Consider the following 115,343-nt stretch of genomic DNA (forward strand, 5'->3'; position numbering starts at 1 on the left):
GATGGTATACGCCGGGCCGTCCAGCGCAAGCCAGCTGGCGAGAAAGCGCGACGGATCGCCCAGCTCCTGCTGCGGATATTGCCACTGCGGGCTGCGCTCGCCGTTCTGCGCGCGGCGCACGTACTCATCACCCTCGTCCAGTCCGGAGGTGCTGGTGCCCAGCACCACCGCCACGCGGTCGCGCCCCACGCGCGCAATGGCCGCATCGACGGCGGGCCGGATTTGCGCCAGCGCCGCCAGCAGCAGCTGGTTGTTGCGACTTCGATGCGCAGAAAAAGACCCGGGAACAGGGGGAAGATCACCCTCCACCCCGCCCAGCACGGCCTCGGGTAAGCCCTGTAGCCAGCCCGCACGCTGGCGCATCCCGGGGGCCACGCCAGCGTTCAGGTTTGCCGCTATTTCATCAGCCGAGTTGCCGAGCGCGTTGACCATGCCAACGGCAGAAAGGTAAATCATCTCAGTCACCCAGATATTGAATGGTGATGTGGTAGTGAAAAGCGTGCTGCACAATGCTAATCGGTTCGCGCCTGCCGTTACGGTTCAGGTAGGCAATTTCCGTGACCAGTTTGCCATCGGGGTTGCGCAGTTCGCGTCTGGTGTCAGTATCGTTCAGCGTCCAGCCTTTCGGCAACTGCGGCTGCCAGGCGCTGAGCGGCCAGTGGCTGAGCATCACGTCGGCCAGCACCTGGCTGGCGGGCGGCAGCTGCGGCATCACAACCGACTGCTCGGTGTGGATCCCGGTGTCGTCGTAGGTGGCGAGGAACAGGCGGATCCCGACGGAGGAGAGGCCGGCAAGCGTCACTTTATCGCCATCGGCGTTCAGCATCACCAGCAGCGACTGGGTCTGGCCTTTAAAACTGCCGGTAAGCAACTGCTGCGCGCGGATGGCAGGCGTGATGCCCGGCGGTGGCAGCGTGACGCGGGTGCCGGGCTGGAGCCAGGCCTGAGGGCGCGCGTCATCGCGGTTCGTCGTATGACTACACCCCGCCAGCAACAGGGCCATCATCACTACCGCCAGGCGAATGAAACGGGTCATGGTAAGTTCTCTTTGTTAGTCGGCATCGCCAGCGGGGCGAGCAGGAACGCGGTGAAGATACCGCTCACCAGCACAATGCCAAAGCTGCTGATGGCCTGAGTGGTGCTGAACACCAGCATCCCCAGCGTCAGTAGGGTGGTCATCATGGCGAGGGTAATCGCCAGCATGGAGGTCAGCGGCGTGCCGCGCGGGTTGCTGAAAAACAGCGTGTAGTTGATGCCAATGCCGAGGACCAGCACCAGCGCCAGCAGGGAAAACAGGTTCACCGGATGGCCCGTCACGGCCAGCGCCGCCAGCCCGCCGCCCAGCGACAGCACGGACGGCACCAGCGCCACCAGCCCTTTTCGCCAGCCGAGGCGCACCACCGCGCCGCAGGCTATCACCGCCAGCGCCACGCCCAGCAGCCCCGTCAGCAGCGCGCGGTAGAGTGCAAACAGGCTGTCGAAGCTGGCCTTACGGTCAACCCAGACGACTCCGGGATGGCGGGCGGCCAGCTCACCGAGCGCAGCGCTGTTTCTGACGCCATCGACCGGGACCAGCACACCGCTTTTGCCGTTCGGCAGCGTCAGCCACAGCAAACGCCAGCCCTCGCTGGCCGGGCTGGCGAGCCACGCCTCCACGCTGACAGGCATGGCGTTCAGATTCGGGGCGACGGCATTCAGCCCCGTGCTTTGCAGCATTTTCGTCACCGTCGGCGCGGCGTTACGCAGAAGTTGCAGATCGCTGTTCTGCCGCGCCAGCGAGTTCAGCGGCAGGGTGCGCCAGCGGGTTAATTCTCCGGCTTTTTGCGCCAGCGCCAGCGCCGGGGCAAACGCCTCCAGCCGCTCCAGCGTTTCCTGAGCCGACGCGCCATACACCACGAACCACTTCTGATCGACATTTTGCCCGGTCAGGGCGGTGATGGTTTTTTCCTGCGCCAGAATGTCCTGCGGCAGCGCCTGAAGCCGGGCGATATCGTCATCCACCCGCAGGCTGGCGATCCCGATGGCGGAGAGCAGCGCCAGTGCTACCGGCAGCCCGACGGAGAGGGCTTTGCTGTCGCGCCAGGCGTTCAGCCAGCGCTGCATCATCCCTCTCAGGGGGATCGGGCGAACCGGCATGCCACGGCACAACCACGGGTGCCAGAAAATTACCGTCAGGCACGAGGCGCTCAGCCCTGCGGCGGCGAACACCGCCATCTGACGAATGCCGGGGAAGGGGGCCAGCATCATGAAGAGATACGCCACGACGGTAGTCAGCAGCGCCAGCAGCAGCGCGTTACGCACTTTTGCCAGGCTTTGCCAGGGTGAGTGTTCCGCGCCGTGCACCATCCGCTCCGTGAGGTAGTAAATCGTATAGTCCGCCGAGATGCCGATGATGCTCATGCTCATCACCAGCGTCATCAGGTGCAGCTCACCGAACAGCAGGAGCGTCACGACCGTCCCCGCCAGCGCGCCGATGGCAATGGAGAGCAGGCTCAGCAGCAGCGGACGCACGGAGCGAAACACCGACACAATCAGCAGGATCACCCCGAGCACCGTGGCGACGCCGAGCGTGGAAATATCTTTTTTAGCCTGCTGGCTGGCGTAATCGCTGTAGAACACCGTCCCGCGCGAGAGCAGCTGCGCCTGTGGATACTGGCTTTTCAGCGTCTGCTGCAACGCGTTGAGGGTGGTCACCAGCTGGTGGGTTTGCTGCATGTCAAACGACGAGCCCGCCAGCTCGCCGTGCAGCAGATACCAGTAGTTCCCGGCCGCATCTTTTGTCACCAGCCAGCCGTCCATCAGCTGCATCTTCTGGCTGTTCTTCGCCAGCGCGAGCTGCGCGCCGCGCATCAGCATCAGCGGATCGTTTTGCAGCTCCTTGCCGCTCACGCCGGAAAAGGCGGAGTAGAGCTGGGACAGGATCCACTGAGCCTGCGCTTCACCGCCGTTTTGCAGGCGGGCGCGGGTGGCCGGATCGACCAGGCCATTGCGGTGCTGCCAGAAGAAATCTCCCCAGGCCTGTTGCCCGGCGGCATCCAGCGGACCTTTTACGACACTCAGCGCCTGGCTGCGTTGCAGCAGGGTTAACCACTGCTGCGCCACGCGCGGGTCCGGCTGTTTACCAGGGCTGACCAGCCAGATGAGCTGGCGGTCGAGGCGCTGCATAAATCCGTCGTTGAGGGCGGGAGGGATCGCGCCGAGCGTCTGTTTCGGCAGCATGGCGAGCACGCTGCTGTTCAGCCGCGCGCCGGGCAGCAGCGACAGCAGCACGCCCAGCAGGATCAGGCATACCGCGGCCCACAGCAGCGCCGGGCGCAGAGCGTTACGGTGCGGCAAAGCGCTGGCGTTCTGCATCGGTCAGGCGGGCGGGCGTCAGTTGGTGGCGGGAGAGGGCGATATCCGTCGTGTCGCCCTGCTTATCGTTCAGGCGAATGGATTCCAGATAGATCGCGCCCTTCAAATCAAGGGTGGAGAAAATCTTGTCCAGCGGCGTGGTAACGGGCGTCAGCACCAGCGACCAGCGGCCTTCGCCCAGGTCTTTGAAATCGATGCGGAAGTTCTCTTCCAGCACCTTGCGGTCGGCCTGGAACAGCGCCCGCAGCAGATGGTTGAACTGGAACATCTGCGGGTTAGTGTCGGCGGTAATGGTCTGCGGCGGCTGACCGTTGACGATTTGCACCATCCGTTTGTCATCCAGCAGCAGCGTCATCGGGAACGGCGCTTTTTGATCCCACAGCAGGCCATTGTCACGGGCGATCAGCATCTCCCCCTGCGAGCGCAGGGGCTGAGGCATGTCCTTGATCGTGCGGGTCTGTTCGAAGTGTGCGCGCACCACCGGTTGCTCCGCAAACCGCTGTTGCAGTTCATCCAGCGTGACCGCGTTCACCAGCGGGCTTACCAGCAGCGCGAGTAGCGTTATCCACTTCATGGCGCGATCCCCATGCGTTCGAACAGAATGGCCGGGCTGACAAAGCACATCTCCCGGCTTGCTTCCTCCACGGCCACCTGAATGGTGTAGCCGGTGGTGGTGCGTTTCCCGGTTTGCGCGTCGAAGATTTGATAGGCGATGCGCAGACGGTTTTCAACCTCTTCAATGTGGGCGCGGACGCGAATGCGTTGCTCGAAGGTCACCGCGTCGCGGTATTTCACCCGGGTATCCACCACCGGCCAGACGTAGCCGGACGCTTTCATCTGGCGATAGCCGTAATCAAACTGGTTGAGCAGCGCTTCGCGGGCAATCTCAAAATAGCGGAAATAGTTGCCGTGCCACACCACGCCCATCATATCGACGTCGTGGAACGGAACGGTGATTTCAACTTCAGCCGTAAAGCGGGGATCGGTCAGCACCCTTTACTCCTTCTCGTTGACCTCTGGCAGCTGCCAGAAATCGAAAAAATTAAACCAGTCGAGCGGCGACAAGAGCGCGTAATGCTCCAGCCGCTGCGCATAGCGATCGACGGTCTGCTGTAGCGCCTGCTGGCGTTCGCCGCGCGGCAGCAGCAGCGGGTCGGCAAACGGCTCGCAGTGCAGGGTCAGCTTTCCCTGCTGGCAGAGGGCAAAAATCAGCACCACCGGGCAGCGCAATAGGGACGCCAGAATAAACGGCCCCTGCGGGAACGGCGCGGGCTGGCCCATAAATTCGCTCCATATCACCCGCCAGCTGCCGCCGCGCTGCGGGGTGACGGCGATGCGATCGCCCACGATCGCCACCCATTCGCCGCGATCCAGCTTCTCTTTAATGAGGATGGCGGTCTCCGGGCCAATGTCGGTGACCGGCATCAGGTGAATGCCCGCCTGCGGCGCCATCTCCTCCATCACCTGTTTAAAACGCTGAGCATTGTCGCTAAAGACCAGCGCGTTGATGGTTTTCGCCCCTTCGCGCTGGGCCAGCGCCCGGCAGGCTTCCACATCGCCAAGATGCGACGCGAGCAGCAGTTTGCCCTGAGGATCGTCAAGACCCAGCGCCTCCTGCGCGCCTGGCGCAAAGACCAGATCGCGATGAAGCTTCATTTCGCCGCGCCAGCTGGCCACTTTGTTCAGCATGGCATGACCGAAGCGCAGGAAGTGGGAAAAACTGTTAAGCCGTGCGGGTTGCGGCATTTGCCGCTGTGCCATCACCGTTTTAACCCGCGTCAGCCACTGCTGCGACGCCTGACGCGCAGCGCGGGCGGTCAGCCAGTAGACGGCCGTAACCGGCCACAGCAGGATGGTAAACGCCTTTCGCCCCAGCAACTGCCAGACGCGCAGCATCAGGCGCATGCCCCATAATCCTTTCACCTCCTGCTGCTGCGCCCAGTGCTGCGAGCGGCGACGCATCAGCAGGGAAGGAATGCGCGGCAGCATGCCGAGAAACAGACGGGTATGCATCAACGAGATGCGCACGTTGTCTTTCAGGGCATCGAAATGGGATACCCCGTCCGGCGGATAGGTCACGCGGGTGGGCAGAAAATAGCTGGTGTTGCCCTGCCAGTAGAGGCGCACCATCACTTCAGTATCAAAATCCATCCGCCTGCCAAGCGGCGTGCCCGCCGCCAGGCGCATTACCGGCGCTATCGGGTAAACGCGAAACCCGCACATGCTGTCTTTTAGTTGCAGGGAGAGGGTTTCAATCCAGACCCAGACGTGTGTTATCCAGCGCCCGTACAGGCGCGAACGGGGGATCGAGTCATCATAAACGGGCTGACCGGAAATGAGCGCATCGGGATGGCGTTCGGCCAGCGCCAGCAGTTTGGGGATGTCTTCAATAGCGTGCTGGCCGTCAGCGTCCACCTGAACGGCGTGGGTGAAGCCGCGATCGGCACAGGCTTTCAGCCCCTGCATCACCGCCGCGCCTTTGCCGCTGTTTTCGGCGAGGCGCAGCAGCGTGACCTGCGGACGATCCGCCGCCAGCGCTTCAAGCGTGCGGCGCGTGGTTTCATCACTGCCGTCGTCCACCACCAGACAGGGCAGATCGAAAGGCGCCAGGCGCGCCAGCACCGAAGCCATCATCGCCCCGTGGTTGTAGCACGGGATCAGCACGCAGGGACGGAAGGTTACTGACATAAGCGAATCTTCCCGCTGCTGGCGGTGTGACGCTCGTTACCCGCATGGCGCTGGTAGCTAAAGGTCAGCATCTGGCGTTCGGGCTGCCAGGCAAGGAGCAGCGTGACCGTGTTCTCCGGTAACAGCGGGGCGGCGAACTTTACGTTCTGAATACTGTGAAAACGGTAGCCCGGCGCCAGCGCGGCGGCGTAATGCATCACCCGGTCGAGCTGGGCTACGCCCGGCAGCAGCGGCTGTACGGCGAAATGTCCCTTAAACCAGAGCAGGTCAGGATCAAGATAAAGGGTTATCTCCAGATACCCGGGGCCAGGCTCGCGGCGTTCGATTTCAGGGATTTTCATGAAACAACTCCTGTAGCTGCGCAGTTACGCGCTTGTTCATGCTGTTGACCGGAATTTCATCAACGATCCGCCAGTAGCGCGGCACGGCAACCGGTTCAAGCCAGGGGCGAAGGGCGCGACGCCAGGCGAGCTCCTGCGCTTTTTTGCTCTGTTCGTGTTGCTGACGCACCGCTTCATTCAGCACCAGCAATACGCCAATACCCTGGCGCCCGCCGCGCGTCACCGTCAGCGCGGCGGCTTCGCGGATGCCGTCCAGCGCCAGCAGGCGGCGCTCAATGTCATCGAGCGAAATGCGCTTATCTTCAATTTTGACCACCCGACCGCGGCGCCCGACGAGGCTGAACTGCCCGTCAGCCGTGAAGTGCAGGATATCATCCAGCAGGACCCCCTCCGCCTCGGGGATCAGCGGCGACGTCACGCGATCGCCGTGAAACGTCACGCCGGGGAAAGGCTGCCAGCGGATGCTTTCCTCCTGACGGTAGCGCCAGGCCATTACGCCTGTTTCCGTGCTGCCGTATATTTCATCCGGCCAGACGTTGAGCCAGGCCTGAACCGCGGCGACCTCCTGCCAGGGCAGCGCGCCGCCAGCGGAGAAGAGCAGGTTGACGGGGGGCGGCGTCAGCGACGCGTCCAGCCGCTTGAGAAACGCCGGACTGCTGATGAAAAGATAGCGTTTATTGTCGGGAAGGGCAGAGAGCTGCTCGGCATAGTTGAGCAGGCTGGCGTGCAGCGGCAGGCCGAGCGCCATGGGTAAGACGACACGAAACGTCAGGCCATACAGGTGGTGCAGCACCACGGAAGCGACGACGTGACAGCCTGCCAGACGATCGCCAAAATGTTCCGCCAGCAGACGAGCCTCACGATCCAGGCTGACCACCGGCTTACTCACCCGCTGCGGCGTGCCGGTCGAGCCGGAGGTGTAAAGCTCGATCGTGCGCATCTCATCGATGGCAGGCAGCGGTGAAAAGGGATGGCCTGCCCGCTGAGCGGAAGCAACCCGCAGCTGTCGCCCCTGAAAATCGAGCGTGGTGTCGCTCAGGACGCCGCTGAACAGCGCCCGCTGTTCGTTAAGCTGTGCCGCCCGGCTGTGCCCGGGGAGGACCGGCGTTTTACCCGCATGCAGCGTCGCCAGCAGCGCGACAATAAACAGATAGCCGTTTTCGATGCACAGCGCCCAGCGCTCGCCTTCTTCATCACGCAGCGTGTCGACCAACTGAGTGACGTCGTGGCGCAGATCGCCAAGCGTCCAGAGATGGTTGTCCTGCCAGGCGACAGGGGTGTCGTCAGGGCGGGGCGCACTGAGCCACTGGCTAAGCGGGAGAGGGTTAAGCATCGTTTTTCATCACCCGTTGTCGCACCAGCCACTCGCCGGCCATCAGCGTGCCCATCAGGAGATAGGCTATCATTCCGTTCCACAGCGTCCACAGACGGATATCGGCGTGTAATACGGTAAACAGCGCGATCGCCCCGTTAATAATAAAAAAGCCGCACCAGACCTGGGTAACCCGGCGCGTGTAACGTACCCCGACGGGGGAGAGGTCCGGTTCACGCAGGCGCGCCAGCCGTTCAACGACAGGCATTGCCGTCCACAGCGAACCACCAAACACCACCAGCATCACCAGATTCACCACCACCGGATAAAACAGCACCCACTGGTGCGCGTGCAGGACGTAGCTCGCCGCGCAAAGCGCTATGCCAGCCAGCGCCACGCTCACGAAAAGATAACGCAGGGGACCGCCCTGCCGACGGGCCTGGCAGACGCGTAACAGCAGCACCAGCGCCATCACGGGCAGTATCCCGTGCAGGCTATTATTCGCCAGCCCGAAGCCGATCAAAAACGGCCATGCCAGCAGCATCAGCCCCGTCAGGGCGGGAAGAACTGGAATCGAACGCACGTTACGCGTCGCGCTGAAGCTGTTCCACAACGTCCACGACGTCCTGCACCGTGCGCACCGCTTTGAAGGTTTCGGGATTGATTTTATGGCCCGTCTTCTTTTGCAGGTGCACTACCATATCGACGGCATCAATGCTGTCGAGATCCAGATCCTCGTAAAGCCGTGCCTCAGGGGTAATATCCTCCGGAGCGACTTCAAACAGCGTAATAAGAAGCGCAGAGACTTCCTGATAAATCGTTTGTTGTTCTGTCATAGCGGTCATTCTCAGGCGCGTTGTTGATGAATAAAAGCCGCGAGCGTGGCAACGGAATAGAAGTGCTGACGCATCTCGTCACTTTCGGCAGAAAGCACTACGCCGTACTGATTTTTTACCGCCAGCCCCAGCTCAAGGGCGTCGATTGAGTCCAGACCGAGGCCGTCGCCAAAGAGCGCGGCGTCTGTATCAATATCCTCTGGGGTAAGTTCTTCCAGATTCAGCGTAGAGATAATGAGATTCTTAATTTCAAGATAGAGCGCTTGCATCTTTCGTTCCTGACAAAGATTGAAGACCGGTTGTTAACTGATGCTGCATATGCCGGTTTAACTGCCTTGCTGCCAGCGCCGGTTCGTGCTGACTCGCATCATAAAAATCATGAATGTTGATGCGTTCGCGAACATCCACGGTGAAAACAGGTTTGTTGGGGGGCACGTTATACCAGTTGCTCTGTTTATCCAGCATCCGTTCGCTACAGTGGATCACCACCACGCGCACGGCGCTGTTGCAGCGAACGGCGATATTCGCCGCCCCACGTTGCAGGGTCATGGCTTCTCCCACCCGGGTGCGGGTGCCTTCAGGGAAGATAAGCAGGGTGTCGCCCTGGGCCAGACGCTGCTGGCTTGCGGCAAGCAGCGTGTCGGCTTCGCTGTTAATCAGATAGTCCGCCGCGCGGATCACGCCGCTGACGAACGGGTTACGCAGCAACGCGCTTTTCACCAGACAGTCAGTTTCGTTCATCACCGACGCCAGCAGAACGTAGTCCAGCAGCGAGGGATGGTTCGCAATCACCAGACAGCCCCGCTCGGCGCGCAAAACGTCCAGGTTGTTGAAACGGTAATCCAGTACCCCTACACCGCGTACCACCGCGAGGAACAGGCGGAAACTGGCAGAAATAGTGCGGCGTGCCAGGCGGCGACGTTGGGTGCGGTCACGCTGGAAAATCAGCAGCAGGTTAAACCACACCAGCGACAGCGTCAGCCCGCCGAGGCCGAACAGGGCGAAGCACAATCCGGTCATCAGCATGCGCCATACCCGATCGAGGCGGGAACGTAACCCTCTCATTGGCGCGTCCATTGCCACAGCAGGCGCTCGCCCGGCAGGGTAAACTGGCGCTCGTCCCGCAGGTAATGGCGCAGGAACTGCAGGCTTTGCGGCAGCGCGGGCTCTTCAGGCCTGCGGTTGGCGTGCGTTTCACAGCTGAGCGTATTTCCGGCCTCAATTACCAGCGCCAGCGCGTAGGGCCAGACGGGCATCTGCGGCGGCAGCCCGGCGTGATAAAACTCTGGCAGCAGACCGTCGAAATCTACCAGCAACACGCGTGAGTAGCCCGCATGCAGCAGGCTCAGCACCTCGCATAAGCTCTGCTGGAAGGTATCCATACCGGCGGAAACCGACGAAGAGACAACAGGCTGACGCGCGGCGATAGTGAGATTGCCGACCGCCGAGTTGTGTACCGACATGGCAAAATCGGTGGGGGAAACGGGCTGATCTGCCGCCAGGGCCTGGAGAATACGAAAATTGCGTTCCAGCTCCCCGTGACGGCTGCTGTAGACGACGGCGTCGATGCGGTGTTTGCGCAGCATCATCAGGCCAAGATCGACGGCCAGCTTGCTGCCTGAATTCAGGCGGCGGGCGGTCATCATCGGCAGATCGGTCAGTTTCGCCAGCGGTGCATCAGGATCGATGGCGTCAGACCGGCGTGACCATGCCTGCCATTCGTCGGCATCGCTGAGTCCTGGCGCTCTTGCCTGCCAGTCGATAAGGGTAAGTGTAAATTTCATCTACGCGCGTCCGCGATAAACCTGTTTCTGTGACTTTTTCTTCGCCAGCGCGATTTGCTGCGCACATCGTACAATGTTGTCGTCGCGCTGGCGAATAAACGTCACTTTTAACCCTTTCCACCCGGTTATCCCGGCAAACGGCTTTTTGGCCGACCCGGACCCAGCAGGATGGCGAGTTTACTGCCTCCTTTCGTGGTTTCCATCCAGATTTTACAGACGCTGGTGAGCGGCACGGAGAGCAACATGCCCACCGGTCCCAGCAGCCATCCCCAGATCAGTAACGATAAAAACACCACCATCGTCGACATGCCCAGACGGTGACCCATCATGCGCGGTTCGAGAATATTGCCCAGCACCATATGCACGACGAGGAACAGCGCCCCTACCAGCATGCACTCATAAAAACCGTTAAACAGGAACGCCTGGATCATCGGCGGAACGGCAGAAAGCACCGCGCCGATATTGGGCACGTAGTTCAGTAAAAACGCCAGAACGCCCCACATCAACGCGAACTGCACGTCCAGCAGCACCAGCCCCAGCCAGACGATCACGCCGGTCCACAGGCTTAACAGCGTTTTCAGCGCCAGATATTTGGACACACCCTTCAGCGCGCGATGCAAGCCGGCAATGTGGATCTGCGGATTGTTCAGGGCAAAACGCAGCTTATACGGCACGTGGCGCACTTCGAACAGCATAAACACCACCGTCATCACCAGCAGCAGAATGCTGGCCATTGCCCCGGAAAGCCCGGTCATCAACGTGGTGGCGTAGGTCATCACCTTCTCGGAATCCATCCGGCGCAGCATCCGTTCCGGTGAGATATGCAGATTCACGAACGGCAACATGCGCTGGAGATCGACCAGCTTGCGCGTCAGCTCTTTATTGTACTGCGGCAGCATGGTGGAAAATTCGCTCAGCGAGGCGGCGAGCACGCCGAACAGCGCCGTCAGGACAACCAGCATCACCATCACCACAATGGTAATCGCGACCGGGCGGCTGATGCCCCGGCGTAAAAACCACGTCACCAGCGGGTTGAGGACGATGGCGAAAAACAGCGCCAGCAGAAGCTGAACAATGATATCCGCCGCCGCATGGATACCCGCAAGGATAACCACCAGGCAGGCGAGTTTTAATAAAATATGAAGTCCGGCTTTGTCGGGCGGGCTGGCAGTCATAAGAATTCCTTTTTCCGGGGGGCTTGCTAATTGTAGTGCGCCGGATTCGCTTCGTCTGGAGCGTTAGTCTTAAAGTCATGGAAAAAAAATGGCCCCCGGCGCAAGCGACGGAGGCCACGTCATCCTGGTGAACGATTACTGGATCACGAGGGTGTTAATGATGTTTTCAGCGGTTGCCTGCGCTTTTTGCTGATTATCTGCAGGCAGAGTGATCTGCATGGTCAGCAGTTTATTATCTACCTTGCCGAGAACCACGGAGGAGTAAGCGGTCTGGCCTTTGGCGGAGATGATGCTGTCCAGCTGTTGCAGCGTGTGGCCTTTCAGCTCGATAGACTTATTGGTCACCACCTGAAGCTGCGGGTCGCGGCTGCGCTGCTGATCTTCCAGACGTTTGGACAGCACACCCAGATCTTCGCTGGTATCGTCACCGACAATCACAATGACTGCTTTTTGCCCGGTGGCATCGGAATAGACGTGCATGTTGTTCGCCTGGGTGCCCAGCTTACCGCTCTGATCGGTCATGTCCGCGGGCAGAGAGAAACTGAGTTTGCCATCCATCAGGCTCACCGGCTGACCGGTGGCGTTGCTTTCTGCTGACGCGCCCTGAGCAGGCGTTTTGGTGTCGCTGTTATCACAGGCTGCAAGGCCAACAACCAGCAGGCCAATCCCGACATATTTAACCAGATTGCGCATTGACTTCTTCCTTTCGATAAACGGCCATAGCGGCTCATTCGTTCATCTTATCACAACTGATAAAGCGAACCCTTAACCTGCCTGCAATGCGGACATTTCAGATTTATCTGCCAGTCTTTTCAGCAGCATATTCAACAGCACGCCGTACATCGGCAGGAAGAAGACCAGGCTGATAAGCACCTTAAAGGCGTAGTCCACCAGAGCGATTTCCATCCAGTGTTCTGCCATGAAGGCGTCCGGGCTGCGCCAGAAGGCAATGAAGAAGAAGGCCAGCGTATCGCTCACGTTACCGAACAGCGTGGAAGCCGTTGGTGCCATCCACCAGCGATGGTTCTGACGCAGGCGGTTAAACACGTGGACATCAAGGATCTGCCCCAGGGCATAGGCCATAAAGCTGGCGGCGGCAATACGCGCGACGAACAGGTTGAAGTGCGTCAGCGCTTCGAAGCCCTGCCAGCTGCCCATGTAAAACAGCGAGGAGATGGCGTAGGAGACAAACAGTGCCGGGATCATCACCGCAAAAATAATCCGCCGCGCCAGCGGTGCGCCAAAAATACGCACGGTTAAATCCGTCGCAAGGAAAATAAACGGGAAACTGAACGCGCCCCAGGTGGTATGGAAACCAAAAATGGAGATGGGGAGCTGTACCAGATAGTTACTGGAGATGATCACCAGCAGATGAAATAGCGAAAGCCAGAACAACGCCTTGACGCGTTGCGATTGTGTAAAGGAGTTCATATTGTACCTTTTTGATTAATATTTGGGGTGAGGGAACCCAATAAAGCCGCCGCATGATACTGCTTTGACGACACTTTGCAATGGCTAATTTTCACGCAATCGTTAACCTGGTTTGCATTGGCGATAGCGGGGCGTAAACTACAGCCGTTTTTACCTGAACGAGAAGAACATGACCGACCTGTTTTCCAGCCCAGACCACACGCTTGATGCTCAGGGCCTCCGTTGCCCGGAGCCGGTAATGATGGTGCGTAAGACCGTCCGTAACATGCAGAGCGGCGAAACGCTGCTGATCGTCGCCGATGACCCGGCCACTACCCGCGATATTCCCGGTTTTTGTACCTTTATGGAACATGAACTGGTAGCGCAGCAAACCGAGACCTTGCCGTACCGGTATTTGATTCGTAAGGGGTAAGTGCGGCCTGATGCCCGGCGGCGCTTCGCTTGCACGGGCCTACGGGTGTAGTAGGTCGGGTAAGGCGCAGCCGCCACCCGACAAGCACCCATCACAATTTCGAACCATCGTTTCAAAATTTCGCGCTTTTTGTGAGGCGCTTCACCCTCCTTTTTCCAGCCGTAGTCTAATTTTTAAACGTCAAAAACTAAAACATCGTTTTAACGCTTATTTCACTACCCTGGAGTTGACTCAATGAAAACGACCCTCAAGCCGTTACTGGCTGCTCTGTGCCTGTCTGCTTTTGCCTGCACCGTTTCTGCCCAGACCATCAAAGCCGCCGATGTGCATCCTGAAGGCTACCCGAACGTGGTGGCGGTTCAGCAGATGGGTGAAAAACTCAAACAACAAACCGATGGCAAGCTGGAGATTAAGGTCTTCCCCGGCGGCGTGCTGGGGGATGAAAAGCAGATGATTGAGCAGGCGCAGATGGGGGCGATAGACATGATCCGCGTCTCTATGGCGCCGGTTGCCGCCATCCTGCCGGATATCGAAGTGTTTACGCTGCCCTACGTATTCCGCGATGAAGACCACATGCACAAGGTGATCGACGGGGATATCGGCAAGCAGATTGGCGACAAGCTGACCGCCAACCCGAAATCGCGCCTGGTCTTCCTCGGCTGGATGGATTCCGGCACCCGCAACCTGATCACCAAAGAGCCAATCGTTAAACCGGAAGACCTGAAAGGGAAGAAGATCCGCGTTCAGGGTAGCCCGGTGGCGCTGGCCACGCTGAAAGCGATGGGGGCGAACTCGGTGGCGATGGGCGTCAGCGAGGTTTACAGCGGCATGCAGACCGGGGTGATCGATGGCGCGGAGAACAACCCGCCAACCTTTATCGCCCACAACTACATGCCGATCGCCAAAAACTACACGCTGAGCGGCCACTTTATCACTCCGGAAATGCTGCTCTACTCCAAAGTGAAATGGGACAAACTGAGCGCTGACGAACAGCAAAAGATCCTGACGCTGGCCCGCGAAGCGCAGTTCGAGCAGCGCAAGCTGTGGAATGCGTATAACGACCAGGCGCTGGCAAAAATGAAGGCTGGCGGCGTGAAGTTCCACGATATCGACAAAACGGTGTTCATCAAAGCCACTGAGCCGGTGCGCGCGCAGTATGGCGACAAGCATCAGGATCTGATGAAAGCCATCGCTGACGTTCAGTAATCCGGAGTACGTATGTCCGAACTCTACCTGAAGTGGATGGATCGTCTGTACCTGCTCGCCATGGCGGTGGCGGGTCTCTCGCTGCTGGTGATGACGATTGTCATCCCCATCGGCATCTTCTCACGCTACGTGCTCAATCGCGGCGAATCCTGGCCGGAGCCGATCGCCATTATCTGCATGGTGACGTTTACCTTTATCGGCGCGGCGGTGAGCTATCGCGCCGGGTCGCATATCGCGGTCAACATGCTCACCGACCGCCTGCCCGCGTCGCTGCAAAGAGTATGCGCGCGAGTGGTGGATCTGCTGATGCTGCTCATCTCCGGCCTGATGTGCTGGTACAGCTACTGGCTGTGCGTCGAGCTGTGGGAGCAGCCGGTGGCGGAGTTTCCGCTCCTGACCTCCGGCGAAAGCTATCTGCCGCTGCCTGTCGGGTCGGCCATTTTGATCCTGTTTGTGCTTGAACGCCTGCTGTTTGGCTCGCAGGAAAACCGTCCGGTCGTGCTGATCGGCAATCACAGTTAAGGGGTGAACAATGGATGCTTTTGTTTTGTTATTCACCCTCGCCATTTTGCTGGCGCTGGGGATGCCGGTGGCCTTCGCCGTCGGCTTAAGCGCCGTGGCGGGCGCGCTGTGGATTGACCTGCCGCTGGAGGCGCTGATGATCCAGATCACCAGCGGGGTCAATAAATTTACCCTGCTGGCAATCCCGTTCTTCATTCTTGCCGGGGCGATCATGGCGGAAGGGGGCATTGCCCGACGGCTGGTGAATTTCGCCTACGTGTTCGTCGGCTTTATCCGCGGTGGGCTGTCGCTGGTGAACATTGTCGCCTCGACGTTCTTCGGCGCGATTTCCGGCTCGTCGGTGGCGGATACGGCGTCTATCGGCAGCGTGATGATCCCGGAGATGGAGAAGAAGGGTTATCCGCGCGAATACGCGGCGGCGGTGACGGCCAGCGGGTCGGTGCAGGCGATTCTGATCCCGCCCAGCCACAACTCGGTGATTTACTCCCTGGCGGCGGGGGGAACGGTCTCCATCGCCACGCTGTTTATCGCGGGCGTGCTGCCGGGCCTGCTGCTGGGGGTGAGCCTGATGGTGCTCTGCCTGTGCTTCGCCCGCAAGCGCGGCTACCCGAAGGGGGACAAAATCCCGTTCAGGCAGGCGCTGAAAATTATGCTCGATGCCCTGTGGGGGCTGATGACGGTGGTGATTATCCTCGGCGGGATCTTGTCCGGGATTTTTACCGCCACCGAATCTGCCGCCGTGGCCTGCCTGTGGGCGTTCTTCGTCACCATGTTTATCTACCGCGACTACAAGTGGAGCGAACTGCCGAAGCTGATGTGCCGCACGGTGAAAACCGTCACCATCGTGATGATTTTAATCGGCTTTGCCGCGGCGTTTGGGGCGGTGATGACCTACATGCAACTGCCGATGCGCATCACCGAATTCTTCACATCGCTCTCCGATAACAAGTACGTGATCCTCATGTACCTCAACATCATGCTGCTGCTGATTGGCACGCTGATGGACATGGCGCCGATCATCCTGATCCTGACGCCGGTGCTGCTGCCGGTGACCAATGCACTGGGTATCGACCCGGTGCATTTTGGGATGATCATGATGGTTAACCTGGGGATTGGGCTGATCACGCCGCCGGTCGGGTCGGTGCTGTTTGTGGCGAGTGCGGTGAGTAAGCAGAAGATCGAACACGTGGTGCGGGCGATGCTGCCGTTTTACGGTATGTTGCTGGTCGTGCTGGGGATGGTGACGTACATTCCGGCGATTTCATTGTGGTTGCCGGGGCTGTTAGGGATGCAGTGACGCGTGCGGCCTGATGCCCTCACCCCGGCCCTCTCCCGCGGGGAGAGGGGGCAAACACGAGAAACGGCAACCCGGTTGCCGTTTCACTTTTACCTTTGACGCAACAGCCGCAACGCGTTCGCCGTAACCAGCACCGTCGCCCCCGTATCCGCCAGTACCGCCAGCCACAGTCCGGTCATGCCGAGCAGCGTGGTGACCAGGAAAATCCCCTTCAGACCCAGCGCAATGGCGATGTTCTGCCGAATATTGGCGCGCGTCGCCCGCGCAAGTTCTATCATCTGCGCTAGCCCGGTCAGGCGGTTGTGCGTCAGCGCCGCATCGGCGGTCTCCAGTGCCACGTCGGTGCCGCTGCCCATCGCAATGCCGATGCTGGAAGCTTTCATTGCCGGGGCATCGTTTATTCCGTCCCCGACCATCGCCAGCGGGGCGTTGCTGTTCAGCTCGGTTACCGCGCTGACTTTATCCGCAGGCAACAATCCGGCCTTAAACTCCAGCCCCAGCTCGCCTGCAATCGCCGCCGCCGCGCGCGGATTATCGCCGGTCAGGATCACGCCCTGTACTCCCAGCCTGTGTAGCGCGTCGACGGCGTCTTTCGCATCGTCACGCAGGGTGTCGCGCAGCGCCAGCATGCCCATCGACACACCGTCCTGCATCACGGTAACGACCGTCTGCCCGGCCTGCTCCAGCGCCTCAACTTGTGGAGTAGAGCGCGCGTCCGCCGCGGCGATCAGCACTTTTTTGCCTTCGACCACAGCTTCAATCCCTGACCCGACCAGCGCTCGCTGGGCCGTTGCCGGAGGGATGTTCAGCCCGCGGCCCTTCGCTTCACGCACAATCGCCTGCGCCAGAGGGTGGGTGGAACCCTGCTCCACGGCAGCGGCCAGCGTCAGCAGGGCGTCTTCACTGATGTCCTGCGGATACACGCCGGTCACCTGCGGCCTGCCGACGGTCAGCGTGCCGGTTTTATCGAAGGCGATGTGCTGGACCTGACTCAGTTGCTCCAGCGCCGCGCCGCCCTTAATCAGCGCCCCGCGACGTGCCGCCGCCGCCAGCCCGGAGGTAATCGCCGCCGGGGTGGAGATCACCAGCGCACACGGACAGCCGATCAGCAGCAGCGTCAGCCCTTTGTAAATCCAGCCCTCCCACGGCGCGCCGAAGAACAGCGGCGGGACGACGGTGACCAGCAGCGCCACCAGCATGATGGCGGGGGTGTAAATCCGGCTGAAGCGATCGATAAAGCGTTCTACCGGCGCGCGGCGCTCCTCGGCCTCTTCAATCAGCCTGAGGATGCGGTCGATGGCGCTGTCGCCCGGTTCGGAAATGACCGTCAACTGCACCAGTCGGTCGACGCTGGTGGCGCCCGCAGGCACCTTTTCACCCGCCGCGCGCGCAACCGGGATGGATTCCCCGGTCAGGGCACTTTCGTCAAAACTTGCGGTGGCGGTAACGAGGGCCCCATCGGCTGGCAGACGTCCGCCTGCGGGCACTTCAATCACGTCACCCGGTCGCAGGGTGTTGATGGCGACCGTTTCACGCTGACCATCAATAACCCGCGTGGCGGTTTCCGGCTTTAGCGCCATCAGCGCGCTCACCCCTTTACGCGCCCGGCTCGCCGCCCAGCCCTCAAGGCGTTCGCCAATTAAGAACAGCAGCAGCACCATCGCCGCTTCCGCCGTCGCGCCAATAAACAGCGCCCCGATAGCCGCCACGCTCATCAGCGTTTCGATGGCAAACCAGCTGCCGCTTCTCATCAGACGCAGCGCCTGACGGGCAATCGGGAACAGGCCAACCAGCGTGGTGGCGATAAACGCCAGGTTGCCGAACGGGTGGTTGATCTGCTCCAGCCCCCAGCTCAGGGCCATCATCATGATGAGGGTGATAAGGGGCAGGTTTTCTTTTAGCGGGGACGTTTTTTCTGCGGGCGCCGTTTCGCTGCGCAGGGTATAACCCGCTTTGCTGACGGCGGCTTCAACCTGTCTGCTGACGTCGTTTTCGGCGCTGACCAGCAGCTTTTCGGTAGCGAACAGCACCTGAACGTGGCTCACGCCCGGCACCTGCTTCACCGCGTTTTCCACTTTGCGGGCGCAGGCCGCGCAGTCCATGCCGTTGACGACCCAGCTGTAGTGATTGCCGCTTTCAGGCAGCGTTTGAGTTTGCGTTTCGCATGCGCCCTCGCAGCAGCAGTCCTCTTTTGGCGGAACCGGGCTGAGCTTAAGTGCCGAGAATTTGGGAACTTTTTTAGGTATTTCTGGAGTCGACATGGCAGTCTCCGGTAATGATAATTTTCTCATTAACCGCAGCATACACTCTGGAGTCGACTCCAGAGTCAAGCGTTATTTAGATATACAGTGAACGCACAATCAGGAAGTGTCCGGCAAAGTAACAGGCGGCAGAAATCGCATTATCCGCACGGAAGCGGCGGCGATAGTGGCTGCCCAGCCAGACGATGTTACCCAACAGCAACAGTGCGGCACCGAAGAACGCGGACATCGCAGGCGCTGTCGGACGGAAGAACCACAGCTCGCCCGCCAGCCACACCATCACCAGCGTCATGGCGATAAACGTACACACCGGCAGACGCATCTCTTCCAGACGCGACCAGATCACCGCGATCAGCAGGGCGCCAATCACCAGCAGCACCAGCGGCAGCGGCCAGAAGATGGAGAGCGTCATCTGGCTGGCAAAGTAGATGGTATAGAGCAGATGCGACAGGAAGAATGCCCCCACGGCGTACAGCAGACGCTGGCGCGGCAGCAGGGTTAAGGCATCGCCAATCAGGGACGCACACAGCCCCGCGAGGACAAGATAGCTGATGGCGTTAAACATCGGTGCCTGCCAGGCAAGCAACAGCAGGAGCAATAGCGTGACGGGTTTAAACAACCAGCGCTGCCAGGCTGGGCCACGGTAAGACGCATCGACGTAAAGCCATGCGGAAAAACAGACAGCGATAAATGACCAAAGCATATTAACTCCCTGTAACTGTTGAGGCTGAATGATCAGTTTCTGATCCAGTGTAGTGACGCGAGCGGGCGTTTGGCAATGCCGGGGCAGGCGAGGTATCCTGAATTCCGCATAATCTGATGGGATTTTTCAATGAGCAAGATGCCGCTGTTTTTTATTGTCGTGCTGGCGATTATCGTCATTGCCGCCTCGTTTCGCTTCGTGCAGCAGCGCCGTGAGAAGGCCGACAACGATGCCGCACCGCTGATGCAAAAGCGCGTGGTGGTGACGAACAAGCGCGAGAAACCGCTTAATGACCGCCGATCCCGCCAGCAGCAGGTGACGCCTGCGGGCACAACGATGCGCTATGAAGCGAGCTTTAAGCCGGAAACCGGCGGGCTGGAGATGACCTTCAGACTGGAGGCGCAGCAGTACCACCAGTTGACGGTGGGGGAGAAAGGCACGCTGAGCTACAAAGGGTCGCGGTTTGAAGGGTTTGAACCGGAGCAGTAATTTTCCCCTCACCCTAACCCTCTCCCCGAAGGGGAGAGGGTGTAAGCGTCCCCTCTCCCCTTCGGGGAGAGGGTTAGGGTGAGGGGGTTACTTCTTCACCTGCGCCTTAAACTTCTTCATCCACACCAGCAGCTCAAATACGCCGAAAATAAACACCCGCAGCTGCTGCCAGCCGGTCATCGGTGGGCTATCTTTCGGCAGTCCGTTTTTCAGCATCACCATCTGCAAGGCATGCATAAACGCGGTAAAAATCAGCGCCACGTTAATGAAGATATTCAGCGGACGCGGGAACGGGTGCACCAGATTCAAAATCAAAAAAGCCCAGACGCCCAGCATCAGCAAGCGCCCTACGTTAATCAGTACTGGCATCGGATCCTCCTTGTGCCTGACGGTGATATAGACGATAAGCCACCTGGCCGGCGACCTTCTCGCGGTGCAGATCCCAGTGAACGGGAACGGGCGGCAGACCATTTTCCACTTCGCTTTCAACGTAAATCAGCGCGTCGTCCGCCAACCAGCCATTTTGCTCCAGCAGGGATAGTGTCTCTTCCAGCAGCCCTTTACGGAACGGCGGGTCAACAAACACCACGTTGAACGGCGTCCCCTGTTGCGCGAGGAAGCTCAGCGTGTTGGTATTCACCACTTTGGCGTTGGTTGCTTTCAGCGTAGCCAAATTTTGCTGCAACGTCTGCGCGACGCCGCGCTCCATCTCCAGCAGCGTGGCGCTCGCAGCATAGCGCGACAGCGCTTCCAGCCCTAATGCACCGCTTCCGGCGAAGCAGTCCAGGCAATGGGCGTCTACCATTGACGGGGCGAGCCAGTTAAACAGCGTCTCGCGAACGCGGTCCGTGGTAGGGCGTAAACCGGGGCTGTCCGGCACCGGTAATTTCCGGCCTCGCCACTGACCGCCGATAATGCGAATTTGACCGGCCGGGGCGCGGGTGGGTTTCTTCATCTCAGGAAAGCTCTGTTAACAATGCCCTGCGATTGCGGGCGGTGATGTCAATTAAGTAAAGTGTTAGACTATTTCATCATTTTTTTAGCTTCCCTGTATATAGCGCCGCGAGGAGTGTAGTCGCAGATGGCAAAACAAAAAAAACGTGGCTTCTTTTCCTGGTTGGGTTTCGGTGAAAAAGAGCAAGAAACAGAACAGAAAACCGAAGAACTGCAGGTTGTAGAAGAGCAGTCACAGCCTGAAACGCCTGTCGAAACCGCTGCGGTTGTCGAAGCGGAAGAGCCAGCCCACAGCAAAGAAGAGATTGAATCCTTTGCCGAAGAGGTGGTTGAGGTTACCGAACAGGTTCAGGAGAGCGAAAAACCAGAGCCGGTTATCGTTGAAACCCTTACCGAAGCGCCGCAGGCCGCTATCGAACACGAAGCGCTGCCGCTGCCGGAAGAGGTGAAAGCTGAAGAAGTTTCTGCCGAAGAGTGGCAGGCCGAAGCGGAAACCGTTGAAATTGTTGAGGCGGTGGAAGAAGAAGCGGCCCTTGAGCCAGAGCTGACCGACGAAGAGCTGGAGGCCCAGGCGCTGGCGGCGGAAGCGGCTGAAGAAGCGGTCATCGTCGTGCCGGTGGAAGAGCAGGCCGAAGAAGAGATCGTTCAGGAGCAGGAAAAACCGACCAAAGAAGGTTTCTTCGCGCGCCTGAAGCGCAGCCTGCTCAAAACCAAAGAAAACTTAGGTTCCGGATTTATCAGTCTGTTCCGCGGCAAGAAGATCGACGACGATCTGTTTGAGGAGCTGGAAGAGCAACTGCTGATTGCGGACGTGGGCGTGGAAACCACCCGGAAAATCATCGCCAACCTGACCGAAGGAGCGAACCGCAAACAGCTGCGTGACGCCGAGGCGCTGTACGGCCTGCTGAAAGACGAGATGGGTGAAATTCTCGCAAAAGTTGACGAACCGCTTAATATTGAAGGCAAAATGCCCTTTGTTATTCTGATGGTTGGCGTCAACGGCGTGGGTAAAACCACCACCATCGGCAAGCTGGCGCGCCAGTTTGAGCAGCAGGGCAAATCGGTGATGCTGGCGGCGGGCGATACCTTCCGTGCGGCAGCGGTGGAACAGCTCCAGGTGTGGGGCCAGCGCAACAATATTCCGGTCATTGCCCAGCACACCGGCGCGGATTCCGCGTCCGTGATTTTCGATGCCATCCAGGCGGCGAAGTCGCGTAACGTGGACGTGCTGATTGCAGATACCGCAGGGCGTTTGCAGAACAAATCGCACCTGATGGAAGAGCTGAAGAAAATCGTTCGCGTCATGAAGAAGCTGGACGAAGATGCACCGCATGAAATTATGCTGACTATCGACGCCAGCACCGGACAGAACGCCATCAGCCAGGCGAAGCTGTTCAATGAAGCGGTAGGACTGACCGGGATCACGCTGACCAAGCTGGACGGCACCGCGAAAGGCGGGGTGATCTTCTCCGTGGCCGACCAGTTCGGCATTCCTATCCGTTACATCGGTGTGGGCGAGCGTATTGAGGATTTACGTCCGTTTAAAGCGGACGACTTTATTGAGGCACTATTTGCCCGAGAGGACTAACAATGATTCGCTTTGAACACGTCAGCAAGGCCTATCTCGGCGGGAGACAAGCGCTGCAGGGGGTAACATTCCACCTCCAGCCAGGCGAGATGGCATTCCTGACCGGCCATTCCGGCGCGGGGAAAAGTACCCTGCTCAAGCTGATCTGTGGGATCGAGCGGCCAAGTGCCGGGAAAATCTGGTTCAGCGGCCATGAAATTAGCCGTCTTAAGAACCGTGAAGTGCCGTTCCTGCGTCGTCAGATTGGCATGATTTTCCAGGATCACCACCTGCTGATGGATCGCACGGTTTTCGATAACGTCGCGATCCCGCTGATTATTGCCGGCGCCAGTTACGATGATATCCGCCGTCGCGTTTCGGCGGCGCTGGATAAGGTCGGGCTGCTGGACAAAGCGAAGAACTTCCCGATCCAGCTCTCCGGCGGTGAGCAGCAGCGCGTGGGCATCGCCCGTGCGGTGGTGAACAAGCCTGCCGTCTTGCTGGCGGATGAACCGACCGGTAACCTGGACGATGCCCTCTCTGAAGGGATCCTGCGTCTGTTTGAGGAATTTAACCGCGTGGGGGTCACGGTACTGATGGCGACGCACGACATGGGGCTTATCTCACGCCGTTCGTACCGCATGCTGACCCTGAGCGACGGGCATTTGCACGGAGGCCACGGTGAATAAGCGTGATGCAATGAACCAGATACGGCAGTTCAGCAACCGGTTTGACCGTTTCCGCAAGCCTCAGGGCGGCGGGGACGGCAATCGCCATGCGCCTAAGCGTGCCAAAGCGACACCGAAACCGAACTCCCGTAAAACCAACGTCTTCAACGAACAGGTGCGCTACGCCTTCCAGGGCGCGTTGCAGGATCTAAAAAGCAAACCGCTGGCGACGTTCCTGACGGTGATGGTGATTGCCATCTCCCTGACGCTGCCCAGCGTCTGCTACATGGTTTACAAAAACGTGAACCAGGCGGCGTCCCAGTACTATCCGTCGCCGCAGATTACCGTTTATCTGGATAAAGCCCTCGACGATAACGCGGCGGCTCAGGTAGTGGGGCAGATTCAGGCCGAGCAGGGCGTGGAGAAAGTGAACTATCTTTCCCGCGATGAAGCGCTGGGCGAATTCCGCAACTGGTCCGGGTTCGGCGGCGCGCTGGATATGCTGGAAGAGAACCCGCTGCCCGCCGTGGCGGTGGTGATCCCGAAGCTCGATTTCCAGGGCACCGATTCGCTCAACACCCTGCGCGACCGCATTACCCGCATCAATGGGATTGATGAAGTGCGCATGGACGACAGCTGGTTTGCCCGCCTTGCCGCCCTGACCGGGCTGGTGGGGCGCGTATCGGCGATGATCGGCGTGCTGATGGTGGCGGCGGTGTTCCTCGTCATCGGTAACAGCGTGCGCCTGAGCATCTTCGCCCGTCGCGATACCATCAACGTGCAGAAACTGATTGGCGCAACGGATGGTTTCATCCTCCGCCCGTTCCTCTATGGCGGCGCGTTATTAGGTTTTTCTGGTGCATTTCTTTCATTGATTTTGTCAGAAATTTTGGTGATGCGGCTGTCGTCTGCCGTCACCGAGGTGGCGCAGGTTTTCGGAACGAAGTTTGATATCAGTGGCTTAGGGTTCGATGAGTGCCTTCTGTTGCTGCTAGTCTGCTCCATGATCGGCTGGGTGGCGGCATGGCTGGCAACGGTTCAACATTTACGCCACTTTACTCCCGACTAATAAAAGCGTGATATAATCTTTCCCTGCACCGAGATGTTCGCTTGCAGGGAAAGCGTCCCTGTTGTCTCTTCCCCTGTAATCATCTTCATGTCACATTTTGTGCGTAATTTATTCACTGTTGCTCCTGGAACTTGTGGATAAAATCACTGTCTGATAAAAGAGTGAATGCTAATCTCGTTGCTCAAACGCTTTGGCATGGTTGTTGCCTGACGGGGACAACCTGGACCAGAAGAAACATTGAGAGGAATGAATGACCAAAGAAATGCAAACTTTAGCTTTAGCCCCTGTTGGTAACCTGGAATCTTACATCCGGGCTGCGAACACCTGGCCGATGTTAACGGCTGAGGAAGAAAAGGAGCTTGCTGAAAAGCTGCATTACCAGGGCGATCTGGAAGCAGCTAAAACGCTGATCCTGTCTCACCTGCGCTTTGTTGTTCACGTTGCTCGTAATTATGCGGGCTACGGCCTGCCGCAGGCGGACCTGATTCAGGAAGGTAACATTGGCCTGATGAAGGCGGTACGTCGCTTCAACCCGGAAGTGGGTGTGCGACTCGTCTCCTTCGCCGTGCACTGGATCAAAGCGGAAATTCACGAATACGTCCTGCGTAACTGGCGTATTGTGAAAGTCGCTACGACGAAAGCGCAGCGCAAACTGTTCTTCAACCTGCGTAAAACCAAGCAGCGTCTGGGCTGGTTCAATCAGGATGAAGTGGAAATGGTGGCGCGCGAGCTGGGCGTTTCCAGCAAAGACGTCCGCGAGATGGAATCCCGTATGGCCGCGCAGGACATGACGTTTGATATGTCTGCCGACGACGATACCTCCGACAGCCAGCCGATGGCCCCGGTCCTGTATCTGCAGGATAAAACCTCTAACTTTGCTGACGGCATTGAAGAGGATAACTGGGAAGACCAGGCGGCAAACAAGCTGACCTTCGCGATGGAAGGCCTCGACGAGCGTAGCCAGGATATCATCCGTGCCCGCTGGCTGGACGAAGATAACAAGTCCACGTTGCAGGAACTGGCCGACCGCTACGGCGTCTCCGCTGAACGTGTGCGTCAGCTTGAGAAGAACGCCATGAAAAAACTTCGCGCCGCTATCGAAGCGTAAATTCCTCGAAGTACACCGAGAACCCCTGGATGAGAGTCTGGGGGTTTTGTTTTTTTAGCGCCCGCTCTGGCGAATTTCTTCCCCCTGGCAAACACTTACTGATGCGCTAAGCAGGCGACTTTCAGAGGGTGACAGGGTGAAAAATAACGAACTGAACGACCGGCGTTTACAGGCGACGCCGCGCGGTATCGGCGTCATGTGTAACTTCTATGCCGATAAAGCCGAAAACGCCACGGTGTGGGATGTAGAAGGTAACGAGTATATTGATTTTGCCGCCGGGATCGCCGTGCTGAATACCGGGCATCGCCATCCTAAAGTTATCGCCGCCATCGAAAAACAGCTTCATGCCTTTACCCATACCGCTTACCAGATCGTCCCCTATGAAGGTTATGTGGCGCTTGCCGAGCGCATCAACCAGCGCGTACCCATAGAGGGGCCAGCCAAAACCGCCTTTTTCTCAACCGGTGCAGAAGCGGTCGAAAACGCGGTGAAAATTGCCCGCGCGTACACCAGACGTCCCGGCCTTATCACCTTCGGCGGCGCGTTCCACGGCCGTACCTTTATGACCATGGCGCTGACCGGCAAAGTGGCGCCCTATAAGCTCGGCTTCGGCCCGTTCCCCGGCTCGGTGTACCACGCGCAATTCCCCAACAACCTGCACGGCGTCAGTACCGCCGAAGCGTTAAAAAGCCTGGAGCGCATCTTCAAAGCCGATATCGCGCCCGATCAGGTGGCGGCAGTCATTATTGAACCGGTCCAGGGCGAGGGCGGGTTCAACGTCGCGCCCGCTGATTTTATGCAGGCGCTGCGTGCCCTGTGCGATACCCACGGGATTTTACTGATTGCCGACGAAGTGCAAACCGGCTTCGCCCGTACCGGCAAGCTATTCTCCATGGAAAACCACTGCGTGAAGCCCGATCTGATCACCATGGCGAAAAGCCTGGCGGGCGGAATGCCGCTCTCTGCCGTCTCTGGCCGGGCAGAGGTGATGGACGCGCCCGCTCCGGGCGGACTGGGCGGCACCTACGCGGGTAACCCGGTGGCGATTGCGGCGGCCCATGCGGTGCTGGACGTGATTGACGAGGAAGATCTCTGCACGCGCGCGTCTCATCTCGGCCATCATCTTGTCGAGGTGCTGAATAAAGCGAAGGATGGCTGTCCCTGGATCGCCGATATCCGTGGACAGGGCTCGATGGTGGCGGTGGAATTTACCGATCCGCAAACCGGACAGCCGTCGCCGGAATTTACCCGTCAGGTTCAGGAGCGCGCGTTGAACGAAGGGCTGCTGCTTTTGAGTTGCGGCGTCTACGGCAACGTTATCCGCTTCCTCTACCCGCTCACCATCCCCGAAGCGCAGTTCCGTAAAGCGCTGGATATTATTTCCGCCTCGCTGACACGATAAAGCCAAAAGCCCGGCTCAAATGACAGTCGGGCTTATCATATTTTCATTTCAAATTAGCTATTCCAAAATCATAAAAATGGGGTATGTTTTAGCAGAGTATGCTGAAAAAGCGCGAACAGCACGCCTATAATTGAAATAAAGCGCTACACAACAACATCACAACAATCGTTATAACCATAATAATGGGGAATCTCAGGATGAACATGAAGGGTAAAGCGTTACTGGCAGGATGTATCGCGTTGGCATTCAGCACTATGGCGCAGGCCGATATTAAAGTGGCCGTGGTGGGCGCGATGTCCGGTCCGGTAGCACAGTACGGCGACCAGGAATTTACGGGCGCGGAACAGGCGGTTGCAGACATTAATGCTAAGGGCGGCATCAAGGGCGAAAAGCTGCAAATCGTAAAATATGACGATGCCTGTGACCCGAAACAGGCGGTCGCGGTGGCGAACAAAGTGGTAAATGACGGGATCAAATACGTTATCGGTCACCTGTGCTCCTCTTCCACCCAGCCCGCGTCTGACATCTACGAAGACGAAGGCATTCTGATGATCACTCCAGCTGCGACGGCACCAGAGCTGACCGCGCGCGGCTATAAGCTGATCCTGCGTACCACCGGTCTGGACTCGGATCAGGGGCCAACCGCCGCGAAATACATTGTTGAAAAAGTGAAGCCGCAGCGCATCGCGATTGTTCATGACAAACAGCAGTACGGCGAAGGCCTGGCCCGTGCGGTGCAGGATAACCTGAAAAAAGCGAATGCCAACGTGGTGTTCTTTGACGGTATCACCGCCGGTGAGAAAGACTTCTCGACTCTGGTAGCGCGTCTGAAGAAAGAGAATATCGACTTCGTTTATTACGGCGGCTACCACCCGGAAATGGGGCAGATCCTGCGTCAGGCGCGTGCGGCGGGTCTGAAGACACAGTTCATGGGGCCAGAAGGCGTGGCGAACGTTTCCCTGTCTAACATCGCGGGTGAGTCTGCTGAAGGGCTGCTGGTGACCAAACCGAAAAACTACGACCAGGTGCCTGCGAACAAACCTGTTGTAGATGCCATCAAGGCGAAGAAACAGGATCCAAGCGGTGCGTTCGTCTGGACCACTTACGCAGCGTTGCAGTCTCTGCAAGCGGGCCTGAACCAGTCAGCCGATCCGGCGGAGATTGCCACCTGGCTGAAAGCGAACTCGGTGGAAACCGTGATGGGGCCGCTGTCCTGGGATGAGAAGGGCGACCTGAAGGGCTTCGAGTTCGGCGTGTTTGACTGGCATGCCAACGGCACGGCGACAGACGCCAAATAAAAGCAAAAAGGCAACGTAAGTTGCCTTTTTTAATGTTTTCTCCCTCTCCCCGTGGGAGAGGGCCGGGGTGAGGGCATCAGGCCGCACAGCCCCGCTTTTGCCCGGTGGCGCTTCGCTTACCGGGCCTACAATCAGCCTGGGAAAATGCGGCAGATAATGCGGCACACAATGTGGCAGACAATGTAGGCCGGGTAAGGCGCAGCCGCCACCCGGCTTTCTTTTAGCGCTTCTCCCACCCGTTCGCCTGCGCCGTAAACCCTAACGCCTGCATAAACGCCGCCATTACGCCGCGATCCTCCACGCCCACGTCGGCCATCCACCAGGAGGTCACGCTCGGGTTTTCGCGGATCACCTCTTCAATCAAATACTGCCCGACCCCGCGACGACGGGTCACGTCGCGCACGCGCAGGGAGTCCAGCGCCCCTTCCGTGCCGCTCAGCGTTACGCGGACGGCGGCCAGCAGGCGCTCGTTAAAGCGCGCGGCATAGATGCGGTGGTTCTCATCGACGGCCAGCGATGAAGAAGAATATTCCGGCCAGATCTTGCCCAGGTCGATATGATCCTGGTCGCTAAAGGTCACCAGACGCACGATAGTCAGTTTCATTAGCTGCTTGTCCAAATCAAAAAGAGTACGGCCAGTGTACTCAATTTAATTGCTCAGGCACTTTCTCTTTTTCTTCCTATTTACCAGGTGATTAGTTTTTTGGCAACGCGATGGGCAGTTTGAAAACACATGGATCGAAAAATAAGCAGAATTTTAACCTGAATGGTAGTGATTTATTCGGCGCTTTGTACCGTTATTTTATGCTGCAAACTGCGCTTTTATTTGTTTATCTCCGTCTGATTTCAGAATATTATCTTTGCTTAATCGCCTGAAAAATAGAGATATTAGTCTGGTTTTTGTTAAAAACCTGCGCTAAACCATTAAAGGCACTGGTAAAAATAGCGTTGTTCATTAAAAGTACAGAATGCTTTTTAACCATAATAAAACAAAATATAAACATCACTTCACGAATGGGGATTCTGAGATGAAAAGGAACGCGAAGACGTTAATCGCGGGGATGGTCGCACTGTCGATCTCGCATGCCGCTATGGCAGACGACATTAAAGTTGCGGTAGTGGGTGCGATGTCCGGCCCCGTTGCCCAGTGGGGCGATATGGAGTTCAACGGCGCGCGTCAGGCCATCAAAGATATCAATGCTAAAGGCGGCATCAAAGGCGACAAGCTGGTGGGCGTGGAGTATGACGACGCCTGCGATCCAAAACAGGCCGTCGCGGTCGCCAACAAAATCGTTAACGACGGTATCCAGTACGTCATCGGGCACCTGTGTTCCTCCTCCACGCAGCCTGCGTCTGATATCTACGAAGACGAAGGCATCCTGATGATCACCCCGGGCGCCACCAACCCGGAACTGACCCAGCGCGGTTACCAGCACATTATGCGTACCGCCGGTCTGGACTCCTCGCAGGGGCCAACCGCCGCCAAATACATCCTCGAAACCGTTAAGCCACAGCGCATTGCCATCATTCATGACAAACAGCAGTACGGTGAAGGCCTGGCGCGCTCCGTACAGGACGGCCTGAAAAAAGGCGGGGCGAATATCGTCTTCTTCGACGGCATTACCGCCGGTGAGAAAGACTTCTCCGCGCTGATCGCCCGCCTGCAAAAAGAGAATATCGACTTCGTTTACTACGGCGGCTACTACCCGGAAATGGGGCAGATGTTGCGCCAGGCGCGCGCCACCGGTCTGAAAACCCAGTTTATGGGGCCTGAGGGCGTCGGTAATGCCTCCCTGTCGAACATCGCGGGCGATTCTGCCGAAGGCATGCTGGTGACGATGCCAAAACGCTATGACCAGGATCCGGCGAATAAAGCTATCGTGGATGCGCTCAAGGCACAGAAGAAAGATCCGAGTGGCCCATACGTCTGGATCACCTACGCGGCCGTGCAGTCGCTGGCCACGGCCATGGATCGCACCGGCAGCAAAGAGCCGCTGGATCTGGTGAAAGATTTAAAAGCACACGGGGCGAACACCGTGATTGGGCCGCTGAACTGGGATGAGAAAGGCGATCTGAAGGGATTTGAATTTGGTGTCTTTAAGTGGCACGCCGACGGTTCGTCCTCGGTCGCCAAATAATAATCCCACCGCCCGGTTTACCGGGCGGATATAAAAAGGTTTGCATATGTCCGAGCAGTTTCTCTACTTTTTGCAGCAGATGTTTAACGGCGTCACGCTGGGAAGCACCTACGCGCTGATCGCCATCGGCTACACGATGGTTTACGGCATTATCGGCATGATCAACTTCGCCCACGGCGAGGTGTACATGATCGGTAGCTACGTCTCCTTTATGATCATCGCCGCGTTGATGATGATGGGCATCGACAGCAGCTGGTTGCTGGTGGCCGCCGGGTTTGTCGGCGCGATTGTGATTGCCAGCGCCTACGGCTGGAGCATCGAACGGGTGGCCTACCGGCCGGTGCGCAGCTCCAAGCGCCTTATTGCGCTGATCTCCGCCATCGGTATGTCCATCTTCCTGCAAAACTACGTCAGCCTGACAGAAGGTTCGCGTGACGTGGCGCTTCCAAGCCTGTTTAACGGCCAGTGGATTGTGGGGGCCAGCGAAAACTTCTCTGCCTCTGTCACCACCATGCAGCTGGTTATCTGGATTGTGACCTTCCTGGCGATGCTGGCCCTGACCGTTTTCATCCGCTACTCCCGCATGGGACGCGCCTGCCGCGCCTGCGCGGAAGACCTGAAGATGGCGAGCTTGCTCGGGATCAACACCGACCGCGTGATTGCCCTGACCTTCGTGATCGGTGCAGCGATGGCGGCGGTGGCGGGCGTGTTGCTCGGCCAGTTCTACGGCGTAATCAACCCGTACATCGGCTTTATGGCCGGGATGAAAGCCTTCACCGCCGCGGTACTGGGCGGTATCGGCAGCATTCCGGGCGCGATGATTGGCGGCCTGATTTTGGGCGTGGCCGAAGCGCTCTCCTCGGCGTACCTGAGCACCGAATATAAAGATGTGGTGTCGTTTGCCCTGCTGATTCTGGTTCTGCTGGTGATGCCTACCGGTATTCTGGGCCGTCCGGAGGTAGAGAAAGTATGAAACCGATGCATTTTGCGATGGCGCTGCTTTCTGCCGCCATGTTCTTCGTCCTGGCGGGCGTCTTTATGGGCGTTCAGTTAGGGCTGGACGGCACGAAGCTGGTGGTGGATACCGCCCCCGATATCCGCTGGCAGTGGGTGTTTATCGGTACTGGCGTGGTGTTCCTGTTCCAGCTGCTGCGTCCGCTGTTCCAGAAGACGCTGAAGAACGTCTCCGGGCCGAAATTCGTCCTTCCGGCGATCGACGGTACAACCGTAAAGCAGAAGCTGTTCCTTGTGGCGCTGCTGGTGGCTGCCGTGGCGTGGCCGTTTATGGTATCGCGCGGGACGGTGGATATTGCCACCCTGACCATGATCTACGTGATTCTGGGGCTAGGTCTGAACGTGGTGGTGGGGCTGTCTGGCCTGCTGGTGCTGGGCTACGGCGGGTTCTACGCCATCGGCGCGTACACCTTCGCGCTGCTGAACCATTATTACGGCCTCGGCTTCTGGACCTGTTTGCCGCTGGCGGGGCTGGTCTCTGCCGCCGCGGGCTTCCTGCTCGGCTTCCCGGTGCTGCGCCTGCGCGGTGACTACCTGGCGATTGTGACCTTAGGCTTCGGCGAAATCGTCCGTATCCTGCTGCTCAACAATACCGAAGTGACCGGCGGTCCGAACGGCATCAGCCAGATCCCGAAACCGACCTTCTTCGGCCTGGAGTTCAGCCGTACCGCCCGCGAAGGCGGCTGGGATACCTTCAGCAACTTCTTTGGCATCAAATACGACCCGTCCGACCGCGTGATCTGGCTCTACCTGGTGGCGCTGCTGCTGGTGGTGATTACCCTGTTTGTGATCAACCGTCTGCTGCGCATGCCGCTGGGCCGCGCATGGGAAGCGCTGCGTGAGGATGAGATCGCCTGCCGTTCCCTGGGCCTGAATCCGACCCGTATCAAGCTGACCGCGTTTACCATCAGCGCCGCGTTTGCCGGTTTCGCCGGAACGCTGTTTGCCGCGCGTCAGGGCTTCGTCAGCCCGGAATCGTTCACCTTTGCCGAATCGGCCTTCGTGCTGGCGATTGTGGTGCTCGGCGGGATGGGTTCCCAGTTCGCCGTGATCCTCGCGGCCATCCTGCTGGTGGTCTCGCGCGAGCTGATGCGCGACTTTAACGAATACAGCATGCTGATGCTGGGTGGCTTGATGGTGCTGATGATGATCTGGCGTCCGCAGGGCTTGCTGCCGATGACGCGTCCACAGCTGAAGCTTAAGAGCGCGGAAGCGAAAGGAGAGCAGGCATGAGTCAGCCATTATTATCCGTTAACGGTCTGATGATGCGTTTTGGTGGCCTGCTGGCGGTCAACAACGTGAATCTGGATCTGCATAAGAAAGAGATTGTCTCCCTGATTGGCCCGAACGGCGCAGGGAAAACCACAGTATTCAACTGCCTGACCGGTTTTTACAAGCCGACAGGTGGCACCATCATGCTGCGCGACCAGCACCTCGAAGGGCTACCGGGCCAGCAGATTGCCCGCATGGGCGTGGTGCGTACCTTCCAGCACGTGCGTCTGTTCCGGGAGATGACGGTGATTGAGAACCTGCTGGTGGCGCAACATCAGCAACTCAAAACCGGCCTCTTTTCCGGCCTGCTGAAAACCCCGGCCTTCCGCCGCGCGCAGGAGGAGGCGCTCGATCGCGCCGCCACCTGGCTCGACCGTATCGGCCTGCTCCAGCACGCCAACCGTCAGGCGAGCAACCTCGCCTACGGTGACCAGCGTCGCCTTGAGATCGTGCGCTGCATGGTGACCCAGCCGGAGATCCTGATGCTCGACGAACCGGCGGCGGGCCTTAACCCGAAAGAGACCAAAGAGCTGGACGAGCTGATTGCCGAGCTTCGCGATCATCACGACACCACCATCCTGCTGATTGAGCACGACATGAAGCTGGTGATGGGCATTTCGGACCGTATCTACGTGGTAAACCAGGGCACGCCGCTGGCAAACGGCACGCCGGAAGAGATCCGCAGCAACCCGGACGTGATCCGCGCATACCTTGGTGAGGCATAAGATGGAAAAAGCGATGTTAACGTTCGACAAGGTCAATGCGCACTACGGTAAGATCCAGGCGCTGCACGACGTCAGCCTGCACATCAATCAGGGCGAGATCGTCACCCTGATTGGTGCCAACGGCGCGGGGAAAACCACGCTGCTCGGCACCCTGTGCGGAGATCCGCGCGCCACCAGCGGGCGGATTGTGTTTGACGGCAAAGATATTACCGACTGGCAGACGGCTAAAATTATGCGTGAAGCGGTAGCGATCGTCCCGGAAGGGCGTCGCGTGTTCTCGCGCATGACGGTCGAAGAGAACCTGGCGATGGGCGGTTTCTTCGCCCACCGGGATGAATACCAGACCCGCATCAAATGGGTATACGAACTCTTCCCGCGCCTGTGGGAGCGGCGAATTCAGCGCGCGGGCACCATGTCCGGCGGGGAGCAACAGATGCTGGCGATTGGCCGCGCGCTGATGAGCCAGCCGCGTCTGCTGCTGCTGGATGAACCGTCGCTCGGGCTGGCGCCTATCATCATTCAGCAGATTTTCGACACCATCGAGCAGCTGCGCAAAGAGGGGATGACCATCTTCCTCGTCGAGCAGAACGCCAACCAGGCGCTGAAGCTCGCTGACCGTGGCTACGTGCTGGAGAACGGCCGCGTGGTGCTCTCCGATACCGGCGATGCGCTACTGGCGAACGAAGCGGTGCGGAGCGCGTATTTGGGCGGCTAAGCCGTCTGTATCGCCCGGTGGCGCTGCGCTTACCGGGCCTACGGATACCATGTAGGCCGGGTAAGGCGAAGCCGCCACCCGGCTTTTTTTCATATTAACCCCTTCACACAACCATCATCCCTCTGACGCCTGGCTGTCACCTATCTGTAAACAAACAGTTATTTTTCTGTCATTCGAGCATGTCATGTTACCTCGCGAGCACAAAACGCGTGATATCGCGCATCCGGCATAATAAGAGAGATGACAATGACATCGTTACGACACACAGCTTTGGGTCTGGCAATCGGTCTGGCTTTTGCGACGAACGCAATGGCTGTGACCACCATTCCGTTCTGGCATTCTATGGAAGGGGAGTTGGGTAAAGAGGTTGACTCCCTGGCGCAACGTTTCAACGACACCCACCCGGATTACAAAATTGTGCCGGTGTACAAAGGCAACTACGAGCAGAGCCTGAGCGCGGGCATCGCCGCCTTCCGTACCGGGAATGCGCCAGCCCTGTTACAGGTTTATGAAGTCGGCACCGCGACCATGATGGCCTCCAAAGCCATCAAGCCGGTCTATGAAGTGTTCAAAGACGCGGGCATCAACTTTGACGAATCCCAGTTTGTGCCGACCGTCTCCGGTTACTACACCGATTCCAAAACCGGCCACCTGCTGTCTCAGCCGTTTAACAGCTCCACGCCGGTGCTGTACTACAACAAAGATGCCTTCAAAAAAGCCGGTTTAGATCCGGAACAGCCGCCAAAAACCTGGCAGGATCTGGCGGAGTACACCGCGAAGCTGAAAGCGGCGGGGATGAAGTGCGGCTACGCCAGCGGCTGGCAGGGCTGGATCCAGATTGAAAACTTCAGCGCCTGGCACGGCCTGCCGGTTGCCACCAAAAACAACGGCTTCGATGGCACCGACGCGGTTCTGGAATTTAACAAGCCGGAGCAGGTGAAGCACATCGCGCTGCTGGCCGATCTGAACAAGAAGGGCGACTTCAGCTATTTCGGGCGCAAAGACGAATCCACCGAGAAGTTCTACAACGGTGACTGCGCCATTACTACCGCGTCTTCCGGTTCGCTGGCGGACATCCGTCACTACGCCAAATTCAACTACGGCGTGGGCATGATGCCGTACGACGCTGATGTAAAAGGCGCGCCGCAGAACGCCATCATCGGCGGGGCGAGCCTGTGGGTGATGCAGGGTAAAGACAACGGCACCTACAAAGGCGTGGCCGAGTTCCTCGACTTCCTGGCGAAGCCGGAAAACGCCGCCGAGTGGCACCAGAAGACCGGCTACCTGCCGATCACCAAAGCCGCGTACGACCTGACCCGGGAGCAGGGCTTCTACAGCAAGAACCCGGGCGCGGACATCGCGACGCGTCAGATGCTGAACAAGCCGCCGTTGCCGTTCACCAAAGGCCTGCGTCTGGGCAACATGCCGCAGATCCGCACCATCGTTGATGAAGAGCTGGAAAGCGTCTGGACCGGGAAGAAAACGCCTCAGCAGGCGCTGGATTCAGCGGTAGAGCGCGGCAACCAACTGTTACGCCGCTTTGAGCAGTCGACGAAGTCTTAATTAAAATCTTACTCCTCACCCTAACCCTCTCCCCATAGGGGAGAGGGGACTGCACGGAGCCGTCTTTTCTCCCTCGCCCCTATGGGGAGAGGGCCGGGGTGAGGGGCGAAAACCTACTTGAGCTAACCTATGTCATCATCCCGTCCGGTGTTCCGTTCCCGCTGGCTGCCGTACCTGCTGGTCGCGCCGCAGCTGGTCATCACCGTTATCTTCTTTATCTGGCCTGCGGGCGAAGCGCTGTGGTACTCGGTACAAAGCGTCGATCCGTTCGGGCTTTCCAGCCAGTTTGTCGGGCTGGACAACTTTACCGCGCTGTTCCATGACAGCTACTACCTGGACTCCTTCTGGACGACGATCAAATTCAGCGCGCTGGTCACCGTCAGCGGTCTTGTCGCGTCGCTGTTCTTCGCCGCGCTGGTGGATTACGTAGTGCGCGGCAGCCGTCTGTATCAGACCCTGATGCTGCTGCCTTACGCTGTGGCTCCCGCCGTGGCCGCCGTGCTGTGGATCTTCCTGTTTAACCCGGGGCGCGGGCTGATTACCCACTTCCTGGGCGAGTTTGGCTATGACTGGAACCACGCCCAGAACAGCGGTCAGGCCATGTTCCTGGTGGTGTTCGCCTCGGTGTGGAAGCAGATCAGCTATAACTTCCTGTTTTTCTTCGCCGCGCTACAGTCTATCCCGCGTTCGCTGGTGGAGGCCGCCGCGATTGACGGCGCAGGGCCAGTGCGCCGCTTCTTCCGGCTGTCGCTGCCGCTGATCGCCCCGGTGAGTTTCTTCCTGCTGGTGGTAAACCTGGTGTACGCCTTCTTCGACACCTTCCCGGTGATCGACGCCGCCACTGCGGGCGGTCCGGTACAGGCGACGACCACGCTGATTTATAAAATTTACCGCGAAGGCTTTGCCGGGCTTGATCTCTCTGCCTCTGCCGCCCAGTCCGTGGTGCTGATGTTCCTCGTCATCATCCTCACGGTGGTGCAGTTCCGCTATGTCGAAAGTAAGGTGCGCTACCAATGATTGAGAACCGTCGCGGGCTGACGATTTTCAGCCATACCCTGCTGATCCTGGGCATCCTCGTCATCCTGTTTCCACTGTACGTGGCCTTCGTCGCCGCCACGCTGGACACCAAAGCGGTGTTCGACACGCCGATGACGCTCGTCCCCGGCGGGCATCTTTTCGAGAACATGAAAACTATCTGGACCCAGGGCGTGGGGGCCAACAGCGCGCCGTTCTGGCTGATGATGCTCAACAGTTTCATCATGGCGTTCGGCATCACCGTCGGCAAAATCACGGTGTCGATGCTCTCGGCGTTTGCCATCGTCTGGTTCCGCTTTCCGCTGCGTAACCTGTTTTTCTGGATGATTTTCATCACCCTGATGCTGCCTGTGGAGGTGCGTATCTTCCCGACGGTGGAGGTGATCGCCAACCTGAAGATGCTCGACAGCTACGCGGGCTTAACCCTGCCGCTGATGGCCTCGGCGACCGCCACCTTCCTGTTCCGCCAGTTCTTTATGACCCTGCCGGATGAGCTGATTGAAGCCGCGCGTATTGACGGCGCCTCGCCGATGCGCTTCTTCCGCGACATCGTGCTGCCGCTGTCGAAAACCAACCTTGCGGCGCTGTTTGTGATCACCTTTATCTACGGCTGGAACCAGTACCTGTGGCCGCTGCTGATCGTTCAGGACGTCAACCTCGGCACCGCCGTGGCGGGCATCAAAGGCATGATCGCCACCGGCGAAGGCACCACCCTCTGGAACCAGGTAATGGCGGCGATGCTGCTCACCCTTATCCCCCCGGTCGTTATCGTTTTAGCCATGCAGCGTGCGTTTGTGCGTGGTTTAGTGGACAGTGAGAAATAAGATGGCAGGTTTAAAATTACAGGCAGTAACCAAAAGCTGGGACGGCAAAACCCAGGTCATTCAGCCGCTGACGCTCGACGTGGCGGACGGGGAATTTATCGTCATGGTCGGTCCGTCCGGCTGTGGGAAATCCACGCTGCTGCGCATGGTGGCGGGGCTGGAACGCGTGACGTCCGGGGATATCTGGATTGACCGCCAGCGCGTTACCGAGATGGAACCCAAAGATCGCGGCATCGCGATGGTGTTCCAGAACTACGCCCTCTATCCGCACATGAGCGTGGAAGAGAACATGGCCTGGGGGCTGAAAATTCGCGGCATGGGCAAAGGCCATATCGAGGAGCGCGTGAAAGAAGCCGCGCGCATTCTGGAGCTGGACGGCCTGCTCAAGCGCCGCCCGCGCGAGCTTTCCGGCGGCCAGCGTCAGCGCGTGGCGATGGGGCGCGCCATCGTGCGCGACCCGGCGGTCTTTCTGTTCGACGAACCGCTGTCAAACCTCGACGCCAAGCTGCGCGTGCAGATGCGCCTTGAGCTACAGCAGCTGCATCGCCGCCTGAAAACCACGTCCCTCTACGTGACCCACGATCAGGTAGAGGCCATGACTCTCGCCCAGCGCGTGATGGTGATGAACAAAGGCATCGCCGAGCAGATTGGCACCCCGGTGGAAGTCTACGAAAAACCGGCCAGCCGTTTTGTGGCGAGCTTTATCGGCAGTCCGGCGATGAACCTGCTGGACGGGCGGATCAATGCTGCAGGAACCCATTTTGAGCTGGAAAGCGGGATGGCGTTGCCGATCAACTGGTACTATCGTGGCTACGCCGGGCGTAAGATGACGCTCGGTATCCGCCCGGAGCATATTGGTTTGACGTCTCAGGCGGACGGCGGCGTGCCGCTGGTGATGGACACGCTGGAGATGCTGGGCGCAGACAACCTGGCGCACGGACGCTGGGGCGAACAAAAGCTGGTGGTGCGCCTGCCGCATCAGGAGCGCCCGAAGGCAGGCAGCACGCTGTGGCTGCATATGCCGGAAAATCACCTGCACTTATTTGACGGTGAAACAGGACAACGAGTATGAGCAACTGGCCTTACCCCCACATTGTCGCCCACCGTGGCGGCGGTAAACTGGCGCCGGAAAACACCCTGGCGGCAATTGACGCTGGCGCGCGCTACGGCCACACGATGATCGAGTTCGATGCCAAGCTGTCGAAGGACGGCGAAATTTTCCTGCTGCATGACGACAACCTTGAACGCACCAGCAACGGCTGGGGCGTGGCGGGCGAACTGCCGTGGCGCGATCTGCTGAAGGTGGATGCCGGAAGCTGGTTCAGCGGGGAATTCAAAGGTGAACCGCTGCCGCTGCTGGCGGAAGTGGCGGACCGCTGCCGCCAGCACGGCATGATGGCCAACATCGAAATCAAACCGACCACCGGCACCGGGCCGCTGACGGGCAAAGTCATCGCGCTGGCCGCGCGTGAGCTGTGGGAAGGGATGACGGTACCGCTGCTGTCGTCGTTTGACATCGACGCGCTGGAAGCGGCACAGGCGGCCGTACCAGAGCTGCCGCGCGGGCTGCTGCTGGATGAGTGGCGAGAAGACTGGCGCGCGCTGACTGCCCGCTTAGGTTGCGTGTCGATCCACCTCAACCATAAGCTGCTGGATGAAGCGCGCGTGATGCTGTTAAAAGAGGCCGGTCTGCATATCCTGGTCTACACCGTCAACAAACCCCAGCGTGCAGCCGAGCTGCTGCGCTGGGGCGTGGACAGCATCTGTACCGATGCGATTGACCAGATCGGGCCGAACTTTATTTATTAAGCATACTGCCGTTCTGCTGGGTCGGCAGCATATGCTGCTGACCGCTGCTTTGCGACACCCCGCCCCCTAACATCCCACCGTTTGAGTTTGACAGCGGCTGCTCGCGCATCTGGCCCTGCTGCACGCGCTGGGTATTAGCGTTCATCTGGTTTTGCAGGTGCTGCTGCTGCACCTGGGTCTGCGTCTTTAACTGCTGATTAAGCATCCCTTTCTGCTGCTGTTGCTGGCTCATCATCTCCGTCTGCATACGCTGCTGGCTCGGAATGACATAGCCCTGCTGGTTTGGGTTGTTCAGCGTGTTTATCGGCTGTGCGAGCGCGGCGAACGGAAGCAGCGCGATCAGGATCGGTAATCGTTTCATGGTTATCTCCTCCTTTGAGGCTTCTCTTAAGTTTATCCTGATTCCGGCATAACGATGATTTTTTAAGAGTTGTGAACCAGGCTTAAGCGGGGAATATAGGCCCCTTCACCTGGAGAACAATAATGATGAAACCAACCTTTTTGCGCTGGGTCGCCATCGCTGCGCTGATGGCAGGCGGCACATTTACCGTGGCGGCCAACCCGCCCGCCGCTCCTCCGGTCTCTTACGGCGTGGAGGAGGATGTTTTTCATCCCGTGCGGGCGACGCATGGCATGGTGGCCTCGGTTGACGCGCTGGCAACTCAGGTGGGCGTCGATATTCTTAAACAGGGCGGTAACGCGGTGGATGCGGCGGTCGCGGTCGGGTACGCGCTGGCGGTGACGCATCCACAGGCAGGCAACCTGGGCGGCGGCGGGTTTATGATGCTGCGCACGAAAGACGGTAAAACTACGGCCATCGACTTCCGTGAGATGGCACCGAATCAGGCCTCCCGCGATATGTTCCTCGACGATCAGGGCAATCCGGACAGTAAAAAATCCCTGACCTCGCACCTTGCCTCCGGCACGCCGGGCACCGTTGCGGGGTTCTCGCTGGCGCTGGAAAAATACGGCACGCTGCCGCTGAATAAAGTGGTACAGCCTGCCATCAGGCTGGCGCGCGACGGCTTCGTCGTCAACGACGCGCTGGCGAACGACCTCAAAACCTACGGCAGCGAAGTTATTCCCAATCATGAAAACAGCAAGGCTATCTTCTGGAAAGACGGCGAGCCGCTGAAAAAGGGCGATAAGCTGGTGCAGAAGAACCTCGCAAAAAGTCTCGAACTGATTGCCGAAAACGGTCCGGACGCCTTCTATAAGGGGCCGATTGCCGATCAGATTGCTGATGAGATGCAGAAGAACGGCGGGCTGATCACCAAAGCGGATCTGGCGGAATATAAGGCGGTGGAGCGCGAGCCGATTAGCGGCACCTATCGCGGCTACGAGGTCTTCTCCATGCCGCCGCCGTCCTCCGGGGGCATTCACATTGTGCAGATCCTCAATATTCTGGAAAACTTCGATATGCACAAGTTCGGCTTCGGTAGTGCCGATGCCATGCAGGTGATGGCGGAGGCGGAAAAGCGCGCCTACGCGGACCGCTCGGAATACCTTGGCGATCCGGATTTCGTGAAGGTGCCGTGGCAGGCGCTGACCAACAAAGCCTATGCCAAATCGATTGCCGATGAGATCGACATCAACAAGGCTAAACCGTCCAGCGAGATCCGCCCGGGCAAGCTGGCGCCGTATGAAAGTAACCAGACCACCCACTTCTCGGTCGTGGACAAAGACGGAAACGCGGTGGCGGTGACATACACGCTCAACACCACCTTCGGCACCGGGATTGTGGCGGGCAACAGCGGTATTTTGCTGAACAACGAGATGGATGATTTCTCGGCCAAGCCGGGCGTGCCGAACGTCTACGGGCTGGTCGGCGGCGATGCAAATGCGGTCGGGCCGAAGAAGCGCCCGCTGTCGTCCATGTCGCCCACCATCGTGGTGAAAGACGGCAAAACCTGGCTGGTGACCGGCAGCCCGGGCGGGAGCCGGATTATCACCACCGTGTTGCAAATGGTAGTGAACAGCATCGACTTTGGGATGAACGTCGCCGAAGCGACCAATGCGCCGCGTTTCCATCACCAGTGGCTGCCGGACGAGTTGCGCGTGGAGAAGGGCTTTAGCCCGGATACCCTCAAGCTGCTTGAGCAGCGCGGGCAGAAGGTGGCGGTGAAGGAGGCGATGGGCAGCACCCAGAGCATTATGGTCGGGCCGGACGGGGCACTGTTTGGCGCGTCGGACCCACGATCGGTGGATGATTTAACGGCGGGGTATTGAGGGCTCCCCTCACCCTAACCCTCTCCCCATAGGGGAGAGGGGATTGCACGGTGCGGTCTTTTCTCCCTCGCCCCTTCGGGGAGAGGGTCGGGGTGAGGGGTTACTTCATCCGCGCCATATAATACGCGTCCACGTACTCGCCGTTGCGCAGGGCGTAGCGCCTGCCGGTGCCTTCAATCTCAAACCCGTGCTTTTTGTACACCGCGATTGCCGGTGCGTTATCGACAAACACCGTTAACTCGATGCGGTCGACGCGCAGCCAGTTGTCGCACATATCAATCATGGTGCGTATCAGCGCGCTGGCGACGCCCCGGTTTTGCCACTGCGCACCCACACAAATTCCAAAATCGGCAACGTGGCTGCGGCGCGGACGCTGGGCTACGGCAATGCACAGATGCCCGGCGACGGTATCATCAATACAGGCGACAAGCTGCTTGATACCGGGCTGATCGGTTAGCCGGTCATGCCACATCTGCTCTGAGGGATGAGGAACCTGTAGCGTGTTGTGGTACACCTCCGGCTGGGCGTGGATCTGACGAATGGCGTCGTAATCTTTCGGTTCAGCGTGGCGTATCACTATCTCACTCATTCCTTGTTCCTCAGTCAGTTAAAAGTCCCTTCCAACATCAGTGACTTTAAAAGTTGAGTCAATCGCTATTTTTTGCAAAAAGTGTTGGACAAGTGCGAATGAGAATGATTATTATTGCTCTGCATTCAGGAAGACCTCCTACGGGAACCTGAAAGCACGACATTGCTCACATTGCTTCCAGTATTACTTTAGCCAGCTTCTCGCTGGCTTTTTTTTTGTTATGGTTAGACTCAGTAACCTTCCAAAAGGACTGAGCCATGACACTACATTGTGCATTTATTGGATTTGGCAAAAGCACCACGCGTTACCACCTTCCGTATGTTCTTAACCGAAAAGAGACCTGGCACGTGGCCCATATCTATCGCCGCCGCGCGAAGCCAGAAGAGCAGTCTCCGCAGTATTCCCATATTCATTTCACCAGCGATCTTGATGAAGTGTTAAATGATCCGCAGGTGAAGCTGGTGGTGGTCTGTACCCACGCCGACAGCCACTTTGACTACGCAAAACGCGCGCTGGAAGCAGGTAAAAACGTGCTGGTGGAAAAACCGTTCACCCCGACCATCGCCGAAGCGAAGGAACTCTTTGCGCTGGCAAAAAGCAAAGGCCTGACCGTCACGCCGTACCAGAACCGTCGCTTTGACAGCTGCTTCCTGACGGCAAAAAAGGCAATCGAAAGCGGCAAGCTCGGCGAGATCGTTGAAATCGAAAGCCACTTCGATTACTACCGCCCTGTGGCAGAAACCAAACCCGGCCTGCCGCAGGACGGTTCGTTCTACGGTCTGGGCGTACACACCATGGACCAGATCATCTCCCTGTTTGGCCGCCCGGACCACGTGGCGTACGACATCCGCAGCCTGCGCAATAAGGCCAATCCGGACGATACCTTCGAAGCACAGCTGTTCTACGGCGACCTGAAAGCCATCGTCAAAACCAGTCATCTGGTGAAAATCGACTACCCGAAATTTATCGTTCACGGCAAGAAAGGCTCCTTTATCAAGTACGGTATTGACCAGCAGGAGACCAGCCTGAAGGCCAACATCATGCCGGGCGAACCGGGCTTTGCGGCAGATGATTCCGTGGGCGTGCTGGAGTACGTGAACGACGAGGGCCTGACGGTCAGGGAAGAGCTGAAGCCGGAAACGGGCGATTATGGACGCGTCTACGATGCGCTGTATGAAACCCTCTCCAGCGGCACGCCGAATTACGTCAAGGAATCTGACGTTCTGACGAACCTGGAAATCCTTGAACGGGCCTTCGAACAGGCTTCCCCTGCCACGGTAACCCTCGCCAGATAAGCAAAAATGGCTCCTTTGTGCTTGTTCTAAATTTTTGAACAGAGGAGTCAATTTTCACCCTCTATGATCCCTGAGCGTTTGCGTCCACACTTACTCCATCGAAACGAACTGAGGGTGAAAACAATGATCTACTTACGCAAAGCAAACGAACGTGGTCACGCGAATCATGGCTGGCTGGACTCATGGCATTCATTCTCGTTTGCCGACTACTACGACCCGAACTTCATGGGCTTCTCCGCGCTGCGCGTCATTAACGACGACGTGATTGATGCAGGCCAGGGCTTCGGTACCCACCCGCATAAGGACATGGAAATCCTGACCTATGTGCTGGAAGGGGCGGTTGAGCACCAGGACAGCATGGGCAATAAAGAGCAGGTTCCGGCGGGCGAGTTCCAGATTATGAGCGCGGGTACCGGGGTGCGTCACTCTGAGTACAACCCGAGCAAAACGGAAAAACTGCACCTGTATCAAATCTGGATCATTCCAGAAGAGACCGGCATCACGCCACGCTACGAACAGCGCCGCTTCGATGCGAAACAGGGTAAACAGCTGGTGCTCTCCCCGGATGCGCGTGAAGGTTCCCTGAAAGTGCATCAGGATATGGAGCTGTACCGCTGGGCGCTGGCGAAAGATGAACAGTCTGTGCACCAGATCGCCGCCAACCGCCGCGTCTGGATCCAGGTGGTGAAAGGCGAGGTGTCCATCAATGGCACCAAAGCCACCACCGCCGATGGCCTGGCAGTCTGGGATGAGCAGGCGCTCTCCGTGCATGCCGACAGCGAAAGTGAAATTCTGCTGTTTGATCTGCCGCCGGTCTAAATAATTTCTCAACCTTCCCTTTAAACGGGGAAGGTTGAGCTTTGTCCGTGATAAACTGAGCAAATCTCTCACTTCAAGATTTCTCAGGACGATGAAAAAGAAACGCCCCGTACTTCAGGATGTCGCCGATCGCGTCGGTGTGACCAAAATGACGGTCAGCCGTTTTTTACGTAACCCGGAGCAGGTTTCCGTGGCGTTGCGTGGCAAGATTGCCGCCGCCCTTGATGAACTGGGTTATATCCCCAACCGCGCGCCCGATATTCTCTCTAATGCGACCAGCCGTGCGGTGGGCGTCCTGCTTCCTTCCTTAACCAACCAGGTTTTCGCTGAAGTGCTGCGTGGCATCGAAAGCGTGACCGATGCCTTTGGTTATCAGACCATGCTCGCCCACTATGGGTACAAGCCGGAACTGGAAGAGGAACGTCTTGAATCGATGCTTTCCTGGAACATTGACGGCCTGATTTTAACGGAACGTACTCACACCCCGCGCACGCTGAAAATGATTGAAGTGGCAGGCATTCCGGTGGTGGAGCTGATGGACAGCCAGTCGCCGTGCCTCGACATCGCCGTGGGGTTCGATAACTTTGAAGCGGCGCGTCAGATGACGGCGGCGATCATCGCCCGCGGTCATCGCCATGTGGCCTATCTGGGTGCGCGTCTGGATGAACGTACTATCATCAAACAGAAGGGATACGAGCAGGCGATGCTCGACGCCGGTTTAACCCCGTACAGCGTGATGGTGGAGCAATCTTCCTCTTATACGTCGGGTATTGAGCTGATGCGTCAGGCGCGACGCGAGTATCCGCAACTGGACGGTATTTTCTGTACCAACGATGACCTTGCGGTCGGCGCCGCGTTTGAGTGTCAGCGCCTGGGTTTAAAAATCCCGGATGATATGGCGATTGCCGGCTTCCACGGCCACGACATTGGCCAGGTGATGGAGCCGCGTCTGGCAAGCGTCCTGACCCCGCGTGAACGCATGGGCCGCATTGGTGCAGAACGCCTGCTGGCGCGCATTCGTGGTGAGGCAGTTACCCCTAAAATGTTAGATTTAGGTTTCACCTTGTCACCGGGTGGATCTATTTAATCCGACAAATTTGAAGTAGCTCACACTTATTCACTTCGCGCACGTTTGGATATTGCTTCTCTTATGCCCCGGCAGGACAATGTTACCGATAACTGTTACCCGTAACAATTGACTGAGGGACACCCTTTGAGCACGACTAATCACGATCACCACGTTTACGTCCTGATGGGCGTGTCCGGTAGCGGTAAATCTGCCGTGGCGAGCGAAGTGGCGCATCAACTCCAGGCTGCGTTTCTTGATGGTGACTTCCTCCATCCGCGCAGCAACATCATGAAAATGGCTTCCGGCGAGCCGCTGAATGACGACGACCGCAAACCCTGGTTGCAGGCGCTGAATGATGCCGCGTTCGCGATGCAGCGCACCAATAAAGTCTCCCTGATAGTCTGTTCCGCGCTGAAAAAAACCTATCGCGACCTGCTGCGCGATGGCAACCCGAACCTCTCTTTCATCTACCTGAAAGGCGATTTCGGGGTAATTGAAAGCCGCCTGAAGGCGCGTAAAGGCCACTTCTTCAAAACCCAGATGCTGGTAACGCAGTTCGAAGCGTTGCAGGAGCCGGGGGCTGACGAACAGGATGTCTTAGTGGTTGATATCGATCAGCCGCTGGAAGGTGTTGTTGCCAGCACCATCGAGGTTATTAATAAAAGGCAGTAAGTTTTGAGTACATTAACGCTAGTTTTGACAGCAGTGGGTTCCGTATTGCTGCTGCTGTTTTTAGTGATGAAGGCACGTATGCACGCCTTCGTTGCTTTGATGGTGGTTTCTATTGGTGCCGGTCTCTTTTCCGGAATGCCGCTCGACAAAATTGCGGCGACGATGGAAAAAGGGATGGGCGGCACGCTCGGCTTCCTGGCCATCGTAGTCGCGCTCGGCGCGATGTTTGGCAAGATTTTGCACGAGACGGGCGCGGTCGATCAGATTGCCGTCAAGATGCTGAAATCCTTCGGACACAGCCGTGCGCACTACGCGATTGGTCTGGCTGGTCTGATTTGCGCGCTGCCGCTGTTCTTTGAAGTGGCGGTGGTGCTGCTGATTAGCGTGGCGTTCTCCATGGCACGCCATACCGGTACCAACCTCGTGAAGCTGGTCATTCCGCTGTTTGCGGGCGTGGCGGCGGCGGCGGCGTTTCTGCTGCCGGGGCCTGCGCCGATGCTGCTGGCTTCCCAGATGCATGCTGACTTTGGCTGGATGATCCTGATTGGCCTGTGTGCGGCGATCCCGGGGATGATTATCGCCGGTCCGCTGTGGGGCAACTTCATTAGCCGTTACGTTGAGCTGCACATTCCGGATGACATCTCCGAGCCGCACCTGGGCGAGGGCAAAATGCCGTCCTTCGGCTTCAGTCTGTCGCTGATCCTGCTGCCGCTGGTGCTGGTGGGCCTGAAAACCATCGCTGCCCGCTTTGTGCCGGTGGGGTCAACCGCTTACGAATGGTTCGAATTTATTGGCCATCCGTTCACTGCGATCCTGGTGGCGTGTCTGGTCGCGATTTACGGCCTGGCGATGCGTCAGGGCATGCCAAAAGATCGCGTGATGGAGATATGCGGTGCCGCGCTACAACCTGCGGGGATTATTCTGCTGGTGATCGGGGCGGGCGGCGTGTTCAAGCAGGTGCTGGTGGATTCCGGTGTGGGTCCGGCGCTGGGCGAAGCGCTGACCGGAATGGGCCTGCCGATTGCGGTCACCTGCTTCGTGCTGGCCGCGGCGGTGCGTATCATTCAGGGCTCCGCGACCGTGGCGTGCTTAACCGCGGTGGGGCTGGTGATGCCGGTGATTGAACAGCTGAACTACTCCGGCGCGCAGATGGCGGCGCTCTCTATCTGTATCGCGGGCGGCTCGATTGTGGTATCTCACGTGAACGACGCAGGCTTCTGGCTGTTCGGTAAATTTACCGGCGCAACCGAAGCGCAAACCCTGAAAACCTGGACGCTGATGGAAACCATCCTTGGCACGACGGGTGCGGTTGTCGGGATGATTGCGTTTACGCTGCTGAGCTAACGAGACCGTATTATGTCGGGTGGCGGCTTCGCCTTACCCGACCTACAAAAAAATCAGGTCCCGTAGGCCGGGTAAGCGTAAGCGCCACCCGGCTTTTTTACATCTTCACCCTTTCATCCATGCCCGGATCCCATCCAGGAACATCTGCGTCGCCATCATCACCAGAATCAGCCCCATCAGGCGCTCGAGGGCGTTCACCCCTTTCTCTCCCAGCAGGCGCAGGAACAGCGACGACTGCAGCAGAATAATAAATGTCCCGCCCCAGGCGATCAGCAGGGCAATGACCAGGTGGCTCATCTGATTCGGGTACTGATGCGACAGCAGCATCAGCGTCGCCAGAATCGTTGGCCCGGCGACCAGCGGAATCGCCAGCGGCACGATAAACGGTTCTTCACCCGCAGGCAGGCCGCTGCTGCTGCCTTCCGCGCTCGGGAAAATCATCTTTATGGCAATCAGGAACAAAATGATCCCGCCGGAAATGGAGACCGTTTCGGCACGTAAGTTCAGGAAAGCGAGGATTTTTTCACCGGCGAACAGGAAGATAAACATCACCAGCAGGGCGATGAGCAGCTCGCGGATCATGATCGCCCGACGGCGCTTCGGCTCGGTGTGCTTCAGCACCGACATGAAGATCGGCAGATTACCGAGCGGATCCATAATCAGGATCAATAAAACCGCTGCGGAAATGATTTCACTCATCTTAAATTATCCCTGATACTTATTGTGGTCATTGCGATGATTAGCACTTTTTCTGATTGCCGGGCAATCATCGATTAATTTCGCTTGCGACTTTGGCAGCATTTTGTAATGTGAAGCATATCCCAGTTCAATACTGGCTTGCACAATCAGCACACACCCCTTGCAGGAAAAAAATGCTATGAAAAACGTTGGTTTTATCGGCTGGCGCGGTATGGTCGGCTCTGTACTCATGCAACGCATGGTTGAAGAGCGCGATTTCGACGCCATCCGCCCGGTCTTCTTCTCCACTTCCCAGCTCGGCCAGGCTGCACCGTCCTTTGGTGGTACCACAGGCACGTTGCAGGATGCTTACGATCTGGAAGCGCTGAAGGCACTCGACATTATTGTGACCTGCCAGGGCGGCGATTATACCAACGAAATTTATCCGAAGCTGCGTGAAAGCGGCTGGCAGGGCTACTGGATTGACGCGGCCTCTTCGCTGCGTATGAAAGACGATGCCATCATCATTCTCGACCCGGTTAACCAGGATGTCATTACCGACGGCCTGAACAACGGCGTGAAAACGTTTGTTGGCGGTAACTGCACCGTCAGCCTGATGCTGATGTCCCTCGGCGGCCTGTTCGCACAGGATCTGGTGGAGTGGGTCTCCGTAGCGACCTACCAGGCGGCGTCCGGCGGCGGCGCGCGACATATGCGCGAGCTGCTGACCCAGATGGGCCAGCTGCACCAGAGCGTCGCGACTGAGCTGGCAAACCCGGCGTCCGCGATCCTCGATATCGAGCGTAAAGTCACTCAGCTCACCCGCAGTGGCGAATTGCCGGTGGATAACTTTGGCGTACCGCTGGCCGGCGGTCTGATCCCGTGGATCGACAAACAGCTGGATAACGGCCAGACCCGCGAAGAGTGGAAGGGCCAGGCTGAGACCAACAAAATCCTCGCCACCGCGAACACCATTCCGGTTGACGGTCTGTGCGTGCGTATCGGCGCGCTGCGCTGCCACAGCCAGGCTTTCACCATTAAACTGAAAAAAGATGTGTCTATTCCGACCGTGGAAGAGCTGCTGGCCGCGCACAACCCGTGGGCGAAAGTGGTGCCAAACGATCGCGATATCACCATGCGCGAACTGACCCCGGCAGCCGTTACCGGCACGCTGACCACCCCGGTTGGCCGCCTGCGCAAGCTGAACATGGGACCGGAGTACCTCTCCGCGTTCACCGTTGGCGACCAGCTTCTTTGGGGTGCCGCCGAGCCGCTGCGCCGCATGCTGCGCCAGCTGGCGTAATAATTTGTTAAACACCGGGGGTGAATGTCACCCCCTTTTTTTGCGTACTACATGGAGTAAAACGCAGATGTCTTATTTTTTATCAGGAGGGCCCACGACGTTGGCTATGCTTTAAGGAAGATTTATTTCTCACCTGAGGGTAGGGCGGAGCAGAGAGGATTAACTGCACCGTTTAGGTCACATTAAAAGTCGTCCCGGAGCGCGTAAAAAGGGCGACATAAAAAAACAGGATGAATACCATGTCCGATCGTATTTCGAGAGACGTGATTAATGCGCTTATTGCGGGTCACTTTGCCGACCCCTTTTCTGTGCTAGGGATGCACCGTACAGAGGCCGGACTGGAAGTTCGGGCGCTGTTACCGGATGCAACAGAAGTGTGGGTTATCGAACCCAAAACCGGCCGCAAGGTGGGTAATCTGGAATGCCTCGACTCGCGTGGCTTCTTCTCGGGCGTCATGCCCCGCCGTAAAAATCCTTTTCGTTATCAGCTTGCCGTTATCTGGCACGGTCAGCAAAACCTGATTGATGATCCCTATAGCTTCGGCCCGCTCTTAAAAGAGATGGACGCCTGGCTGCTGTCCGAAGGGACCCATTTACGCCCCTACGAAACGCTGGGTGCCCATGCGGATACCATGGACGGTATCACCGGCACGCGCTTTGCCGTATGGGCGCCAAACGCCCAGCGCGTCTCCGTCGTCGGGCAGTTCAACTACTGGGACGGTCGTCGTCACCCCATGCGCCTGCGCCGGGAAACCGGTATCTGGGAGCTGTTTATCCCCGGCGCGCACAACGGTCAGCTCTACAAATTCGAGATGATCGATGCCAACGGCAAGCTGCGTATTAAATCCGACCCGTACGCCTTTGAGGCCGAACTGCGCCCGAATACCGCCTCGCTGATTTGCGGCCTGCCGGAGAAGGTTGTCCAGAGCGAGGAGCGCAAGCAGGCCAACCGCTTTGATGCGCCGATCTCCGTCTATGAAGTGCATCTCGGCTCCTGGCGTCGCCACACCGATAACAACTTCTGGCTGAGCTATCGCGAGCTGGCGGACCAGCTTGTGCCGTACGCCAAATGGATGGGCTTTACCCATCTGGAGCTGCTGCCAATCAACGAACACCCGTTCGACGGTAGCTGGGGCTATCAGCCGACCGGGCTATATGCGCCTACGCGCCGCTTCGGCACGCGCGATGACTTCCGCTATTTCATTGATGCCGCGCACGCCGCCGGACTGAACGTGATCCTCGACTGGGTGCCGGGCCACTTCCCGTCGGATGATTTTGCGCTGGCAGAGTTTGACGGTACGAAGCTGTACGAGCACAGCGATCCGCGCGAAGGCTATCACCAGGACTGGAACACGCTGATCTACAACTACGGTCGCCGTGAAGTGTCAAACTACCTGGTCGGGAACGCGCTGTACTGGATCGAACGTTTCGGCATTGATGCCCTGCGCGTCGATGCAGTGGCGTCGATGATCTACCGCGACTACAGCCGCAAAGAGGGTGAGTGGATCCCAAACGAGTATGGCGGGCGTGAAAACCTCGAAGCGATTGAGTTTCTGCGCAACACCAACCGCATTATCGGCGAGCAGGTGGAAGGCGCTGTGACCATGGCGGAAGAGTCAACAGACTTCCCGGGCGTTTCCCGTCCACCGGCAATGGGCGGCCTGGGCTTCTGGTACAAGTGGAACCTCGGCTGGATGCACGACACGCTCGACTACATGAAGCTTGACCCGGTTTATCGTCAGTATCACCACGATAAGCTCACCTTCGGGCTGCTCTACAACTACACCGAAAACTTCATGCTGCCGCTGTCGCACGATGAAGTGGTACACGGCAAGAAATCCGTTCTCGACCGCATGCCGGGGGACGCGTGGCAGAAGTTTGCCAACCTGCGCGCCTATTACGGCTGGATGTTCGCCTTCCCGGGCAAAAAGCTGCTGTTTATGGGCAACGAATTTGCGCAAGGGCGCGAATGGAACCACGACACCAGCCTTGACTGGCATCTGCTGGAAGGCGCGGACAACTGGCACCACGGCGTGCAGCGTCTGGTTCGCGACCTGAACCTGACCTATCGCCACCACAAAGCGCTGCACGAGCTGGACTTCGATCCGTACGGCTTTGAGTGGCTGGTGGTGGACGACCACGAGCGCTCGGTGTTTGTCTTTGTACGACGTGATAAAGCCGGTAACGAGATCATCGTCGCCAGCAACTTCACGCCGATACCGCGCGAACACTACCGCTTCGGCATAAACCAGCCGGGCAAATGGCGAGAAATCCTTAACACCGACTCCATGCACTACCACGGCAGCAACGCTGGTAACGGCGGGCTGGTACAGAGCGATGCCATTGAAAGCCATGGCCGTCCGAACTCCCTTGGCCTGACGCTGCCGCCGCTGAGCACAATCTGGCTGGTGCGGGAGGGAGAATGACGCAGCTCTCGGCAGGTAAACCCGAACCGCTCGGGGCGAGTTTTGACGGAAAGGGGGTGAACTTCACGCTCTTTTCTGCCCACGCTGAGCGGGTGGAACTCTGTGTGTTTGACGGGGAAGGTAACGAACACCGTTACGATTTACCGGCGCGCACGGGGGATACCTGGCATGGCTACCTGCCCGGAGGACGGCCGGGGATGCACTACGGTTTTCGCGTACACGGCCCCTGGGAGCCCTCTCAGGGGCACTGGTTTAACCCGGCGAAGCTGCTGATTGACCCATGTGCGCACCGCGTGGACGGCGAGTTTAAAGACGACCCGCTGTTCCACGTTGGCTACGGCGAACCAGACCACCGCGACAGCGCACCCGTCGCGCCCAAAAGCGTGGTGGTACACGATCTCTACGACTGGGAAGACGATGCCCCGCCGCGCACGCCGTGGGGCAACACCGTTATTTATGAAGCCCACGTCAAAGGGCTGACGTATCTGCATCCGTCAATCCCCAAAGAGATGCGCGGCACCTACAAAGCGCTTGGGCATCCGACGATGGTCGCGTACCTGAAGCACTTAGGGATCACCGCCCTGGAGCTGTTGCCCGTGGCGCATTTTGCCAGCGAGCCGCGGCTGCAGCGTCTTGGGTTAAGCAACTACTGGGGCTACAACCCGCTGGCGATGTTCGCCCTCGACCCGCGCTACGCGGTGCATCCGGAGAAGGCGCGGGATGAGTTTCGCGATGCGGTGAAGGCGCTTCACGCGGCGGGTATCGAGGTCATTCTGGACGTGGTGTTGAACCACAGTGCAGAAAGCGATCTTGATGGCCCGACGCTCTCACAGCGCGGAATCGATAACCGTAGCTATTATTGGATCAGGGACGACGGCGATTACGAGAACTGGACCGGGTGCGGTAACACCCTCAACCTCAGTCATCCGGCCGTTACGCATTACGCGTACGCGTGCCTGAAATACTGGGTTGAGACGTTCCACGTGGACGGTTTTCGTTTCGACCTGGCGCCGGTAATGGGGCGCACCCCGGCGTTCAGCCAGCAGGCGCCGCTGTTTGAGGCCATCAAAAACTGTCCGGTGCTTTCAAAGATGAAGCTGATTGCGGAGCCCTGGGACATCGGCGAGGGCGGCTATCAGGTGGGGAACTTCCCGCCGCTGTTTGCCGAGTGGAACGACCACTTCCGCGATGCCGTCCGCCGCTTCTGGCTGACGCGCGATCTGTCGCTGGGGGAGTTTGCCGGTCGCTTTGCCGGCTCCAGCGATCTCTTTAAGCGTGACGGCAAACGTCCGTCGGCCACCATTAATCTGGTGACGGCGCACGACGGTTTTACGCTGCGCGACTGCGTTTGTTTCAATCAGAAACACAATGAGGCAAACGGCGAAGAGAATCGCGATGGGACTAACAACAACCATAGCTTTAACCATGGTATAGAAGGGTTAGGCGGAAGTCTGGATGTGATCGAGCGGCGACGCGCCAGCGTTCATGCGCTGCTGACGACGCTTTTGTTGTCGCAGGGCACGCCGATGCTGCTGGCGGGCGATGAGCACGGTCACAGCCAGCACGGCAACAACAACGCCTATTGCCAGGACAACACCCTGACCTGGCTCAACTGGGAAGAAGCGAACAGCGGGTTGACCCATTTCACCGCGGCGCTGATCCATCTTCGCCAGCACATCCCCGCGCTCACCGCCGACTGCTGGTGGGAAGAGGGCGACGGCAACGTTCGCTGGCTGAATAAAGACGCGCAACCGTTGAGCGCGCAAGAGTGGCAACACGGCATACCCTGTCTGCAAATCCTGCTTTCGGATGCGTGGCTGGTGACGCTGAACGCGACGGATGACGTCGCAGAGATTGTTTTACCTGACGGGGAATGGCGAGCCATTCCTCCCTTTGCCGGAGCGGATAATCCGGTTGTTATGGCTGTCTGGCACGGGCCTGCGCACGGAGTGTGCGTATTCCAAAGATGATAAAAAAGGAGTTAGTCATGGTTAGATTAGAGAAGAACGATCCGTTAATGTTGGCGCGCCAGCTACCATTAAAAACAGTTGCCCTGATCCTCGCGGGCGGGCGTGGTACCCGTCTGAAAGATTTGACCATCAAGCGCGCCAAACCGGCCGTTCACTTTGGTGGTAAGTTCCGTATTATCGATTTTGCACTGTCCAACTGCCTGAACTCAGGCATTCGCCGTATTGGCGTCATTACCCAGTATCAGTCGCACACGCTGGTGCAGCACATTCAGCGCGGCTGGTCATTCTTCAGCGAAGAGATGAACGAGTTTGTCGATCTGCTCCCGGCGCAGCAGCGCGTTCACGGGGAGAACTGGTACCGCGGCACGGCGGATGCCGTGACCCAGAACCTCGACATCATTCGCCGCTACAACGCGGAATACATCGTTATCCTCGCCGGGGACCACATCTACAAGCAAGATTACTCCCACATGCTGATCGACCACGTCGAAAAAGGTGCGCGCTGCACCGTGGCGTGTCTGCCGGTGCCTGTTGCAGAAGCAACCGCGTTTGGCGTGATGCATGTAGATGGCGACGACAAGATTATCGACTTTGTCGAAAAACCGGCGAATCCGCCAACCATGCCGGGAGACGACACCAAATCGCTCGCCAGCATGGGGATCTATGTCTTTGATGCCGATTATCTTTATGAGCTGCTGGAAGAAGACGACAAAGACGAAAACTCCAGCCACGACTTCGGTAAAGACATCATCCCGAAAATTACCAAAGCTGGCATGGCGTATGCACATCCTTTCCCATTGTCCTGCGTGCAGTCCGATCCAAATGCGGAACCTTACTGGCGCGACGTCGGCACGCTGGAAGCCTACTGGAAAGCCAACCTCGATTTGGCATCTGTGACGCCTGAACTGGATATGTACGACCAGAACTGGCCGATTCGCACCCATATGGAATCGCTGCCGCCGGCGAAGTTCGTCCAGGATCGCTCCGGCAGCCACGGTATGACGCTGAACTCGCTGGTCTCTGGCGGGTGCATTATCTCCGGTTCGGTGGTGGTGCAGTCCGTGCTGTTCCCGCGCGTGCGTATAAACTCATTCTGTAATATCGATTCGGCAGTCCTGCTGCCGGATGTCTGGGTAGGGCGCTCATGTCGTCTGCGTCGCTGCGTTATCGACCGTGCCTGCGTCATTCCCGAAGGGATGGTGATTGGGGAAAACGCGGAAGAAGATGCACGTCGTTTCTACCGATCGGAAGAGGGGATCGTGTTAGTAACACGGGAAATGTTGCGGAAGCTGCAAATCAAACAGGAGCGATGATGCAGGTTTTACACGTATGTTCTGAGATGTTCCCGTTGTTAAAAACGGGCGGACTGGCGGATGTTCTTGGTGCATTACCGGCGGCGCAAATTGCCGGAGGGGTGGATACCCGCGTGTTGTTACCCGCTTTTCCGGATATCCGGCGTGGTATTCCCGATGCGAAGGTTGTTACCCGCCGCGAGACCTTCGCGGGACGTATCACCCTGCTGTTTGGACATTACAATGGCGTAGGGATTTACCTGATTGATGCGCCGCATTTATACGACCGACCCGGCAGCCCGTATCACGATACCAACCTGTACGCCTATACCGATAACGTGCTGCGCTTTGCCCTGCTCGGCTGGGTGGGGGCGGAGATGGCCGTCGGGCTGGATCCGTTCTGGCGTCCGAACGTGGTGCACGCGCACGACTGGCATGCGGGGCTGGCTCCTGCGTATCTGGCGGCGAAAGGACACCCGGCGAAATCGGTGTTTACGGTGCACAACCTGGCGTATCAGGGCATGTATTACGCGCATCATATGAATGACATCGATCTGCCATGGTCGTTCTTTAACATGCACGGACTGGAGTTTAACGGACAGATTTCGTTCCTGAAGGCCGGTCTGTACTACGCCGACCACATCACGGCGGTCAGCCCAACCTACGCGCGGGAAATTACCCAGCCGGAGTTCGGTTACGGTATGGAAGGGCTACTGCAACAGCGCCACCGTGAAGGTCGTCTGTCGGGCATTCTGAACGGCGTGGATGAACAGATCTGGAATCCGGAAACGGACCTCCTGCTGGCAGCGCGCTATGGTCGCGACTCCGTGGAGGACAAAGCGGAGAACAAGCGTCAGCTACAGATTGCGATGGGGCTGAAGGTCAACGACAAGGTACCGCTGTTTGCGGTGGTCAGCCGCCTGACCAGCCAGAAAGGGCTGGATCTGGTGCTGGAAGCGCTGCCGGGATTACTGGAGCAGGGTGGGCAGCTTGCGCTGCTCGGCGCGGGCGACCCGGTATTGCAGGAAGGTTTCCTCGCGGCCGCGGCGGAACATCCGGGGCAGGTGGGCGTGCAGATTGGCTATCACGAAGCGTTCTCGCACCGCATCATGGGCGGCGCAGACGTGATTCTGGTGCCGAGCCGTTTCGAGCCCTGCGGCCTGACGCAGCTCTATGGTCTGAAATACGGCACGCTGCCGCTGGTACGCCGCACGGGCGGGCTGGCGGATACGGTGTCTGACAGCTCCCTGGAAAACCTGGCGGATGGTATCGCCAGCGGGTTTGTTTTCGAGGACAGTAATGCCTGGTCGCTACTTCGGGCGATCCGGCGTGCTTTCGTCTTGTGGTCCCGTCCATCCCTGTGGCGTTACGTACAACGTCAGGCGATGTCCATGGACTTTGGCTGGCACGTTGCGGCGCAGTCCTACCGCGACCTTTATCAACGCTTGATGTAACGAGGCGAAGTTACTGATATGAATGCTCCATTTAGCTACTCTTCCCCCACGCTCAGCGTTGAGGCGTTGAAACACTCCATCGCCTATAAGCTGATGTTTACCATTGGGAAAGATCCCGTTATTGCCAACAAACATGAGTGGCTGAACGCCACGCTGTTTGCGGTGCGTGACCGTATGGTCGAACGCTGGCTGCGCTCCAACCGCGCCCAGCTCTCGCAGGAGACGCGACAGGTGTATTACCTGTCGATGGAGTTTTTGATTGGTCGCACCCTCTCCAATGCGCTGTTATCGCTCGGGATTTATGACGACGTCAAAAACGCACTGGAAGAGATGGGGCTGGACTTAGAAGAGCTGATTGACGAAGAGAACGACCCGGGGCTGGGTAACGGTGGTCTCGGGCGACTTGCCGCCTGCTTCCTCGATTCACTGGCGACGCTGGCGCTGCCGGGACGCGGGTACGGTATTCGCTACGACTACGGCATGTTCAAGCAGAACATCGTTGATGGGCGTCAGAAAGAGTCGCCGGACTACTGGCTGGAGTACGGTAACCCGTGGGAGTTCAAGCGCCACAACACGCGCTACAAGGTGCGTTTTGGCGGGCGTATTCAGCAGGAAGGGAAAAAATCCCGCTGGGTGGAAACCGAAGAGATCCTCGCCGTGGCCTATGACCAGATTATCCCCGGCTACGACACCGATGCGACCAACACGCTGCGCCTGTGGAACGCGCAGGCCAGTAGCGAGATCAACCTCGGTAAATTCAATCAGGGTGACTACTTCGCGGCGGTGGAAGATAAAAACCACTCTGAGAATGTGTCCCGCGTCCTGTATCCGGATGACTCGACCTACTCGGGCCGCGAGCTGCGCCTGCGTCAGGAGTATTTCCTCGTCTCGGCAACGATTCAGGATATCCTTAGCCGTCACTATCAGCTGCACAAAACCTATGCGAATCTGGCGGAAAAAACCGCTATTCACCTCAACGATACCCATCCGGTGCTGTCGATCCCTGAGCTGATGCGCCTGCTGATTGACGAGCATAAGTTCAGCTGGGATGACGCGTTTGAAGTGACCTGCCAGGTGTTCTCGTACACCAACCATACGCTGATGAGTGAAGCGCTGGAGACGTGGCCGGTGGATATGCTCGGCAAAATTCTGCCGCGCCACCTGCAAATCATCTTCGAGATCAACGACTACTTCCTCAAGACCTTGCAGGAGCAGTACCCGAACGATACCGGCCTGCTGAGCCGCGCCTCGATCATTGATGAATCCAATGGTCGCCGCGTACGCATGGCCTGGCTGGCGGTGGTGATCAGCCATAAGGTTAACGGGGTTTCAGAGCTGCATTCGAACCTGATGGTGCAGTCGCTGTTTGCAGACTTTGCGAAGATCTTCCCGACGCGTTTCTGCAACGTGACCAACGGCGTCACCCCGCGCCGCTGGCTGGCGCTGGCGAACCAGCCGCTGTCTGACGTGCTGGACGAAAATATCGGCCGCACCTGGCGCACCGATTTGAGCCAGCTGAGCGAGCTTGAGCAGCACATTGATTTTCCGACGGTGAACAAAGCCGTACGGGAAGCCAAGCTGCTGAACAAGAAACGTCTGGCGGTGTGGCTGGCTATGCACCTCAACGTGGTGGCGAACCCGAAAGCGCTGTTTGACGTGCAGATCAAGCGTATCCACGAGTACAAGCGTCAGCTGATGAACGTGCTGCACGTGATCACCCACTACAACCGCATTAAGGCTGACCCGACAGCGGAGTGGGTGCCGCGCGTGAAAATCTTTGCCGGTAAGGCGGCGTCCGCGTACTACATGGCGAAGCACATCATTCATCTTATCAACGATGTGGCGAAGGTAGTGAACCAGGATCCGGACATTGGCGACAAGCTGAAAGTGGTGTTTATCCCGAACTACAGCGTAAGCCTGGCGCAGCTGATTATTCCGGCGGCGGATCTCTCAGAGCAGATTTCCACGGCGGGGACGGAAGCATCCGGCACCAGCAACATGAAGTTTGCCCTGAACGGCGCGCTGACCATCGGCACGCTGGACGGCGCAAATGTCGAAATGCTGGAGCATGTGGGCGCGGAGAATATCTTTATCTTCGGGAATACGGCGGAAGAGGTGGAGGCGCTGCGCAAGCAGGGCTACTCGCCGCGTGAGTATTATGAAGAGGATGAAGAGTTACGCCAGGTGCTGACGCAAATCGCCACCGGGGTGTTTAACCCTGAGGAGCCTGGGCGCTATCGTGACCTGGTGGACTCGCTGATTAACTTTGGCGATCACTATCAGGTGCTGGCGGATTACCGCAGCTACGTGGATTGTCAGGATAAGGTGGACGAACTGTACCGTCAGCAGGAGAAGTGGACCAGCGCCGCGATGCATAACATCGCCAACATGGGATACTTCTCGTCAGACAGGACCATCAAAGAGTATGCCGAGAATATCTGGCATATTGATCCGGTGAGGTTGTAAAACAAAGCCGGGTGGCGGCTCCGCCTTACCCGGCCTACTCGATCCTGTAGGCCCGGTAAGCGCAGCGCCACCGGGCATTTTTTGTCACCCTCAGGACGCCAGTGACAATTCACGCTTTCCCGCATGCTGTTGCAACCATTGCGCCACGCGAGACTGCTGCTCGGCATTCAGCCACATCCCTTCTTTAGTACGACGCCAGATGGCATCGTCCAGACGGCGCACCCATTCGTGTTCCACCAGGTAGCGCAGTTCCGCTTCGTACAGCTCATGGCCAAAATGCTCGCCCAGATCGGCAATCTCTTTCGCGTCGCCGAGGAACAGTTCGGTATTGCTGCCGTAGGTGCGGGCGTAGTGGCGCGCCATTCCTTCGGTAATGAACGGGAAGCGGCGACGCAGCTTCGCGGCGTAATCGTCGCGGTTATTGCCGATATCGCCGCCAGGCAGCACGGCGCCTTTCGTCCACGCCGGGCCGATGCCTTTGTAATACGGCGCCAGTTTCTCCAGCGCATGCTCCGCCAGTTTACGGTAGGTGGTGAGCTTACCGCCAAACACCGACAGCAGCGGCGCCTGACCGTCCACGTCATGAATATCAAGCGTATAGTCACGGGTGATGGCCTGCGGTGAGTCAGACTCGTCATCACACAGCGGACGCACGCCGGAGTAGGTCCAGACCACGTCATCGCGCGCCAGCTGTTTCTTAAAGTGTGCGTTGTACACTTTCAGCAGGTAGTTGACTTCGCTCTCTTCAATCTCAACGTTTTTCGGATCGCCCTTGTACTCCACGTCAGTGGTGCCGATGATGGAGAACTCGTCCATCCACGGGATCACAAACACGATGCGCTTGTCTTCGTTTTGCAGGATATAAGCCTGCTTCTGGGTATGCACGCGCGGCACCACAATGTGGCTGCCCTTGATCAGGCGGATGCCGTACGGAGAAGGCAGGTGCATACCGTCATCGAAGAACTGTTTCACCCACGGGCCGGTGGCGTTCACCAGGCCGCGCGCTTTCCAGCTAAACTTCTCGCCGGTATCCACGTCTTCCGCCTCCACAATCCACAGGCCGTTTTCGCGGCGCGCGGCGATCGCGCGGGTACGGGTTTTCACCTCGCCGCCTTTCTTCTCGACCATCTGCGCGTTAGCCAGCACCAGACGCGCATCGTCCACCCAGCAGTCGGAATATTCGAAACCGCGCACGATTTCAGGCTTAAGGACCGATTCTGAGCCAAAACGCAAACCGGTCGAACCCGGCAGGCTGGTGCGTTTACCCAGATGATCGTACATGAACAGGCCGATGCGGATCATCCACGCCGGACGCAGGTGCGGGCGGTGGGGCAGGCGGAAGCGCATCGGGATCGCCAGATGCGGAGCCATTTTCAGCAGCACTTCGCGTTCGGCCAGCGCTTCGCTGACCAGGCGGAATTCGTAGTGTTCCAGGTAGCGCAGGCCTCCGTGGATCAGCTTGGAGCTGGCGGACGACGTCGCGCAGGCGAGATCGTTAGCTTCCAGCATCAGCACGGATAAACCGCGTCCTGCGGCATCAACCGCAATACCGGCACCGTTGATGCCCCCGCCTATCACAATCAGATCTTTGGTTTCCATAACACCCTCATGCACTTTCGTTAAAGCTCAAAAATGTTCGATATCGCTCATAATAGCAAAGGAACGCGCTTTTGGTAACATCAAAAAAACAATTTAGAGTGATATGGATAACATAATGGCGTTTACCCGCCGCCAGGACGTACACTACGGGGTAAAATCGTGCGGTCTGATGCCCTCACCCCAGCCCTCTCCCACGGGGAGAGGGTGATCCGTTTCCCTCTCCCTCCGGGAGAGGGTAGGGTGAGGGGAAAACCGCACCACACCTGAATATAAGATGAGAACACCATGGATCAGTTTGAATGTATTAACGTAGAAGAAGCCCATCAGAAGATGCACCAGAAAACCGCGGTACTGGTGGATATCCGCGATCCGCAGAGCTTTGCGATGGGCCACACGCCGGGCGCGTTCCATCTCACCAACGACACGCTGGGCGCGTTTATGCGCGATAACGACTTCGACACGCCGGTGATGGTGATGTGCTATCACGGCAACAGCAGTAAAGGCGCGGCGCAGTATCTGCTCCAGCAGGGTTACGACGCGGTATACAGCGTCGATGGCGGCTTCGATGCATGGCATCGTCATTTCCCGGCAGAAGTTGAATACGCGTTTGAGCGCTGATCCCGCTATACTGTCCCCTTTTGTGTGGAAATAAGCGACCGCTGCCCATGTTGATGATCACCTCTTTTAGCAACCCGCGCGTCGCCCAGGCGTTTGTCGACTATATGGCGACGCAGGGCATTATCCTGACTATTCAGCAGCATACACAGACGGATGTCTGGCTGGCAGACGAAAGCCAGGCTGGGCGCGTGAACGCCGAGCTGGCGCGTTTCCTGGAAAACCCGGGCGACCCGCGTTATCTGGCAGCAAGCTGGCAATCCGGCCAGACCGACAGTGGCCTGCACTATCAACGTTTTCCGTTTCTCGCCACCCTCCGCGAGCGCGCAGGACCGTTTACGCTGCTTTTGATGGCAGCCTGCATCATCGTCTTCATTATTATGAGCGTGGTGGGCGACCAGAGCGTGATGATTGCCCTCGCATGGCCGTACGATCCCTCCCTGCAATTTGACGTCTGGCGCTACTTCACGCATGCGCTGATGCACTTCTCGGTGATGCATATCCTCTTTAACCTGCTGTGGTGGTGGTATCTCGGCGGGGCGGTGGAGAAGCGGCTCGGCAGCGGCAAGCTGATTGTGATCACCCTTATCAGCGCCCTGTTAAGCGGCTATGTGCAGCATAAATTCAGCGGTCCGTGGTTTGGCGGGTTATCCGGCGTGGTGTACGCCCTGATGGGTTACGCCTGGCTCAGAGGCGAGCGCGACCCGGAAAGCGGCATCTATTTACAACGTGGATTAATAACCTTTGCGTTAATATGGCTTATTGCCGGATGGTTTGATCTGTTTGGTATGTCTATCGCCAATGGTGCGCACGTTACCGGCCTGGCGGTCGGGCTGGCGATGGCGCTGGCCGATACGCTCCATGCGCGAAAACGAACATAATTCCCAGGGATATTTCATGAAACAAACACAACGTCATGACGCCATTATCGAACTGGTAAAAAAACAGGGATACGTCAGTACTGAAGAGCTGGTGGAGCAGTTTGCCGTCAGCCCGCAAACCATCCGTCGTGACCTCAACGACCTGGCCGATCAGAACCGTATTCTGCGCCATCACGGCGGCGCGGCGCTGCCGTCCAGCTCGGTGAACACCTCATGGCATGATCGTAAGGCGACGCAAACGGCAGAGAAAGAGCGTATCGCCCGTAAAGTGGCGAGCCAGATCCCGAACGGCGCGACGCTGTTTATTGATATCGGCACCACGCCGGAAGCGGTCGCCCATGCGCTGCTGAACCATGAGAACCTCCGCGTGGTGACCAACAACCTGAACGTGGCCAACACGTTGATGCAGAAAGACGATTTTCGCATCATCCTCGCGGGCGGCGAACTGCGCAGCCGCGACGGGGGCATTATCGGCGAAGCGACGCTCGATTTTATCTCTCAGTTCCGCCTCGACTTCGGCATTCTGGGGATCAGCGGCATCGACACCGACGGCTCGCTGCTGGAGTTTGATTACCACGAGGTGCGCACCAAGCGCGCGATTATTGAGAACTCGCGCCACGTGATGCTGGTGGTGGATCACTCGAAATTTGGCCGCAATGCGATGGTCAACATGGGCAGCATTAGCATGGTGAATGCGGTCTACACCGACGAGATGCCGCCGGCGGGCGTGTTGCAGGTGATTAAGGATAACAATTTGCAGCTGGAGTTGTGCTAGCGGTGGTGTCGGGTGGCGCTGCGCTTACCCGACCTACAAATTGTTCTCCCTCTCCCTGTGGGAGAGGGTTCCCCACAAATTAATGCGAGCACTGAGCAATCCCCTCGCCCCTCCGGGGAGAGGGTTAGGGTGAGGGGAACATACGGCGGTGGTGGTCATTCCGTTCACTTTATGTTCCTTGCTACTCTGTAACGACATGACCGGTGAACGTGCCAGGGTGGCTCAGTCGCCACCACCCTGGCGACCCGGGCTCCCGGCGGTAAATCGCCGCTTCGCGGTGCCCTCGGCTTATTCCTTCCGGCTTATCGGGTACGGGCGGAGGCAACGTCCCTGTAAAGCCGCCCTCTCGGCGCATCCCTGCGCCTCGCCCCGGCCGGAAGGCAAAAGCCTCAGCGATTTACAGCCGGACCAGGGCATCGCTGACAGCCCTCAGTCATTTAGAAAGCAACTTTATTGCTTCTGCATAAAAAAATTACTGGGGATCCCTCAGCCCTGTGGGAGAGGGCCGGGGTGAGGGCATCAGGCCGCACAAAACTAAACTCCGTATCCCATCATCTTCAACAACTGCTGCGCATGCTGCACCGCGTCCTGACGGTGCGCCACGCCCAGCTTCTGATACAGATTGCGAATGTGCGTTTTGATGGTGGTTGCCGCCACCGCCAGCTCACCGGCTATCTGCTCGTTGCTGTAGCCTGAATAGATCAGCCCCAGCACCTGCCATTCACGCTGTGTGAGCGGGCTGGTGCGGATAAGCTCCGGTACTTCCGGATGGTTCAGCAGACGTTCAACAAAGTTCTCATCGAAGTGCGCAAACTTGTGGCGATGGTGCTGGTTGATCTCGCGCAGAATGCGCTGGGCGCGATGCTGATCGAGTTCCGGCAGCGTGTTGAGCTGAATCAGCTGGCGCAACTGCTGGGCCATCACTTCACCCTCAATCACAAAGTGGCTGATAAACCCGGTGCGGTTCGCCAGCTGCAACGCTTCCAGCAGCACGCGCTGGGCATCGTTTTTACGTCCCGCCTGCCAGTAAAGCTGGTTTAACAGCAGCAGGTTGCGGTTTAAATCGCTCATCAGGCGCAGGCTACGGGCGTTTTCGTTTAACTCTTCCAGCACGATTTCGGCAGGCTCGAAGTCACCCAGCAGGATCTGCACGCGGGCAATATTGCGCCACTGGCTTTGCAGGAAGTGGTTATTGGCAAATTCTGGTTTAGGCGTGTGACGCAGCCAGTTGGCGGCGGACTTTTTATCGCCGGTCATCTGCCAGTAAATCACCCGGACCTTATCGGCGTTGGAGACCCAGTCGCTATGGTACTGCCCGTTGCCGAGCAGGTTTTCCAGGCGGTTAAGGTGGTTGCGGGCATTATCCAGGTCGCCGCGTGCCAGCGAGCACTGCACCAGCAGGGCCAGGCACTGGAGTTGCTGCTGCGGCTGGAAGCTCGAAAGCACATTCAGGCCCTGGCGGGCGCAGCTTTCTGCTTCATCCAGACGCGACCATGCCCAGAGCAGCTGAGCGCGAATACGCAACAGGAACTCGTGCATCGGCAGCTGTTCCAGATGCTGTTCACGGATCAGCTGGAACGCTTTCTCCTGGTTTTCCCAGGCGGCCTGCAGGAACCCCTGAGCAAATAAAATCTCGCTTTGCTGGATCAGGCTCCAGAGGGCGTAGTGCCAGACATCGTGGCGGCGGGCCATCTGTTCGGTTTGCTGCATGAGCGAAAGCGAACGCGTGAGGTCGCCCTTACAATGCAGCACTTCGCCGTGTACCGAGGTGGCCACAATACGGCTGTAGAAATTCGCCAGCGGCAGCTCATCCAGCGCGACCATCGCCAGCCGTTCGGCTTCTTCCGGGTCGCCGTCGTTAATCGCCACCTGCGCACGCAGGGCGTTAAATTCGCCGTGCAGGGTGGCATCCATCTCGCTTTCCATTTCCTGCTCGGCGCGCGCCAGCAGGGTGTTCACTTCGCTGTAACGATGCTGGCTCTGCATCAGCCAGGCCTGGAGCAGCACCAGACGCGGATTCTCCAGCAGGCTCTCCCACGGCAGCGCTTTTAACGACTCTTCCAGCAGCGTCAGTTCGCTGTGGTTGAACAGTCCCCACGCGTGGTTGAGCAGAATATCGCGCAGCATACCGGCATCTCCGGCGGCCAGCGCATGGTGGATAGCCTCGCTCGGGAAACCTTGCGCCATCCAGCTTTCGGCGGCGGCGCGGTGAATTTCTGGCAGCTCTGCGGCCATCTCCCACTGGCAACGCTGGCGCAGGAAGCTGCCAAACAGCGGATGGTAGCTAAACCATTCGCCGGGATCGTCCATTCGCGTCAGGAACAAACCCTGACGTTCAATCTCTTCGAGCTGAAGCTGCCCGTTTTCAATACCGGTGACGCGCACAATCAGCGCATCGTTCATCGAACGTAGCAGGGAGCTTTTCAGCAGGAAATGGCGGGTAGTGAGGTCTACGCTGTTGAGTACCTCATCCACCAGATAATCCGACAGGTGGCTGGCGTTGATGCCCGCCAGGCGGCGCGCGGACTGGTGCGTTGGGCTATTGTTTTGCCGCGCGGAAAGGGCAATCAGCTGAAGCGCCGTGGCCCAGCCTGCAACGTCATCACACAGGCGGCTGCTTTCCGACGCCTCAATCGGAGAAGTCAGACGGCAGTCAAAGAACTGTTTCGCTTCCTGATGGGTAAAGGCCAGCTGCTGACTGCCGATTTCCAGCAGCTGATCGCGCACCCGCAGGTTGGCAATGCCCAGCTGCGGAAGGTTGCGCGACAGGACGACCAGCGTCAGGTTTTCCGGCTGATGGCGCAGGAAGAACCGCATCGACTCGTGAATAACCGGGTTGGTGATCAGATGATAATCATCAATCACCACATACAGCGGGCGATGCCATTCGGCCAGTTCGATAAACAGCTGGGAGAACAGAGAGGACAGGCTGGCGTACTGGCGCTTTTGCACCATCACCTCGCTGGTGACGCAATGTCCGTTGGTTGCCTGCTGAATCGCGGCAATTAAATAGCTGGCAAAACGCTCCTGCTGGTTATCACCTTCATCCAGGGAGTACCAGCCAAGATCGCTTTTACCTGCCGCCCATTGCGAAATGAGCGTTGTTTTTCCATAACCCGCAGGACTCGTAACCAGCGCCAGTCGGAAATTATGCGCACCGGAAAGTTTAGCCAGCAGGCGCTCGCGGACCACAGTATGGTCAAGACGAACCGGGCGACTTAATTTGGACGGAATCAACATAGTTTTCACTTCACTGTGGGGAACGAGAGAATTTATTTTTTTTGCGCTTCGTAATTAATATCTATAAGTTCGGCCAATAGAGGAACTATTGCAAGTTATGTCTGGGTTTGGAGGCTCTGAATTTGCACTCTGTCACAAAACATTCTCATCATTGGTGGAACTTTTCATAAATGGCTGGATGCCGCGCTGTTACTGGCTTGTCTGCATGGCGCGCGGTTGCGCTGAAACTGGTTTCAGAAAGAGATAATGACGGTGAAGTTAATTAACTTTGGGGAAAGTTGCTCTGGCTTAATAGTGTTGCTGGAAAGCCGCTGTACGTGAGAAATATTATTCTACGTAAGTAATCATTTCAGCGATGATTAATTTCCTCCGAAACTGCATTTCATTTCTTTGACGCTCTTCCGGGATCGCTTTTTCAGCGAAGCGCACACTTACACAGTGGCCTCGATCACACTTTTATGCTCATCCCCGCTACTCCTCCCTGCCTAATCCCCGACAGGAGGAGGAAGAGGCGCAATGAGCCAGGCACACTAACGCCAAATGTGTTTTCTCTCTACAGGATGCCGATTCCCTATGTCACAGCCTACTTTCAACAAAGCTCAATTCCAGGCTGCCCTGACGCGTCAGTGGCAGCGTTTTGGCCTTCATGCTGCAAACGAGATGACGCCTCACCAGTGGTGGCAGGCGGTGAGCGGGGCGCTCGCAGAGCAGCTGGACGCTCAGCCCGCGACGAAGCCTGTGAAAGGCCAGCGTCACGTCAACTACATTTCGATGGAGTTCCTGATTGGCCGTCTGACGGGTAACAATCTGCTGAACCTTGGCTGGTATCAGGACGTCGGCGACGTGCTGAAAGAACACGACATCAACCTGACCGATCTGCTGGAAGAAGAGATTGATCCGGCGCTGGGTAACGGCGGTCTGGGACGTCTGGCAGCCTGCTTCCTGGATTCCATGGCAACCGTGGGCCAGTCGGCCATTGGCTATGGTCTGAACTACCAGTACGGTCTGTTCCGCCAGTCGTTCGCTGACGGCCACCAGATGGAAGCGCCGGACGACTGGCATCGTAATACTTACCCGTGGTTCCGCCACAACGCACAGCTGGATGTGCAGGTCGGGATTGGCGGGAAAGTCACGAAGCAGGGGCTCTGGGAACCAGCGTTCACCATTACCGGTGAAGCCTGGGATCTGCCGGTGCTCGGCTACCGTAACGGCGTGGCGCAGCCGCTGCGTCTGTGGCAGGCGAAGCACGCGCATCCATTTAACCTGACTAAATTCAATGACGGTGATTTCCTGCGCGCCGAGCAGCAGGGTATCGACGCCGAGAAGCTGACCAAAGTGCTCTACCCGAACGACAACCATCTGGCGGGTAAAAAGCTGCGCCTGATGCAGCAATACTTCCAGTGCGCCTGTTCCGTGGCGGACATTCTGCGCCGCCACCACCTGGCGGGCCGCAAGCTGGCGCAGCTGCCGGACTTCGAAGTTATTCAGCTCAACGACACGCACCCAACCATTGCCATCCCGGAACTTCTGCGCGTGCTGATCGACGAGCATCAGCTGAGCTGGGACGACGCCTGGGCCATCACCAGCCGCACCTTCGCCTACACCAACCACACCCTGATGCCGGAAGCGCTGGAGTGCTGGGATGAGAAGCTGGTGAAAACGCTGCTGCCGCGCCATATGCAGATCATCAATAAAATTAACGACCAGTTTAACGTGCTGGTGGAGAAAACCTGGCCGGGCGACAAAGCCGTCTGGGCGAAGCTGGCCGTGGTACACAACAAACAGGTGCGCATGGCAAACATGTGCGTGGTAAGCGGCTTTGCGGTGAACGGCGTGGCCGCGCTGCACTCGGATCTGGTGGTGAAAGACCTCTTCCCGGAATACCACCAGCTGTGGCCGACCAAATTCCACAACGTGACCAACGGCATTACGCCGCGTCGCTGGATCAAACAGTGCAACCCGCTGCTGGCCGGCCTGCTGGACAAGACCCTGAAGAAAGAGTGGGCCAACGATCTGGACCAGCTCATCAACCTGGAAAAATACGCTGACGACGCGAAGTTCCGCGAGCAGTACCGCGCCATTAAGCTGGAGAACAAGGTACGTCTGGCCGAGTTCGTGAAAATGCGTACCGGAATTGAAATTAACCCAAATGCGATTTTCGATATCCAGATCAAACGCCTGCACGAGTACAAACGTCAGCACCTGAACCTGCTGCACATTCTGGCGCTGTACAAAGAGATCCGCGAGAACCCTCAGGCCGACCGCGTCCCGCGCGTGTTCCTGTTCGGTGCGAAAGCGGCGCCGGGCTACTACCTGGCGAAAAACATTATCCTTGCCATTAATAAAGTGGCGGCGGCGGTCAACAACGATCCGAAAGTGGGCGACAAGCTGAAGGTGGTGTTCCTGCCGGACTACTGCGTCTCTGCGGCTGAAATGCTGATCCCGGCGGCGGATATTTCCGAGCAGATCTCTACCGCCGGTAAAGAAGCGTCCGGCACCGGCAACATGAAGCTGGCCCTGAACGGCGCGCTGACCGTCGGCACGCTGGACGGTGCGAACGTTGAAATCGCCGAGAAGGTCGGTGAAGAGAACATCTTTATCTTCGGCCATACTGTTGAAGAAGTGAAAGCCATCAAAGCCAAAGGGTACGACCCGGTGAAATGGCGTAAAAAAGACAAAGTGCTGGATGCGGTGTTGAAAGAGCTGGAAAGCGGAAAGTACAGCGACGGCGACAAGCACGCGTTTGACCAGATGCTGCACAGCATGGACAAACAGGGCGGCGACCCGTACCTGGTCATGGCGGACTTCACCGCTTACGTTGAAGCGCAGAAGCAGGTCGACGTGCTGTATCGCGACCAGGATGCCTGGACCCGCGCGTGTATCCTGAACACCGCGCGCTGCGGTATGTTCAGCTCTGACCGCTCAATCCGTGATTATCAGGCTCGTATCTGGCAGGCAAAACGCTAAGGAAGCGCGATGGAGAGTAAACGTCTGGACAGTGCCGCGCAGGCGGCGGGAATTAGCCTCAGTTACATCAATGCGCACGGCAAACCGCAGTCTATTGGTGCGGACACCAAAAGACGTTTGCTGGATGCCATGCACAAATCCGACGCGAAAGCGTCGGGAGCGCCGGTGCCGAACGTGAAGGTCTTTACCGCGGGCAAAAAGATGCCGCTGGCGGTGGAAGGACGCGGCGAGTTCAGCTGGCTGCTCACCACCGAAGAGGGGCATCAGCATAAAGGCCATGCCACCGGCGGCAAAACCCTCACCCTTCCGGCGAAGCTGCCGGAGGGCTATCACAGCCTGACGCTCACCCAGAATGACAGCCGCTTCCACTGTCGGGTGATCGTCGCGCCGAAGCGCTGCTATGAGCCGCAGGCGCTACTCGAAGGCAAAAAGCTGTGGGGCGCCTGTGTGCAGCTTTACACCTTGCGTTCAGACAGCAACTGGGGCATTGGCGATTTTGGCGACCTGAAAAAGATGCTGGCATCTGTTGGTGAGCGCGGCGGGGCATTTATCGGTCTCAACCCGATCCACGCCCTCTATCCGGCGAATCCGGAAAGCGCCAGCCCGTACAGCCCGTCTTCCCGCCGCTGGCTGAACGTGATCTACATCGACGTTAACGCGTTAGACGATTTCAAAAACAGCAAAGAGGCGCAGGCGTGGTGGAAGCTGGACACCACCCAACAGATGCTGAAACAGGCCCGCGATGCGGACTGGGTCGATTATGCCTCCGTGACCGCGCTGAAAATGGCGGCGCTGCGTCTGGCATGGAAGGGCTTTGCGAAGCGTGACGACGAGCAGATGGCAGCCTTCCGCCAGTTTGTGATGCAGGAAGGCGAGAGCCTTTACTGGCAGGCTGCGTTTGATGCGCTGCATGCGTATCAGGTCCAGGAGGATGAGATGCGCTGGGGCTGGCCGGTGTGGCCGGAAGCGTATCAGTCCGTGGATACCCCGGAAGTGAAGGCGTTTTGTGAGACGCATGCCGACGAAGTGGATTTCTATCTCTGGTTGCAGTGGCTGGCGTACAGCCAGTTTGCTGCCTGCTGGCAGGTGAGCCAGGGCTATAACATGCCGATCGGTCTGTATCGCGATCTGGCCGTCGGCGTGGCGGAAGGCGGGGCGGAGACCTGGTGTGACCGTGAACTTTACTGTCTGAAAGCCTCCGTCGGTGCGCCGCCGGATATTCTGGGCCCGCTTGGTCAGAACTGGGGCTTGCCGCCGATGGATCCACACGTGATGGCGGCGCGTGCCTACGAGCCGTTTATCGATCTGCTGCGCGCTAACATGCAGAACTGCGGCGCGTTGCGTATCGACCATGTCATGTCTGTGCTGCGTCTGTGGTGGATCCCGTACGGTGAAACGGCCGATCACGGGGCGTACGTGCAGTATCCGGTGGACGATCTGCTCTCAATCCTCGCGCTGGAGAGTAAACGTCATCAGTGCATGGTGATTGGCGAAGATCTCGGTACCGTGCCGGTTGAGATTGTCAGCAAGCTCCGCGACAGCGGGGTTTACTCCTACAAAGTGCTCTATTTTGAAAACGACCATGAGAAAACCTTCCGCGCGCCGAAAGCGTACCCTGAACAGTCAATGGCAGTCGCGACGACGCATGATCTTCCTACGCTCAGAGGCTACTGGGAAAGCGGCGACCTGACGCTCGGCAAAACGCTGGGTCTCTACCCGGATGAAGAGGTTCTGCGTGGGTTGTATCAGGATCGCGAGCTGGCGAAACAGGGGCTGCTGGATGCGCTGCATAAGCATGGCTGTCTGCCGAAGCGCGCCGGGCATAAGGCGGCGCTGATGTCGATGACGCCAACGCTTAACCGTGGCTTACAGCGCTATATTGCCGCCAGCAACAGCGCGTTGCTCGGTCTGCAACCGGAAGACTGGATTGATATGGCGGAGCCGGTAAACATACCCGGTACCAGCTATCAGTACAAAAACTGGCGTCGCAAGCTGTCCACTACGCTTGAAGCGATGTTCGCCGATGACGGGGTGAACAGGTTGATTAAGGATTTGGATAAACGGCGAAAAGCAGCCGCGAAGAAATAATAAAAAACCCGCCAGTGGCGGGTTTTTTATTATCAGGTCGTGCTCATGTAGGTCGGGTAAGGCGTAGCCGCCACCCGACTTAGGGCATCAGACCACCATATTCAACAGCAGCACCCCGACCAGACCGCACACCGAAATAATGGTTTCCAGCGCGGACCAGGACTTGATGGTTTCACCGATGGTCAGGTTGAAGTACTCCTTGAACAGCCAGAAGCCCGGATCGTTCACGTGGGAGAAAATCACGCTGCCCGAACCGACCGCGATAACCATCAGCTCAGGGCTTACGCCCGTGGTCGCAATCAGCGGCGCAACGATACCACCCGCGGTAATCGCCGCAACGGTTGCAGAGCCCAGCGCGATACGCAGCACCGCGGCAATAGACCATGCCATCAGGAGCGGCGATACGTTGGTTTCATGCATCATGGCAGCAATGTATTTATCCACGCCGCTGTCGACCAGCACCTGCTTAAACGCGCCGCCACCGCCGATGATCAGCAGCATCATGGCAATGATTTTGATGGAAGAGGTCAGCGTGTCGTTGATCTGATCCATGGAACGACCACGGTTAAGACCGAAGGTGAACATGGCGATCAGGACCGCAATCAGCGTTGCCATCACCGGGTCGCCCAGGAACTCCGCAACGGACAGGAACGCGTGACCTTTCGGCAGAACCATCTCTGCTACGGCACGCATTGCCATCAGGATCACCGGCACCAGAGAGGTCCAGACGCTGACGCCAAAGCCAGGCATCTCTGCATCTGTGAAGGTTTTGGCGCTGTACAGGCCTTCCGGGATGGGCTTATCAATGCCTTTCAGGAAGCGCGCATAAACAGGACCGGCCAGGATAACCGTTGGGATCGCCAGAATCGTACCGAACAGCAGGGTTTTACCCATGTCGGCGTGGAAGATGGTAGCGATAGCCGTTGGACCCGGATGCGGCGGCAGGAAGCCGTGGGTGACGGACAGCGCCGCAGCCATCGGTACGCCTACGAACAGCAGCGGGATGTTGGCGGCAGCGGCGATGGTGAACACCAGCGGCAGCATCAGGACGAAGCCCACTTCATAGAACAGTGCGAAACCGACGGTAAAACCGGTTAACACCACCGCCCACTGGATGTGCTGCTTGCCAAATTTATCGATAAGGGTAGTGGCAATACGCTGCGCGCCACCGCAGTCCGCGAGCATTTTACCGAGCATGGCGCCGAAGCCCATGATCAGCGCCAGGCTGCCGAGCGTACCGCCGACACCGGCTTTAATGGAGCTGATAACTTTAACCAGCGGCATTCCCTGCATCAGACCGACTGCAAGTGCCACCAGAACCAGAGCGATAAATCCGTTCATTTTGAAGCGGATCATCAAGAGCAGTAATAACACAACACCGATAGCGACGATGACTAATGGCATGATTGACCTGGCCTTTGAATTGTTATGGGTAACGTCATTGTTTCAACGACAAATTCCGGTTGTCCCAACTGGGAACAGAGTAGTAACGGCACTCATACTGATGCCTGCGAAAACGATAAGTTTAGTCGGCTGTTATAAGGGTGTTGAGTGCCCATGGGAATGATACGGGTAACATGATGTGATTGAGAATCACCCAGGGAGGCAAAATTTGAATTATGAGACGCAGGTCAACATATAGAGGGGGAGGCAAGAAAAAGCAGGCCCGGTAAGCGCAGCGCCACCGGGCAATACAGACGGGCACTGAATTAGTAGTAAGAGTGCTCGCCGCGCTGGTGTTCGGTCAGATCGCGCACGCCTTTCAGTTCCGGGAATTCGTTCAGCAGCTGCTTCTCGATCCCTTCTTTCAGGGTTACATCGACCATGGAGCAGCCGTTACAGCCGCCGCCGAATTGCAGGATCGCCAGACCATCTTCGGTGATTTCCATCAGGGAAACACGTCCACCGTGGCCGGCCAGCTGCGGGTTGATCTGCGATTGCAGCAGATATTCCACACGCTCCATCAGCGGGGCATCGTCAGAGACTTTACGCATCTTCGCGTTTGGCGCCTTCAGCGTCAGCTGCGAACCCAGCTGGTCGGTGACGAAATCAATCTCCGCATCTTCAAGATACGGCGCGCTCAGCTCATCAACGTATGCGGTGAGCTGTTCAAATTTAAGGGCAGTGTCAGTTGCTTCCACAGCATCCGGAGGACAATAAGAGACACCACATTCTGCATTCGGAGTGCCTGGATTGATCACAAACACGCGGATCTGCGTCCCTTCTTCCTGATTTGCCAGCAGTTTGGCAAAGTGCGCTTGTGCAGAATCGGAAATACGGATCATAGCTTTGGCCTAATAGTTGACTAAATTACCTGGGTATAATCATACGCCCATTGAAGAAGGGCTACAAGGTACGGCACAGACACCATACCTGAACTGACGCGGCGCCGCTTTGCAAAAGCAGTCGGGAAAGTTCAGCCACGGTACTGCCCGTGGTGACGACATCATCCACAATCGCGATATGGAGACCGTTGACCGGCAATTCAAGGCGAAAGGCGTTTTTCAGGTTTCTTTTGCGCGACCGGGCGTTGAGCCGGTGCTGAACGGCAGTGGCATGAATACGTTTCAGCGCAGAGGCGGGGTACCGGCAACCCAGCCAGCGGGCGAGCGGACGGCACAGCAGGTCGCTCTGATTGTATCCCCGCCGCCAGTGCCGACGCTGAAAGAGTGGCACGTTCACGAGCGTGTCGACCGACGGTAGCCCACGCGTTCTTCGCGCCTGCAATACCGCCAGTAATAACAGGCGTGCCAGTGGCTGCGCCAGCGCGAACTGGCTGGAAAACTTAAACTGATGAACCAGACGACTCAGCGGCAAAACGTAATCATCCACCGCCACCAGCGCGCTCCACGGCGGCGCTTTTTTCAGGCATCGACCACAGGGGAGCGTCTGGCTTACGGCAGGCAAGCCGCATTGCGGACAGCCCTTCAGGTAACCCAGCGCTCCCGTGCAAACGGAACAGACGCCCCACGCGCTCAGCGCAAGTGGCATTCGGCATAGCCAGCACAAGCCGGGCACTGTTAGCATACGCAACCTCCATGTGAAAAAAGAGAACGTTAACTGATGAAGACGCTGTGGTGGCAGACCGTTGGGACGGGAAATTGTCATCTTGTGCTGCTGCACGGATGGGGACTGAACGCCGAAGTGTGGCGTTGCATAAGTGAGGAACTGGCCTCGCAATTTACGGTACACCTGGTGGATCTGCCGGGGTATGGCCGCAGCCACGGCTACGGCGCGATGACGCTCGAGGACATGGCGGAGCAGGTTCTGGAAGCGGCGCCGCAAAAAGCCGTCTGGCTCGGCTGGAGCCTGGGCGGGCTGGTGGCAAGCCAGATTGCGCTGCGCCATCCTGAGCGGGTCCAGGCGCTGATCACCGTTGCCTCATCACCCTGTTTCAGCGCCCGCGAGGCGTGGCCGGGCATCAAACCTGAGGTGCTGGCCGGGTTCCAGCACCAGTTGAGCGAAGATTTCCAGCGGACGGTGGAGCGTTTCCTGGCGTTGCAGACGATGGGAACAGAAACCGCCCGTCAGGACGCGCGGATGCTGAAGCAGACGGTGCTTTCCCTGCCGATGCCGGAGGTTGAGGTGCTGAACGGTGGACTGGAGATCCTGAAAACGGCCGATCTGCGTGAGCCGCTGGCGTCACTGACGGTGCCGCATCTGCGTATTTATGGCTATCTGGATGGGCTGGTCCCGCGCAAGGTGGTTCCGCTGCTGGATGCGCTGTGGCCGGAGAGTGAATCAATGGTGGTTGCCAAAGCGGCACATGCGCCGTTCATCTCTCATCCTGCTGAGTTTTGTTCGGCGCTGTCCAATTTTATCAGCGAAGCGTCCACCACTCCCTGAGGCAGGCTTTACCTTCCGGACAACTTTTACAACTGCCGGACAGACAACTGTCCGGCTCTTCCTGAATGCGCACGGCTTTCCCCATCGCCTCCAGCCTTTCCAGCATGGCATCGATCATCGGCTGCGGCGTATGCAGGCTGAGGCTGAGCTGCTTCGCCTCCATTCGTCCCTGTAACGCCAGTAGGTCACGAACCTGAATCAACGATGCCATCTTTTTTCCCCTTAGTGACAGTCGCCCGCAGGGCTACTACAGCAGGTCGTTGGGGTTTTGCGCGTTGCCAGCAGGTTAACGTCAACGCGGCTACGTGCCCGGCGCAGCAGGCCAATCACCATCACGTTAAACAGGATCACCGCGAGGATACAGACCAGGCTGTAGCGCGGATGCTGGCTGTAATTGACGGTTTGATAAAACACGGTCGCCAGCGAGTAGGCAATGTTCAGCCCCCACAGAATGGAGAAGCCCATCCAGCCGCGGCTGGACTCACGGGCAATGGCGCCCATGACCGAGATGCACGGAATATAGAGCAGGACGAAGATCAGGTAGCTGTAGGCCGCCGACGCGCTGCCAAATTTCTGGCCCATCACGCCCATTGCTCCGGTCGCCATTACGCCGTCGCCTTTGCTGGCTTCAATCGGGTTCGCCAGCACGCTCAGGCTGAAGGTGTCTTTCAGGCTCTGCCAGGTCTCTTCTACTGCACCCAGAAGTTCGTCACCGAGGCTGAACTCTGCCGGGTTGAACTCCTCTTCCTGGATGTTTTCCGCGGTGTAGAGCGTGTTCAGGGTGCCGACAACCACCTCTTTTGCCATCGCGCCGGTGAACAGGCCCACGGTTGCCTGCCAGTTGTCTTCCTGTACGCCAATCGGTTTGAAGACCGGCGTAATGATCCGGCTGACGGAGGCAAGGGCAGAGTCATTAATGTTGTCCGCTGCCTGGCCGCTCAGGGTGAAGCTGTTCAGGGCGCTCAGGAAAATGCTGACCACTACAATCACCTTACCGGCGCGCAGAACAAAGCCCTTCAGGCGTTGCCAGGTTTGGATAATCAGGCTTTTCAGGTGCGGAACGTGATAAACCGGCAGTTCCATCACGAACGGCGACGCTTCGCCACGCATGATGGTGTGCTTCAGCATCAGGCCGGTGAGAATAGCCATCACGATACCCAGCACATACAGGGAGAAGACGGCCAGCGCCCCTTCTTGACCAAAGAACGCCGCGGCAAAGACCGCGAAGATCGCCAGACGTGCGCCGCAGGACATGAACGGCGCCATCATGATGGTCATCAGGCGTTCGCGCGGTGCGTCCAGCGTACGCGCGCCCATGACTGACGGCACGTTACAGCCAAAACCGACAATCAGCGGCACGAAGGATTTCCCCGGCAGCCCCAGCGCCTGCATCAGGCGGTCCATCACGAAGGCGGCGCGTGCCATGTAACCGGAATCCTCAAGGAAGGAGAGGAACAGGTACATCATGCCGATCTGCGGTACCAGCGGCAGGACGGTGTTGATCCCGCCGCCGATCCCCTGCGCAAGGAAGATGGTCAACCATTCCGGGAAGTGGAGGGTGTAGCCCAGCCACTGAATACCGTGCACGAAGATAGCGACAGAGCCGCCATCAAAGATGGGTTGTAATGCACCGCCGATGTTTATAGCGAGTAGGAACATTACGTACATCACCAGTAAAAAGATTGGCAAACCGAGGAAGCGGTTGAGCACAATCTTATCCACGGCGGCGGTGAAGCGGCTGGGTTCAGCGGTTAATGCATTGCTGACCACGTCACAGATAGCGGCGATGGCCTGATAGCGCGCATCCGCAATATGCAGGGCCGGGTCGTCGAGCTCGTCGCTCAGGCGAGCCTGTGCAACGCTCAGTTTATCCGCCGCATCGCCTGCGTAGGCGCGGCTGTAGATATCGCCTTCCAGCATTTGCAGGCCAAGCCACAGGCGCTGTCTGGCGGGCATGGCGTTGTCCATCTCCTGCGCCAGCTGCCCGGCCTCGCGCAGCAGCGGCTGGGCGTAGTGCACCAGTTCGACGTCGGCATTGCCCGTGTGGCGGTCAATTGCCAGCTTCAGGGCGTCAATGCCGCGCGCGCGGGTAGAAACCAGCGGAACCACCGGGCAGCCCAGACGGGCGGAGAGGGCGTCGACGTCGATGCGCAGCTTTTGCTTCTCGGCGATGTCGAGCATGTTAAGCGCTACGATGCAGGGGATCCCCAGCTCCAGCAGCTGTAGCGTGAGGTACAGATTTCGTTCGAGATTGGAGGCATCCACCACATTGATGAGCAGATCCGCGTCGCCGCTCAGAATATAGTGGCAGGCAATTTGCTCATCGAGAGAGGTCTGAGATGAAATTGTGGTGAGTGAATAGGTCCCCGGTAAATCAACCAGCGTGACCTGATTATCTGTCGTGGTGAACTGGCCTTCTTTGCGTTCAACCGTTACGCCTGCCCAATTTCCCACACGCTGGCGTGCGCCGGTTAACTGATTAAATAAGGTTGTCTTGCCGGAATTAGGATTGCCAATTAAGCCAATAGTTAATTTTTTCATTGTTTTAGACTCACTGAAACCGCTGGCTTGTTAACGGGATAAAGATTCAACTTCAATTAATGCGAGGTCTTTTTTACGCAGAACCAGATTAACGCGTCGGGTTTCGATATGAACAGGATCGCCCAACGGCGCCACGCGCACCACCTGGAATGATGAGCCGGGTAGCATGCCCAGTGACAGTAGCTTCTGCCGATAGGCCGGGCTTATCTCACGGGTAAAACCGATAATTTTCCACGCACTTTCTGGAGTGAATTGCATAGCGCCTGATTCCACGAGAGGTTAAATAATCAACACTGCGATGATAATGAGAATAGTTTTTATCAGCAATAATAAAAATGTAACGGGATGTTGTTAATCGTATTAATTTGCGGTCTGCTTGACCTTGCTCAATATTTGCGGGAATACCCGGGAAGGAATAAAAAGCGTATTTGTTAATGGAGTGATAAATAGCGGTTTAAATATGGATATGCAATCGGTTTCATATTTTACGATATAATTTTTCCCCTCACCCCGGCCCTCTCCCCAAAGGGGCGAGGGTGTTCAAGTTCCCTCTCCCCTTTGGGGAGAGGGTTAGGGTGAGGGGCATTTACAGGATTAGCGTTTCTTACCCATCGCCGCTGCCAGAGCATCCATCATCGCGCTGTTGCCTGCTGGCTGTGCGTCACGTCCGCGTGGCTTCGCGGCTTTCGCTGCCGGACGCTGCTGTTCACGGCCTCCGCCATTACCGCCACGGCGCGCGTTAGTGTCGCCCGGCTGCTCGTCCAGACGCATGGTCAGGGCGATACGCTTACGCTGAAGATCCACTTCCAGCACTTTCACCTTCACGATGTCGCCCGCTTTGACCACGGTGTGCGGATCTTCAACGAACTTGTCGGCGAGGGAAGAGATATGCACCAGACCGTCCTGATGCACGCCGATATCCACAAACGCGCCAAAGTTGGTGACGTTGGTTACCGCCCCTTCCAGCACCATGCCCGGCAGCAGGTCGTTCATGGTTTCCACGCCGTCAGCAAAGGTCGCGGTTTTAAACTCAGGACGCGGATCGCGGCCCGGTTTTTCCAGCTCTTTGATGATGTCAGTGACCGTCGGCACGCCGAACTGTTCGTCGGTAAAATCCACCGCTTTCAGGTTACGCAGCGCGCTGCTGTCGCCCATCAGGTCTTTCAGCGCCTGCTGGGTGGCGGCCAGGATACGCTCGACAACCGGATAGGCTTCCGGGTGAACGGTAGAGGCATCCAGCGGGTTATCGCCGTGGTTGATGCGCAGGAAGCCCGCGCACTGCTCAAAAGCTTTCGGCCCCAGACGGCTCACCTTCAGCAGCTGCTGGCGGTTCTGGAACTGACCGTTCTCATCACGCCAGGCGACGATATTCTGCGCCATCATACGGGTCAGGCCTGCTACGCGGGTCAGCAGCGGAACGGAAGCGGTGTTCAGGTCCACGCCGACGGCGTTAACGCAGTCTTCCACCACCGCATCCAGCTTGCGCGCCAGCTGCGTCTGGCTCACGTCGTGCTGATACTGGCCCACGCCGATGGATTTCGGGTCAATTTTCACCAGCTCCGCCAGCGGATCCTGCAAACGACGGGCGATAGAGACCGCACCGCGCAAGGAAACGTCCAGTTCCGGGAACTCCTGCGCTGCCAGCTCAGAGGCGGAATAGACAGATGCCCCCGCTTCGCTGACGATCACTTTCTGCGCCGTCACTTTCGGGAACTGCTTCTGCACGTCGAGATAGAAACGTTCGGTTTCGCGGGACGCCGTACCGTTACCGATGGCAACCAGCTCAACGTTGTACTTCTCGCACAGCGCGGCGACCACGATAGCCGCTTTCGCTGCCTGACCGGTGTGCGGGTAAATGGTGTCGGTGGCAACCAGCTTGCCGGTGCCGTCAACCACGGCCACCTTCACGCCGGTGCGCAGACCCGGATCGAGACCCATGGTGGCGCGCAGGCCAGCCGGCGCAGCCATCAGCAGGTCGTGCAGGTTACGGGCGAAGACGTTGATCGCTTCGTCTTCGGCGCGCTCGCGCACGGTGCCCATCAGCTCGGTTTCGAGGTGCATGAGCACCTTGATGCGCCAGGTCCAGCTCACCACGCCTTTGCGCCAGCTGTCCGCCGGGGCGTTGTTCAGGCGCAGACCGAGGTGATCCATAATGATCTGCTCACAGTGGCTCTCTTTAGGCGGCTCGTCAAACTGCGGATCGGCCTTCAGGGAGAGCTGCAGCACGCCTTCGTTACGACCGCGGAACATCGCCAGCGCGCGGTGAGACGGTGCGGTAGAAATGGGTTCGTGGTGATCGAAGTAGTCGCGGAATTTCGCGCCTTCGTCCTCTTTGCCGGACACCACGGTGGAGACGATATGGGCGTTCTTCCACAGGTAATCACGCACTTTGGCCAGCAGCGCCGCGTCTTCGGCGAAGCGCTCCATCAGAATGTAGCGAGCGCCGTCCAGCGCGGCTTTGGTGTCCGCTACGCCTTTTTCGGCGTCGATAAATTTGGCGGCTTCGGTTTCCGGATCGTGAGACGGCTCGTTCCACAGCAGGTCGGCCAGCGGCTCAAGGCCGGCTTCGATCGCAATCTGCCCGCGCGTGCGGCGCTTCGGTTTGTACGGCAGATAGAGATCTTCAAGTTCGGTTTTGCTCAGGGTACCGTTAATGGCTTTTTCCAGGTCACTGGTCAGCTTGCCCTGCTCGCCGATAGATTTGAGGATCGCCTGACGTCGGTCTTCCAGCTCGCGCAGATAGCCCAGACGGGTCTCAAGGTTACGCAGCTGCGTGTCATCCAGACCGCCGGTGACTTCCTTACGATAACGTGCAATAAACGGCACGGTGTTCCCTTCATCAAGCAGACGAACGGCAGCTTCTACCTGTTCGGCTCTGGCCTGAATATCACCCGCAATAATGCGGCAGAGCGACTCTTTCATCATGGTCAGTTCATCTTGTGGATCGAAAATCAGGGGGATAGTTATACGGGCTGACACCAAAAAATGCCAGCCGGGGAGGGCGCTCTCGGACTATTTAACATACTCGATTTCGTTGACGTACCAGCTTGCTTCACCCGCGGGCGTCTGGACAACGGCTAAATCGCCCACCTCTTTTTTCAGCAGGGCGCGGGCCATGGGTGAATCGATAGAAATGTAATCCTTACGACCGAAAATTTCATCATAGCCAACGATACGAAAACGCAGGGTGTCGCCGTTGTCGTTTTCAATTTCGACCCACGCGCCGAAAAACACTTTACCTTCCTGTTGCGGGGAGTAATCGACAATTTTGAGATTCTCGAGGCATTTCGTCAGGTAGCGTACCCGGCGATCGATTTCGCGCAGTCGCTTTTTATTGTACTGATAGTCCGCATTCTCGCTGCGGTCGCCCAGACTTGCGGCCCAGGTGACTTTTTTGGTCACTTCCGGACGCTCTTCGCGCCACAGGTAATCCATCTCTTTTTTGAGTTTCTCGTACCCTTCGCGGGTGATCAGAGGCGTTTTCATGGTGCTGCCTTTAATGCCGGTTAACTGTCTTTGCGCACAATACGTAGCGCACAGTGTAACAGACAAGATTAATAATGATTTATGTGATGAAATGAACAGATAAGCTGCTGTTAAATATGCTTTGTAACAATTTCGTCTAGAATTTATACCAGAATTTGCTGGTCGAACCCGTGCACTTTTTTAGAATACGCTGTTCCAGGCTTATCCGAACCTTTGGGAGTACACACAATGCAAGAGAACTACAAAATTCTGGTCGTAGATGACGACATGCGCCTGCGTGCGCTGCTGGAACGTTATCTGACCGAGCAGGGCTTCCAGGTTCGTAGCGTCGCGAACGCGGAACAGATGGATCGTCTGCTGACGCGTGAATCCTTCCATCTGATGGTGTTGGACCTGATGCTGCCTGGCGAAGATGGGCTCTCTATTTGCCGTCGTCTGCGTAGCCAGAGCAACCCGATGCCAATCATCATGGTGACGGCGAAGGGTGAAGAAGTTGACCGTATCGTCGGCCTTGAGATTGGCGCTGATGACTACATTCCTAAGCCGTTCAACCCGCGTGAACTGCTGGCGCGTATTCGCGCCGTGCTGCGTCGTCAGGCGAACGAGCTGCCGGGCGCGCCGTCTCAGGAAGAGGCCGTCATTGCATTCGGTAAGTTCAAGCTGAACCTCGGCACCCGTGAAATGTTCCGTGAAGATGAGCCAATGCCGCTCACCAGCGGCGAGTTTGCGGTACTGAAAGCGCTGGTCAGCCACCCGCGTGAACCGCTTTCACGTGACAAGCTGATGAACCTGGCGCGCGGCCGTGAATACTCCGCAATGGAACGTTCTATCGACGTGCAGATCTCTCGTCTGCGCCGCATGGTGGAAGAAGATCCGGCGCATCCTCGTTATATTCAGACCGTGTGGGGTCTGGGCTACGTGTTTGTCCCGGACGGCTCTAAAGCATGAGGCGAATGCGCTTCTCGCCGCGAAGTTCGTTTGCCCGCACGCTGTTATTGATCGTCACCCTGCTGTTTGTCAGCCTGGTGACGACCTACCTGGTGGTGCTGAACTTTGCGATCCTGCCGAGCCTTCAGCAGTTTAATAAGGTGCTGGCATACGAAGTGCGTATGCTGATGACCGACAAACTGCAACTGGAGGACGGCACGCAGTTGGTTGTCCCCCCGGCGTTCCGTCGGGAAATCTACCGTGAGTTGGGCATTTCTCTCTACTCGAACGAAGCGGCGGAAGATGCCGGCCTGCGCTGGGCGCAGCACTATGAATTCCTTAGCCAGCAGATGGCGCAGCAGCTTGGCGGCCCGACGGAAGTGCGCGTTGAGGTCAATAAAAGCTCGCCGGTTGTCTGGCTGAAAACCTGGCTGTCACCCAACATCTGGGTGCGTGTTCCGCTCACCGAGATTCATCAGGGTGACTTCTCACCGCTGTTCCGATACACCCTGGCGATCATGCTGCTGGCCATCGGTGGCGCATGGCTGTTTATTCGTATCCAGAACCGACCGCTGGTCGACCTGGAGCATGCGGCATTGCAGGTTGGTAAAGGTATTATCCCACCGCCGCTGCGCGAGTATGGCGCATCGGAAGTGCGCTCGGTAACGCGTGCTTTTAACCACATGGCGGCAGGCGTTAAACAGCTGGCTGACGACCGTACGCTGCTGATGGCGGGGGTTAGCCATGACCTTCGCACCCCGCTGACACGTATCCGGCTGGCAACAGAGATGATGGGCGAGCAGGATGGTTATCTTGCAGAGTCCATCAACAAGGATATCGAAGAGTGTAACGCCATCATCGAGCAGTTTATCGACTACCTGCGCACCGGGCAGGAGATGCCGATGGAGATGGCGGATCTGAACGCGGTTCTGGGCGAAGTTGTTGCCGCCGAAAGCGGCTACGAACGTGAAATTGCGACCGACCTTCAGGCGGGCGAGATTCAGGTACGTATGCACCCACTCTCCATCAAACGCGCGGTAGCGAATATGGTGGTCAACGCGGCGCGCTACGGCAACGGTTGGATCAAAGTCAGCAGCGGTACGGAACTCAACCGCGCCTGGTTCCAGGTGGAAGACGATGGCCCGGGCATCAAGCCTGAGCAGCGTAAGCACCTGTTCCAGCCGTTTGTGCGCGGCGACAGCGCGCGCAGCACCAGCGGAACCGGCTTAGGCCTGGCGATTGTGCAGCGTATTGTTGATAACCATAACGGACTGCTGGAAATTGGCACCAGCGAACGGGGTGGTTTGAGCATTCGCGCATGGTTACCGGTGCCGGTTTTACGGGGGCAGGTGAAAGAGAGTTAAAAAAGGGTGGGGCCTGATGCCCTCACCCCGGCCCTCTCCCACGGGGAGAGGGAGAAAACATTAAAAAAGGCAACTTTCGTTGCCTTTTTGCTTTTACCTTGGTCCCGCACTCACCAGCGCAGCACCCGCCGGGGTGTCGGTATACTTCTCAAAGTTTTCGATAAACAGTTTCGCCAGCGATTCTGCCTTCTCGCGCCACTGTTCCGGTGAACCATAGGTGTTACGCGGATCGAGGATACGCGTATCCACGCCAGGCAGCTCTGTTGGGATCGCCAGATTGAACATCGGCAGCGTAAAGGTCTCGGCGTTATCCAATGAACCATCCAGAATCGCGTCGATGATGGCGCGGGTATCTTTGATGGAGATACGCTTGCCGGTACCGTTCCAGCCGGTGTTCACCAGATAGGCCTGGGCACCGGACGCCTGCATGCGTTTCACCAGCACTTCCGCGTACTGCGTCGGGTGCAGCGACAGGAACGCCGCGCCGAAGCAGGCGGAGAAGGTTGGGGTTGGCTCGGTCACGCCGCGCTCGGTACCCGCCAGTTTAGCGGTAAAGCCGGAGAGGAAATGGTACTGAGTCTGGCTGGCGGTCAGGCGGGAAACCGGTGGCAGCACGCCGAACGCGTCTGCGGTCAGGAAAATCACCTTCGTGGCGTGGCCCGCCTTCGACACCGGCTTCACGATGTTGTCGATGTGGTAAATCGGGTAAGAGACGCGGGTGTTTTCGGTTTTGGACGCATCGTCGAAGTCGACAGAGCCATCGGCACGCACGGTGACGTTTTCCAGCAGCGCATCGCGGCGAATCGCGTGGTAGATATCCGGCTCTGCCTCTTCCGACAGGCGAATGGTCTTCGCGTAGCAGCCGCCTTCAAAGTTAAACACACCGTCGTCGTCCCAGCCGTGCTCGTCGTCGCCAATCAGACGACGTTTTGGATCGGTGGACAGCGTCGTTTTACCGGTGCCGGAAAGGCCGAAGAACACCGCTACGTCACCTTTTTCACCGACGTTCGCCGAGCAGTGCATGGAGGCGATACCGCGCAGCGGCAGCAGGTAGTTCATGACCGAGAACATCCCTTTCTTCATTTCGCCGCCGTACCAGGTACCGCCGATCAGCTGGATACGCTCGGTCAGGTTGAAGGCGATGAAGTTTTCGGAGTTCAGACCCTGCTCTTTCCACTGCGGGTTGGTGCATTTCGCGCCGTTCATCACGATAAAGTCAGGGGTGAAGTTTTGCAGTTCTTCATCGGTCGGACGAATGAACATGTTCTTCACGAAATGCGCCTGCCAGGCCACTTCAGTGATAAACCGAACGGAGAGACGGGTGTCGGCGTTAGCGCCGCAGAAAGCATCGACGATGAACAGACGCTTGCCGGAAAGCTGATGGGTGACGAGCCCTTTCAGATGCTGCCAGGTTTCAGGAGAGAGCGGTTTGTTATCGTTCTTCCCTTTGCCTTTATCGGCCCACCACAGCGTATCGCGGGTGGTATCATCTCGGACGATGTATTTATCTTTCGGCGAACGGCCGGTAAAAATACCGGTATCGACGGCGATAGCACCAAGATTCGTCAACACACCTCGCTCGTATCCTTCCAGTGCCGGATTGAGCTCTTCCTGATACAGCGTATCGTAATCGGGGTTGTAGACCACTTCCTGGACGTCGTGAATACCATAAGCCTTGAGATCTTGCGGGGTTAAACCATTAACACGCATATCACTGCTCCTTAGCCAATATGTACTGCCTGAAATTGTAGGGTTTTTCTGGGGATGTTAACCGCGACGGGGCTCATAGATTTACGTATCTGGTCAAAACCCTTACTAACGGAAAACGCTGCGACTCCAGTCACAGGGCGGGCAGATTATCGCAGGAATCGCTTTTTGGTTGGGGAAAATGTTCTTAAAAGGTTAATCTCTGGTGAATTTATCCAGAAGAATGTGAATGTAATCGCATACATGAAAGAAAATTACGTAAGAGTTACATTGGGAAAACGATTCAGGTCTCTTGGGTCAGCTATTTTCAGAGTTTGAGGTGGGGGCCAGAGTTTTGCCTTGATGAGACAATAGATTTTTCATGAACAAGGGATGAGAAATGGAAAACCGTGAGACGTTATCTCCTTCAACGCGCGTAGCCGTCGTGCTGGCGGGGGCTCTACAGGGCGTAATTTGCTATGTAATTACGTGGTATATCGAGTACGCAAAATTGCCATCGGATACGCTGTGGCTGATGTGTGTAGTACCTGCCACCGTGGTAATGACAACCACGTTGTCTCTTGCCATGACGTCATTCAGAAAGCCATTTTTGTGGCTGTCACTCGGGATGATCGGCGCGGCAGTCGCGGGTATGGGCGGCTGGCTTAAGTGGAGCGTTGCAGGACTCGAAAGCTGGAATCTCAGAGATGAGATGCTCGTTTTCGGCTTTCATCTGCTGCTGATGACGCTGTTCGTGTTGCCATGGCTTCAGCGGCGTCTGGATCCCGTCCCGACTACCTCGTTCTACAGCGACTTTTATCAACGAAACTGGCATAACGCGCTGACGCTGCTCATTATTTTTGTTTCGAATGGTCTCTTCTGGCTGGTGCTTTTCCTCTGGGCCGAGCTTTTCGAACTTATCGGCATCGGCTTTTTTGATCGGCTTTTCTTTCATTCTGACGGGTTTATTTCAGTGGCGATTGGCGTGGTTTCAGCCAGTGCGGCCGTGCTCACGCGTATGCAGGTAAGGTTAATCCTTGCCCTGCAAAATCTGCTGACCCTCATAGCCACCGGTCTGCTTCCCCTGATGGCGGCGCTGGCGCTGCTCTTTATTGGCGCGTTGCCTTTTGTCGGCTTTGAATCCATTTCAGCCAGAATATCCGCCGCGGGCTTGCTGACCACCTTAGCGCTGCTGCTGTTATTCCTGGTGACGATAGTGTGGCATCCACAGCGTCAAACGCTGCCTTACTATGCCCCGCTGCGAGGGATGATTCGCCTTGCTGTGGCTATCGTACCCGCGTACCCGGTTCTGGCGGGGTGGGCGCTGTGGCTACGCATTTCGCAATACGGCTGGTCACCCGAGCGTCTGTACGGGGTATTGATAACCATCGTGGCGCTGGTCTGGGCGGTCGGTTTTTGCGCCAGCGTTCTGATTCAGCGCCGTGAACCGCAGAAGATCCATGCGTACGTCATACCGGCGACCGGGCTGCTTTCCCTCATCTTCCTGGCGTTGATCCATACCCCCGTGCTGGATCCGTGGCGAATAAGCGTTGCAAGCCATATGGCCCGCTATCAGGACGGCAGAATAACGGCGGATCAAGTCAGCCTGTATATGCTCAGTAACGCTGGACGAAAGGGGCGGGAGGCGATGCTCACGCTGCAAAACGATCCGCAGTTTATCTCTAACCCAAAACGCCAGCGTGAAATAAATGGTCTTCTCTCCAGGAACGCTGGCGGAGCAGGTAAGATGACCGCCGCGATGCTGGAAAAACAGGTCCAGCTCGCACCGGGAATGGCTCGTCCTGATAAGGCATTGTGGCAAGCCATGCTCAGCAATCAGTATCGCTTTGAGAGCTGCGATAGCGCCCAGAGTAACTGTTTACTCATGCCGCTGGATCTTAACGGCGACGGCAAGCCTGAAGCCGTGCTATTTCAATTTACCGATCGCACGATCGTGGCTTACACACAAACCAACACGGGCTGGAGGATCGCCGGGGACGCGTGGAAAATGCCGGAGGCATTGACCAGAGAAGAACTTGACCGCGCATTAAGGCAGAGGAAAGTGAAATCTGTCGTGAAGCCCTGGGCGGATATTGAGATTTTTGGGGAGCGTGTCGATATGAGCTACGACAGTTACAATAATGCGCGGCGGCGTTAGTGCTCTTTCTTGCCGGGTGGCGCTACGCTTACCCGGCCTACAATTAGCAATCATATCAAAAAATTGCACAATTCATTGTAGGCCCGTGCAAGCGTAGCGCCGCCGGGCAACAGGCTCAGAGCTTAGTGAACCTGCGGATCCGCCGGAGAGGCGTTATTGCGGATCTCCGCGATATCCATCGAATTGAACACGTAGTGCGTACCGCAGTAGTCACAGTGCATATCGATTTCACCGTCTTCCGCCATGATGCTGTCGATCTCTTCATCCGGCAGCGTTTTCAGGGCGCCAGCACAACGCTCGCGGGAGCAGGTGCACTTAAATTCCACCGCCTGCGGATCGTAAACCGTCACTTCTTCTTCGTGGTAGAGACGCCACAGCACGTCGGTCGCCGACAGGGTGAACAGCTCTTCCGCTTTGATGGTTTCCGTCAGCGTTGCCAGATGCTCGAAATCATTGGTCTGCGCATCCTGCGCAGGCAGAACCTGAAGCAGCATACCGCCGGCAGCAGGCTGACCATCCACTTCACCGGTGCGGATGAACAGACGGGTTGGCAGCTGTTCGGAACGCATGAAGTAATCTTCCAGGCAGGCGGCAAGCGTATCGCCTTCCAGACCGACAACGCCCTGATAGCGTTCCCCCTCTTCAGGCGAAATCGTGATGACCAGGTAGCCGTTACCGACCAGCGTTTTCAGATCCGCATTTTCAGGGATATCGCCCTGAACGCGCGCCACGCCGCGCATCTGCTGCTGGTTATTGCCGTTGATCACCGCCAGCGACATTGGGCCATCGCCCTGCAACTGGACGGTAATATCGCCAGCGAACTTCAGCGTGGCGGTCAGCAGGCTGGTGGCAACCAGCAGTTCGCCCAACAGGGTTTTTACCGGCAGCGGGTAGTTGTGGTTTTCCAGAATCTGTTTCCAGGTTTCGGATACGGTGACCAGCTCGCCGCGCACGGCGAATTGTTCAAACAGATAGCGGTGTAATTGGTCGTGTTGGGCCATTTTCATCTCTCATGCAGGTGAGGGTTACTCGCTCTCACCGTGTTTAAATTTCATCAGATCGCGGCGCTCTTTTTTATCCGGTCGCCGGTCCGGGTGAGGCATCGTCAGCGCGTTCATTTTGCGCGCCAGCGCGGTTTTCTCGCGCTTCTCTATGCTTTCGGCCGTCTCTTCATACAGCAAAACGGCTTCGGTTGCGGGCCGCCGCTGTTCGGTAATGGCTTTCACCACCACCGTTTTCTCATCGTTGCCCTGGCGAAGCGTTAACGTGGCATTCAGTTCAACCAGCTTGCTCGGTTTGCTGCGCTGACCGTTGTAATGCACCTTTCCGCCGTCAACCATTTCACGGGCAAGGGCGCGCGTTTTGTAAAAACGGGCGGCCCACAGCCATTTATCCAGTCTTACCCCATCAGAGGGTTTTTCTTTCATGGCGTCTCCTTCACGGTGAGTGAGGGGATCATCCGGCGATAGTCGTTCAGCCCCGGATGTCTCAGATAGCTTTTTTCAGCCAGGCCGGAATCAGGATTGGTCACGCCCAGGCAATAGCGAATGCCAAATGCGGCCGCAGAATCCAGAATCGGCTCGCTGTCGTCAATGAACAGCGTGCGTTCCGGCTGTAAACCGGTCTCTTCCACCACGGCATGCCACAACCGCTGATCCTCTTTCGGATAACCAAATGTGTGGGTGGAAAGCAATAAATCAAGGTGCGAAGCAAGACCGGTATGTTCCAGCTTCACGGCCAGGTTATGGGGATGCGCATTTGTCAGCAAAATACGGCGCTTACCGCAGGCTTTCAGCGCGTCTAGGAACGGGACCGTATCTTCGCGCAGTACGGCGCGTGCGCCCTGGGCGGTGGTCATGGCGCAAATATCCAGACCGAGTCGCTCGCTCCAGTAGTCAAGACAGTACCAGTTTAGCGTATGCTGCACCGCGCTATATTGCGAACGAATGAATTCCTGCGCTTCCGCCGGGGAGATCCCCTGCTGTTCACCGTATGTTTCCGGGACCAGCTTTTGCCAGAAATAGTTATCAAAGGCGAGATCGAGCAGCGTGCCGTCCATATCAAGCAGGACGGTATCGACCGCCTGCCAGTCGATATCAAGATGCATAAGGGGGAACTCCAGCCAGAAGAAACGTGCGCGACAGGGTAGCACAACTTGTCGCGCAGAGACGTTATCCGATCAGGCTCTCAGAAGAGGAGATCAGTTTCGGGTTAAGGCAATTTTCGTAGTAGGCCTGGATTTCTGCCAGTCGCGTGCGGGAGCGCTGATAGCGGCGTACGGCCTGATAACCGTTCCAGACAATACACGCCAGCATCGCAATCAGCAGCAGGGATGTCCCTACATAGCGCCACAGGCCAGCGCTGTCCGGCATGCGGTGCAGGCCAATATGACGCGTGCCGTTGGCATCGGTAAACAGGGTAGTGACGATCCCTTCTGCGCTGAACGGCGTTCGCATCAGCATCTGCGCCAGACGCTGAAATTCGCTCCACTGTTCCTGAGCAGGATAGTCATACAGCGAAACCTGCGGATAGGGTTGATCCACCAGGTCGCTGCCTTCATCGCTGGCAATCACAAATCCGCCTGGCGCCGGGCTGTTAAGCGCCTGGGCGGCACGGGTGGTTTCACGCATCACGAAGGGGGCGGTAGAGGTCGCCACCAGGTTATCCAGCGACTCGGCGCTGACCGGACGCAGAAGCACATTCACACCATCGAGGCGTCCCGCTTCGGCGCGTTTCACCAGCGCGTCCCAGTCTTTGCTGTTGCCGAGGTTGACCAGCGCGTTCTTCAGCCGGATACAGTCATCCTGAGCTGAGCAGAGATCTTCTGTTTTCAGGACGATTTCGCCAAAGTCATCCAGCAGCACCATGCCGGACTTCTGAATGGCCGAACGCAGGGCAGGGCTGACGCGAGAATCATCATCCGGTTTTGGATGGAGCTGGCGATTAATCGTCTGGGTGAGCGCGGTGGCCTTATTGACCACATCCGATTCCGGAAGCGGCAGCGGAGAGGCGTCATTCCAGATGATCTGAGAGCAGTCGAACGGCGCGAACGGCGAGTTCTGGCGCGTGTTCCAGGCGCCCGGTGAGTGGATATTACACATCCCGGTGCCTTTCAGCCGCAACGTATCCCCCACGCGTACACCCGCTTCTTCGAGCTGCTGTACGCTGGTGGCTTCCACGGTTTGCGCCCCTTTGATCCATGACAGGGTAAATTTAATCGGCATATCCAGCGGCACGAAAAGCAGCAGCATGAGGAAGATTAACGCGGCGCCACCGGCAATCACCGCGCTGCGAAGCCAGTGCTGAAGCGGGAAGTTTTTTACTTCGTCGTGCAGGGATAAGTAACGTCCCTGGCGTACAACGTGGCGGTCGAGATAGATATCAATATCCGTTTTGTGGCCCAGGTCCTGCGCAATCCACGGCTGCCAGTGGCGCGGATAGATGAGATCGATGATCCCGAGCGAGATATTGTTGATATGTTCCTGATCGTTTTCGCCGAACAGTCCCCAGCGTTTTGGGGTTCCGCGCAGGCAGTGAATTTCGCGTAATGACGTTTTTGCCGGCGGGGCAAATATGCCCCACAGCCCGGCGGCCAGAAGCAGTACTGCGCCACCCGCGAGCCACGGAACAAACACGTCCGGCGTCAGCAGGCAGATAAAAAAGAGCAGGAACGAGACGACAATCAGCACCGCTTCGCGAATGCCATCCGGGCGGCTCAGGACGTACTCTTCATGCGTTTCCTGGCGGATGTTGAGCAGTTCAATCTGCTCTGTCTCTTCACCACGAATAGAGGCCTGCGTTCCGCTCGCGCGTTCCAGCGCAAAGCGTGGCGCTTCCTGAACATATTCGCTCAGAGTATGACCATTAAGGGAGATAACCAGCGGCAGCGTATCGGTATGGATGAGCTCGACGCTGTTTTCGTCGTTGATATACTGCTCCCAGAAGGGAGGCAGGTGCACTTCAACAGAGTCGAGATAGTAACGCCATTTGTTGGGATCGTCGGTTGTGATGCCGTAGCGGGTAATAGAGCGCGTTACGCACAAAACTGTGTCGCTTTGTGCGTTAAGGTTGAGCGATACGGGGGCGGCGCTGGCGCCGGTAGGGCCAGGCGAAAGCCGGGATCGGTTCAGCGTGTCGAGATACTGCTCAACGGTGCTGCGTTCCTCTGGCGAAAGCTTGCGCGTGTTTGCCCCGGCAAACGCGTTCAAAAAGGGCAGCCGATAACGGCGATGTACGCGGCGCCTGAATACCCACACCGCAATCGACGCGCAGGCCAGCACAGCAGCGAGAAAAATCAAAATGGTGCTCATGCTTTCCCCATCTTACTTATCTTCTTACAGGTGTTGTCAGTCGCACCTTTTGTACAATGAATGAGATTCTGTGGTCGGCTATCGGCAAGTATGGAGTCTAACTTGAGCATGTTGACGCGCATCCCAGTGACCGGTAATGATAACAAAGCCTGTTCCGGCGCGATATCAGCAAATTCCTGGAAACTTTTCAACCTCTTGACATTTGTTTTGAAATGAGAATTGCCTACAGTTACGTTGCATAAATGTAAATAAAGAGCAATTGACATTGCCGAAACCGTGCGGCGTATCGCACAATAAAGCCAGTTCACCCAGCAAAGACCCGTCAAGATGACCAAACCCTTACAAAAGCCCACCATTCTGAATGTTGAAACCGTCGCAAAATCGCGTCTGTTTAATGTTGAAAGCGTGGATCTGGAGTTCAGCAACGGTGTGCGTCGTGTTTATGAGCGTATGCGCCCCTCCTCGCGTGAAGCGGTGATGATAGTGCCTATCGTCGACGAGCACCTGATCCTCATTCGTGAATACGCCGTGGGCACAGAATCCTACGAGCTGGGCTTCTCCAAAGGACTGATCGATCCGGGCGAAACGGTGTTTGAAGCGGCAAACCGGGAGCTGAAAGAAGAGGTCGGCTTTGGCGCGAAAGAGCTGACGTTCCTGAAAAAGCTGAGCATGGCGCCGTCCTATTTCTCCAGCAAAATGAACATTGTTGTCGCGGAAGATCTCTATCCTGAATCGCTGGAAGGAGACGAGCCGGAACCGCTGCCGCAGGTTCGCTGGCCGCTGGCTCATCTGATGGATTTGCTGGAAGATCCTGACTTTAACGAGGCACGCAACGTGAGCGCACTGTTCCTGGTGCGGGAGTGGCTGAAGGGGCAGGGGCGTTTGTAGCGCCACCCGTAAAAACGGCAACCGAAGGTTGCCGTTTTGCATTACGCTGTAGGCCGGGTCAGGCGTCGTCACCGCCCGGCTTTTTTGTTGGCGTCAGAACAGTTCGTGCGTTTCGCCGTTATCAATGATTTCGGTACCCACCTCATGCACCGCCTGCGTGGTTGGCTGCGTACCCTCGATGAAATACTCGGCACGGCTGTTGCCGCCATTCGCGAGCTGTCCGGTGCTGCGGTCAATATTGATCGTGACAATGCCCGGCGGAGGCGTTAGCGGCTGCTCCGGCACGCCCTCGAGAGCGGCCTTCATGTAAGCATCCCAGGCCGGTTGCGCACTCTTAGCCCCACCCTCGTAACCGGAAATCTGATCTTTAATTGCGCCAGAAGCGGTTGTGCGTCCAAGAGTGCGGCGGTGATCGTCAAAACCAATCCAGACCGAGGTGACAACGCCCGGGCCATAACCTGAGAACCAGGCATCTTTTGAGCTGTTGGTTGTGCCTGTTTTGCCGCCGATGTCGCGGCGCTGCAAATCGCGGCCCGCTCGCCAGCCGGTGCCTTGCCAGCCCGGTTCGCCAAAGATGTTGGTGTTCAGCGCGCTCTTAATCAGGAACGACAGCGGCGTGCTGATCACGTGCGGAGCATACTCCTGCGCGCCACTCTGGGCGACCAGCGCCTGATTGGCCTGTTCCAGCTGAGGCTGCGGCACCGCCAGATTCTGACGTTCCTGAGAGATGGCAACATCTTCCATATCCTTGTTTTCAAGGACATTGGATTTTGGTGTGTCGCCGTAAATCACCGGAATATCGCATTCAGGGCAGGCAATTTTCGGCTTCGCTTCAAACAGTACGCCGCCCTGATCGTTCTCGATTTTGCTGATGAAATACGGATCGACCAGGAAGCCGCCGTTTGCCATTACCGAGTAGCCACGTGCGACCTGGAGCGGCGTGAAGGACGCGGAGCCGAGCGCCAAAGATTCGGTATGAACGATGTTTTGCGCCGGGAAGCCGAAGCGTTGCAGATACTCTGCCGCATAATCAACGCCCATCGCACGCATCGCGCGAACCATGACCACGTTCTTCGACTGGCCAAGGCCCTGACGCAGACGGATAGGGCCAGCGTATTGCGCCGGAGAATTCTTCGGCTGCCAGTCAGAGCCCGCACCGGCATCCCATCGGGAAATTGGCACGTCGTTGAGAATGCTGGCGAGCGTTAGCCCCTTGTCCATCGCCGCGGTATACAGGAACGGTTTGATGTTCGAACCGACCTGACGCAGCGCCTGGGTTGCGCGGTTAAATTTGCTCTGGTTGAAATCGAACCCGCCAACCAGCGCCATCACGGCACCGTTCTGCGGATTGATGGAGACCAGGGCAGAGTTGACGTCCGGCACCTGTGCCAGCCACCAGGCATCGCCTACCTGACGCACCCAGATTTGTTGTCCGGTTTGTACCACATCCGTCACTTTACGTGGAGTAGGCCCCTGAAGGGTGTCAGAACGGTACGGACGCGCCCAGCGGATACCCTCCATACGCAGCGAAACGGATGTACCATCGGCCATCATCGCCACCGCTTCCTGCGGATCGGCCTGGGTGACCACCGCCGGACGCAGCGGGCCATAGGTCGGCAGCGCTTTCAGGGAATCAGTAATTTTTTTGCTGTCCCATGCGCCTTCGCCCACTCTCCACAGCACGTTGGACGGGCCGCGATAGCCGTGACGCATATCGTAATCCATCACGTTATTACGCACCGCCTGCTGGGCAGCCTGCTGCACCTTGCGGGTCACGGTGGTATAAACGCGATAGCCGTCTTCATATGCTTTGTCGCCGTAGCGGCGCACCATCTCCTGGCGAACCATTTCCGTCAGATACGGCGATGAGAAAGCAATTTCCGGTGCATGGTAATTGGCATCAATCACATCGCTGCGTGCCCGATCGTACTCATCCTGGCTGATGTAGCCTTCGCTCAACATACGCGATAGCACAACGTTACGGCGCGCGGTGGCGCGGTCCAGCGAGTAGAGCGGGTTAAACGTTGATGGTGCTTTTGGCAGGCCGGCAATGGTCGCCATTTCGCTCAGCGTGAGCTGATCGATCGACTTACCGAAATAGACCTGAGCCGCAGCCCCTACACCATAGGCGCGGTAGCCCAGATAGATCTTGTTGAGGTAAAGCTCAAGGATCTCGTCTTTGCTCAGCAGTTGCTCAATGCGGATCGCGAGGAACACTTCTTTGATCTTACGTATCAGCGTCTTTTCCGGGCTGAGGAAGAAGTTACGCGCCAGCTGCTGGGTAATGGTACTTGCCCCCTGAGAGGCATGACCGGAGAACAGCGCCACGCTTGCCGCACGGAAAATACCGACCGGATCGACACCGTGGTGCTCGTAAAAACGGCTGTCCTCGGTGGCGATAAAAGCCTTCACCATCACGGGTGGAATTTGATTTAAGGTCAGTGGGATACGACGTTTCTCGCCGTATTGCGCCATCAGTTCACCATCGGCGCTATAGACCTGCATAGGGATCTGAAGCCGCACATCACGAAGTGTGGCGACATCAGGGAGTTGCGGCTCGACATATTTGTACAAACCAATAATCGAGCCTGCTCCCAGCAGAATGCAACAGACTGCAAGGATCAATAAATACTTTACGAACTTCACCGGAGATTTCCCATTTGGTTTAGCCTGGGCAGTTTCTAAACAATCGCGCGGTAGTATAAAGGCAAGCCTGATTCATTGATATAGCCGTCACTCCGACGGGCGATAAGGAGATCGTGAAGTATGGCTTTTAAAACGTGGCAAACAGGCGTTCATATTCAACAGGATAAGGTGATTGCCGTGGCGCTGACCAGAGAGCGGGCCGGCTGGCGTTTACGGCGCTGGTGGGCGGTGCCGCTGTCGGACGGGGTTATCGGTGAAGGCAAAATACTTAAGCCAGAACAACTGGTTAACGCATTACGTGGCTGGCGGAAAACATTGCCGCACTCGCATCGGGTATTTCTCTCATTTCCGGCAACGCGCGTTCTGCAACGCGCGTTGCCCCGTCCATCCGTTACCTTGCGTGACAGCGAACAGCTCACCTGGGTAGGCGCCGCATTAGCGCGTGAGCTGGAGATGCCTCCCGATACGCTCTGCTTTGACTACGCGCAGGATACGTTCAGCAACACTTTTCAGGTTACCGCCGCGCAAAACAGAGAGGTCGATACCCTGTTGTCGCTGGCGAAAGCGCTGCGTTTGCGCCTGGCCGCAATCGTCCCGGATGCCGGCGCACTGGCTAATCTTCTCTCTGCTGTTGCCCCCGTCCGGTGCGTAGCCTGGAGGGATAAACACCAGTGGCTGTGGGCGATGCGTCACCAGTGGGGGCGGCGCTACACCACAGAAGCGGCGACGGTGAATGAGCTGGCGGCGTTGCTTGCACTTTCTCCTTCTGATATCGCCGTGTTTGATGCTGCACGGGATCCCTGGGAAGCGGTGACGCTGTGTCAGCCGCCGTTGCCAGAATGTGGTGCTGATTACACCGTCGCCCTGGCGCTGGCCATGAGCGAGGCGCCGTAATGAGCATGCCCAATCTTTTACCCTGGCGTCGGCAGCAACGTAATCAGCGCCTGCGTTTTTGGGGGCTGCTGTTTACCGCCTCATTGTTGGTGATGCTGGCGGGAGGCGTCAGCCTTCGGGCGACGCAGACTCTCGCGTCACAGGCGTTGCAGAGCGATCTGGCGGGAACGCGTGCGGTGCAGAAGGTATTGAAAGCCCGTCAGCCGCAGTCTGCGGGGCTGGAACCCCTTTCGCAGCCGCCTGAGACGGTGGCATGGCAACCCGCGCTTGAATCCCTTGCCAGTGCAATGCCCCGGCAGGCGTGGCTGACGGCGCTGCGTTATCAGCCACCCTCGCTGATCCTGACGGGCTATACCACCTCACTCCCGACGCTCTCCGCCATGACCGATGCGCTGAAAAGGGTGACGGGGTTTAACCCCGGACCGGCAGGCGAATTGCAACAGGATAGCCAGGGGCGATGGATGTTCTCTTTTCAACTGCATAGCCGGAGGTAGCCAGTGGGCATCTGGTATCAACGCTGGACAGATGCACGTCCTTCCCGGCGCGTCCTTTGCTGGTTGATCGCGTCGGGGATCGTTGCGTTTGCGATTTGGGGAGCGCTGCTCAGACCCGCTGCTCTGTGCTACGCCGATATTCAGGTGCAGGCCAGCAGTGCGAAGCGAATCAACGCCTCGCTGTGGCCGAAGGCCGGGCGGCGACCTGTGGTTACGCAAGTGAAGCCGGTGCAGCCCTTTTCTCCGCTGGCATTTCAGCGTGAGGACGCAAGGCTGGTGTACTGGAAACCGCAGCAGAGTGGGGGAGAGCTGGCGCTGGATGCCTTGTGGGGCGCAGTTCCGGCGCTCTTTTCCCGGCTGGCGCTTGAGAACGTGCGGGTGAGCGCGTTTTCCATCACCCCACAGGGAAAACAGCTACGCCTTAGCCTGCAACTGGAGATCGGTCATGCGCAGTAAAACCCGTTTGCTGATCCTGCTTTCTCCGCTTTTCCTGACCGGGATGCGGGATCCCTTCTCCGTGCCGGAAGAGCGTTGCGCAGCAGGGCAACTCAGCCAGTGGCGGTATCAGGGAGTCGTCAGCGGCAGCAGGGATATCGGCCTTATGCAGGACGGGCAGAACCGCTGGCACCGGGTAAAAACGCAGATGCGGTTACCGCCAGGCTGGCGTGTGAGTGCGATAGATACACAACAACTAACCGTTGATGTCGGCGAGATGTGCGAGCCGAAACGATGGACATGGCAGCGAGAAGGAACGAAAAAAAGTGAAGATATGGATAGGGCTGTTACTGGCGGCACTCAGCCAGCCCCTGTGGGCCGCGACGCCAAAACCGGTCACCCTGCTGGTGGATGATGTCCCGGTGGTGCAGGTATTACAGGCGATGGTAGCGCAGGAGGATCGCAATCTGGTGGTGTCGCCGGATGTCAGCGGTTCGCTTTCGCTGAATCTAACGCGGGTGCCCTGGAGGCAGGCGCTTCAGACGGTAGTGAACAGTGCCGGGCTGGTATTGCGGGAAGAGGGCGGCATTTTTTATGTGCATACGGCGGCCTGGCAGCGGGAGCAACAGACGCGTAAAGAGCAGGAGCGGGCCCAGCGTCTGCTCGACGCTCCGCTGCTCTCTCACAGCATTCCGTTTGCTTATGCGGATGCGGCCGAATTGCAAAAAGCGGCGGAAAAGCTCTTAAGCCCGAAAGGCAGTCTCTCCGTCGACAAGCGCACCAACCGTCTCCTGGTCAGGGATAACAAGTCGGTGGTGGATATGCTCCAGCGCTGGGCAGCGCAGATGGATCTGCCCGTCGAGCAGGTAGAACTGGCGGCGCAGATTGTGACCATTAGTGAAAAAAGCCTGCGTGAACTGGGGGTGAAATGGAACCTCGCTGACGCAACGGAGGCCGGTAAGGTGGGTCAGGTCACGACGTTGGGCGCTGACCTGTCGGTGGCCAGTGCAACCACACACGTTGGGTTTAATATCGGGCGCATCAACGGCAGGATGCTGGATCTTGAGTTGTCGGCGCTTGAGCAAAAGCAGCAGGTGGATATCATCGCCAGCCCGCGGCTACTGGCGTCGCACATGCAGCCGGCCAGCATCAAGCAGGGCAGCGAAATCCCGTATCAGGTTTCCAGCGGCGAAAGCGGAGCGACCTCCGTTGAGTTTAAAGAGGCGGTATTAGGCATGGAGGTCACGCCGGTGGTGCTCCCGGGCGGCCGCGTTCGTCTGAAGCTGCATATCAGTGAAAATATGCCTGGCCAGGTGCTGCAACAGGCGGACGGCGAAACGCTGGCGATTGATAAGCAGGAGATCGAAACGCAGGTAGAGGTAAAAAGTGGGGAAACGCTCGCGCTGGGCGGGATCTTTTCGCAAAAGAATAAAACCGGACGCGACAGCGTGCCCGTGCTGGGCAACATTCCGTGGCTGGGTCAGCTGTTCCGCCATGACGGAAAAGATAACGAACGGCGCGAGTTAGTGGTGTTTATCACGCCACGTCTGGTCAGTATTCATTAATGGGTAACGATCCCCGCAATGATTTTGCATTCAGTTTGTTGCAGATGTTTGACGTGGGGCATGAATTAGCATACAAGGAGTACCGATTTGAGTTGGACTTACGTCTTATTTCCTTATGCGCCGGGAACGGTGATTTAATCAGTTGCCAAACAAGCCGGAGTATTGAGATAATTTTTCGTCTGACTCTCGCTCTATTGCAAATGAGGTTTCAGTTCATGTCCTGCTACGCCGGGTGTCTGCGCAGCGGGGATTACCATTAACGAATAGTCTTAGTAGTACCGAAAAAATGGCAGAGAAACGCAATATCTTTCTGGTTGGGCCTATGGGTGCCGGCAAAAGCACTATTGGGCGTCAGTTAGCTCAACAACTCAATATGGAATTTTACGATTCTGATCAAGAGATTGAGAAACGAACCGGAGCGGATGTGGGCTGGGTCTTCGACGTAGAAGGCGAAGAAGGTTTCCGTGACCGAGAAGAAAAAGTGATCAACGAACTCACGGAAAAACAGGGCATTGTGCTGGCAACAGGCGGCGGCTCTGTAAAATCTCGCGAAACCCGCAACCGTCTCTCCGCCCGTGGCGTAGTGGTCTATCTTGAGACGACCATCGAAAAACAGCTGGCACGCACGCAGCGTGATAAAAAGCGCCCGTTGTTGCAGGTTGAAACACCGCCACGTGAAGTTCTGGAAGCTTTGGCCGATGAACGCAATCCTCTGTACGAAGAGATTGCTGATGTGACCATTCGTACTGACGATCAAAGCGCTAAAGTGGTTGCAAACCAGATTATTCATATGCTGGAAAGCAACTGATTCTGGCTTTATATACACTCGCCTGCGGGTAAAAGCATTTAAGGTGGATGTCGCGTCATGGAGAGGATTACAGTTACTCTCGGGGAACGTAGTTACCCTATCACCATCGCGGCTGGTTTGTTTAACGATCCAGCTTCCTTCTTACCACTGAAAGCGGGTGATCAGGCGATGCTGGTCACCAACGAGACGCTGGCTCCGCTTTATCTCGACCGTGTACGCCACCTGCTTGAGCAGGCGGGCGTGAAGGTCGACAGTGTGATTCTGCCCGATGGCGAGCAGTACAAAAGCCTGACGGTACTGGATACCGTCTTTACCGCACTTCTGCAAAAACCGCACGGTCGTGATACAACACTGCTTGCCCTGGGCGGCGGCGTTGTGGGCGATCTGACCGGTTTTGCAGCCGCCAGCTACCAGCGCGGTGTGCGCTTTATTCAAATTCCAACCACGTTGCTCTCACAGGTCGATTCTTCTGTGGGCGGTAAAACGGCGGTTAACCATCCGCTCGGCAAAAACATGATTGGCGCGTTCTACCAGCCTGCATCGGTGGTGGTGGATCTCGACTGTCTGCAAACCTTGCCAGCGCGCGAACTGGCGTCCGGCCTTGCAGAAGTGATCAAATACGGCATTATTCTTGACGGTGAGTTCTTCACCTGGCTGGAAGAGAATATGGATGCGCTGCTGCGCCTCGATGGGCAGGCAATGGCCTACTGTATTCGCCGGTGCTGTGAGCTGAAAGCAGAAGTCGTTGCCGCAGATGAGCGTGAAACCGGCTTACGTGCTTTACTGAATCTGGGGCATACGTTTGGTCATGCGATCGAAGCCGAAATGGGCTACGGTAACTGGCTTCACGGTGAAGCTGTCGCTGCCGGAATGGTCATGGCGGCCCGTGCCTCTGAACGTCTGGGGCAGTTCAGGCCGGAAGAGACAGCACGTATCATCACGTTGCTTAAACGTGCTGGCTTGCCGGTGAATGGTCCGCAGGAAATGTCTGCGCAAGCGTACCTTCCCCACATGATGCGCGATAAAAAAGTATTGGCAGGTGAGATGCGTCTGGTACTCCCGCTTGCAATAGGGAAAAGTGAAGTGCGCGGCGGAGTGCCGCACGAAGTCGTACTTGGCGCTATTGCTGATTGTCAGCAGGCGTAACAACTAGAAAGGTCAGGCTGCTGTAACAGGTGGTCGTTTAGCTTCAGGTAAATGCAGAGTCGTTGGCAGAAGCCTTTGAGTGGGGTGTTAAATGGATGAATTCAAACCAGAAGACGAGCTGAAACCCGATCCCAGCGATCGTCGTACTGGTCGTTCTCGTCAATCTTCAGAACGTGATAACGAGCCGCAGATCAACTTTGACGATGTCGATCTGGATGCAGACGATCGTCGCCCTTCGCGTAGCCGTAATGCGCGAAATGAGCGTGAAGACGAGGAGTATGAATCCGAAGAAGAGTTAATGGATGAACAGCCTGTTGAACGTCGTCCGCGCAAACGTAAAAAAGCGGTAGCGGCAAAACCGGCCTCCCGTCAGTACATCATGATGGGCCTTGGCGTTTTGGTTCTGGTATTGCTGATTGTCGGCATTGGTTCCGCGCTAAAAGCACCTTCTACCCATTCTACCGAGCAGACAGCGTCTGCCGAGAAGAGCATCGACCTGTCTGGTAACGATGCGAGCAACCAGGCGAATGGCGCTCAGCCAGCGCCGGGCACCACTTCCGCAGAGCAGACCGCAGGTAACACCAGCGCCGGTCAGGATATCTCTCTGCCGCCCGTCTCTGCGACCCCAACTCAGGGCCAGGCGCCTGTTACGCCGGAGGGCCAGCAGCGTGTTGAAGTTCAGGGCGATCTGAATAACGCGCTGACGCAGCCGCAGAATCAGGAGCAGGTTAACGCTGCCGTGGTGAACTCCACGCTGCCTACTGAACCTGCCACCGTTGCGCCAGTTCATGGCAGCAATGCCCAGCAGCAAACGGCGGCAACGGAAACCAAACCGCGCCATACCCAGACTGCGCCGCGTCAGGAGCGTAAGCAGGCTGTGATTGAGCCGAAGCGTGAGACGAAACCGCAGACCGTGGCAAAAGCGCCAGAAACGAAAGCGCCAGCGCAGACAAAACCTGCGGTGAGCCAACCGGTTAAAGCGCCAACGCCTGCGGCAACCGCTGCACCTAAAGCAACGGCGACCACAACCGCGCCTGCTGCAACTGCGGCACCGGCTGCTACGCCAACCGCTAGCGCATCCAGCACCGCGGCAGGTAAAACGACGGGTAACGTGGGTTCTCTGAAATCCGCATCATCCAGCAACTACACGTTGCAGCTGAGCAGTTCGTCTAACTACGACAACCTCAACGCCTGGGCGAAGAAATCGAATCTGAAAAACTATGTGGTTTATCAGACGACCCGTAACGGACAGCCTTGGTACGTTCTGGTAAGCGGAGTTTATGCCTCAAAAGATGAAGCAAAACGAGCCGTCTCCACGCTGCCTGCCGATGTGCAGGCGAAAAACCCGTGGGCGAAGCCAATTCATCAGGTGCAGGCCGATCTGAAGTAATGTTTAAAGCGCAGGATGCTGTCGGAGCTTTCTCCACAGCCGGAGAAGGTGTAATCAGTTAGTCAGCATGAAAAAAAATCGCGCTTTTCTTAAATGGGCAGGGGGGAAATACCCCCTGCTCGACGATATTAAAAAGCACCTGCCGAAAGGCGAGTGTCTTATCGAGCCCTTCGTGGGTGCTGGATCGGTATTCCTGAATACCGATTTTTCTCGTTATATCCTGGCGGATATCAACAGCGACCTTATCAGCCTCTATAACATCGTCAAACTGCGTACCGATGAGTATGTGGAAGAGGCGCGGAAGCTGTTTACGCCAGAGAACAACAACCCGGACATTTACTATCAGTTCCGCGCTGAGTTTAATCAGAGCCAGGACCCGTTCCGTCGCGCGCTGTTGTTTCTTTATCTCAACCGCCATGGCTACAACGGTCTGTGCCGGTATAATCTGCGTGGCGAGTTTAACGTGCCGTTTGGCCGCTATAAGCGTCCCTATTTCCCGCAGGACGAGCTGTATCACTTTGCTGAAAAAGCGCAGAATGCCGAGTTCTACTGTCTCTCCTATGAAGAGTGCATGGAGCTGGCGGGCGTAAACTCGGTGGTCTACTGCGACCCGCCTTACGCGCCGCTGTCTGCCACGGCAAATTTCACCGCCTACCACACCAACAGCTTCAGCCCGGCCGAGCAGGCGCGTCTGGCTGAGATGGCGGAAAAGCTGGTCAGCAAAAGAATTCCGGTGTTAATTTCGAATCACGACACGCCTGATACGCGCGAATGGTACAAAGCCGCGAAGCATTTTCAGGTAAAAGTGCGGCGTAGCATTAGCAGCAACGGCGGCACACGTAAAAAGGTGGACGAACTTCTGGCGCTTTATCGACCCTGAGCCTTTGCCCGCCGGTAAACACATTTCAAGGAGATGCGGATGAAACAGTTTTTGATTGCCCCCTCAATTCTGTCGGCCGATTTTGCCCGCCTGGGTGAAGACACTGCCAAAGCTCTCGCGGCTGGCGCGGATGTCGTCCATTTCGACGTTATGGATAACCACTACGTTCCCAACCTGACCATCGGTCCGATGGTGCTTAAAGCACTGCGTAACTACGGGATCACCGCGCCCATTGACGTGCATCTGATGGTGAAACCGGTTGACCGCATCGTGCCTGATTTCGCCGCGGCGGGTGCCAGCATCATCACTTTCCACCCGGAAGCCTCCGAACACGTTGACCGCACGCTACAGCTGATCAAAGAGAACGGCTGTAAGGCGGGACTGGTCTTTAACCCGGCGACCCCGCTGAGCTATCTCGACTACGTGATGGACAAGCTGGACGTAATTCTGCTGATGTCCGTCAACCCGGGCTTTGGCGGCCAGTCGTTTATTCCTCAGACGCTCGACAAGCTGCGTGAAGTGCGCCGCCGCATTGATGAGTCTGGCTATGATATTCGTCTGGAAGTGGACGGCGGCGTGAAGGTCAATAACATCGGTGAGATTGCGGCGGCAGGGGCGGATATGTTCGTCGCAGGCTCCGCCATCTTCGATCAACCGGATTACAAAAAAGTCATTGATGAAATGCGCCGTGAACTGGCGAAGGTAAGTCATGGATAAATTGCAGGCTATTCGGGGTGTAGCATTTGACCTCGACGGCACGCTGGTCGACAGCGCGCCAGGATTAACCCGCGCCGTCGATCAGGCGCTGTATGCCCTTGAACTCCCCGTTGCGGGCGAAGAGCGCGTCGTGAGGTGGATTGGTAACGGTGCAGACGTGCTGATGGAGCGCGCGCTGACCTGGGCTCGTCAGGAACGTGCCTCTCAGCGTTCTGCGCAAGGGAAACCGAGTGTTGACCACGCGGATATTCCCCAGGATGAGCAGCAGCGTATTCTGCGCAAACTGTTCGACCGTTTCTACGAAGAGACCGTCGAAGAGGGCAGCTTCCTGTTCCCGGATGTCGCTGAAACGCTGAGCGCGCTACATGCGAAAGGCATCCCGCTGGGGCTGGTGACCAACAAGCCAACACCGTTCGTTGCGCCTCTGCTGGAAGCGCTGGATATCGCGAAATACTTCTCCGTAATTGTGGGCGGCGATGACGTGCAGAATAAAAAGCCGCATCCGGAACCGCTATTGCTGGTGGCAGGAAAATTATCCTTAGCGCCTGCGGAGCTGCTCTTTGTCGGGGATTCCCGCAATGATATTCTGGCTGCCAGAGCGGCAGGTTGCCCGTCTGTTGGGTTGACCTACGGCTACAACTACGGTGAAGCCATTACGCTGAGTGAGCCGGACGTTGTGTTCGACCACTTCAAAGATTTGTTGCCCGCACTCGGGCTCTCGCACAGTGAACATCAGGAATTGAATAATGACTAAGCCCATCGTTTTTAGTGGCGCACAGCCTTCAGGTGAACTGACCATTGGTAACTACATGGGTGCGTTACGTCAGTGGGTGAGCATGCAGGATGACTACCACTGCATTTACTGCATCGTGGATTTGCATGCTATCACCGCGCGTCAGGATCCCGAGAAGCTGCGCAAGGCGACGCTCGATACGCTGGCGCTGTACCTGGCGTGCGGTATCGATCCCGAGAAGAGCACCATTTTTGTTCAGTCTCACGTGCCAGAGCACGCGCAGCTGGGCTGGGCGCTGAACTGCTACACCTATTTCGGCGAGCTGAGCCGCATGACCCAGTTCAAGGATAAATCTGCGCGCTACTCTGAAAACATCAACGCCGGTCTGTTTGATTATCCGGTGCTGATGGCGGCAGATATTCTGCTGTACCAGACCAACCAGGTACCAGTGGGTGAAGACCAGAAGCAGCACCTGGAGCTGAGCCGCGATATCGCCCAGCGCTTCAATGCGCTTTACGGCGACGTGTTCAAAGTGCCTGAGCCGTTTATTCCGAAATCCGGCGCGCGCGTGATGTCGCTGCTGGAGCCGACCAAAAAGATGTCCAAGTCTGACGATAACCGCAACAACGTTATCGGCCTGCTGGAAGATCCGAAATCGGTGGTGAAAAAGCTCAAGCGTGCGGTGACCGACTCCGACGAGCCGCCAGTGGTGCGCTACGACGTGCAGAACAAAGCGGGCGTATCCAACCTGCTGGACATTCTCTCCGGTGTGACCGGACAGAGCATCCCTGAGCTGGAAAAACACTTTGAAGGCAAAATGTACGGCCACCTGAAAGGTGAAGTGGCAGACGCCGTTTCCGGCATGCTGACCGAGTTGCAGGAGCGCTATCACCGTTACCGTAACGACGAAGCTTTCCTGCAAAAAGTGATGAAAGAGGGCGCGGAAAAAGCCAGCGCGCGCGCCTCCGAAACCCTGAAAGCGGTGTACGAGGCGATTGGGTTTGTGGCGAAACCTTAAGCCGCTTTGCCGGGTGGCGCTTACGCTTACCCGGCCTACGGGACCGTGTAGGTCGGGTAAGGCGGAGCCGCCACCCGACAAAACTGACGAAAAAAAAACCGGGAAATCCCCGGTTTTTTTACGCCTGAAAAACGCTTACTGCTGTGCCGCCGGGCCGCAACCGCCAATGATCTTCGAAATGGAGATCGCCGGATGCAGCAGGTAATCGTAGCTGCAATTATTTTTAGTATTTTGAACGTGACCGGTGCAGGCCGTCAGAGTTGTTAACAGGCCGACCAGTACGGCAGCTTTTGCCAGTTTGAACATACGCATTCCTTGTCAATAAAATCAAAAAATTGGATGTAACACGAGGGAATAAATGGAAAAGTTCCATTACGCGGGCGGTATGTTATCGACTGAGGTAAGAAGGGAGTAGTCCGCTTCAAGACTACTCCCGGGAGAGAGATTGTGCGTTAGTGGCTGGAGAACCAGTTCAGTTTTTCACGCAGTGCTACCACGCGGCCCACCACGATCAGCGCCGGGCTTTCAACCTGCTGCGCCAGCTCGCCCAGCTGCGTCAGTACGCCATCGACCACGCGCTGCGTAATGGCGGTACCGTTTTCTACCAGTGCGACCGGCATATCTGCTTCCATGCCGTGCTCCAGCAGTTTCGCCTGAATCGTGGCTGCCTGATTTAGCCCCATATAGAAGACCAACGTCTGCTTTTCAGCGGCCAGATTATGCCAGTCCAGCTCGCTGCCAGTTTTCAGGTGGCCCGTCACCAGGCGCACGCTCTGGGCATAGTCGCGATGGGTTAACGGAATGCCGGAATAGGCAGAACAGCCGGATGCCGCCGTAATGCCCGGCACCACGGAGAACGGAATGCCCGCGTTGCAGAGAGTTTCCAGCTCCTCGCCGCCGCGACCAAAGATAAACGGATCGCCCCCTTTCAAACGCACCACGCGCTTACCTTTTTGCGCTTCCCGCAGCAGGATCTGGTTGATCTCCTCCTGCGGTACGCAGTGATAACCTGCCCGTTTGCCGACGAACACGCGGTCAGCATCGCGGCGCACCAGATTCATGATGTCATCAGAGACCAGACGGTCATATACCACGATGTCCGCCTGCTGGATCTGCTGGAGACCCTTCAGCGTCAGCAAGCCCGCATCGCCGGGACCTGCGCCCACCAGTACCACTTCACCGCGATGATCCAGCGGTTCAGAGAGGAGTTGCTCGGTCGTCTCTTCAACCGCTTTGGCGTCCTGATTGGCCAGCGACTGCGCCAGCCTGTCGTTGACAAAGAACTTCTCCCAGAAGCGACGGCGTTCGCCCACGGTTGCGAAGGTTTGCTTCACGCGGGAACGCAGCTGCCCGGCGTAATGGGCAATCTGACCAAGGTGTTGAGGCAGCACGGCTTCCAGTTTTTCCCGCAGCAGACGGGCAAGAACGGGCGAGCGGCCACCGGACGACACCGCAATCATCAGCGGCGAGCGGTCGATAATGGATGGCATGATAAAGCTCGCCTCTTTCGGCGCATCCACCACGTTACAGAAGATGCGGCGCGCTTCGCAGGCGTCGCTGACGCGCTGGTTAACGTCATCGTTATCCGTTGCGGCGATGGTCAGCCAGCAAGTATCCAGCAGGGATTCATCAAATTCGCCCTGCACCTGCGTGAGCATCCCTTCCTGCGCCCAGACGTCAAACTGTGGGGCGAAGGTGAGGGCGTTAACGGTCAGTCGGGCGCCCGCCTCTAACAGCAGGCGCGCCTTGCGTTCAGCCACATCGCCGCCGCCCACGAGCAGGCAGTCGCGGTTGCGTAATTGACAAAAAATCGGCAGGTGATCCACGACGTTACCTCACAGCATTCATGGCGGGGGAAGAATTGACGTCAGGATAACAGCAGGAATCGTACAGAACATACGGTTTTTCCTGCCGTTACCCATAAGGGGTCATAAGCCTTTCCTATTGAAAAGGCGAGGGGTTACGCTTTCAGCTGCACCTCGCCGTCCTTCACGCGGACGTCGTAGTGTTTGACCGAGAAGCTTTCATCTTCCATGCAGCGCCCGTCGGTTAAGCGGAAGCGCTGCTTTTTCAGCGGGCTGGCAACCCACAGTTCGCCCTGGTGCTCCGCAATCAGACCGCGGGAGAGCACGCTGGCCTCGAAGAACGGGTCGATATTGCTGATGGCAAAAACCTGTTCATCGTGGCGAGGGCGGAAAATCGCCACCTGCTCGTTGCCCAGCAGGGCACAGACGCCGGTTGCTGGCAGAATGTCGTTAATGTTGCAGATGTTTACCCACTGGCTCATGCGTTTTCCTCCACCAGCATCACCGGAATACGTTCATACGGGGTCGCTGGACGATGCTGTTCGCGCTCCGGCACCACCTGCACGTTCGGGTCGCGCTGGGTGCTGTTGATAAAGTGTTTGAAGCGCGTCTGCGCCGCTGGCGTGTTCACGGTTTCGGTCCACTCGCAGATAACCGCCTCGCGCAGGCGAGTCATCTCGGATTCCAGCTGTTCATTCAGGCCCAGCTTGTCGTCGATAATGACTGACTTCAGGTAGTCGATGCCGCCTTCGAGATTATCCAGCCAGGACGCGGTACGGGTCAGCTTATCGGCGGTACGAATGTAGAACATCATGAAGCGGTCGAGGTATTTGATCAGCGTATCGCGATCGAGATCGGCAGCCAGCAGATCGGCGTGGCGAGGTTTCATCCCGCCGTTACCGCACACGTACAGGTTCCAGCCTTTCTCGGTGGCGATAATACCCACGTCTTTACCCTGTGCTTCCGCACATTCACGGGTACACCCTGAGACGCCGAACTTCATTTTGTGCGGCGTACGGATGCCTTTGTAGCGGTTTTCCAGCTCGACGCCGAAGCCCACGCTGTCGCCCACGCCGTAGCGGCACCAGGTGCTGCCCACGCAGGTTTTCGCCATGCGCAGCGCCTTGGCGTACGCGTGACCGGTTTCGAAGCCCGCCTCAATCAGCTGACGCCAGATTTCCGGCAGATCATCTTTCTGCGCACCAAACAGGCCGATACGCTGGGAACCGGTGATTTTGGTGTACAGATTAAACTCACGGGCGATACGGCCCACGGCGACCAGCCCCTCAGGGGTAATTTCTCCCCCGGCAGAACGCGGGATCACCGAGTAAGTCCCGTCTTTCTGAATATTGGCCAGGAAGTTATCGTTGGTGTCCTGAAGCGGAGTGTGTTCTGGTTTGAGCACATATTCGTTCCAGCAGGACGCCAGCAGGGAACCGACGGTAGGCTTACATACTTCACAGCCGTAGCCCTGGCCGTGTTTCTCCAGCAGTTCGTCGAAGGATTTAATGCCCTCCACGCGGATCAGGTGATACAGCTCCTGGCGAGAGTAAGCGAAGTGCTCGCACAGGTTGTTGTTCACTTCAATGCCCTGTTTTGCCAGCTCGGCGTTCAGAACCTGGGTGACCAGCGGGATACAGCCGCCGCAGCCGGTCCCGGCTTTGGTTTCCGCTTTCAGTGCCGCAACGGTGTGGCAGCCTTTGTTAATGGCGGAGATCAGCATGCCTTTGGTCACGTCGAAGCAGGAGCAGATTTGCGCGCTGTCCGGCAGTTTATCCACGCCAATGGACGGCTTACCGCTGGAGGCGTGCGCCGGGAGGATCAGCGCGTCTGGGTTTTCCGGCAGATCAATGGCGTTCAGCACCAGCTGGAGCAGGTTGCCGAAGTCGCTGGTGTCGCCCACCAGCACCGCCCCGAGCAGGGTTTTGTTGTCCTGGCTGACGATAAGACGTTTGTAGACTTCTTTGCTTTCGTCCAGATAAACATAGCTGCGGGAGTTCGGGGTGCGACCATGCGCATCGCCAATACCGCCCACGTCCACGCCCAGCAGCTTCAGCTTGGCGCTCATGTCTGCGCCGGTGAAGGCGTTTTCGCTGCCGAGGATATGGTCAACGGCGACCTGCGCCATTTTGTACCCAGGTGCAACCAGACCGTATACGCGGTTATTCCAGCTGGCGCATTCGCCGATGGCGTAGATGTCCGGATCGGAGGTCTGGCAGGTATCGTTGATCATGATCCCGCCGCGCTGCGCAACGGCCAGACCGCACTGAGTAGCCAGCTTGTCGCGCGGGCGAATGCCGGTGGAGAAGACGATGAAATCCACTTCCAGCTCGCTGCCGTCGGCAAAGCGCATGGTTTTACGCGCTTCAGTGCCTTCCTGCACGATCTCTTTAGTGTTCTTGCTGGTGTGAACCTTCACGCCCATGCTTTCGATTTTACGGCGTAGCTGGTCGCCACCCATATGGTCCAGCTGTTCCGCCATCAGCATCGGGGCAAATTCGATGACGTGGGTTTCAACGCCGAGGTTTTTCAGTGCGCCTGCCGCTTCCAGACCCAGCAGACCACCACCGACAACCGCGCCGCGTTTGCTTCGACGTGCGCAGGATTCAATGGCGTTGAGGTCTTCAATGGTACGGTAAACGAAGCAATCCTGGGTTTCCGAACCTTTAATCGGTGGGATCCACGGATACGAGCCTGTCGCCATGATCAGCTTATCGTAAAAAACCGTGCGTCCGGCGCTGGAGTGGATCACTTTCTCCTGACGGTTGATGGTGATAGCGCGTTCGCCCACCAGCACTTTTACGCCATGCTTCTCGTAGAAACCTTCGCGCACCAGAGAGAGTTCTTCGGCGGTATGGTGAGAGAAGTAGGAAGACAAGTGCACACGGTCGTACGCCTTGCGGGGTTCTTCACAGAACACGGTAATATCGAACTGGTTAGCATCGGCTTTATCGAGAAGATCCTCAATAAAGCGGTGGCCGACCATGCCGTTACCGATGATAGCGAGTCTGACTTTGCTCATTTTTGCCTCGATTTCTTTTCTATTACTGCCTACCTTAACGATTCAGCAGGGGCACTTATTGATGCAAATCAAATACGCCTTCACCTACCCCTTAGGGGGTATATCTATGATTTGTCAGGATTTTTATAAGTGACGGATATTGTTTGATTTTTGTGCTTGCTTGTTTTTCGCACAATTTTGGTGGGGTTTTTTACCCATCGGCGGGCGGGGCGGGTGAGCAGGGGAAAACCCCTTTGCAGTACGCAAAGGGGTTACGGCGATTAGTGGGTAGCTGTTGCCGGGTTGTGTTGACGGTGACGGGTCACAAAGCCCAGCACGAAGCACATGATGAACACCACGGCGTACAGACCGTTAGCGGTATGCAGCGCCGCCAGCGGGCCGCTGTGCGCCACAATTGGGCCCGTGACCACGAAGGTCAGCATGGTGCCGATGGTGCCGCAGGTCAGCACGAAGTTCACCAGCTTTGGCGAGGCCACTTTGGTCTGAAGAGAGCCAAGGGTGATGATCGAGGTATAAATCGCGCTGGAGAAGAAGCCCAGGGTCAGGATGAACCACGGCATATGCTCCGGGGAACCGTTGATGAACAGATACATCAGCACGGTTGCCAGACCCGCCAGAACGGTCAGGATCCGTTGCAGGTCGAAGAAGCGCAGGATAAAGCTAAACGCCCACATGCCGAACATGTAAGACATCCAGAAATCGCTCACCAGTCTACCCGCGTCGTTCAGACTCATGCCCAGACCTTTCGCGTATTCAGGAACCCAGGAGATAAAGCCCAGCTGGCCGAGGATGTAACACAGCGCGGCGATGGAAAGGAACAGTACGCCGATACCCCATTTTTCTTTCGCAACTGGCTCAGACGTGGTCTGCGCTTTTTTGCCCAGCACCGGGAACTCGCAGCCGAAGGTGAGAATAAAGATCGCGACATAGACCAGACCAATGCAGGCGTACACCCAGTACCACTCAATGCTGCGCGCCAGAAGATACGCGGCGACCATCGGGAAAATCATCCCGGCCATGCTGAAGAAGGAGTCGGTAAACAGCAGACGCGCGCCGCGCTGGCGGCCTTCATACATATGGGTGATCAGGAACGTACCGATCGACATGGTGATCCCGCTCACCAGGCCCAGCACGAACATGGCGGCAGAGAAGAGGGCGATGCTGTGGCTCAGCACCAGGCCCGCCACGGCGGCAACCATCAGCACGAAGCCGAAGCGCAGCTGGGTTTTCAGCGGCACGATTTCCATCAGCCAGGCATTAAGGAAAATAGAGATCAGGATCCCCGCGTTCAGGAAAGTGAAGGTATTGCTCATGCTGGAAACGGGCAACTGGAAGTAGTCTGCGATATTTCCCATCACCATCCCGGTGACGATCACCAACGCGCCGGTCAGGGCGTAGGAGAAGAAGCTGATCCATGTGAGCTTGATGCGATTGCTGTTAGTCATGTCTGGCCTGTTAAAAGTAAAGAAAAACGCAATGACTGCGTTTGAGCGGGCAGATTTTAGTCGCGAAAGTGATCTAATTAAATCTTTTCAGAAAATATTGAGCACAATTGCAGGCTTTAACGTGATGGAGATCACATTACATCGCGGGGTGAACAATCGTTTGCGCGGTAATAATTGTTTCAATTTCGTAAAATTAGGTAAAAGACTGGTCTGGGGTCATACTGCTCTTTAGAATCAAGCCATTCGCTTTTTATACTGCGCTTTGTTAAGGAATTCTCATGCTCAAATCAACACTGGCGGCTGTCGCAGCTGTGTTTGCTCTTTCTGCCGTTTCCCCTGCTGCGCTGGCAGCCAAAGGAGACCCTCACGTCCTGCTGACTACCTCTGCGGGGAATATTGAGCTGGAGCTGGATAGCCAGAAAGCCCCTGTTTCCGTGAAAAACTTCCTCGACTACGTGAACAGTGGTTTTTATAACAACACCACGTTCCACCGCGTGATCCCGGGCTTTATGATTCAGGGCGGCGGTTTCAACGAGCAGATGCAGCAGAAAAAGCCTAACCCGCCAATCAAAAATGAAGCGGATAACGGCCTGCTGAACAAGCGCGGCACCATTTCTATGGCGCGTACGGCGGATAAAGACAGCGCCACCAGCCAGTTCTTCCTCAATGTGGCGGATAACGCCTTCCTGGACCACGGCCAGCGCGACTTTGGCTACGCGGTGTTCGGTAAAGTGGTGAAAGGCATGGACGTGGCGGACAAGATCTCTCAGGTTCAGACTCACGATGTCGGTCCATACCAGAATGTGCCGTCTAAGCCAGTGGTGATTCTCTCCGCGAAAGTGCTGCCGTAATCGTTCCCTCACACGGGCACATCCTGCCCGTGTCTTTCCGCCCTCCCTGCGAAAGCGCGTTTTGCTGCTTATACTTGTGGCAAACGGACTATTCAGGGAGGCGTAGTGAAAAAACTCACCGACAAGCAAAAATCCCGACTCTGGGAGCAACAGCGTAGCGCCAATCTTCAGGCCAGTTGCCTCCTTGAAAAAGGCAAGGGTCCCGCTGAACCCGATATCGAGATGCTGGCACTGGGGCCTTCTGCACCGGGTTTACCCCATCTGTGCCTTATTCACCGCCATTTATTCCGCAACGAAATGAAAGGCGCTGGCGAGCTGCGCACCGCCGATATCTCCAAGGGCGACATTCCATTTTGCCATTTCGAGTACATCGAGAAGGTGGGTAATGAGCTGATGGCTTCGCTGGAAAGCGATAAATATCTTGTGGGCCTTCAGAAAGAAGAGTTTACAGACAGAATCAGTCATTACTACTGTGAAATCAACATGCTACATCCGTTTATGAGCGGTAATGGCGTGGCTCAGCGGATCTTCTTTGAACAGCTGGCTATCCATGCGGGCTACGTGCTGAACTGGCAGGGGATCGACCCGGACGACTGGGCATCCGCCAACCAGAGCGGGGCGATGGGTGATCTGACCGCCCTGAATGCTATCTTTGCCAAAGTTGTGAGCGAAGCGCGGGGATCTGAGTAAAATAGGGCGGCCATTTTTTCAGGAGCCGCCATGATTCTGCTGATTGATAACTACGATTCCTTTACCTGGAACCTTTACCAGTATTTTTGTGAACTGGGGGCAGAGGTGGTTGTCCGCCGTAACGATGAGATCGCGCTGGCTGACATTGACGCGCTGGCGCCCCAGAAAATCGTGATTTCGCCCGGGCCGTGTACGCCGTCGGAGTCCGGTATCTCGCTGGAGGTAATCCGCCACTATGCGGGCAAGCTGCCGATTCTGGGCGTCTGCCTGGGTCACCAGGCCATTGCGCAGGTCTTTGGCGCCAGCATTGTCCGTGCCGCGAAAGTCATGCACGGCAAAACCTCTCCGGTCACGCACACCGGTACCGGCGTGTTCCTGGGGCTAAACAATCCGTTAACCGTGACGCGCTACCATTCTCTGGTGATTGATCCGCCGACCCTGCCCGCAGACTTTGAAGTGACAGCCTGGAGTGAGACACGGGAAATCATGGGCATTCGCCACCGCGAGTACGATCTGGAAGGGGTGCAGTTCCACCCGGAAAGCATTCTCAGCGAACAGGGGCACGCGCTGCTGGCCAATTTCCTTAATCGCTGAATATCTGTTGCCTTGTTGTGATTTTTTATGCATATTTTGTGATTATATTTTCACAATCACTGTGACATAAAAATGGATGGTCATGACATGGCAACTGAACAACCAGCAATTACCCGCGCGACATTCGATGAAGTGATCCTGCCGATTTATGCACCGGCTGAGTTTATCCCGGTGAAAGGGAGAGGCAGCCGCGTCTGGGATCAGCAGGGCAACGAGTATGTTGATTTCGCAGGCGGTATTGCGGTGACGGCGCTGGGCCATTGCCATCCTGCGCTGGTGGACGCGCTGAAAGCGCAGGGCGAAACGCTGTGGCACACCAGCAACGTGTTCACTAACGAACCGGCGCTGCGTCTGGGGCGTAAGATCATCGATGCCACCTTCGCCGAACGCGTGCTGTTTATGAACTCCGGCACCGAAGCCAACGAAACCGCCTTTAAGCTTGCGCGCTACTACGCAACCACGCGTCATAGTCCGTACAAAACCAAAATCATCGCCTTCCATAACGCCTTCCACGGTCGCTCGTTCTTTACCGTTTCCGTTGGCGGCCAGCCGAAGTATTCCGACGGCTTTGGTCCGAAACCTGCGGATATCATCCACGTGCCGTTTAACGATCTGCACGCCGTTAAAGCGGTGATGGACGATCACACCTGTGCCGTGGTGGTCGAACCCATTCAGGGGGAAGGCGGCGTCACGGCGGCCACCCCGGAATTTCTGCAAGGGCTGCGCGAACTGTGCGACGAGCACCAGGCGCTGCTGGTGTTTGATGAAGTGCAGTGTGGGATGGGGCGTACCGGAGACCTGTTCGCTTATATGCACTACGGCGTAACGCCGGATATTCTGACCAGCGCGAAAGCGCTCGGCGGCGGTTTCCCGGTCAGCGCGGTGCTAACCACCCAGGATATTGCTTCCGCATTTCATGTGGGCTCACACGGCTCCACTTACGGCGGTAATCCGCTGGCGTGCGCCGTGGCGGGAGCGGCGTTCGACATCATTAATACGCCGGACGTCCTGAATGGCGTGAATGCGAAACGCGCCCTTTTTGTGAAACATCTTCAGCAGATTGACGAACAGTTTGATGTCTTCAGCGACATCCGCGGAATGGGACTGCTGATCGGCGCCGAGCTGAAACCTCAGTACAAAGGCTGCGCGCGCGATTTCCTGCACGCCGCCGCACACGAAGGCGTCATGGTGCTCAACGCCGGGCCGGACGTGATGCGCTTCGCGCCGTCGCTGGTGGTGGAAGACAAAGACATCGAAGACGGGTTAACCCGTTTTGCCGCGGCGGTGGCGAAGATCGTCAGAGGCTAATACGCGGTTCGTTTTAACCGGCGCGTTAACCATATCCCGTGATGCGGACGCTGACGCCATGCCACCGACGAAATGGTGTGCATGGTGTTGAGATGCCCGAGAACGCGCTGTAAATGCTGCTCAAGGGTGCTCATCGGCCCGTGGGTCAGCGTCTCCGGCGCTTCCAGAATGTTCGAATCCCCTGACTCGCCCGGCGCGTCGTACTCCAGACGCTGCTGACAGCGCTGGAGGGCAATTTCACACGACTGCAAATAGCGCTGCGCCAGATCCGGCGTCAGCATGGTGTGCTCGCGCGCCAGCGTGGTCATGGCATTGATGTGTTCGACGATAAACTGGCTGTGCGTGACCCACAGCTTCATGTCTGCCAGATAGTGCGAGTTGAAGCCCGGCTCCTGCATGGCCTGGTTAAGGGAGTTGAACAGGGCATTATGCGCCTGGTTGACCTTCATGCGCTCGTAGGCCAGTGGAGACGGCTGCGGGTCGTCGCTCAGGATCAGGCGAATGGCCTGCTGATCCGCCTCCAGCGCGTCGTGGGCGTTTTGCCTCAGTAATCCACTTTGCCACTGCGGCCACAGCCAGACCATGCCGCCAAAGGCGATCAGGCAGCCAATCAGGGTATCGACCAGGCGGGCAATAATTAACTGATCGGCGTTGAGCGTAAGCAACTGCAGGGTGTACACCGCCGTTACCGTAAAGCCCACCGTCGCCCAGCCGTAGTTTTTACGGATGATCAGATAACTCACCATCGTAATCGCCAGCATGCCGACCAGCGTATACCCTTCCGGCACGTGGAAGTGCAACGTTACGCCCGCGATAATCAGCCCCGCCATCGTGCCGCCCGCCCGATGCAGAATGCGCACCCGCGTGGCACCATAGCCGTTCTGGGTGACAAACAGCACGGTCATTAAGATCCAGTAGGGTTTCGGCAGGTGCAGGGCCATTCCCATCAGGCT

105 protein-coding genes (2 of these 105 cut by a window edge) are annotated in these 115,343 nt (G+C 57.5%); 59 read left to right on the top strand and 46 right to left on the bottom strand.

The annotated features are described in order from the left end of the window. The 16 genes from ACOTXC_RS14680 to ACOTXC_RS14755 all read right to left on the bottom strand — a co-directional run. On the bottom strand, positions 1–456 hold the start of the coding sequence (locus ACOTXC_RS14680) for a beta-ketoacyl-[acyl-carrier-protein] synthase family protein (protein ID WP_046620697.1). 711 nt of this gene lie to the left of the window's left edge; only the first 456 of its 1,167 coding nucleotides appear in the window; its start codon is at positions 454–456; its stop codon lies beyond the left edge, outside the window. 1 nt (position 457) lies between these two features. Next, on the bottom strand, positions 458–1,036 hold the full coding sequence (locus ACOTXC_RS14685; protein ID WP_421767798.1) for a DUF3261 domain-containing protein: 579 nt from the start codon (positions 1,034–1,036) through the stop codon (positions 458–460). Further along, positions 1,033–3,354, bottom strand: coding sequence for an MMPL family transporter (locus ACOTXC_RS14690; RefSeq protein ID WP_276170002.1), 2,322 nt, complete (start codon positions 3,352–3,354; stop codon positions 1,033–1,035). Before ACOTXC_RS14690 ends, ACOTXC_RS14685 begins: the two co-directional genes overlap by 4 nt. Next, positions 3,323–3,928 (bottom strand): outer membrane lipoprotein carrier protein LolA, encoded by a 606-nt coding sequence (locus ACOTXC_RS14695; protein WP_017384113.1) that lies wholly within the window; start codon positions 3,926–3,928, stop codon positions 3,323–3,325. The genes ACOTXC_RS14690 and ACOTXC_RS14695 overlap by 32 nt, the downstream gene beginning before the upstream one ends. Further along, complete coding sequence (locus ACOTXC_RS14700; protein WP_006812302.1) at positions 3,925–4,347, bottom strand: acyl-CoA thioesterase; 423 nt, start codon at positions 4,345–4,347, stop codon at positions 3,925–3,927. The genes ACOTXC_RS14695 and ACOTXC_RS14700 overlap by 4 nt, the downstream gene beginning before the upstream one ends. 3 nt (positions 4,348–4,350) lie before the next feature. Continuing rightward, entirely contained in the window at positions 4,351–6,042 is a 1,692-nt protein-coding gene (locus tag ACOTXC_RS14705) for a glycosyltransferase family 2 protein (RefSeq protein WP_038416876.1), read from the bottom strand. Further along, positions 6,033–6,383 (bottom strand): (3R)-hydroxymyristoyl-ACP dehydratase, encoded by a 351-nt coding sequence (locus ACOTXC_RS14710; RefSeq protein ID WP_022649683.1) that lies wholly within the window; start codon positions 6,381–6,383, stop codon positions 6,033–6,035. Before ACOTXC_RS14710 ends, ACOTXC_RS14705 begins: the two co-directional genes overlap by 10 nt. Next, the gene (locus ACOTXC_RS14715) at positions 6,370–7,716 is read right to left on the bottom strand and encodes an AMP-binding protein (RefSeq protein ID WP_023307139.1); all 1,347 of its coding nucleotides are present in this window, start codon (positions 7,714–7,716) and stop codon (positions 6,370–6,372) included. The genes ACOTXC_RS14710 and ACOTXC_RS14715 overlap by 14 nt, the downstream gene beginning before the upstream one ends. Further along, positions 7,709–8,308 (bottom strand): hypothetical protein, encoded by a 600-nt coding sequence (locus ACOTXC_RS14720; RefSeq protein WP_045622193.1) that lies wholly within the window; start codon positions 8,306–8,308, stop codon positions 7,709–7,711. The genes ACOTXC_RS14715 and ACOTXC_RS14720 overlap by 8 nt, the downstream gene beginning before the upstream one ends. Beyond that, positions 8,280–8,531 (bottom strand): acyl carrier protein, encoded by a 252-nt coding sequence (locus ACOTXC_RS14725; RefSeq protein WP_421767799.1) that lies wholly within the window; start codon positions 8,529–8,531, stop codon positions 8,280–8,282. Before ACOTXC_RS14725 ends, ACOTXC_RS14720 begins: the two co-directional genes overlap by 29 nt. A gap of 11 nt (positions 8,532–8,542) precedes the next feature. After that, entirely contained in the window at positions 8,543–8,800 is a 258-nt protein-coding gene (locus tag ACOTXC_RS14730) for a phosphopantetheine-binding protein (RefSeq protein ID WP_003861263.1), read from the bottom strand. After that, positions 8,781–9,596 carry a lysophospholipid acyltransferase family protein gene (locus tag ACOTXC_RS14735; RefSeq protein ID WP_038416873.1) on the bottom strand — a complete coding sequence of 272 codons (816 nt, stop codon included), beginning with the start codon at positions 9,594–9,596 and terminating at the stop codon, positions 8,781–8,783. The genes ACOTXC_RS14730 and ACOTXC_RS14735 overlap by 20 nt, the downstream gene beginning before the upstream one ends. Continuing rightward, the gene (locus ACOTXC_RS14740) at positions 9,593–10,315 is read right to left on the bottom strand and encodes a beta-ketoacyl synthase chain length factor (RefSeq protein WP_023307137.1); all 723 of its coding nucleotides are present in this window, start codon (positions 10,313–10,315) and stop codon (positions 9,593–9,595) included. Before ACOTXC_RS14740 ends, ACOTXC_RS14735 begins: the two co-directional genes overlap by 4 nt. Positions 10,316–10,440: 125 nt before the next feature. Beyond that, a complete protein-coding gene (locus ACOTXC_RS14745; RefSeq protein ID WP_003861270.1) occupies positions 10,441–11,490 on the bottom strand; it encodes an AI-2E family transporter in 1,050 nt (349 codons plus the stop codon). Between the two features lie 135 nt (positions 11,491–11,625). Next, positions 11,626–12,183 (bottom strand): DcrB family lipoprotein, encoded by a 558-nt coding sequence (locus ACOTXC_RS14750; protein WP_022649677.1) that lies wholly within the window; start codon positions 12,181–12,183, stop codon positions 11,626–11,628. 72 nt (positions 12,184–12,255) lie between these two features. Then, the gene (locus ACOTXC_RS14755; protein ID WP_045622192.1) at positions 12,256–12,921 is read right to left on the bottom strand and encodes a 7-cyano-7-deazaguanine/7-aminomethyl-7-deazaguanine transporter; all 666 of its coding nucleotides are present in this window, start codon (positions 12,919–12,921) and stop codon (positions 12,256–12,258) included. A gap of 169 nt (positions 12,922–13,090) precedes the next feature. On the opposite strand from ACOTXC_RS14755, the gene tusA reads away from it, so the two are divergent. The 4 genes from tusA to ACOTXC_RS14775 all read left to right on the top strand — a co-directional run bounded on the left by tusA (position 13,091) and on the right by ACOTXC_RS14775 (position 16,358). Further along, the gene (tusA, locus tag ACOTXC_RS14760; RefSeq protein ID WP_000130627.1) at positions 13,091–13,333 is read left to right on the top strand and encodes a sulfurtransferase TusA; all 243 of its coding nucleotides are present in this window, start codon (positions 13,091–13,093) and stop codon (positions 13,331–13,333) included. A 234-nt stretch (positions 13,334–13,567) separates the two neighbouring features. Further along, positions 13,568–14,539, top strand: coding sequence for a TRAP transporter substrate-binding protein (locus tag ACOTXC_RS14765; protein WP_022649675.1), 972 nt, complete (start codon positions 13,568–13,570; stop codon positions 14,537–14,539). Positions 14,540–14,551: 12 nt separating this feature from the next. Continuing rightward, positions 14,552–15,061 carry a TRAP transporter small permease gene (locus ACOTXC_RS14770; protein WP_063929365.1) on the top strand — a complete coding sequence of 170 codons (510 nt, stop codon included), beginning with the start codon at positions 14,552–14,554 and terminating at the stop codon, positions 15,059–15,061. A gap of 10 nt (positions 15,062–15,071) precedes the next feature. After that, positions 15,072–16,358, top strand: coding sequence for a TRAP transporter large permease (locus ACOTXC_RS14775; protein ID WP_022649674.1), 1,287 nt, complete (start codon positions 15,072–15,074; stop codon positions 16,356–16,358). An 89-nt stretch (positions 16,359–16,447) separates the two neighbouring features. On the opposite strand, the gene zntA is transcribed toward ACOTXC_RS14775, so the two are convergent. Both zntA and ACOTXC_RS14785 read right to left on the bottom strand, forming a co-directional pair. Further along, on the bottom strand, positions 16,448–18,619 hold the full coding sequence (gene zntA, locus ACOTXC_RS14780) for a Zn(II)/Cd(II)/Pb(II) translocating P-type ATPase ZntA (protein ID WP_421767800.1): 2,172 nt from the start codon (positions 18,617–18,619) through the stop codon (positions 16,448–16,450). 76 nt (positions 18,620–18,695) lie between these two features. After that, entirely contained in the window at positions 18,696–19,322 is a 627-nt protein-coding gene (locus ACOTXC_RS14785; RefSeq protein ID WP_022649672.1) for a lysoplasmalogenase, read from the bottom strand. Positions 19,323–19,451: 129 nt separating this feature from the next. On the opposite strand from ACOTXC_RS14785, the gene ACOTXC_RS14790 reads away from it, so the two are divergent. Beyond that, on the top strand, positions 19,452–19,811 hold the full coding sequence (locus tag ACOTXC_RS14790; protein ID WP_022649671.1) for a DUF2500 domain-containing protein: 360 nt from the start codon (positions 19,452–19,454) through the stop codon (positions 19,809–19,811). Positions 19,812–19,898: 87 nt separating this feature from the next. Here ACOTXC_RS14790 and ACOTXC_RS14795 read toward each other — a convergent pair whose 3' ends face one another. Then, positions 19,899–20,180, bottom strand: coding sequence for a DUF1145 family protein (locus tag ACOTXC_RS14795; RefSeq protein WP_022649670.1), 282 nt, complete (start codon positions 20,178–20,180; stop codon positions 19,899–19,901). Further along, a complete protein-coding gene (gene rsmD / locus ACOTXC_RS14800) occupies positions 20,164–20,766 on the bottom strand; it encodes a 16S rRNA (guanine(966)-N(2))-methyltransferase (RefSeq protein ID WP_063853835.1) in 603 nt (200 codons plus the stop codon). The genes ACOTXC_RS14795 and rsmD overlap by 17 nt, the downstream gene beginning before the upstream one ends. A gap of 126 nt (positions 20,767–20,892) precedes the next feature. Here rsmD and ftsY point away from each other — a divergent pair, with 126 nt between their 5' ends. From ftsY to livJ, 6 genes are all read left to right on the top strand, one after another. Beyond that, a complete protein-coding gene (gene ftsY / locus ACOTXC_RS14805; RefSeq protein ID WP_126490656.1) occupies positions 20,893–22,353 on the top strand; it encodes a signal recognition particle-docking protein FtsY in 1,461 nt (486 codons plus the stop codon). A 2-nt stretch (positions 22,354–22,355) separates the two neighbouring features. Beyond that, positions 22,356–23,021 carry a cell division ATP-binding protein FtsE gene (gene ftsE, locus ACOTXC_RS14810; RefSeq protein ID WP_006812284.1) on the top strand — a complete coding sequence of 222 codons (666 nt, stop codon included), beginning with the start codon at positions 22,356–22,358 and terminating at the stop codon, positions 23,019–23,021. Further along, positions 23,014–24,069 (top strand): permease-like cell division protein FtsX, encoded by a 1,056-nt coding sequence (gene ftsX, locus ACOTXC_RS14815; RefSeq protein WP_022649667.1) that lies wholly within the window; start codon positions 23,014–23,016, stop codon positions 24,067–24,069. The genes ftsE and ftsX overlap by 8 nt, the downstream gene beginning before the upstream one ends. 250 nt (positions 24,070–24,319) lie before the next feature. Then, complete coding sequence (gene rpoH, locus ACOTXC_RS14820; RefSeq protein ID WP_421767801.1) at positions 24,320–25,177, top strand: RNA polymerase sigma factor RpoH; 858 nt, start codon at positions 24,320–24,322, stop codon at positions 25,175–25,177. Between the two features lie 136 nt (positions 25,178–25,313). Then, positions 25,314–26,579 (top strand): 4-aminobutyrate--2-oxoglutarate transaminase, encoded by a 1,266-nt coding sequence (locus ACOTXC_RS14825; RefSeq protein WP_421767802.1) that lies wholly within the window; start codon positions 25,314–25,316, stop codon positions 26,577–26,579. Positions 26,580–26,776: 197 nt separating this feature from the next. Beyond that, positions 26,777–27,877, top strand: a complete 1,101-nt coding sequence (gene livJ / locus ACOTXC_RS14830; protein ID WP_015571474.1) for a branched chain amino acid ABC transporter substrate-binding protein LivJ — start codon at positions 26,777–26,779, stop codon at positions 27,875–27,877. A 220-nt stretch (positions 27,878–28,097) separates the two neighbouring features. On the opposite strand, the gene panM is transcribed toward livJ, so the two are convergent. Beyond that, positions 28,098–28,481, bottom strand: a complete 384-nt coding sequence (gene panM, locus ACOTXC_RS14835; RefSeq protein WP_022649664.1) for an aspartate 1-decarboxylase autocleavage activator PanM — start codon at positions 28,479–28,481, stop codon at positions 28,098–28,100. 424 nt (positions 28,482–28,905) lie between these two features. On the opposite strand from panM, the gene livK reads away from it, so the two are divergent. From livK to ugpQ, 10 genes are all read left to right on the top strand, one after another. Further along, entirely contained in the window at positions 28,906–30,015 is a 1,110-nt protein-coding gene (gene livK / locus ACOTXC_RS14840) for a high-affinity branched-chain amino acid ABC transporter substrate-binding protein LivK (RefSeq protein WP_022649663.1), read from the top strand. Positions 30,016–30,061: 46 nt separating this feature from the next. After that, entirely contained in the window at positions 30,062–30,988 is a 927-nt protein-coding gene (livH, locus tag ACOTXC_RS14845; RefSeq protein ID WP_022649662.1) for a high-affinity branched-chain amino acid ABC transporter permease LivH, read from the top strand. Continuing rightward, entirely contained in the window at positions 30,985–32,262 is a 1,278-nt protein-coding gene (locus tag ACOTXC_RS14850; protein WP_006812275.1) for a high-affinity branched-chain amino acid ABC transporter permease LivM, read from the top strand. Before livH ends, ACOTXC_RS14850 begins: the two co-directional genes overlap by 4 nt. Further along, positions 32,259–33,026: a high-affinity branched-chain amino acid ABC transporter ATP-binding protein LivG gene (gene livG, locus ACOTXC_RS14855; protein ID WP_022649661.1), complete on the top strand. Its 768-nt coding sequence runs from the start codon at positions 32,259–32,261 to the stop codon at positions 33,024–33,026. The genes ACOTXC_RS14850 and livG overlap by 4 nt, the downstream gene beginning before the upstream one ends. A gap of 1 nt (position 33,027) precedes the next feature. Continuing rightward, entirely contained in the window at positions 33,028–33,741 is a 714-nt protein-coding gene (gene livF / locus ACOTXC_RS14860) for a high-affinity branched-chain amino acid ABC transporter ATP-binding protein LivF (protein ID WP_023298801.1), read from the top strand. 246 nt (positions 33,742–33,987) lie between these two features. Next, entirely contained in the window at positions 33,988–35,304 is a 1,317-nt protein-coding gene (gene ugpB, locus ACOTXC_RS14865; RefSeq protein WP_022649659.1) for a sn-glycerol-3-phosphate ABC transporter substrate-binding protein UgpB, read from the top strand. Positions 35,305–35,433: 129 nt separating this feature from the next. Then, entirely contained in the window at positions 35,434–36,321 is an 888-nt protein-coding gene (ugpA, locus tag ACOTXC_RS14870) for a sn-glycerol-3-phosphate ABC transporter permease UgpA (protein ID WP_003861551.1), read from the top strand. Beyond that, positions 36,318–37,163 (top strand): sn-glycerol-3-phosphate ABC transporter permease UgpE, encoded by an 846-nt coding sequence (gene ugpE / locus ACOTXC_RS14875; RefSeq protein ID WP_023298800.1) that lies wholly within the window; start codon positions 36,318–36,320, stop codon positions 37,161–37,163. Before ugpA ends, ugpE begins: the two co-directional genes overlap by 4 nt. Before the next feature lies 1 nt (position 37,164). Then, positions 37,165–38,235 (top strand): sn-glycerol-3-phosphate import ATP-binding protein UgpC, encoded by a 1,071-nt coding sequence (locus ACOTXC_RS14880; protein WP_022649656.1) that lies wholly within the window; start codon positions 37,165–37,167, stop codon positions 38,233–38,235. Continuing rightward, the gene (gene ugpQ, locus ACOTXC_RS14885; protein WP_022649655.1) at positions 38,232–38,972 is read left to right on the top strand and encodes a glycerophosphodiester phosphodiesterase; all 741 of its coding nucleotides are present in this window, start codon (positions 38,232–38,234) and stop codon (positions 38,970–38,972) included. Before ACOTXC_RS14880 ends, ugpQ begins: the two co-directional genes overlap by 4 nt. On the opposite strand, the gene ACOTXC_RS14890 is transcribed toward ugpQ, so the two are convergent. Beyond that, positions 38,962–39,333: a DUF2756 family protein gene (locus ACOTXC_RS14890; RefSeq protein ID WP_023298798.1), complete on the bottom strand. Its 372-nt coding sequence runs from the start codon at positions 39,331–39,333 to the stop codon at positions 38,962–38,964. The genes ugpQ and ACOTXC_RS14890 overlap by 11 nt on opposite strands. A 122-nt stretch (positions 39,334–39,455) precedes the next feature. On the opposite strand from ACOTXC_RS14890, the gene ggt reads away from it, so the two are divergent. Continuing rightward, positions 39,456–41,201: a gamma-glutamyltransferase gene (gene ggt, locus ACOTXC_RS14895; protein ID WP_421767803.1), complete on the top strand. Its 1,746-nt coding sequence runs from the start codon at positions 39,456–39,458 to the stop codon at positions 41,199–41,201. A gap of 100 nt (positions 41,202–41,301) precedes the next feature. On the opposite strand, the gene yhhY is transcribed toward ggt, so the two are convergent. Beyond that, on the bottom strand, positions 41,302–41,790 hold the full coding sequence (gene yhhY, locus ACOTXC_RS14900; protein ID WP_023298796.1) for an N-acetyltransferase: 489 nt from the start codon (positions 41,788–41,790) through the stop codon (positions 41,302–41,304). A gap of 257 nt (positions 41,791–42,047) precedes the next feature. On the opposite strand from yhhY, the gene ACOTXC_RS14905 reads away from it, so the two are divergent. From ACOTXC_RS14905 to gntU, 5 genes are all read left to right on the top strand, one after another. Next, entirely contained in the window at positions 42,048–43,085 is a 1,038-nt protein-coding gene (locus tag ACOTXC_RS14905) for an oxidoreductase (protein ID WP_022649651.1), read from the top strand. A gap of 123 nt (positions 43,086–43,208) precedes the next feature. Next, positions 43,209–43,904 (top strand): pirin family protein, encoded by a 696-nt coding sequence (locus tag ACOTXC_RS14910; RefSeq protein ID WP_003861565.1) that lies wholly within the window; start codon positions 43,209–43,211, stop codon positions 43,902–43,904. Between the two features lie 91 nt (positions 43,905–43,995). Beyond that, a complete protein-coding gene (gene gntR, locus ACOTXC_RS14915; protein WP_003861567.1) occupies positions 43,996–44,991 on the top strand; it encodes a gluconate operon transcriptional repressor GntR in 996 nt (331 codons plus the stop codon). 126 nt (positions 44,992–45,117) lie between these two features. After that, positions 45,118–45,645, top strand: coding sequence for a gluconokinase (gene gntK, locus ACOTXC_RS14920; protein WP_003861569.1), 528 nt, complete (start codon positions 45,118–45,120; stop codon positions 45,643–45,645). Between the two features lie 3 nt (positions 45,646–45,648). Then, on the top strand, positions 45,649–46,989 hold the full coding sequence (gene gntU / locus ACOTXC_RS14925; RefSeq protein ID WP_017693851.1) for a gluconate transporter: 1,341 nt from the start codon (positions 45,649–45,651) through the stop codon (positions 46,987–46,989). A gap of 105 nt (positions 46,990–47,094) precedes the next feature. Here gntU and yhgN read toward each other — a convergent pair whose 3' ends face one another. Next, positions 47,095–47,688: an NAAT family transporter YhgN gene (gene yhgN / locus ACOTXC_RS14930; protein WP_003861574.1), complete on the bottom strand. Its 594-nt coding sequence runs from the start codon at positions 47,686–47,688 to the stop codon at positions 47,095–47,097. Positions 47,689–47,866: 178 nt separating this feature from the next. On the opposite strand from yhgN, the gene asd reads away from it, so the two are divergent. The 6 genes from asd (at position 47,867) to glgP (ending at position 58,578) form a co-directional block, all read left to right on the top strand. Continuing rightward, positions 47,867–48,970, top strand: coding sequence for an aspartate-semialdehyde dehydrogenase (gene asd, locus ACOTXC_RS14935; protein ID WP_022649649.1), 1,104 nt, complete (start codon positions 47,867–47,869; stop codon positions 48,968–48,970). 239 nt (positions 48,971–49,209) lie between these two features. After that, the gene (glgB, locus tag ACOTXC_RS14940; RefSeq protein ID WP_023298793.1) at positions 49,210–51,396 is read left to right on the top strand and encodes a 1,4-alpha-glucan branching enzyme; all 2,187 of its coding nucleotides are present in this window, start codon (positions 49,210–49,212) and stop codon (positions 51,394–51,396) included. Beyond that, a complete protein-coding gene (gene glgX, locus ACOTXC_RS14945) occupies positions 51,393–53,366 on the top strand; it encodes a glycogen debranching protein GlgX (RefSeq protein ID WP_421767804.1) in 1,974 nt (657 codons plus the stop codon). Before glgB ends, glgX begins: the two co-directional genes overlap by 4 nt. A 17-nt stretch (positions 53,367–53,383) precedes the next feature. Next, positions 53,384–54,679, top strand: a complete 1,296-nt coding sequence (gene glgC, locus ACOTXC_RS14950; protein ID WP_003861582.1) for a glucose-1-phosphate adenylyltransferase — start codon at positions 53,384–53,386, stop codon at positions 54,677–54,679. Then, complete coding sequence (glgA, locus tag ACOTXC_RS14955) at positions 54,679–56,112, top strand: glycogen synthase GlgA (RefSeq protein ID WP_022649646.1); 1,434 nt, start codon at positions 54,679–54,681, stop codon at positions 56,110–56,112. Before glgC ends, glgA begins: the two co-directional genes overlap by 1 nt. A gap of 18 nt (positions 56,113–56,130) precedes the next feature. Continuing rightward, on the top strand, positions 56,131–58,578 hold the full coding sequence (glgP, locus tag ACOTXC_RS14960) for a glycogen phosphorylase (RefSeq protein WP_032626819.1): 2,448 nt from the start codon (positions 56,131–56,133) through the stop codon (positions 58,576–58,578). 90 nt (positions 58,579–58,668) lie between these two features. On the opposite strand, the gene glpD is transcribed toward glgP, so the two are convergent. Continuing rightward, positions 58,669–60,177, bottom strand: a complete 1,509-nt coding sequence (gene glpD / locus ACOTXC_RS14965; RefSeq protein WP_154051959.1) for a glycerol-3-phosphate dehydrogenase — start codon at positions 60,175–60,177, stop codon at positions 58,669–58,671. A 285-nt stretch (positions 60,178–60,462) separates the two neighbouring features. On the opposite strand from glpD, the gene glpE reads away from it, so the two are divergent. Genes glpE through ACOTXC_RS14980 form a run of 3 tightly spaced genes read left to right on the top strand, consistent with a single transcriptional unit; the run spans position 60,463 to position 62,448 of the window. Then, complete coding sequence (gene glpE, locus ACOTXC_RS14970; RefSeq protein ID WP_022649643.1) at positions 60,463–60,795, top strand: thiosulfate sulfurtransferase GlpE; 333 nt, start codon at positions 60,463–60,465, stop codon at positions 60,793–60,795. A 47-nt stretch (positions 60,796–60,842) separates the two neighbouring features. Beyond that, complete coding sequence (gene glpG / locus ACOTXC_RS14975) at positions 60,843–61,673, top strand: rhomboid family intramembrane serine protease GlpG (protein WP_022649642.1); 831 nt, start codon at positions 60,843–60,845, stop codon at positions 61,671–61,673. 16 nt (positions 61,674–61,689) lie between these two features. Beyond that, a complete protein-coding gene (locus ACOTXC_RS14980; RefSeq protein ID WP_022649641.1) occupies positions 61,690–62,448 on the top strand; it encodes a DeoR/GlpR family transcriptional regulator in 759 nt (252 codons plus the stop codon). A 534-nt stretch (positions 62,449–62,982) separates the two neighbouring features. Here ACOTXC_RS14980 and malT read toward each other — a convergent pair. Then, positions 62,983–65,688, bottom strand: a complete 2,706-nt coding sequence (gene malT, locus ACOTXC_RS14985) for an HTH-type transcriptional regulator MalT (RefSeq protein WP_022649640.1) — start codon at positions 65,686–65,688, stop codon at positions 62,983–62,985. 573 nt (positions 65,689–66,261) lie between these two features. Between malT and malP the strand changes: the two genes are divergently transcribed. Then, complete coding sequence (gene malP / locus ACOTXC_RS14990) at positions 66,262–68,655, top strand: maltodextrin phosphorylase (protein ID WP_058645898.1); 2,394 nt, start codon at positions 66,262–66,264, stop codon at positions 68,653–68,655. 9 nt (positions 68,656–68,664) lie between these two features. Beyond that, complete coding sequence (gene malQ / locus ACOTXC_RS14995; protein ID WP_421767805.1) at positions 68,665–70,743, top strand: 4-alpha-glucanotransferase; 2,079 nt, start codon at positions 68,665–68,667, stop codon at positions 70,741–70,743. 87 nt (positions 70,744–70,830) lie between these two features. Here the strand turns inward: malQ and gntT are convergent, their stop codons facing one another. The 3 genes from gntT to gntX all read right to left on the bottom strand — a co-directional run bounded on the left by gntT (position 70,831) and on the right by gntX (position 73,770). Then, positions 70,831–72,147: a gluconate transporter gene (gene gntT / locus ACOTXC_RS15000; protein WP_022649637.1), complete on the bottom strand. Its 1,317-nt coding sequence runs from the start codon at positions 72,145–72,147 to the stop codon at positions 70,831–70,833. Between the two features lie 305 nt (positions 72,148–72,452). Beyond that, positions 72,453–73,028, bottom strand: coding sequence for a Fe-S biogenesis protein NfuA (nfuA, locus tag ACOTXC_RS15005; RefSeq protein WP_003861601.1), 576 nt, complete (start codon positions 73,026–73,028; stop codon positions 72,453–72,455). A gap of 61 nt (positions 73,029–73,089) precedes the next feature. Next, positions 73,090–73,770, bottom strand: coding sequence for a DNA utilization protein GntX (gntX, locus tag ACOTXC_RS15010; protein WP_023298787.1), 681 nt, complete (start codon positions 73,768–73,770; stop codon positions 73,090–73,092). A gap of 36 nt (positions 73,771–73,806) precedes the next feature. Here gntX and bioH point away from each other — a divergent pair, with 36 nt between their 5' ends. Continuing rightward, entirely contained in the window at positions 73,807–74,589 is a 783-nt protein-coding gene (gene bioH / locus ACOTXC_RS15015; RefSeq protein WP_023298786.1) for a pimeloyl-ACP methyl ester esterase BioH, read from the top strand. Here bioH and feoC read toward each other — a convergent pair. The 5 genes from feoC to greB form a co-directional block, all read right to left on the bottom strand. Next, positions 74,564–74,800 (bottom strand): [Fe-S]-dependent transcriptional repressor FeoC, encoded by a 237-nt coding sequence (gene feoC, locus ACOTXC_RS15020; protein ID WP_015571443.1) that lies wholly within the window; start codon positions 74,798–74,800, stop codon positions 74,564–74,566. The genes bioH and feoC overlap by 26 nt on opposite strands. Before the next feature lie 11 nt (positions 74,801–74,811). Beyond that, entirely contained in the window at positions 74,812–77,130 is a 2,319-nt protein-coding gene (feoB, locus tag ACOTXC_RS15025) for a Fe(2+) transporter permease subunit FeoB (protein ID WP_022649634.1), read from the bottom strand. 30 nt (positions 77,131–77,160) lie between these two features. Next, complete coding sequence (gene feoA / locus ACOTXC_RS15030; protein WP_022649633.1) at positions 77,161–77,388, bottom strand: ferrous iron transporter A; 228 nt, start codon at positions 77,386–77,388, stop codon at positions 77,161–77,163. Positions 77,389–77,724: 336 nt separating this feature from the next. After that, on the bottom strand, positions 77,725–80,055 hold the full coding sequence (locus tag ACOTXC_RS15035) for a Tex family protein (RefSeq protein ID WP_421767808.1): 2,331 nt from the start codon (positions 80,053–80,055) through the stop codon (positions 77,725–77,727). 87 nt (positions 80,056–80,142) lie between these two features. Then, a complete protein-coding gene (greB, locus tag ACOTXC_RS15040) occupies positions 80,143–80,616 on the bottom strand; it encodes a transcription elongation factor GreB (RefSeq protein WP_022649631.1) in 474 nt (157 codons plus the stop codon). A gap of 228 nt (positions 80,617–80,844) precedes the next feature. Between greB and ompR the strand changes: the two genes are divergently transcribed. Then, positions 80,845–81,564 (top strand): two-component system response regulator OmpR, encoded by a 720-nt coding sequence (gene ompR, locus ACOTXC_RS15045; protein ID WP_001157751.1) that lies wholly within the window; start codon positions 80,845–80,847, stop codon positions 81,562–81,564. Beyond that, entirely contained in the window at positions 81,561–82,907 is a 1,347-nt protein-coding gene (gene envZ, locus ACOTXC_RS15050) for a two-component system sensor histidine kinase EnvZ (protein ID WP_003861615.1), read from the top strand. Before ompR ends, envZ begins: the two co-directional genes overlap by 4 nt. A gap of 93 nt (positions 82,908–83,000) precedes the next feature. Here envZ and pckA read toward each other — a convergent pair whose 3' ends face one another. Beyond that, entirely contained in the window at positions 83,001–84,617 is a 1,617-nt protein-coding gene (pckA, locus tag ACOTXC_RS15055; protein WP_046620356.1) for a phosphoenolpyruvate carboxykinase (ATP), read from the bottom strand. 376 nt (positions 84,618–84,993) lie between these two features. Between pckA and ACOTXC_RS15060 the strand changes: the two genes are divergently transcribed. After that, positions 84,994–86,751: a DUF4153 domain-containing protein gene (locus ACOTXC_RS15060; protein ID WP_280005255.1), complete on the top strand. Its 1,758-nt coding sequence runs from the start codon at positions 84,994–84,996 to the stop codon at positions 86,749–86,751. A gap of 122 nt (positions 86,752–86,873) precedes the next feature. Here the strand turns inward: ACOTXC_RS15060 and hslO are convergent, their stop codons facing one another. The 4 genes from hslO to ACOTXC_RS15080 form a co-directional block, all read right to left on the bottom strand. After that, positions 86,874–87,758, bottom strand: coding sequence for an Hsp33 family molecular chaperone HslO (hslO, locus tag ACOTXC_RS15065; RefSeq protein WP_006812239.1), 885 nt, complete (start codon positions 87,756–87,758; stop codon positions 86,874–86,876). An 18-nt stretch (positions 87,759–87,776) separates the two neighbouring features. Further along, on the bottom strand, positions 87,777–88,178 hold the full coding sequence (hslR, locus tag ACOTXC_RS15070; protein WP_003861618.1) for a ribosome-associated heat shock protein Hsp15: 402 nt from the start codon (positions 88,176–88,178) through the stop codon (positions 87,777–87,779). Next, positions 88,175–88,858 (bottom strand): GMP/IMP nucleotidase, encoded by a 684-nt coding sequence (gene yrfG, locus ACOTXC_RS15075; RefSeq protein WP_023314955.1) that lies wholly within the window; start codon positions 88,856–88,858, stop codon positions 88,175–88,177. Before yrfG ends, hslR begins: the two co-directional genes overlap by 4 nt. 64 nt (positions 88,859–88,922) lie before the next feature. Continuing rightward, entirely contained in the window at positions 88,923–91,061 is a 2,139-nt protein-coding gene (locus ACOTXC_RS15080; protein ID WP_063163904.1) for an intracellular growth attenuator family protein, read from the bottom strand. 327 nt (positions 91,062–91,388) lie between these two features. Between ACOTXC_RS15080 and nudE the strand changes: the two genes are divergently transcribed. Continuing rightward, complete coding sequence (gene nudE / locus ACOTXC_RS15085) at positions 91,389–91,949, top strand: ADP compounds hydrolase NudE (RefSeq protein ID WP_003861622.1); 561 nt, start codon at positions 91,389–91,391, stop codon at positions 91,947–91,949. Between the two features lie 93 nt (positions 91,950–92,042). Here the strand turns inward: nudE and mrcA are convergent, their stop codons facing one another. Continuing rightward, positions 92,043–94,595 carry a peptidoglycan glycosyltransferase/peptidoglycan DD-transpeptidase MrcA gene (gene mrcA, locus ACOTXC_RS15090; protein ID WP_045308980.1) on the bottom strand — a complete coding sequence of 851 codons (2,553 nt, stop codon included), beginning with the start codon at positions 94,593–94,595 and terminating at the stop codon, positions 92,043–92,045. 120 nt (positions 94,596–94,715) lie between these two features. Here mrcA and pilM point away from each other — a divergent pair, with 120 nt between their 5' ends. The 12 genes from pilM to trpS all read left to right on the top strand — a co-directional run bounded on the left by pilM (position 94,716) and on the right by trpS (position 104,675). Further along, complete coding sequence (gene pilM, locus ACOTXC_RS15095; RefSeq protein WP_022649626.1) at positions 94,716–95,489, top strand: pilus assembly protein PilM; 774 nt, start codon at positions 94,716–94,718, stop codon at positions 95,487–95,489. Next, complete coding sequence (locus ACOTXC_RS15100) at positions 95,489–95,983, top strand: PilN domain-containing protein (protein ID WP_023307110.1); 495 nt, start codon at positions 95,489–95,491, stop codon at positions 95,981–95,983. The genes pilM and ACOTXC_RS15100 overlap by 1 nt, the downstream gene beginning before the upstream one ends. Before the next feature lie 3 nt (positions 95,984–95,986). After that, a complete protein-coding gene (locus ACOTXC_RS15105; RefSeq protein WP_022649624.1) occupies positions 95,987–96,439 on the top strand; it encodes a hypothetical protein in 453 nt (150 codons plus the stop codon). Further along, positions 96,429–96,833: a HofP DNA utilization family protein gene (locus tag ACOTXC_RS15110; protein ID WP_032621951.1), complete on the top strand. Its 405-nt coding sequence runs from the start codon at positions 96,429–96,431 to the stop codon at positions 96,831–96,833. The genes ACOTXC_RS15105 and ACOTXC_RS15110 overlap by 11 nt, the downstream gene beginning before the upstream one ends. Then, positions 96,745–97,983 (top strand): DNA uptake porin HofQ, encoded by a 1,239-nt coding sequence (hofQ, locus tag ACOTXC_RS15115; RefSeq protein WP_045308978.1) that lies wholly within the window; start codon positions 96,745–96,747, stop codon positions 97,981–97,983. Before ACOTXC_RS15110 ends, hofQ begins: the two co-directional genes overlap by 89 nt. Positions 97,984–98,269: 286 nt before the next feature. Next, positions 98,270–98,791: a shikimate kinase AroK gene (gene aroK, locus ACOTXC_RS15120; protein WP_003861630.1), complete on the top strand. Its 522-nt coding sequence runs from the start codon at positions 98,270–98,272 to the stop codon at positions 98,789–98,791. A 57-nt stretch (positions 98,792–98,848) separates the two neighbouring features. Beyond that, positions 98,849–99,937, top strand: a complete 1,089-nt coding sequence (aroB, locus tag ACOTXC_RS15125) for a 3-dehydroquinate synthase (protein WP_038416842.1) — start codon at positions 98,849–98,851, stop codon at positions 99,935–99,937. Between the two features lie 91 nt (positions 99,938–100,028). After that, complete coding sequence (gene damX / locus ACOTXC_RS15130; RefSeq protein WP_022649621.1) at positions 100,029–101,327, top strand: cell division protein DamX; 1,299 nt, start codon at positions 100,029–100,031, stop codon at positions 101,325–101,327. A gap of 67 nt (positions 101,328–101,394) precedes the next feature. Beyond that, positions 101,395–102,207: an adenine-specific DNA-methyltransferase gene (dam, locus tag ACOTXC_RS15135; RefSeq protein WP_022649620.1), complete on the top strand. Its 813-nt coding sequence runs from the start codon at positions 101,395–101,397 to the stop codon at positions 102,205–102,207. Positions 102,208–102,246: 39 nt separating this feature from the next. Beyond that, a complete protein-coding gene (rpe, locus tag ACOTXC_RS15140) occupies positions 102,247–102,924 on the top strand; it encodes a ribulose-phosphate 3-epimerase (RefSeq protein ID WP_003861634.1) in 678 nt (225 codons plus the stop codon). After that, positions 102,917–103,678 carry a phosphoglycolate phosphatase gene (gene gph, locus ACOTXC_RS15145; protein ID WP_022649619.1) on the top strand — a complete coding sequence of 254 codons (762 nt, stop codon included), beginning with the start codon at positions 102,917–102,919 and terminating at the stop codon, positions 103,676–103,678. The genes rpe and gph overlap by 8 nt, the downstream gene beginning before the upstream one ends. After that, the gene (trpS, locus tag ACOTXC_RS15150) at positions 103,671–104,675 is read left to right on the top strand and encodes a tryptophan--tRNA ligase (RefSeq protein ID WP_023298773.1); all 1,005 of its coding nucleotides are present in this window, start codon (positions 103,671–103,673) and stop codon (positions 104,673–104,675) included. The genes gph and trpS overlap by 8 nt, the downstream gene beginning before the upstream one ends. 135 nt (positions 104,676–104,810) lie before the next feature. Here trpS and ACOTXC_RS15155 read toward each other — a convergent pair whose 3' ends face one another. From ACOTXC_RS15155 to tsgA, 5 genes are all read right to left on the bottom strand, one after another. Continuing rightward, a complete protein-coding gene (locus ACOTXC_RS15155) occupies positions 104,811–104,981 on the bottom strand; it encodes a YhfL family protein (RefSeq protein ID WP_003861638.1) in 171 nt (56 codons plus the stop codon). 146 nt (positions 104,982–105,127) lie between these two features. Next, the gene (cysG, locus tag ACOTXC_RS15160; RefSeq protein WP_022649618.1) at positions 105,128–106,501 is read right to left on the bottom strand and encodes a siroheme synthase CysG; all 1,374 of its coding nucleotides are present in this window, start codon (positions 106,499–106,501) and stop codon (positions 105,128–105,130) included. A gap of 134 nt (positions 106,502–106,635) precedes the next feature. Then, the gene (gene nirD / locus ACOTXC_RS15165; RefSeq protein ID WP_022649617.1) at positions 106,636–106,962 is read right to left on the bottom strand and encodes a nitrite reductase small subunit NirD; all 327 of its coding nucleotides are present in this window, start codon (positions 106,960–106,962) and stop codon (positions 106,636–106,638) included. Then, entirely contained in the window at positions 106,959–109,502 is a 2,544-nt protein-coding gene (nirB, locus tag ACOTXC_RS15170; protein WP_165716077.1) for a nitrite reductase large subunit NirB, read from the bottom strand. The genes nirD and nirB overlap by 4 nt, the downstream gene beginning before the upstream one ends. 260 nt (positions 109,503–109,762) lie before the next feature. Continuing rightward, a complete protein-coding gene (gene tsgA, locus ACOTXC_RS15175) occupies positions 109,763–110,947 on the bottom strand; it encodes an MFS transporter TsgA (RefSeq protein WP_165716078.1) in 1,185 nt (394 codons plus the stop codon). A 278-nt stretch (positions 110,948–111,225) separates the two neighbouring features. On the opposite strand from tsgA, the gene ppiA reads away from it, so the two are divergent. The 4 genes from ppiA (at position 111,226) to argD (ending at position 114,390) form a co-directional block, all read left to right on the top strand. Next, entirely contained in the window at positions 111,226–111,798 is a 573-nt protein-coding gene (ppiA, locus tag ACOTXC_RS15180; protein ID WP_022649614.1) for a peptidylprolyl isomerase A, read from the top strand. A 105-nt stretch (positions 111,799–111,903) separates the two neighbouring features. After that, on the top strand, positions 111,904–112,488 hold the full coding sequence (locus ACOTXC_RS15185; RefSeq protein WP_165716079.1) for a putative adenosine monophosphate-protein transferase Fic: 585 nt from the start codon (positions 111,904–111,906) through the stop codon (positions 112,486–112,488). Between the two features lie 30 nt (positions 112,489–112,518). After that, on the top strand, positions 112,519–113,082 hold the full coding sequence (pabA, locus tag ACOTXC_RS15190; RefSeq protein ID WP_165716080.1) for an aminodeoxychorismate synthase component 2: 564 nt from the start codon (positions 112,519–112,521) through the stop codon (positions 113,080–113,082). 87 nt (positions 113,083–113,169) lie between these two features. Then, positions 113,170–114,390 carry a bifunctional acetylornithine/succinyldiaminopimelate transaminase gene (argD, locus tag ACOTXC_RS15195; RefSeq protein ID WP_421767806.1) on the top strand — a complete coding sequence of 407 codons (1,221 nt, stop codon included), beginning with the start codon at positions 113,170–113,172 and terminating at the stop codon, positions 114,388–114,390. On the opposite strand, the gene ACOTXC_RS15200 is transcribed toward argD, so the two are convergent. Then, a protein-coding gene (locus ACOTXC_RS15200; protein ID WP_421767809.1) for a YccS/YhfK family putative transporter crosses the window boundary here: on the bottom strand, positions 114,387–115,343 show its final stretch. 1,131 nt of this gene lie beyond the right edge of the window; the window shows 957 of its 2,088 coding nt (coding positions 1,132–2,088); its start codon lies beyond the right edge, outside the window — the gene reads right to left on this strand; it ends in the stop codon at positions 114,387–114,389. The genes argD and ACOTXC_RS15200 overlap by 4 nt on opposite strands.

The organism is Enterobacter cloacae complex sp. IR5428 (genome assembly GCF_049238585.1).
GTDB classification, from domain to species: Bacteria; Pseudomonadota; Gammaproteobacteria; order Enterobacterales; family Enterobacteriaceae; genus Enterobacter; species Enterobacter intestinihominis.

What these genes read in the sequence shown, in the direction of transcription:
- ftsE (WP_006812284.1), top strand. Translation starts at nt 22,356, where the DNA reads ATGATTCGCTTTGAACACGTCAGCAAGGCCTATCTCGGCGGGAGACAA.
- ppiA (WP_022649614.1), top strand. Translation starts at nt 111,226, where the DNA reads ATGCTCAAATCAACACTGGCGGCTGTCGCAGCTGTGTTTGCTCTTTCT.
- glpE (WP_022649643.1), top strand. Translation starts at nt 60,463, where the DNA reads ATGGATCAGTTTGAATGTATTAACGTAGAAGAAGCCCATCAGAAGATG.
- ACOTXC_RS14905 (WP_022649651.1), top strand. Translation starts at nt 42,048, where the DNA reads ATGACACTACATTGTGCATTTATTGGATTTGGCAAAAGCACCACGCGT.
- livG (WP_022649661.1), top strand. Translation starts at nt 32,259, where the DNA reads ATGAGTCAGCCATTATTATCCGTTAACGGTCTGATGATGCGTTTTGGT.
- feoB (WP_022649634.1), bottom strand. Translation starts at nt 77,130, where the DNA reads ATGAAAAAATTAACTATTGGCTTAATTGGCAATCCTAATTCCGGCAAG.
- ACOTXC_RS14710 (WP_022649683.1), bottom strand. Translation starts at nt 6,383, where the DNA reads ATGAAAATCCCTGAAATCGAACGCCGCGAGCCTGGCCCCGGGTATCTG.
- glpD (WP_154051959.1), bottom strand. Translation starts at nt 60,177, where the DNA reads ATGGAAACCAAAGATCTGATTGTGATAGGCGGGGGCATCAACGGTGCC.
- livK (WP_022649663.1), top strand. Translation starts at nt 28,906, where the DNA reads ATGAAAAGGAACGCGAAGACGTTAATCGCGGGGATGGTCGCACTGTCG.
- ACOTXC_RS15035 (WP_421767808.1), bottom strand. Translation starts at nt 80,055, where the DNA reads ATGATGAAAGAGTCGCTCTGCCGCATTATTGCGGGTGATATTCAGGCC.
- gntX (WP_023298787.1), bottom strand. Translation starts at nt 73,770, where the DNA reads ATGCTAACAGTGCCCGGCTTGTGCTGGCTATGCCGAATGCCACTTGCG.
- glgC (WP_003861582.1), top strand. Translation starts at nt 53,384, where the DNA reads ATGGTTAGATTAGAGAAGAACGATCCGTTAATGTTGGCGCGCCAGCTA.
- nudE (WP_003861622.1), top strand. Translation starts at nt 91,389, where the DNA reads ATGACCAAACCCTTACAAAAGCCCACCATTCTGAATGTTGAAACCGTC.
- ACOTXC_RS14775 (WP_022649674.1), top strand. Translation starts at nt 15,072, where the DNA reads ATGGATGCTTTTGTTTTGTTATTCACCCTCGCCATTTTGCTGGCGCTG.
- greB (WP_022649631.1), bottom strand. Translation starts at nt 80,616, where the DNA reads ATGAAAACGCCTCTGATCACCCGCGAAGGGTACGAGAAACTCAAAAAA.
- gph (WP_022649619.1), top strand. Translation starts at nt 102,917, where the DNA reads ATGGATAAATTGCAGGCTATTCGGGGTGTAGCATTTGACCTCGACGGC.
- ACOTXC_RS14750 (WP_022649677.1), bottom strand. Translation starts at nt 12,183, where the DNA reads ATGCGCAATCTGGTTAAATATGTCGGGATTGGCCTGCTGGTTGTTGGC.
- rpe (WP_003861634.1), top strand. Translation starts at nt 102,247, where the DNA reads ATGAAACAGTTTTTGATTGCCCCCTCAATTCTGTCGGCCGATTTTGCC.
- envZ (WP_003861615.1), top strand. Translation starts at nt 81,561, where the DNA reads ATGAGGCGAATGCGCTTCTCGCCGCGAAGTTCGTTTGCCCGCACGCTG.
- rpoH (WP_421767801.1), top strand. Translation starts at nt 24,320, where the DNA reads ATGACCAAAGAAATGCAAACTTTAGCTTTAGCCCCTGTTGGTAACCTG.
- feoA (WP_022649633.1), bottom strand. Translation starts at nt 77,388, where the DNA reads ATGCAATTCACTCCAGAAAGTGCGTGGAAAATTATCGGTTTTACCCGT.
- malT (WP_022649640.1), bottom strand. Translation starts at nt 65,688, where the DNA reads ATGTTGATTCCGTCCAAATTAAGTCGCCCGGTTCGTCTTGACCATACT.
- pabA (WP_165716080.1), top strand. Translation starts at nt 112,519, where the DNA reads ATGATTCTGCTGATTGATAACTACGATTCCTTTACCTGGAACCTTTAC.
- ACOTXC_RS14880 (WP_022649656.1), top strand. Translation starts at nt 37,165, where the DNA reads ATGGCAGGTTTAAAATTACAGGCAGTAACCAAAAGCTGGGACGGCAAA.
- yhhY (WP_023298796.1), bottom strand. Translation starts at nt 41,790, where the DNA reads ATGAGTGAGATAGTGATACGCCACGCTGAACCGAAAGATTACGACGCC.
- pilM (WP_022649626.1), top strand. Translation starts at nt 94,716, where the DNA reads ATGGCTTTTAAAACGTGGCAAACAGGCGTTCATATTCAACAGGATAAG.
- malP (WP_058645898.1), top strand. Translation starts at nt 66,262, where the DNA reads ATGTCACAGCCTACTTTCAACAAAGCTCAATTCCAGGCTGCCCTGACG.
- ACOTXC_RS14910 (WP_003861565.1), top strand. Translation starts at nt 43,209, where the DNA reads ATGATCTACTTACGCAAAGCAAACGAACGTGGTCACGCGAATCATGGC.
- zntA (WP_421767800.1), bottom strand. Translation starts at nt 18,619, where the DNA reads ATGTCGACTCCAGAAATACCTAAAAAAGTTCCCAAATTCTCGGCACTT.
- hslR (WP_003861618.1), bottom strand. Translation starts at nt 88,178, where the DNA reads ATGAAAGAAAAACCCTCTGATGGGGTAAGACTGGATAAATGGCTGTGG.
- ACOTXC_RS14755 (WP_045622192.1), bottom strand. Translation starts at nt 12,921, where the DNA reads ATGAACTCCTTTACACAATCGCAACGCGTCAAGGCGTTGTTCTGGCTT.
- dam (WP_022649620.1), top strand. Translation starts at nt 101,395, where the DNA reads ATGAAAAAAAATCGCGCTTTTCTTAAATGGGCAGGGGGGAAATACCCC.
- trpS (WP_023298773.1), top strand. Translation starts at nt 103,671, where the DNA reads ATGACTAAGCCCATCGTTTTTAGTGGCGCACAGCCTTCAGGTGAACTG.
- ACOTXC_RS14690 (WP_276170002.1), bottom strand. Translation starts at nt 3,354, where the DNA reads ATGCAGAACGCCAGCGCTTTGCCGCACCGTAACGCTCTGCGCCCGGCG.
- ACOTXC_RS14795 (WP_022649670.1), bottom strand. Translation starts at nt 20,180, where the DNA reads ATGCCAGTACTGATTAACGTAGGGCGCTTGCTGATGCTGGGCGTCTGG.
- asd (WP_022649649.1), top strand. Translation starts at nt 47,867, where the DNA reads ATGAAAAACGTTGGTTTTATCGGCTGGCGCGGTATGGTCGGCTCTGTA.
- ACOTXC_RS15110 (WP_032621951.1), top strand. Translation starts at nt 96,429, where the DNA reads ATGCGCAGTAAAACCCGTTTGCTGATCCTGCTTTCTCCGCTTTTCCTG.
- glgA (WP_022649646.1), top strand. Translation starts at nt 54,679, where the DNA reads ATGCAGGTTTTACACGTATGTTCTGAGATGTTCCCGTTGTTAAAAACG.
- nirD (WP_022649617.1), bottom strand. Translation starts at nt 106,962, where the DNA reads ATGAGCCAGTGGGTAAACATCTGCAACATTAACGACATTCTGCCAGCA.
- ugpE (WP_023298800.1), top strand. Translation starts at nt 36,318, where the DNA reads ATGATTGAGAACCGTCGCGGGCTGACGATTTTCAGCCATACCCTGCTG.
- aroK (WP_003861630.1), top strand. Translation starts at nt 98,270, where the DNA reads ATGGCAGAGAAACGCAATATCTTTCTGGTTGGGCCTATGGGTGCCGGC.
- pckA (WP_046620356.1), bottom strand. Translation starts at nt 84,617, where the DNA reads ATGCGTGTTAATGGTTTAACCCCGCAAGATCTCAAGGCTTATGGTATT.
- ACOTXC_RS14745 (WP_003861270.1), bottom strand. Translation starts at nt 11,490, where the DNA reads ATGACTGCCAGCCCGCCCGACAAAGCCGGACTTCATATTTTATTAAAA.
- ftsY (WP_126490656.1), top strand. Translation starts at nt 20,893, where the DNA reads ATGGCAAAACAAAAAAAACGTGGCTTCTTTTCCTGGTTGGGTTTCGGT.
- glgB (WP_023298793.1), top strand. Translation starts at nt 49,210, where the DNA reads ATGTCCGATCGTATTTCGAGAGACGTGATTAATGCGCTTATTGCGGGT.
- glpG (WP_022649642.1), top strand. Translation starts at nt 60,843, where the DNA reads ATGTTGATGATCACCTCTTTTAGCAACCCGCGCGTCGCCCAGGCGTTT.
- ACOTXC_RS14740 (WP_023307137.1), bottom strand. Translation starts at nt 10,315, where the DNA reads ATGAAATTTACACTTACCCTTATCGACTGGCAGGCAAGAGCGCCAGGA.
- ACOTXC_RS14765 (WP_022649675.1), top strand. Translation starts at nt 13,568, where the DNA reads ATGAAAACGACCCTCAAGCCGTTACTGGCTGCTCTGTGCCTGTCTGCT.
- ACOTXC_RS14790 (WP_022649671.1), top strand. Translation starts at nt 19,452, where the DNA reads ATGAGCAAGATGCCGCTGTTTTTTATTGTCGTGCTGGCGATTATCGTC.
- gntR (WP_003861567.1), top strand. Translation starts at nt 43,996, where the DNA reads ATGAAAAAGAAACGCCCCGTACTTCAGGATGTCGCCGATCGCGTCGGT.
- ACOTXC_RS14695 (WP_017384113.1), bottom strand. Translation starts at nt 3,928, where the DNA reads ATGAAGTGGATAACGCTACTCGCGCTGCTGGTAAGCCCGCTGGTGAAC.
- ACOTXC_RS14770 (WP_063929365.1), top strand. Translation starts at nt 14,552, where the DNA reads ATGTCCGAACTCTACCTGAAGTGGATGGATCGTCTGTACCTGCTCGCC.
- tusA (WP_000130627.1), top strand. Translation starts at nt 13,091, where the DNA reads ATGACCGACCTGTTTTCCAGCCCAGACCACACGCTTGATGCTCAGGGC.
- ACOTXC_RS15100 (WP_023307110.1), top strand. Translation starts at nt 95,489, where the DNA reads ATGAGCATGCCCAATCTTTTACCCTGGCGTCGGCAGCAACGTAATCAG.
- panM (WP_022649664.1), bottom strand. Translation starts at nt 28,481, where the DNA reads ATGAAACTGACTATCGTGCGTCTGGTGACCTTTAGCGACCAGGATCAT.
- ggt (WP_421767803.1), top strand. Translation starts at nt 39,456, where the DNA reads ATGATGAAACCAACCTTTTTGCGCTGGGTCGCCATCGCTGCGCTGATG.
- ompR (WP_001157751.1), top strand. Translation starts at nt 80,845, where the DNA reads ATGCAAGAGAACTACAAAATTCTGGTCGTAGATGACGACATGCGCCTG.
- ACOTXC_RS14785 (WP_022649672.1), bottom strand. Translation starts at nt 19,322, where the DNA reads ATGCTTTGGTCATTTATCGCTGTCTGTTTTTCCGCATGGCTTTACGTC.
- ACOTXC_RS15155 (WP_003861638.1), bottom strand. Translation starts at nt 104,981, where the DNA reads ATGTTCAAACTGGCAAAAGCTGCCGTACTGGTCGGCCTGTTAACAACT.
- feoC (WP_015571443.1), bottom strand. Translation starts at nt 74,800, where the DNA reads ATGGCATCGTTGATTCAGGTTCGTGACCTACTGGCGTTACAGGGACGA.
- argD (WP_421767806.1), top strand. Translation starts at nt 113,170, where the DNA reads ATGGCAACTGAACAACCAGCAATTACCCGCGCGACATTCGATGAAGTG.
- ugpA (WP_003861551.1), top strand. Translation starts at nt 35,434, where the DNA reads ATGTCATCATCCCGTCCGGTGTTCCGTTCCCGCTGGCTGCCGTACCTG.
- ugpB (WP_022649659.1), top strand. Translation starts at nt 33,988, where the DNA reads ATGACATCGTTACGACACACAGCTTTGGGTCTGGCAATCGGTCTGGCT.
- tsgA (WP_165716078.1), bottom strand. Translation starts at nt 110,947, where the DNA reads ATGACTAACAGCAATCGCATCAAGCTCACATGGATCAGCTTCTTCTCC.
- ACOTXC_RS15060 (WP_280005255.1), top strand. Translation starts at nt 84,994, where the DNA reads ATGGAAAACCGTGAGACGTTATCTCCTTCAACGCGCGTAGCCGTCGTG.
- rsmD (WP_063853835.1), bottom strand. Translation starts at nt 20,766, where the DNA reads ATGAAGAAACCCACCCGCGCCCCGGCCGGTCAAATTCGCATTATCGGC.
- aroB (WP_038416842.1), top strand. Translation starts at nt 98,849, where the DNA reads ATGGAGAGGATTACAGTTACTCTCGGGGAACGTAGTTACCCTATCACC.
- yrfG (WP_023314955.1), bottom strand. Translation starts at nt 88,858, where the DNA reads ATGCATCTTGATATCGACTGGCAGGCGGTCGATACCGTCCTGCTTGAT.
- malQ (WP_421767805.1), top strand. Translation starts at nt 68,665, where the DNA reads ATGGAGAGTAAACGTCTGGACAGTGCCGCGCAGGCGGCGGGAATTAGC.
- nfuA (WP_003861601.1), bottom strand. Translation starts at nt 73,028, where the DNA reads ATGATCCGTATTTCCGATTCTGCACAAGCGCACTTTGCCAAACTGCTG.
- livH (WP_022649662.1), top strand. Translation starts at nt 30,062, where the DNA reads ATGTCCGAGCAGTTTCTCTACTTTTTGCAGCAGATGTTTAACGGCGTC.
- bioH (WP_023298786.1), top strand. Translation starts at nt 73,807, where the DNA reads ATGAAGACGCTGTGGTGGCAGACCGTTGGGACGGGAAATTGTCATCTT.
- glgP (WP_032626819.1), top strand. Translation starts at nt 56,131, where the DNA reads ATGAATGCTCCATTTAGCTACTCTTCCCCCACGCTCAGCGTTGAGGCG.
- ACOTXC_RS14685 (WP_421767798.1), bottom strand. Translation starts at nt 1,036, where the DNA reads ATGACCCGTTTCATTCGCCTGGCGGTAGTGATGATGGCCCTGTTGCTG.
- ACOTXC_RS14735 (WP_038416873.1), bottom strand. Translation starts at nt 9,596, where the DNA reads ATGAGAGGGTTACGTTCCCGCCTCGATCGGGTATGGCGCATGCTGATG.
- ugpQ (WP_022649655.1), top strand. Translation starts at nt 38,232, where the DNA reads ATGAGCAACTGGCCTTACCCCCACATTGTCGCCCACCGTGGCGGCGGT.
- yhgN (WP_003861574.1), bottom strand. Translation starts at nt 47,688, where the DNA reads ATGAGTGAAATCATTTCCGCAGCGGTTTTATTGATCCTGATTATGGAT.
- ACOTXC_RS14725 (WP_421767799.1), bottom strand. Translation starts at nt 8,531, where the DNA reads ATGACAGAACAACAAACGATTTATCAGGAAGTCTCTGCGCTTCTTATT.
- ACOTXC_RS14705 (WP_038416876.1), bottom strand. Translation starts at nt 6,042, where the DNA reads ATGTCAGTAACCTTCCGTCCCTGCGTGCTGATCCCGTGCTACAACCAC.
- ACOTXC_RS15080 (WP_063163904.1), bottom strand. Translation starts at nt 91,061, where the DNA reads ATGAGCACCATTTTGATTTTTCTCGCTGCTGTGCTGGCCTGCGCGTCG.
- ACOTXC_RS14850 (WP_006812275.1), top strand. Translation starts at nt 30,985, where the DNA reads ATGAAACCGATGCATTTTGCGATGGCGCTGCTTTCTGCCGCCATGTTC.
- livJ (WP_015571474.1), top strand. Translation starts at nt 26,777, where the DNA reads ATGAACATGAAGGGTAAAGCGTTACTGGCAGGATGTATCGCGTTGGCA.
- glgX (WP_421767804.1), top strand. Translation starts at nt 51,393, where the DNA reads ATGACGCAGCTCTCGGCAGGTAAACCCGAACCGCTCGGGGCGAGTTTT.
- ACOTXC_RS14730 (WP_003861263.1), bottom strand. Translation starts at nt 8,800, where the DNA reads ATGCAAGCGCTCTATCTTGAAATTAAGAATCTCATTATCTCTACGCTG.
- gntT (WP_022649637.1), bottom strand. Translation starts at nt 72,147, where the DNA reads ATGCCATTAGTCATCGTCGCTATCGGTGTTGTGTTATTACTGCTCTTG.
- livF (WP_023298801.1), top strand. Translation starts at nt 33,028, where the DNA reads ATGGAAAAAGCGATGTTAACGTTCGACAAGGTCAATGCGCACTACGGT.
- ACOTXC_RS14715 (WP_023307139.1), bottom strand. Translation starts at nt 7,716, where the DNA reads ATGCTTAACCCTCTCCCGCTTAGCCAGTGGCTCAGTGCGCCCCGCCCT.
- ACOTXC_RS14980 (WP_022649641.1), top strand. Translation starts at nt 61,690, where the DNA reads ATGAAACAAACACAACGTCATGACGCCATTATCGAACTGGTAAAAAAA.
- nirB (WP_165716077.1), bottom strand. Translation starts at nt 109,502, where the DNA reads ATGAGCAAAGTCAGACTCGCTATCATCGGTAACGGCATGGTCGGCCAC.
- ACOTXC_RS14890 (WP_023298798.1), bottom strand. Translation starts at nt 39,333, where the DNA reads ATGAAACGATTACCGATCCTGATCGCGCTGCTTCCGTTCGCCGCGCTC.
- damX (WP_022649621.1), top strand. Translation starts at nt 100,029, where the DNA reads ATGGATGAATTCAAACCAGAAGACGAGCTGAAACCCGATCCCAGCGAT.
- hslO (WP_006812239.1), bottom strand. Translation starts at nt 87,758, where the DNA reads ATGAAAATGGCCCAACACGACCAATTACACCGCTATCTGTTTGAACAA.